Origin of the sequence: Ruegeria lacuscaerulensis (genome assembly GCF_013033355.1) — a bacterium.
Taxonomy (GTDB): domain Bacteria; phylum Pseudomonadota; class Alphaproteobacteria; order Rhodobacterales; family Rhodobacteraceae; genus Ruegeria; species Ruegeria lacuscaerulensis_A.
Genome location: NZ_WQDY01000007.1, coordinates 57,262 through 169,050, shown reverse-complemented (window position 1 = coordinate 169,050; position 111,789 = coordinate 57,262). Strand labels below are relative to the sequence as shown.

The 111,789-nt window shown below is 59.3% G+C and carries 117 protein-coding genes (2 of these 117 cut by a window edge); 69 read left to right on the top strand and 48 right to left on the bottom strand.

All coding sequences use genetic code 11. The features are described 5' to 3' along the window. Both rlmN and GOW48_RS13910 read left to right on the top strand, forming a co-directional pair. On the top strand, positions 1–184 hold the 3' portion of the coding sequence (rlmN, locus tag GOW48_RS13915; RefSeq protein ID WP_170754665.1) for a dual-specificity RNA methyltransferase RlmN. The gene continues 1,007 nt to the left of window position 1, outside the view; the window shows 184 of its 1,191 coding nt (coding positions 1,008–1,191); its start codon lies off the left edge, out of view; its stop codon occupies positions 182–184. A 228-nt stretch (positions 185–412) separates the two neighbouring features. After that, positions 413–1,039, top strand: a complete 627-nt coding sequence (locus tag GOW48_RS13910; RefSeq protein ID WP_170754663.1) for a cytochrome P460 family protein — start codon at positions 413–415, stop codon at positions 1,037–1,039. Between the two features lie 3 nt (positions 1,040–1,042). Here GOW48_RS13910 and GOW48_RS13905 read toward each other — a convergent pair whose 3' ends face one another. Then, the gene (locus GOW48_RS13905; RefSeq protein ID WP_170754661.1) at positions 1,043–1,387 is read right to left on the bottom strand and encodes a hypothetical protein; all 345 of its coding nucleotides are present in this window, start codon (positions 1,385–1,387) and stop codon (positions 1,043–1,045) included. Continuing rightward, positions 1,384–2,301 carry a DnaJ C-terminal domain-containing protein gene (locus tag GOW48_RS13900; RefSeq protein WP_170355446.1) on the bottom strand — a complete coding sequence of 306 codons (918 nt, stop codon included), beginning with the start codon at positions 2,299–2,301 and terminating at the stop codon, positions 1,384–1,386. Before GOW48_RS13900 ends, GOW48_RS13905 begins: the two co-directional genes overlap by 4 nt. A gap of 142 nt (positions 2,302–2,443) precedes the next feature. Between GOW48_RS13900 and GOW48_RS13895 the strand changes: the two genes are divergently transcribed. Beyond that, positions 2,444–2,827 carry a hypothetical protein gene (locus GOW48_RS13895; RefSeq protein ID WP_170355445.1) on the top strand — a complete coding sequence of 128 codons (384 nt, stop codon included), beginning with the start codon at positions 2,444–2,446 and terminating at the stop codon, positions 2,825–2,827. Here GOW48_RS13895 and GOW48_RS13890 read toward each other — a convergent pair whose 3' ends face one another. Both GOW48_RS13890 and GOW48_RS13885 read right to left on the bottom strand, forming a co-directional pair. Continuing rightward, the gene (locus GOW48_RS13890; protein WP_170754659.1) at positions 2,828–3,925 is read right to left on the bottom strand and encodes a cystathionine gamma-lyase; all 1,098 of its coding nucleotides are present in this window, start codon (positions 3,923–3,925) and stop codon (positions 2,828–2,830) included. 3 nt (positions 3,926–3,928) lie between these two features. After that, the gene (locus GOW48_RS13885; RefSeq protein ID WP_170754657.1) at positions 3,929–4,771 is read right to left on the bottom strand and encodes an LOG family protein; all 843 of its coding nucleotides are present in this window, start codon (positions 4,769–4,771) and stop codon (positions 3,929–3,931) included. Between the two features lie 79 nt (positions 4,772–4,850). On the opposite strand from GOW48_RS13885, the gene GOW48_RS13880 reads away from it, so the two are divergent. The 5 genes from GOW48_RS13880 (at position 4,851) to GOW48_RS13860 (ending at position 8,481) form a co-directional block, all read left to right on the top strand. Then, positions 4,851–5,768, top strand: a complete 918-nt coding sequence (locus GOW48_RS13880) for a threonine/serine dehydratase (RefSeq protein ID WP_170754655.1) — start codon at positions 4,851–4,853, stop codon at positions 5,766–5,768. A gap of 44 nt (positions 5,769–5,812) precedes the next feature. Then, positions 5,813–6,412: a GntR family transcriptional regulator gene (locus GOW48_RS13875; protein ID WP_170754653.1), complete on the top strand. Its 600-nt coding sequence runs from the start codon at positions 5,813–5,815 to the stop codon at positions 6,410–6,412. Positions 6,413–6,536: 124 nt separating this feature from the next. Beyond that, a complete protein-coding gene (gene dapD, locus GOW48_RS13870; RefSeq protein WP_170754651.1) occupies positions 6,537–7,364 on the top strand; it encodes a 2,3,4,5-tetrahydropyridine-2,6-dicarboxylate N-succinyltransferase in 828 nt (275 codons plus the stop codon). 99 nt (positions 7,365–7,463) lie between these two features. Beyond that, positions 7,464–8,090 carry a LysE family translocator gene (locus tag GOW48_RS13865; protein WP_170754649.1) on the top strand — a complete coding sequence of 209 codons (627 nt, stop codon included), beginning with the start codon at positions 7,464–7,466 and terminating at the stop codon, positions 8,088–8,090. A 46-nt stretch (positions 8,091–8,136) separates the two neighbouring features. After that, positions 8,137–8,481 (top strand): hypothetical protein, encoded by a 345-nt coding sequence (locus GOW48_RS13860; RefSeq protein ID WP_058272663.1) that lies wholly within the window; start codon positions 8,137–8,139, stop codon positions 8,479–8,481. On the opposite strand, the gene GOW48_RS13855 is transcribed toward GOW48_RS13860, so the two are convergent. Continuing rightward, on the bottom strand, positions 8,478–9,536 hold the full coding sequence (locus tag GOW48_RS13855; RefSeq protein ID WP_170754647.1) for a transporter substrate-binding domain-containing protein: 1,059 nt from the start codon (positions 9,534–9,536) through the stop codon (positions 8,478–8,480). The genes GOW48_RS13860 and GOW48_RS13855 overlap by 4 nt on opposite strands. Before the next feature lie 208 nt (positions 9,537–9,744). Between GOW48_RS13855 and dapE the strand changes: the two genes are divergently transcribed. Genes dapE through rnr form a run of 3 tightly spaced genes read left to right on the top strand, consistent with a single transcriptional unit; the run spans position 9,745 to position 13,768 of the window. After that, complete coding sequence (gene dapE / locus GOW48_RS13850; RefSeq protein WP_170754645.1) at positions 9,745–10,884, top strand: succinyl-diaminopimelate desuccinylase; 1,140 nt, start codon at positions 9,745–9,747, stop codon at positions 10,882–10,884. A 1-nt stretch (position 10,885) separates the two neighbouring features. Continuing rightward, entirely contained in the window at positions 10,886–11,461 is a 576-nt protein-coding gene (locus GOW48_RS13845) for a TIGR04282 family arsenosugar biosynthesis glycosyltransferase (protein WP_170754641.1), read from the top strand. Positions 11,462–11,509: 48 nt separating this feature from the next. After that, positions 11,510–13,768: a ribonuclease R gene (rnr, locus tag GOW48_RS13840; protein WP_170754639.1), complete on the top strand. Its 2,259-nt coding sequence runs from the start codon at positions 11,510–11,512 to the stop codon at positions 13,766–13,768. Here rnr and GOW48_RS13835 read toward each other — a convergent pair. Together GOW48_RS13835 and GOW48_RS13830 are read right to left on the bottom strand one after the other, a co-directional pair. Continuing rightward, positions 13,759–14,145 (bottom strand): DUF1801 domain-containing protein, encoded by a 387-nt coding sequence (locus GOW48_RS13835; protein WP_170754637.1) that lies wholly within the window; start codon positions 14,143–14,145, stop codon positions 13,759–13,761. The genes rnr and GOW48_RS13835 overlap by 10 nt on opposite strands. Then, a complete protein-coding gene (locus GOW48_RS13830) occupies positions 14,142–14,837 on the bottom strand; it encodes a glutathione S-transferase family protein (RefSeq protein WP_170754635.1) in 696 nt (231 codons plus the stop codon). Before GOW48_RS13830 ends, GOW48_RS13835 begins: the two co-directional genes overlap by 4 nt. Before the next feature lie 85 nt (positions 14,838–14,922). On the opposite strand from GOW48_RS13830, the gene GOW48_RS13825 reads away from it, so the two are divergent. Together GOW48_RS13825 and GOW48_RS13820 are read left to right on the top strand one after the other, a co-directional pair. Then, complete coding sequence (locus GOW48_RS13825) at positions 14,923–15,636, top strand: helix-turn-helix transcriptional regulator (RefSeq protein ID WP_170754633.1); 714 nt, start codon at positions 14,923–14,925, stop codon at positions 15,634–15,636. 62 nt (positions 15,637–15,698) lie between these two features. Next, positions 15,699–16,997, top strand: coding sequence for a lytic murein transglycosylase (locus GOW48_RS13820; RefSeq protein ID WP_170754631.1), 1,299 nt, complete (start codon positions 15,699–15,701; stop codon positions 16,995–16,997). Between the two features lie 75 nt (positions 16,998–17,072). Here the strand turns inward: GOW48_RS13820 and GOW48_RS13815 are convergent, their stop codons facing one another. Together GOW48_RS13815 and GOW48_RS13810 are read right to left on the bottom strand one after the other, a co-directional pair. Further along, on the bottom strand, positions 17,073–18,470 hold the full coding sequence (locus GOW48_RS13815) for an aspartate aminotransferase family protein (RefSeq protein WP_170754629.1): 1,398 nt from the start codon (positions 18,468–18,470) through the stop codon (positions 17,073–17,075). 75 nt (positions 18,471–18,545) lie between these two features. After that, complete coding sequence (locus GOW48_RS13810; protein ID WP_170754627.1) at positions 18,546–19,229, bottom strand: GntR family transcriptional regulator; 684 nt, start codon at positions 19,227–19,229, stop codon at positions 18,546–18,548. A gap of 140 nt (positions 19,230–19,369) precedes the next feature. Here GOW48_RS13810 and GOW48_RS13805 point away from each other — a divergent pair, with 140 nt between their 5' ends. The 5 genes from GOW48_RS13805 (at position 19,370) to GOW48_RS13785 (ending at position 24,656) form a co-directional block, all read left to right on the top strand. Then, positions 19,370–20,455 (top strand): polyamine ABC transporter substrate-binding protein, encoded by a 1,086-nt coding sequence (locus GOW48_RS13805; RefSeq protein WP_170754625.1) that lies wholly within the window; start codon positions 19,370–19,372, stop codon positions 20,453–20,455. A 70-nt stretch (positions 20,456–20,525) separates the two neighbouring features. After that, entirely contained in the window at positions 20,526–21,653 is a 1,128-nt protein-coding gene (locus GOW48_RS13800; RefSeq protein WP_170754623.1) for an ABC transporter ATP-binding protein, read from the top strand. Further along, positions 21,653–22,543, top strand: coding sequence for an ABC transporter permease subunit (locus GOW48_RS13795; protein WP_170355427.1), 891 nt, complete (start codon positions 21,653–21,655; stop codon positions 22,541–22,543). The genes GOW48_RS13800 and GOW48_RS13795 overlap by 1 nt, the downstream gene beginning before the upstream one ends. After that, complete coding sequence (locus GOW48_RS13790; RefSeq protein ID WP_170724572.1) at positions 22,540–23,358, top strand: ABC transporter permease; 819 nt, start codon at positions 22,540–22,542, stop codon at positions 23,356–23,358. The genes GOW48_RS13795 and GOW48_RS13790 overlap by 4 nt, the downstream gene beginning before the upstream one ends. Beyond that, entirely contained in the window at positions 23,355–24,656 is a 1,302-nt protein-coding gene (locus GOW48_RS13785; protein WP_170754622.1) for an NAD(P)/FAD-dependent oxidoreductase, read from the top strand. The genes GOW48_RS13790 and GOW48_RS13785 overlap by 4 nt, the downstream gene beginning before the upstream one ends. Before the next feature lie 5 nt (positions 24,657–24,661). On the opposite strand, the gene GOW48_RS13780 is transcribed toward GOW48_RS13785, so the two are convergent. From GOW48_RS13780 to GOW48_RS13770, 3 genes are read right to left on the bottom strand one after another with little or no spacing between them, the layout of a single operon-like run. Further along, a complete protein-coding gene (locus GOW48_RS13780) occupies positions 24,662–25,528 on the bottom strand; it encodes a phosphotransferase family protein (RefSeq protein WP_331251820.1) in 867 nt (288 codons plus the stop codon). 54 nt (positions 25,529–25,582) lie between these two features. Then, on the bottom strand, positions 25,583–26,248 hold the full coding sequence (locus GOW48_RS13775) for a flagellar hook capping FlgD N-terminal domain-containing protein (RefSeq protein ID WP_170754621.1): 666 nt from the start codon (positions 26,246–26,248) through the stop codon (positions 25,583–25,585). 2 nt (positions 26,249–26,250) lie between these two features. Further along, a complete protein-coding gene (locus tag GOW48_RS13770; protein WP_170754620.1) occupies positions 26,251–27,435 on the bottom strand; it encodes a flagellar hook-length control protein FliK in 1,185 nt (394 codons plus the stop codon). Between the two features lie 111 nt (positions 27,436–27,546). On the opposite strand from GOW48_RS13770, the gene GOW48_RS13765 reads away from it, so the two are divergent. From GOW48_RS13765 to GOW48_RS13740, 6 genes are all read left to right on the top strand, one after another. Then, on the top strand, positions 27,547–27,828 hold the full coding sequence (locus GOW48_RS13765; protein ID WP_170754619.1) for a rod-binding protein: 282 nt from the start codon (positions 27,547–27,549) through the stop codon (positions 27,826–27,828). Continuing rightward, positions 27,812–28,171, top strand: coding sequence for a flagellar export chaperone FlgN (locus tag GOW48_RS13760; protein ID WP_170355421.1), 360 nt, complete (start codon positions 27,812–27,814; stop codon positions 28,169–28,171). Before GOW48_RS13765 ends, GOW48_RS13760 begins: the two co-directional genes overlap by 17 nt. Before the next feature lie 209 nt (positions 28,172–28,380). Next, complete coding sequence (locus GOW48_RS13755; protein ID WP_170355420.1) at positions 28,381–29,592, top strand: flagellin; 1,212 nt, start codon at positions 28,381–28,383, stop codon at positions 29,590–29,592. 77 nt (positions 29,593–29,669) lie between these two features. Further along, the gene (gene flaF / locus GOW48_RS13750; protein WP_170754618.1) at positions 29,670–30,044 is read left to right on the top strand and encodes a flagellar biosynthesis regulator FlaF; all 375 of its coding nucleotides are present in this window, start codon (positions 29,670–29,672) and stop codon (positions 30,042–30,044) included. Then, positions 30,044–30,445 carry a flagellar biosynthesis repressor FlbT gene (flbT, locus tag GOW48_RS13745; RefSeq protein ID WP_170754617.1) on the top strand — a complete coding sequence of 134 codons (402 nt, stop codon included), beginning with the start codon at positions 30,044–30,046 and terminating at the stop codon, positions 30,443–30,445. The genes flaF and flbT overlap by 1 nt, the downstream gene beginning before the upstream one ends. Further along, on the top strand, positions 30,442–31,233 hold the full coding sequence (locus GOW48_RS13740; RefSeq protein ID WP_170754616.1) for a DUF1217 domain-containing protein: 792 nt from the start codon (positions 30,442–30,444) through the stop codon (positions 31,231–31,233). Before flbT ends, GOW48_RS13740 begins: the two co-directional genes overlap by 4 nt. 57 nt (positions 31,234–31,290) lie before the next feature. Here GOW48_RS13740 and GOW48_RS13735 read toward each other — a convergent pair whose 3' ends face one another. The 3 genes from GOW48_RS13735 to GOW48_RS13725 all read right to left on the bottom strand — a co-directional run bounded on the left by GOW48_RS13735 (position 31,291) and on the right by GOW48_RS13725 (position 33,918). After that, positions 31,291–32,862: a DUF427 domain-containing protein gene (locus tag GOW48_RS13735; RefSeq protein WP_170754615.1), complete on the bottom strand. Its 1,572-nt coding sequence runs from the start codon at positions 32,860–32,862 to the stop codon at positions 31,291–31,293. 95 nt (positions 32,863–32,957) lie between these two features. After that, positions 32,958–33,659: a winged helix-turn-helix domain-containing protein gene (locus GOW48_RS13730; protein WP_170754614.1), complete on the bottom strand. Its 702-nt coding sequence runs from the start codon at positions 33,657–33,659 to the stop codon at positions 32,958–32,960. Continuing rightward, a complete protein-coding gene (locus tag GOW48_RS13725) occupies positions 33,631–33,918 on the bottom strand; it encodes a hypothetical protein (RefSeq protein WP_170754613.1) in 288 nt (95 codons plus the stop codon). Before GOW48_RS13725 ends, GOW48_RS13730 begins: the two co-directional genes overlap by 29 nt. Before the next feature lie 174 nt (positions 33,919–34,092). Here GOW48_RS13725 and GOW48_RS13720 point away from each other — a divergent pair, with 174 nt between their 5' ends. The 4 genes from GOW48_RS13720 to GOW48_RS13705 all read left to right on the top strand — a co-directional run bounded on the left by GOW48_RS13720 (position 34,093) and on the right by GOW48_RS13705 (position 38,019). Further along, positions 34,093–34,560, top strand: coding sequence for a hypothetical protein (locus tag GOW48_RS13720; RefSeq protein WP_170754612.1), 468 nt, complete (start codon positions 34,093–34,095; stop codon positions 34,558–34,560). A 47-nt stretch (positions 34,561–34,607) separates the two neighbouring features. Next, complete coding sequence (locus GOW48_RS13715) at positions 34,608–35,288, top strand: ribonuclease HII (RefSeq protein WP_170754611.1); 681 nt, start codon at positions 34,608–34,610, stop codon at positions 35,286–35,288. A gap of 107 nt (positions 35,289–35,395) precedes the next feature. Next, complete coding sequence (locus GOW48_RS13710) at positions 35,396–36,499, top strand: site-specific DNA-methyltransferase (protein WP_170355411.1); 1,104 nt, start codon at positions 35,396–35,398, stop codon at positions 36,497–36,499. Between the two features lie 137 nt (positions 36,500–36,636). Next, on the top strand, positions 36,637–38,019 hold the full coding sequence (locus GOW48_RS13705) for an adenylate/guanylate cyclase domain-containing protein (RefSeq protein ID WP_170754610.1): 1,383 nt from the start codon (positions 36,637–36,639) through the stop codon (positions 38,017–38,019). A 78-nt stretch (positions 38,020–38,097) separates the two neighbouring features. Here GOW48_RS13705 and GOW48_RS13700 read toward each other — a convergent pair whose 3' ends face one another. After that, positions 38,098–39,234, bottom strand: coding sequence for an alkane 1-monooxygenase (locus GOW48_RS13700; protein ID WP_170754609.1), 1,137 nt, complete (start codon positions 39,232–39,234; stop codon positions 38,098–38,100). 61 nt (positions 39,235–39,295) lie between these two features. Next, positions 39,296–40,351: an A/G-specific adenine glycosylase gene (gene mutY / locus GOW48_RS13695; protein WP_170754608.1), complete on the bottom strand. Its 1,056-nt coding sequence runs from the start codon at positions 40,349–40,351 to the stop codon at positions 39,296–39,298. Positions 40,352–40,432: 81 nt separating this feature from the next. Here mutY and GOW48_RS13690 point away from each other — a divergent pair, with 81 nt between their 5' ends. Together GOW48_RS13690 and GOW48_RS13685 are read left to right on the top strand one after the other, a co-directional pair. After that, positions 40,433–40,939 (top strand): DUF721 domain-containing protein, encoded by a 507-nt coding sequence (locus GOW48_RS13690; protein WP_170754607.1) that lies wholly within the window; start codon positions 40,433–40,435, stop codon positions 40,937–40,939. A 14-nt stretch (positions 40,940–40,953) separates the two neighbouring features. Continuing rightward, positions 40,954–41,610 carry a DsbA family protein gene (locus GOW48_RS13685; protein ID WP_170754605.1) on the top strand — a complete coding sequence of 219 codons (657 nt, stop codon included), beginning with the start codon at positions 40,954–40,956 and terminating at the stop codon, positions 41,608–41,610. A 33-nt stretch (positions 41,611–41,643) separates the two neighbouring features. Here the strand turns inward: GOW48_RS13685 and lpxK are convergent, their stop codons facing one another. From lpxK to GOW48_RS13665, 4 genes are read right to left on the bottom strand one after another with little or no spacing between them, the layout of a single operon-like run. After that, a complete protein-coding gene (gene lpxK / locus GOW48_RS13680; RefSeq protein ID WP_170754603.1) occupies positions 41,644–42,642 on the bottom strand; it encodes a tetraacyldisaccharide 4'-kinase in 999 nt (332 codons plus the stop codon). Beyond that, a complete protein-coding gene (locus GOW48_RS13675; protein WP_170754601.1) occupies positions 42,629–43,864 on the bottom strand; it encodes a 3-deoxy-D-manno-octulosonic acid transferase in 1,236 nt (411 codons plus the stop codon). Before GOW48_RS13675 ends, lpxK begins: the two co-directional genes overlap by 14 nt. Beyond that, positions 43,861–44,661, bottom strand: coding sequence for an inositol monophosphatase family protein (locus tag GOW48_RS13670; RefSeq protein WP_170754599.1), 801 nt, complete (start codon positions 44,659–44,661; stop codon positions 43,861–43,863). The genes GOW48_RS13675 and GOW48_RS13670 overlap by 4 nt, the downstream gene beginning before the upstream one ends. Further along, positions 44,648–45,994 (bottom strand): TldD/PmbA family protein, encoded by a 1,347-nt coding sequence (locus GOW48_RS13665; protein WP_170754597.1) that lies wholly within the window; start codon positions 45,992–45,994, stop codon positions 44,648–44,650. The genes GOW48_RS13670 and GOW48_RS13665 overlap by 14 nt, the downstream gene beginning before the upstream one ends. A 214-nt stretch (positions 45,995–46,208) precedes the next feature. Here GOW48_RS13665 and GOW48_RS13660 point away from each other — a divergent pair, with 214 nt between their 5' ends. After that, complete coding sequence (locus GOW48_RS13660) at positions 46,209–46,889, top strand: FkbM family methyltransferase (protein ID WP_214648669.1); 681 nt, start codon at positions 46,209–46,211, stop codon at positions 46,887–46,889. 35 nt (positions 46,890–46,924) lie between these two features. Here GOW48_RS13660 and GOW48_RS13655 read toward each other — a convergent pair whose 3' ends face one another. Continuing rightward, positions 46,925–48,448 carry a DUF2125 domain-containing protein gene (locus tag GOW48_RS13655; RefSeq protein ID WP_170754593.1) on the bottom strand — a complete coding sequence of 508 codons (1,524 nt, stop codon included), beginning with the start codon at positions 48,446–48,448 and terminating at the stop codon, positions 46,925–46,927. Between the two features lie 139 nt (positions 48,449–48,587). Between GOW48_RS13655 and GOW48_RS13650 the strand changes: the two genes are divergently transcribed. The 3 genes from GOW48_RS13650 to GOW48_RS13640 are packed head-to-tail and all read left to right on the top strand — an operon-like array spanning position 48,588 to position 50,670. Then, positions 48,588–49,331 carry an SDR family oxidoreductase gene (locus tag GOW48_RS13650; RefSeq protein WP_234899502.1) on the top strand — a complete coding sequence of 248 codons (744 nt, stop codon included), beginning with the start codon at positions 48,588–48,590 and terminating at the stop codon, positions 49,329–49,331. Then, positions 49,328–49,936: an enoyl-CoA hydratase/isomerase family protein gene (locus GOW48_RS13645; RefSeq protein WP_170754589.1), complete on the top strand. Its 609-nt coding sequence runs from the start codon at positions 49,328–49,330 to the stop codon at positions 49,934–49,936. The genes GOW48_RS13650 and GOW48_RS13645 overlap by 4 nt, the downstream gene beginning before the upstream one ends. After that, complete coding sequence (locus GOW48_RS13640; RefSeq protein ID WP_170754587.1) at positions 49,933–50,670, top strand: VOC family protein; 738 nt, start codon at positions 49,933–49,935, stop codon at positions 50,668–50,670. The genes GOW48_RS13645 and GOW48_RS13640 overlap by 4 nt, the downstream gene beginning before the upstream one ends. Here the strand turns inward: GOW48_RS13640 and GOW48_RS13635 are convergent, their stop codons facing one another. After that, positions 50,671–50,967 (bottom strand): HNH endonuclease, encoded by a 297-nt coding sequence (locus GOW48_RS13635; protein WP_170754586.1) that lies wholly within the window; start codon positions 50,965–50,967, stop codon positions 50,671–50,673. A 45-nt stretch (positions 50,968–51,012) separates the two neighbouring features. Here GOW48_RS13635 and GOW48_RS13630 point away from each other — a divergent pair, with 45 nt between their 5' ends. Further along, complete coding sequence (locus tag GOW48_RS13630; protein ID WP_170754584.1) at positions 51,013–52,191, top strand: TIGR03862 family flavoprotein; 1,179 nt, start codon at positions 51,013–51,015, stop codon at positions 52,189–52,191. Here GOW48_RS13630 and holA read toward each other — a convergent pair. The 4 genes from holA to GOW48_RS13610 all read right to left on the bottom strand — a co-directional run bounded on the left by holA (position 52,188) and on the right by GOW48_RS13610 (position 56,786). Continuing rightward, on the bottom strand, positions 52,188–53,216 hold the full coding sequence (gene holA / locus GOW48_RS13625) for a DNA polymerase III subunit delta (protein WP_170754582.1): 1,029 nt from the start codon (positions 53,214–53,216) through the stop codon (positions 52,188–52,190). The genes GOW48_RS13630 and holA overlap by 4 nt on opposite strands. After that, a complete protein-coding gene (gene lptE, locus GOW48_RS13620) occupies positions 53,213–53,704 on the bottom strand; it encodes an LPS assembly lipoprotein LptE (protein WP_170754580.1) in 492 nt (163 codons plus the stop codon). The genes holA and lptE overlap by 4 nt, the downstream gene beginning before the upstream one ends. Then, on the bottom strand, positions 53,691–56,225 hold the full coding sequence (leuS, locus tag GOW48_RS13615) for a leucine--tRNA ligase (RefSeq protein ID WP_170754578.1): 2,535 nt from the start codon (positions 56,223–56,225) through the stop codon (positions 53,691–53,693). Before leuS ends, lptE begins: the two co-directional genes overlap by 14 nt. A gap of 72 nt (positions 56,226–56,297) precedes the next feature. Then, on the bottom strand, positions 56,298–56,786 hold the full coding sequence (locus GOW48_RS13610) for a DUF3576 domain-containing protein (protein WP_170355391.1): 489 nt from the start codon (positions 56,784–56,786) through the stop codon (positions 56,298–56,300). A 282-nt stretch (positions 56,787–57,068) separates the two neighbouring features. Here GOW48_RS13610 and GOW48_RS13605 point away from each other — a divergent pair, with 282 nt between their 5' ends. Both GOW48_RS13605 and GOW48_RS13600 read left to right on the top strand, forming a co-directional pair. Then, complete coding sequence (locus tag GOW48_RS13605) at positions 57,069–58,082, top strand: porin (RefSeq protein WP_170754576.1); 1,014 nt, start codon at positions 57,069–57,071, stop codon at positions 58,080–58,082. A 102-nt stretch (positions 58,083–58,184) separates the two neighbouring features. After that, a complete protein-coding gene (locus GOW48_RS13600; protein ID WP_170754574.1) occupies positions 58,185–58,844 on the top strand; it encodes a YggS family pyridoxal phosphate-dependent enzyme in 660 nt (219 codons plus the stop codon). Here the strand turns inward: GOW48_RS13600 and GOW48_RS13595 are convergent. Continuing rightward, positions 58,828–59,328, bottom strand: coding sequence for a L,D-transpeptidase family protein (locus GOW48_RS13595; protein WP_170355388.1), 501 nt, complete (start codon positions 59,326–59,328; stop codon positions 58,828–58,830). The two genes, GOW48_RS13600 and GOW48_RS13595, sit on opposite strands and share 17 nt — an antisense overlap. Beyond that, positions 59,325–60,419, bottom strand: coding sequence for a GTP cyclohydrolase II (ribA, locus tag GOW48_RS13590; RefSeq protein ID WP_170355387.1), 1,095 nt, complete (start codon positions 60,417–60,419; stop codon positions 59,325–59,327). The genes GOW48_RS13595 and ribA overlap by 4 nt, the downstream gene beginning before the upstream one ends. 161 nt (positions 60,420–60,580) lie before the next feature. Here ribA and GOW48_RS13585 point away from each other — a divergent pair, with 161 nt between their 5' ends. The 6 genes from GOW48_RS13585 (at position 60,581) to GOW48_RS13560 (ending at position 65,194) form a co-directional block, all read left to right on the top strand. Then, a complete protein-coding gene (locus tag GOW48_RS13585; protein ID WP_170355386.1) occupies positions 60,581–61,267 on the top strand; it encodes a response regulator transcription factor in 687 nt (228 codons plus the stop codon). Between the two features lie 223 nt (positions 61,268–61,490). Next, positions 61,491–62,483, top strand: a complete 993-nt coding sequence (locus GOW48_RS13580; protein ID WP_170754572.1) for an NAD(P)H-dependent flavin oxidoreductase — start codon at positions 61,491–61,493, stop codon at positions 62,481–62,483. 83 nt (positions 62,484–62,566) lie between these two features. After that, positions 62,567–63,355, top strand: a complete 789-nt coding sequence (locus tag GOW48_RS13575; RefSeq protein WP_170754570.1) for an exodeoxyribonuclease III — start codon at positions 62,567–62,569, stop codon at positions 63,353–63,355. Positions 63,356–63,431: 76 nt separating this feature from the next. Then, entirely contained in the window at positions 63,432–64,349 is a 918-nt protein-coding gene (trxA, locus tag GOW48_RS13570; protein WP_170754568.1) for a thioredoxin, read from the top strand. A gap of 27 nt (positions 64,350–64,376) precedes the next feature. Then, positions 64,377–65,018, top strand: coding sequence for an LON peptidase substrate-binding domain-containing protein (locus tag GOW48_RS13565; protein ID WP_170754566.1), 642 nt, complete (start codon positions 64,377–64,379; stop codon positions 65,016–65,018). Then, entirely contained in the window at positions 65,015–65,194 is a 180-nt protein-coding gene (locus GOW48_RS13560; protein WP_170754564.1) for a Trm112 family protein, read from the top strand. Before GOW48_RS13565 ends, GOW48_RS13560 begins: the two co-directional genes overlap by 4 nt. On the opposite strand, the gene GOW48_RS13555 is transcribed toward GOW48_RS13560, so the two are convergent. Beyond that, on the bottom strand, positions 65,191–66,453 hold the full coding sequence (locus tag GOW48_RS13555) for an FAD-dependent monooxygenase (protein ID WP_234899501.1): 1,263 nt from the start codon (positions 66,451–66,453) through the stop codon (positions 65,191–65,193). The genes GOW48_RS13560 and GOW48_RS13555 overlap by 4 nt on opposite strands. A 52-nt stretch (positions 66,454–66,505) precedes the next feature. Here GOW48_RS13555 and GOW48_RS13550 point away from each other — a divergent pair, with 52 nt between their 5' ends. From GOW48_RS13550 to GOW48_RS13535, 4 genes are all read left to right on the top strand, one after another. Next, complete coding sequence (locus tag GOW48_RS13550; protein WP_170754560.1) at positions 66,506–67,834, top strand: amidase; 1,329 nt, start codon at positions 66,506–66,508, stop codon at positions 67,832–67,834. A 107-nt stretch (positions 67,835–67,941) separates the two neighbouring features. Next, a complete protein-coding gene (locus GOW48_RS13545) occupies positions 67,942–69,123 on the top strand; it encodes an aminotransferase class I/II-fold pyridoxal phosphate-dependent enzyme (protein ID WP_170754770.1) in 1,182 nt (393 codons plus the stop codon). A gap of 14 nt (positions 69,124–69,137) precedes the next feature. Continuing rightward, positions 69,138–72,035, top strand: coding sequence for a DNA translocase FtsK (locus GOW48_RS13540; protein WP_170754558.1), 2,898 nt, complete (start codon positions 69,138–69,140; stop codon positions 72,033–72,035). Between the two features lie 39 nt (positions 72,036–72,074). Continuing rightward, positions 72,075–72,671 (top strand): LolA family protein, encoded by a 597-nt coding sequence (locus GOW48_RS13535; RefSeq protein ID WP_170754556.1) that lies wholly within the window; start codon positions 72,075–72,077, stop codon positions 72,669–72,671. Between the two features lie 12 nt (positions 72,672–72,683). On the opposite strand, the gene GOW48_RS13530 is transcribed toward GOW48_RS13535, so the two are convergent. Then, a complete protein-coding gene (locus GOW48_RS13530) occupies positions 72,684–73,265 on the bottom strand; it encodes a transglycosylase SLT domain-containing protein (protein ID WP_170355376.1) in 582 nt (193 codons plus the stop codon). 60 nt (positions 73,266–73,325) lie between these two features. Further along, positions 73,326–74,207 (bottom strand): AEC family transporter, encoded by an 882-nt coding sequence (locus GOW48_RS13525; RefSeq protein ID WP_170754554.1) that lies wholly within the window; start codon positions 74,205–74,207, stop codon positions 73,326–73,328. A gap of 80 nt (positions 74,208–74,287) precedes the next feature. Between GOW48_RS13525 and hspQ the strand changes: the two genes are divergently transcribed. Then, positions 74,288–74,614 (top strand): heat shock protein HspQ, encoded by a 327-nt coding sequence (gene hspQ / locus GOW48_RS13520; protein ID WP_170355374.1) that lies wholly within the window; start codon positions 74,288–74,290, stop codon positions 74,612–74,614. A 22-nt stretch (positions 74,615–74,636) separates the two neighbouring features. Here the strand turns inward: hspQ and GOW48_RS13515 are convergent, their stop codons facing one another. The 3 genes from GOW48_RS13515 to GOW48_RS13505 form a co-directional block, all read right to left on the bottom strand. Beyond that, a complete protein-coding gene (locus tag GOW48_RS13515) occupies positions 74,637–76,214 on the bottom strand; it encodes a gamma-glutamyltransferase family protein (protein WP_170754552.1) in 1,578 nt (525 codons plus the stop codon). 209 nt (positions 76,215–76,423) lie between these two features. Next, positions 76,424–76,846 (bottom strand): ATP-binding protein, encoded by a 423-nt coding sequence (locus GOW48_RS13510; RefSeq protein WP_234899500.1) that lies wholly within the window; start codon positions 76,844–76,846, stop codon positions 76,424–76,426. Positions 76,847–76,888: 42 nt separating this feature from the next. Beyond that, positions 76,889–77,227, bottom strand: a complete 339-nt coding sequence (locus tag GOW48_RS13505; RefSeq protein ID WP_170527408.1) for an STAS domain-containing protein — start codon at positions 77,225–77,227, stop codon at positions 76,889–76,891. 102 nt (positions 77,228–77,329) lie between these two features. Here GOW48_RS13505 and GOW48_RS13500 point away from each other — a divergent pair, with 102 nt between their 5' ends. Both GOW48_RS13500 and GOW48_RS13495 read left to right on the top strand, forming a co-directional pair. After that, complete coding sequence (locus GOW48_RS13500; RefSeq protein ID WP_170754548.1) at positions 77,330–78,502, top strand: thiolase family protein; 1,173 nt, start codon at positions 77,330–77,332, stop codon at positions 78,500–78,502. Between the two features lie 59 nt (positions 78,503–78,561). Further along, positions 78,562–79,014: a GAF domain-containing protein gene (locus GOW48_RS13495; protein ID WP_170754546.1), complete on the top strand. Its 453-nt coding sequence runs from the start codon at positions 78,562–78,564 to the stop codon at positions 79,012–79,014. A gap of 6 nt (positions 79,015–79,020) precedes the next feature. On the opposite strand, the gene GOW48_RS13490 is transcribed toward GOW48_RS13495, so the two are convergent. Next, complete coding sequence (locus GOW48_RS13490; protein ID WP_234899499.1) at positions 79,021–79,287, bottom strand: DUF1294 domain-containing protein; 267 nt, start codon at positions 79,285–79,287, stop codon at positions 79,021–79,023. 132 nt (positions 79,288–79,419) lie between these two features. Here GOW48_RS13490 and GOW48_RS13485 point away from each other — a divergent pair, with 132 nt between their 5' ends. The 9 genes from GOW48_RS13485 (at position 79,420) to rarD (ending at position 90,076) form a co-directional block, all read left to right on the top strand. Beyond that, positions 79,420–79,989: a helix-turn-helix domain-containing protein gene (locus GOW48_RS13485; RefSeq protein ID WP_170754544.1), complete on the top strand. Its 570-nt coding sequence runs from the start codon at positions 79,420–79,422 to the stop codon at positions 79,987–79,989. After that, positions 79,990–80,613 carry a LysE family translocator gene (locus GOW48_RS13480; RefSeq protein WP_170754542.1) on the top strand — a complete coding sequence of 208 codons (624 nt, stop codon included), beginning with the start codon at positions 79,990–79,992 and terminating at the stop codon, positions 80,611–80,613. It abuts the gene before it with no gap. Between the two features lie 4 nt (positions 80,614–80,617). Continuing rightward, positions 80,618–80,998, top strand: coding sequence for a GFA family protein (locus tag GOW48_RS13475; RefSeq protein WP_170754540.1), 381 nt, complete (start codon positions 80,618–80,620; stop codon positions 80,996–80,998). A 15-nt stretch (positions 80,999–81,013) separates the two neighbouring features. Next, a complete protein-coding gene (locus GOW48_RS13470; protein WP_170754538.1) occupies positions 81,014–83,461 on the top strand; it encodes a GcvT family protein in 2,448 nt (815 codons plus the stop codon). A gap of 2 nt (positions 83,462–83,463) precedes the next feature. Beyond that, on the top strand, positions 83,464–84,516 hold the full coding sequence (locus GOW48_RS13465; RefSeq protein ID WP_170754536.1) for an alcohol dehydrogenase family protein: 1,053 nt from the start codon (positions 83,464–83,466) through the stop codon (positions 84,514–84,516). Between the two features lie 14 nt (positions 84,517–84,530). Further along, a complete protein-coding gene (locus tag GOW48_RS13460) occupies positions 84,531–85,424 on the top strand; it encodes a homocysteine S-methyltransferase family protein (protein ID WP_170754534.1) in 894 nt (297 codons plus the stop codon). 4 nt (positions 85,425–85,428) lie between these two features. Beyond that, positions 85,429–86,373, top strand: a complete 945-nt coding sequence (locus tag GOW48_RS13455; RefSeq protein ID WP_170754532.1) for a GlxA family transcriptional regulator — start codon at positions 85,429–85,431, stop codon at positions 86,371–86,373. Positions 86,374–86,462: 89 nt separating this feature from the next. Beyond that, on the top strand, positions 86,463–88,916 hold the full coding sequence (locus GOW48_RS13450; RefSeq protein WP_170754530.1) for a GcvT family protein: 2,454 nt from the start codon (positions 86,463–86,465) through the stop codon (positions 88,914–88,916). A gap of 254 nt (positions 88,917–89,170) precedes the next feature. Next, entirely contained in the window at positions 89,171–90,076 is a 906-nt protein-coding gene (gene rarD / locus GOW48_RS13445) for an EamA family transporter RarD (protein ID WP_170754528.1), read from the top strand. Here the strand turns inward: rarD and GOW48_RS13440 are convergent. Further along, positions 90,067–90,771, bottom strand: coding sequence for an SGNH/GDSL hydrolase family protein (locus tag GOW48_RS13440; RefSeq protein WP_170754526.1), 705 nt, complete (start codon positions 90,769–90,771; stop codon positions 90,067–90,069). The two genes, rarD and GOW48_RS13440, sit on opposite strands and share 10 nt — an antisense overlap. A gap of 1 nt (position 90,772) precedes the next feature. Next, positions 90,773–91,183, bottom strand: coding sequence for a nuclear transport factor 2 family protein (locus GOW48_RS13435; protein WP_170754524.1), 411 nt, complete (start codon positions 91,181–91,183; stop codon positions 90,773–90,775). A 95-nt stretch (positions 91,184–91,278) separates the two neighbouring features. On the opposite strand from GOW48_RS13435, the gene GOW48_RS13430 reads away from it, so the two are divergent. The 5 genes from GOW48_RS13430 (at position 91,279) to GOW48_RS13410 (ending at position 95,195) form a co-directional block, all read left to right on the top strand. After that, positions 91,279–91,926 carry an RluA family pseudouridine synthase gene (locus GOW48_RS13430; RefSeq protein WP_170754522.1) on the top strand — a complete coding sequence of 216 codons (648 nt, stop codon included), beginning with the start codon at positions 91,279–91,281 and terminating at the stop codon, positions 91,924–91,926. 285 nt (positions 91,927–92,211) lie between these two features. Continuing rightward, positions 92,212–92,904: a helix-turn-helix transcriptional regulator gene (locus GOW48_RS13425; RefSeq protein WP_170754520.1), complete on the top strand. Its 693-nt coding sequence runs from the start codon at positions 92,212–92,214 to the stop codon at positions 92,902–92,904. A 117-nt stretch (positions 92,905–93,021) separates the two neighbouring features. Further along, a complete protein-coding gene (locus tag GOW48_RS13420) occupies positions 93,022–93,684 on the top strand; it encodes an OmpA family protein (protein ID WP_170355355.1) in 663 nt (220 codons plus the stop codon). Positions 93,685–93,806: 122 nt separating this feature from the next. After that, entirely contained in the window at positions 93,807–94,349 is a 543-nt protein-coding gene (locus GOW48_RS13415) for an NADPH-dependent FMN reductase (RefSeq protein ID WP_170754519.1), read from the top strand. Positions 94,350–94,397: 48 nt separating this feature from the next. Further along, complete coding sequence (locus GOW48_RS13410; protein WP_170754517.1) at positions 94,398–95,195, top strand: HTD2 family dehydratase; 798 nt, start codon at positions 94,398–94,400, stop codon at positions 95,193–95,195. Here GOW48_RS13410 and GOW48_RS13405 read toward each other — a convergent pair. Next, positions 95,187–96,221, bottom strand: a complete 1,035-nt coding sequence (locus GOW48_RS13405; RefSeq protein WP_170754515.1) for an NAD(P)/FAD-dependent oxidoreductase — start codon at positions 96,219–96,221, stop codon at positions 95,187–95,189. The two genes, GOW48_RS13410 and GOW48_RS13405, sit on opposite strands and share 9 nt — an antisense overlap. 55 nt (positions 96,222–96,276) lie before the next feature. On the opposite strand from GOW48_RS13405, the gene mnmC2 reads away from it, so the two are divergent. Then, positions 96,277–96,942 (top strand): tRNA (5-methylaminomethyl-2-thiouridine)(34)-methyltransferase MnmC2, encoded by a 666-nt coding sequence (gene mnmC2, locus GOW48_RS13400; protein ID WP_170754513.1) that lies wholly within the window; start codon positions 96,277–96,279, stop codon positions 96,940–96,942. After that, positions 96,939–97,808 carry a DMT family transporter gene (locus GOW48_RS13395; RefSeq protein WP_170754511.1) on the top strand — a complete coding sequence of 290 codons (870 nt, stop codon included), beginning with the start codon at positions 96,939–96,941 and terminating at the stop codon, positions 97,806–97,808. The genes mnmC2 and GOW48_RS13395 overlap by 4 nt, the downstream gene beginning before the upstream one ends. Here GOW48_RS13395 and GOW48_RS13390 read toward each other — a convergent pair. Beyond that, positions 97,782–99,746, bottom strand: coding sequence for a lytic transglycosylase domain-containing protein (locus GOW48_RS13390; RefSeq protein WP_170754768.1), 1,965 nt, complete (start codon positions 99,744–99,746; stop codon positions 97,782–97,784). The two genes, GOW48_RS13395 and GOW48_RS13390, sit on opposite strands and share 27 nt — an antisense overlap. A 134-nt stretch (positions 99,747–99,880) precedes the next feature. On the opposite strand from GOW48_RS13390, the gene dapA reads away from it, so the two are divergent. Beyond that, the gene (dapA, locus tag GOW48_RS13385) at positions 99,881–100,753 is read left to right on the top strand and encodes a 4-hydroxy-tetrahydrodipicolinate synthase (protein WP_170754509.1); all 873 of its coding nucleotides are present in this window, start codon (positions 99,881–99,883) and stop codon (positions 100,751–100,753) included. 96 nt (positions 100,754–100,849) lie between these two features. On the opposite strand, the gene GOW48_RS13380 is transcribed toward dapA, so the two are convergent. The 6 genes from GOW48_RS13380 to pdxR all read right to left on the bottom strand — a co-directional run bounded on the left by GOW48_RS13380 (position 100,850) and on the right by pdxR (position 109,855). Next, complete coding sequence (locus GOW48_RS13380) at positions 100,850–101,722, bottom strand: dimethyl sulfoxide reductase anchor subunit family protein (protein WP_170754507.1); 873 nt, start codon at positions 101,720–101,722, stop codon at positions 100,850–100,852. Next, positions 101,722–102,471: a 4Fe-4S dicluster domain-containing protein gene (locus GOW48_RS13375; protein WP_170754505.1), complete on the bottom strand. Its 750-nt coding sequence runs from the start codon at positions 102,469–102,471 to the stop codon at positions 101,722–101,724. The genes GOW48_RS13380 and GOW48_RS13375 overlap by 1 nt, the downstream gene beginning before the upstream one ends. A gap of 97 nt (positions 102,472–102,568) precedes the next feature. Continuing rightward, positions 102,569–105,415: a molybdopterin oxidoreductase family protein gene (locus tag GOW48_RS13370; protein WP_170754503.1), complete on the bottom strand. Its 2,847-nt coding sequence runs from the start codon at positions 105,413–105,415 to the stop codon at positions 102,569–102,571. Positions 105,416–105,471: 56 nt separating this feature from the next. Continuing rightward, positions 105,472–106,485 carry a phosphate acetyltransferase gene (pta, locus tag GOW48_RS13365; protein WP_170754501.1) on the bottom strand — a complete coding sequence of 338 codons (1,014 nt, stop codon included), beginning with the start codon at positions 106,483–106,485 and terminating at the stop codon, positions 105,472–105,474. 5 nt (positions 106,486–106,490) lie between these two features. After that, complete coding sequence (gene xsc / locus GOW48_RS13360; RefSeq protein WP_170754499.1) at positions 106,491–108,269, bottom strand: sulfoacetaldehyde acetyltransferase; 1,779 nt, start codon at positions 108,267–108,269, stop codon at positions 106,491–106,493. Between the two features lie 125 nt (positions 108,270–108,394). Continuing rightward, on the bottom strand, positions 108,395–109,855 hold the full coding sequence (gene pdxR / locus GOW48_RS13355; protein ID WP_170754497.1) for a MocR-like pyridoxine biosynthesis transcription factor PdxR: 1,461 nt from the start codon (positions 109,853–109,855) through the stop codon (positions 108,395–108,397). Positions 109,856–109,971: 116 nt separating this feature from the next. On the opposite strand from pdxR, the gene GOW48_RS13350 reads away from it, so the two are divergent. Continuing rightward, positions 109,972–110,280, top strand: a complete 309-nt coding sequence (locus GOW48_RS13350; RefSeq protein WP_170355342.1) for an ArsR/SmtB family transcription factor — start codon at positions 109,972–109,974, stop codon at positions 110,278–110,280. After that, a complete protein-coding gene (locus GOW48_RS13345; RefSeq protein WP_170754495.1) occupies positions 110,273–111,304 on the top strand; it encodes a permease in 1,032 nt (343 codons plus the stop codon). The genes GOW48_RS13350 and GOW48_RS13345 overlap by 8 nt, the downstream gene beginning before the upstream one ends. 38 nt (positions 111,305–111,342) lie before the next feature. Here GOW48_RS13345 and GOW48_RS13340 read toward each other — a convergent pair whose 3' ends face one another. After that, entirely contained in the window at positions 111,343–111,735 is a 393-nt protein-coding gene (locus GOW48_RS13340) for a hypothetical protein (protein WP_170754493.1), read from the bottom strand. A 53-nt stretch (positions 111,736–111,788) separates the two neighbouring features. Further along, a protein-coding gene (locus GOW48_RS13335) for a DUF1013 domain-containing protein (protein WP_170754491.1) crosses the window boundary here: on the bottom strand, position 111,789 shows a 1-nt sliver of it. Its footprint extends 761 nt past the window's final position; only 1 of the gene's 762 nt is visible here; the start codon falls outside the window, past its right edge; only part of the stop codon is in view: it crosses the right edge, with 1 base visible at position 111,789.

Sequence of the window (111,789 nt, the reverse complement as noted above, 5' to 3'; positions counted from 1 at the left end):
CAGCTCGAACAACCGAATCCGGGCTTTTGCGAATATCATCTATCAGGCGGGTTATGCTTCACCCATCCGCAAGACTCGGGGCGAGGACATTATGGCGGCCTGCGGCCAGCTGAAGTCAGCGACGGAACGCGCGCGCAAATCTCGCAAGCAAATCGCAGCCGAAGCGGGGTTGGACAGGCAGTAAGCGCAATATTTCAGCGATATTTGAACAGATTTAATGCGCCATCCGCTGTCTATTGTATGCGGAATTTGGTATGTTTGTATGGCCTGAGTGGTTGAAGCACTGACATACCAGCGCCTGACCAAGCGCAAGCTTTACCCATTTTGGCAAGATTAAGCGTGGCCGCTATCCACTTGCCACTCACATGACGTGCTGCGTTCCTGTGAAACGAATTACCGGTTGGGCCATAGAATGCTATTGGAATTGATACGACGAATCCCCGGCATATTTCCGGGGCTATGTGTCGGCTGTTTGGTTGCAGTTTCTGCTGCAGCCCAGTCCGAGAGTGAAAGCGCACATCTTGCCATCGAAAATCCTGCTGAACTGTCCAAGGAAGAAGCGTCCGGCATCTATAGCTCGCTGCAAAAGCGCATGGCGCGGGGATATGCCTCCGCGCAAATGGAAATCATCAGAAACTACCAAAGCTGGCCGCTGTTCAATGATGCGCCTTACATCTCTGAGACACATGGCCGGCGGTTCGTGAACAGCTATGCAAACCGGATGGCACACAACTATGGCACTCTGACTGAGGGCGAAAAACTGCCCATGGGGTCTGTGTTGGCGAAGGACAGCATGACCGTCACGGATACCGGCAATACGCATCCCGGCGCATTGTTCGTAATGGAAAAGCTGGCCGAAGGCGTTAGCCCCGATACGGCGGATTGGCGGTACATCATGGTGATGCCGGACGGGTCGGTGTTCGGTGACACGATGGGAGATCGCGCAAGCGCCGTAGCCTATTGCCACGATTGCCACGAGGCTGTGGCTGATCGGGATTATACTTTTTACGTACCCGAAGAATATTTGGTGCAGAACTGAACCTTACTTTGACCCGAACCGGGCGATTCCGATCACATCGATCAGGTTTTGCCTGACTGGTTCCGGCTGCGCTTCGACGGCGCTCAGCACCTCACGCAGTTCGGCGCGCAAACCGTGCATCTGGTCGATAAGTGAGATCATCATCGACAGCGCGTCGGTCTCCATGTCGTATTGTTCATGCAATTCACAGGCCAACTCCAGCCGGGCCACGTCGAGGCTGTGGTAGACCAGCCCTTGTTCAGTGTTCTCAGGGATCACGATTTCGGCGGCCAGATACTCGGTCAACCGGGCCGAGGTCAGGCGGGTCACGGATGCGATCACTTCGGATTCGGTCAAGGTGCGGTTCATGACGGCATTCCTTTGCGAGGATCATAGCTGTGCGTGTCGCGCCAATTTTCCATGAAAGCCCTTAGGTCATCGTCGATCTGGTCGGGCATGGCGACGGTCAATTCGATCAGTTGGTCGCCCCGGTCGGCCGAACCCCGTTTTTTGACCCCTTTGCCCCGCAACCGCAAGGTTTTGCCGCTGCTGGTGCCAGGCGGCACGCTGACGTTGACGCCGCCGTCAATAGTTGGCGCGGGGATTTTGCCGCCCAGAACAGCCTCGTCAATGGTGATGGGCAGGGTAATGTGGATGTCATCACCCTGACGTTCAAACACCGGATGAGGTGCGACTGTCACGGTGACCAGGGCATCACCTGCAGGCCCGTCGCCAAACCCGGGATCCCCCTTGCCGCGAAGTCGGATGGTTTGGCCGTCTGTAATGCCTGCCGGGATCTTAACCTCGATCCGGTCGCCGTCAGGCAATGTCAGTTTCTGGCTGGCGCCAAACACAGCATCTAGAAAGCTGATCTGCAGGCTGTAGCTGCGGTTATGCCCCGGCGCGTGGAAGCCTTGGCTGCGCTGGCCATAGCCGCCACGCCCGCGCATGAACTCGGCGAAGATGTCCGACATGTCATCCGGATCTGTCTGACGCCCGCGATAGGGGTTTCCGGCGGCCTCGGCATAGTCGCGATAGTATTGCTGCTGGGCGCGTTCCTGACCCGAAGCGTCAATCTCGCCCCGATCAAACTGCGCGCGCTTTTCGGGGTCTTTCAGCAGGTCATAAGCGGCGGCTGCGGCTTTGAACTTGGCCTCGGCCTCGGCATCGCCGGGCTTTAGGTCGGGGTGGCAGTCTTTGGCGATGCGCCGATAGGCTTTTTTGATCTCGGCATCGCTGGCGTCTTTGGTGACGCCAAGGGCGGAATAGGGATCGTCGCTCATCTCACCTCTCGCGGCTCGGAGGAACAGGGTGGTTTTATCATGCGTTTTCAACGACCCAAAAGGAAGAGGCTTTTGAAACCGCTCGCAAATCCCTATAGGTCTGCTAACATACGCATGTTTTTATAGATTGACCGGAGGCCCCATGACGCGCCGATTGAAATCCATTCTGGCCCTGCTGGCCGGGAACGCCATCGGGCTGCTGCTGGCGGCGATCCTACTGCCCGAGTTCGCGATCCGACCGATCTCGTTCATTGTGGTGGTGATCGTTTTCACGCTTATTCAATGGATCGCCGAGCCGCTGATCCTGAAACTGGGGGCAAAGCGCGCGCCTGCGATCAAGGGTGGCATCGCGCTGATCGTGACGTTTGTGGGCTTGTTGCTGACCGATCTGATCACAAACGGCCTTACTGTAGGCGGGATTTCCAACCTGCTGGCCTCAACCCTGCTGGTCTGGCTGGGGGCGTTGATCGCCAGCATCGTGCTGCCGATCTATGTGTTCACTGAGTTGCGCGAGCCCAAGAAGTAATCACAGCACGTTAAGGCTGGCGTTTACCGCCTGCCACAACTCCTCGACCGGTTCACATCCGACCGAAAGGCGGATGAAGGCTGGGTCCACATCGTCGCCCCAGCGCGCGCGGCGTTCAGCCGAACTGTGGACCCCGCCAAAGGATGTGGCAGGACGCAGCATCGGGCAGGCGTTGATGAAGGTTTCGGCTTTGTCTTCACTGTCCAGCGTGATCGACAGCAGAAACCCGAACCGCGCGGTCTGCGCTTTGGCCAGCGCGTGCGCGGGGTCAGAGGGCAGACCGGGATAGCGGATGGCCTTTACCGCGGGGTGATCCGCCAGCCGTTCTGCCAGTACCTGCGCCGAGGCACACATCCGGTCGAACCGCACATCCAGCGTTTCCAATCCGCGATGCAGCAGCCAAGCCTCATGCGGGCCGGGGATCGCGCCCGAGACTTTGCGCCATTCCTCGACCCGCTCCATGATCTGCGGATTGCGGCTGCTCACGTGGCCCATCAGCAGGTCGGAATGCCCGCCCATCGCCTTAGTGTCTGAGGCCACAACCACATCCACGCCCAGATCCAGCGGGCGCTGGCCCAGCGGGGTCATGGTGGTGTTGTCGGCAATCGTGATCCCTCCGCTTGCGCGTACTGCTTGTGCAATCGCGGGCAGGTCCATCATGTCCAAGCCGGGGTTCGAGGGGCTTTCGACAAAGACCACGTCGAACCCGTCAAACCCGCCCTCGGTAAACGCGGTCGTGGGGCGTTCGGTGACCGACACGCCCAGACCCGACAGAAATCGATCCGCCAGCACGCGGGTGACGTAGTAGCCGTCGGATGGGATCAGGATACGCGACCCGGCCTTGATGGCGGCAAACAAAGCGGCCGAGATCGCCCCCATGCCCGAGGGGAACACGAGGCAAGGCGCGCCCTCCAGATGGGCCAGAACATGTTCCAGATGCACCCATGTGGGGTTGTCGACGCGGCCATAGGTCGGCAGGCCATCCGGCGCGCCTGGCAGGTGGTACATGCTGCTTTGGGTCAAAGGCAGCGCTACAGGGTCGCCTGCATTCAGGGCATTGCCGCGCAGGTGCAGCATCTCTCCGGGTTTGGGGGCCATCTCTCAGCGCCCCGGAATGTCGTCGCGGGGCGGGGCGGGTTCCCAATTCTCGATGATGTCGACAGCCTCTTGCGCGGTGTCGACAAAGCGGAACAGGTCCAGATCTTCGTCCGAGATGGTGCCCGCATCTGCCAGCGCTTCCCAGTTGATGACTTTCTCCCAGAATTCACGGCCAAACAGCAGGAAGGGCACGCGGTCCATCCGGCCGGTCTGGATCAGGGTCAGCGACTCGAACAGCTCATCCATCGTGCCGAAGCCGCCGGGGAAGATGGTGATGGCGCGGGCGCGCATCAGGAAGTGCATCTTTCGGATGGCGAAATAGTGGAAGTTGAAGCTGAGCTCGGGCGTCACGTACTCATTCGGCGCCTGCTCGTGCGGCAACACGATGTTCAATCCGATGGAACAACCGCCTGCATCTTGCGCGCCGCGATTGCCAGCCTCCATCACGCCAGGGCCGCCACCGGTGACGATCACGTTCTCGCGGCAGCCAGTCTGGTTCGACTTTTCGGTCATCAGCCGGGCGAATTCGCGCGCCTCGTCATAATACTCCGACAAATCAGCCAGCGTTTTCGTGCGGGCGGTGTGTTTCTGCGACGGTTCCGGGATGCGTGCACCGCCGAACATGACGATGGTCGAGGTGATCTGACGTTCGCTCATGATCATCTCAGGCTTCAGCAGTTCCAGCTGCAGGCGCACCGGGCGCAGCTCATCGCGGCACAGGAACTCGTCATCGGCAAAGGCAAGGCGATAGGCGGGGGAGCGCGTCTGCGGCGTATCCGGCACCTCGCTCGCGGTCGAGCGGTCGGTCTGCGCGTCGCGAAACGGGCTGTGGCGGTCTTCTCTCATAGGTGATCGATCCCTGCTTGCGTGTTTCCAAAACAGCTATAGGGTTCGCGGGCAGAGTGCCAGTCACGGAAGTACAAGAATGAATTGGAAGAACGAAATTTCAGCGGCCGCAGACCGGATCGCCGGATATGCACAGGTTACACCCGTAATGGAAAGCCATGCGCTGGGGCTGGACTATCCGGTCGAGTTGAAGCTGGAGCAGATGCAGCACACCGGCAGTTTCAAGGCGCGCGGGGCGTTTAACACGTTGCTCAGCATGGATGTCCCCGAGGCCGGTGTGGTGGCCGCATCGGGTGGCAATCACGGGGCAGCGGCGGCCTATGCGGCGCAGACGCTGGGCTATCCGGCCAAGATTTTCGTACCCAAACTGGCGGGTCCGTCCAAAATCGCATTGATCGAACAAACGGGAGCGGACCTGAGTGTGGTCTCTGGCGAATACGCGAACGCGCTTACGGCGGCGCAAGATCATGAAGCGCAGACCGGCGCGATGCAGATCCACGCCTATGACGCGCCGGGCACCGTCGCCGGGCAAGGCACGTGTTTCGCCGAATGGGAGGCGCAAGGCCTGCAAGCCGACACAGTTCTGGTCGCTGTCGGTGGCGGAGGGCTGATCGCCGGTGCGCTGGCGTGGTTGCAGGGTGCGCGCAAGGTCGTGGCGGTCGAGCCCGAGACCTCATGCGCATTGAACGCCGCGTTGCAGGCGGGGGAGCCGGTCGATGTCTCGGTCTCGGGTATTGTGGCCAATGCGCTGGGCGCGCGGCGGATCGGGTCGATCTGTTTTGGTCTGGCGCAGGGCATGACCTCGGTCCTGGTCAGCGACGCGGCCATTGCCGATGCGCAAAAGCGGCTTTGGCAAGCGCATCGGATTCTGGTCGAACCGGCAGGTGCTGCGGCTTTGGCGGCGTTGACCTCTGGCGCGTATAAGCCCGCGCCGGGGGAAAAAGTGGCTGTGCTGGTGTGCGGGGGCAATATCTCACCCGACCCGCTGATGGGCTGAGAATGCGGCTTGTGATCTGTGGGGTCGGATTTTATCTATAATCCATGAGCGCGACCATTGCCGACACCATCTACGACAGCCTGAGCCAGCAAATCATAACCGGCGAACTGACCGCCGGGGAAAAGCTGCGTCAGGACCACATCGCGCGGGCTTTTGATACCAGCCATGTCCCGGTGCGCGAAGCTCTGCTGCGTTTGCAAGCCCATGGGCTGGCCAAAAGCGAACCCCGACGCGGGATGCGTGTGACGCCACTGGATCCGGTTGAAGTGCGCGAAGTGATCGAAATGCGTGTCGCCCTTGAACCGTTGGCCTTGCAATACGCGGTGCAGAACATGTCGATGAACGCGGTCACCCGGGCAGAACAGGCGCGGTTGGCCTGCGATGCGGCTGAAACGATGCCCGAGTGGGAAGCCAAAAACCGCGCTTTCCACCGCGCCATTCTTGCACCATGCGCGCTGCCCCGGCTGCTGCGGACGATTGATGATTTGCACATTGCCAGCGCGCGCCATCTGTTCGCGCATTGGCGGCCAAAATGGGTGCAGCGGGCGGATACGGATCATGCGGCGATCATGCAGGCGATCCAAAAGAAAGACACCGCAGGGGCGGTTGGGCTTCTGGTCCGGCACATCCGGCGCGCGCGTTGAACTACTGTAGCCTTTGATTGCGATCGGCCCGACGCAAACGCGCCCACCTGCGTCGCATTGCGCCAAGGTTGGCGCTTGCGTATAGGCAACACCAACATGAACAGATTCGTCAGGGAGCCCCGAAATGTCCAACGCGCAACTGGAAGCCGCCATCGAAGCCGCCTGGGAGGCACGCGATACAATGACCCCCGCCACCACCGGTGAACAGCGTGAAGCCATCGAAGATACGCTGAATGCACTGGACAGCGGTTCCCTGCGGGTTGCCGAAAAGCTGGACAGCGGCGATTGGCACGTAAACCAGTGGGCCAAAAAGGCGGTTCTGCTGGGTTTTCGCATCAAGGACATGGAAATCCAAACGGGTGGCCCGCAAGATGGCGGCTGGTGGGACAAGGTGGACAGCAAGTTCGCCGGTTGGGGCGAGAACCAGTGGAAGGCCGCCGGCTTCCGCGCCGTGCCAAACTGCGTGGTGCGCAAATCGGCCTATGTTGCGCCGGGCGTGGTGCTGATGCCGTCTTTTGTGAACCTGGGCGCTTATGTGGACGAAGGCACCATGGTTGATACCTGGGCCACCGTCGGATCCTGCGCGCAGATCGGCAAGAACGTTCACCTGTCGGGTGGCGTCGGCATTGGCGGCGTGCTGGAGCCGATGCAGGCCGGGCCGACCATCATCGAAGACAACTGCTTTATCGGCGCCCGGTCCGAGGTGGTCGAGGGCTGTATCGTCCGCGAAGGGTCGGTTCTGGGGATGGGCGTGTTCATCGGCCAATCGACCAAGATCGTAGACCGCGAAACCGGTGAAGTCATGTATGGCGAGGTGCCGCCCTATTCGGTGGTTGTGGCCGGTTCGATGCCGTCGAAAAACAATGTCAGCCTTTACTGCGCCGTCATTGTGAAGCGGGTAGACGAAAAGACCCGTTCCAAAACCGGGATCAACGAGCTGCTGCGCGACTGATCCCGAGCGTTCGCGGGAAAAGGCCATGTTTTTTGGATGTGGCCTTCTCCTGCAGTCTGAAGAATTGACCGGCTCTTTCCCGCACCTTTTGAGGTTTTCATGATTCCCGTTGACGTGGTCATTTTGTTCATGAGCGTTGCCATCGCTTTGGCCGCGGTGCCGGGGCCGGACAATATTTTTGTACTGACCCAATCGGCGCTTTATGGCCGGATGTCAGGGCTGATTGTGACGCTTGGCTTGGCATCTGGGCTGATTATACACACCACTGCGGCAGCGTTCGGGGTTGCGGTGCTGTTTCAGACCTCGCAGGCGGCCTTTGCCATGTTGAAATATGCCGGGGCGGGGTATCTGGTCTATCTGGCGTGGAAAGCCTTCACGGCCACCGAAACCCGGCTGGACAGTGCAAATGCACCCCGTATCGCGACGCGCAAGTTGTTTCTGCGCGGTTTGATCATGAATATTGCCAATCCCAAGGTGACAATCTTCATGCTGGCGTTTCTGCCGCAGTTCGTCGACCCGAATAATGGGCCGATCATTGGGCAGTTCTATCAGTTGGGCGCTCTGATGTTTCTGGCTACGGTCGTGGTATTCGGTGCTGTGGCGCTGGCCGCGGGTACTCTGGGCGGGCTGTTGCGCGGGTCGCCAGGCGTTCAACTGTGGCTGAACCGAATCTCGGGCGTGATCTTCGTGGCGCTGGCGCTCAAACTGGCGACGGCCGAGCGTTAGTGCCCCGCGCTTGACCAACACGCGGCGCGGCGATAAGGCCGGGCGCATGGAAAAGCAAAAGAAACCCTCTCGTCAGCAAGTTTACACCCTGCTTGTGCAGATCGGTCGCAAGGAAGGCGATGGTTTGCCTGAAGGTGCAACCGGTGCGGCGCTGATGTGCTTTGCCAGTGGCGTGGACGAAGCCGAGGCCGTTCGTGAAACCGTCGCCATCCTGAAACAGGCTGACACAGCGCCTTTGGATGTGACCGGCTATGGCACGCTGGCTGAACGCGAGGCGCAGGGGCATGACATCGACCCGGATGAGCGCGCCCTGATGCAGCGCGCGTTGGACGAAAACGCGGTTATTGTCGCCCAGATGACACCGTTTTTCGGGGATGAGGAACCAGCTTAGTTCCGCGCCCCGAACCATTTGCGGTAGATTTCGTCATAGGTTCCATCTTCGCGTAGCGCCAGCAGCGCCTGATTGACATCCTCGACCAGAGGCGACCCAGTGGGAAAGGCTATGCCGTAGTTTTCGCGCAGGAACACCCCGCCGGTCATGGACGCGAATCTGCGTCCTTCGTGCGATGCATAGTAGGACAGGATGGGCGCATCAAAGACGATCGCGTCCAGTTCTTCGGCCCGGAATGCGTCAAGCATGGGTTCAAGACTGTCGTATCCGGTAAATTCGATCTCGCGCCGGTTCAGGAAGCTGGCTGCAGTCGAGTTCGAGATCGTTCCGACCTGTTTTCCGTACAGATCATTCACCGAATTCACGTTACCGCTGATCGCATCCACCGTCATCACCGAGGTGATCCGCGCGGTAAAGACAGACACGATGAACAGGGATGATACGACCAAAACAACACCCAGCAAGCGCCCAAAGGGTGTGCGCGGCATCCGTTCCTCGAACCCGCCATTCACGACCAGATTGAGCGCCCACCAGAAGGACGGAAACCACGCTTCGTCCAGCTTGCGATCGAAATAGGGTTGCGAGCGGCGCTCGAACACCCACATCAGCATACCTCCGCCCAGCAGGATGGCAAAGGCCAGCCCGATGGCGATGAACAGCTCGACCGACAACAACGCCTGCAACAGTGACGGGCGGCGCATCGCGTCCGACGGCACCATGATCTGAAGCCCGGCCTCGAAAATCGGTTGACTGAAATCCATCTGGGTTTCGCGCGCAGCCGTGATCGAGATATTGGCGATGGCCAAATCTGCTGATCCGTCCTGCACTGCGACCAGCATATCTCCGAACCCCTCGACCCGGTTGATTTGGTAGTCCCAGTCCAACGATTGTGCCAATGCAGCCAGAAGATCCATCGAGAATCCGGTCTCTGCCCCGTCCTCGACATACGAGAACGGTTGGCGGGTCACAGTGGTGACCGTCAAAGTCTGAGCCTGGCTTTGCTGTGCAAGAACGGCGAAAGTCAGGCAGATCCAAGCGATAAAAGCGCGTGTCATCGAAATTTACCTGTTTCGCGGCCCTCTAACGCGATTTCGAATTGGGCGGCAAGGCAATCGCAACGGAAACGCCAATGTTTTGTTGACATGACATCGCGAGATAGACTGCAAAAAAGCGTGTGAAGCGTGCCGTGCGGGGGTTGGCAATCCCGCCAATTCGTTGAATCTGTGCGCGAAGATGCAGTTCAGTGCAGAGAAAGGGCAAGAAATGACAGATGCGGTAGAATTGACAGCGGACCTGATCCGTTGCCCATCGGTCACACCTGATGAAGGGGGCGCCCTTGTTCTGTTGGAAAAGCTGCTGGCGGAGGCGGGGTTTGCCTGCACCCGTGTCGATCGCGGCGGGATTTGCAATCTGTTTGCACGCTGGGGCGAGAAGGGGCATCCGCGCAGCTTTGGTTTTAATGGCCATACAGACGTCGTGCCGGTTGGGGATGAGGCTGCATGGACCATGCCACCTTTCGGGGCTGAGGTGAAAGATGGCGTGATGTTTGGTCGAGGCACGACGGACATGAAATCCGGAGTGGCGGCCTTTGCCGCAGCGGCCGTTGATTTTGTGCGCGACACGCCGCCCGACGGGGCCGTCATCCTGACCATCACCGGGGATGAGGAAGGCGATGCGCTGGACGGCACCACCGCCCTGCTGGACTATATGGACAGCGCCGGGGAAAAGATGTCGGTCTGTGTGGTGGGCGAGCCGACCTGCCCCAACACAATGGGCGAGATGATGAAGATCGGGCGGCGTGGCTCGATGAACATCTGGTTCACCGTGACCGGGGTACAGGGTCACGCGGCCTATCCGCACCGCGCCAAGAACCCGATGCCCGCAATGGCGCGGCTGATGGATCGTTTGGCCAGCCACGAGCTGGATCAGGGTACAGACCATTTCGACGCCTCAACACTGGCCGTGGTGACGATCGACACGGGCAACTCGGCAACCAACGTGATCCCCGCGCAATCTACAGGGGCGGTGAATATCCGGTTCAACGATCTGCATTCCGGGGCCAGCCTCAGCGATTGGTTGCGGGCCGAGGCCGCTGCAGTGGCCGATGAGTTCGGGGTTGAGATCGACCTGCGCATCAAGATCTCGGGCGAGAGCTTTCTGACCCCGCCGGGGCCTCTGTCCGCCCTGGTCGCCAAGGCGGTTGAGGCGGAAACCGGTGTGGTGCCCGAGATGTCGACCACGGGCGGTACCTCGGACGCGCGATTTGTGAAGAACCACTGCCCGGTGGTGGAATTCGGCCTTGTGGGCCGCACCATGCATCAGGTGGATGAATGCGTCGAGGTGGCACAGATCGAACAGCTCAAGGCCATCTACACGCGCATCCTGCGGGACTATTTCGCCTAACATGCAGCGCACTCTCGTGATCATGGTGAAAGAGCCGCGCCCCGGTCGGGTGAAAACCCGGCTGGGCCGCGATATCGGTATGGTTGGGGCGGCTTGGTGGTTTCGCCACCAGACACGCTCGTTGATCCGGCGGCTGCGTGATCCGCGTTGGCAGATTGCGCTGGCGGTCGCGCCTGACCGCGAAGGTCTGACCAGCCGAATCTGGCCTGCTGATCTGCCGCGGGCGGCGCAGGGGCGCGGAGATCTGGGTGACCGGATGGGTCGGATGCTGCGCGGGATGCCGCCGGGGCCGGTCTGCCTGATCGGCGCGGATATTCGGGGCATTACCCGCAGCCACATTGCCCGCGCGTTCAAGGCGTTGGGGTCCGCGCAGATGGCATTCGGCCCCGCCCCGGATGGCGGCTATTGGCTGGTGGGTGCGCAAAGATATGGCGCGCTTCCCAACAACCTGTTCCGCGATGTGCGCTGGTCCACCGAACATGCTCTGGCCGACACGCTGGCCTCGATCTCCGGCGCACGGGTGGCGCTGCTGGACCCGTTGCGCGATGTGGACACGGTGGCGGATCTGAAACCCTGATCCGTTTTTGGTCATGACGCCGTCGCACGCCCGTGTTACGCCAAATATATGAGTCGTATCCCCACCAAGCAGGAGGTCCTTGACTGGATCTCGGCGAACCCCACCCTGACCTCGAAACGCGATATCGCCAAAGCCTTTGGGATCAAGGGCGCGGCGCGGATCGACCTGAAACGCATCCTGCGCGAGCTTGAGGCCGACGGCCATCTGGAAAAGCGCAAGCGCAGCTATGGCGACCCGGATCGTCTGCCGCCGGTTAGTGTGCTGCAAGTGAAGGCTCCGAACGCGGACGGAGACTTGTTCGCCCGCCCGCTGGAATGGCATGGTGAAGGGGTTGAGCCCATCGTCTTGTTGATCACTCGCGCCAGTGACCCGGCTCTGGGCGAGGGCGACCGGATTCTGGCCCGCCTGACCGTGGTGCATGAGGAAGACCACAATTATGAGGCACGCCTGATCCGCCGGATCGGCACCAACCCGCGCAAGATCGTCGGCATTTTCCGCAAAGGGGCCGAGGGCGGGCGGATCGTGCCCATCGACAAAGCGGGCCAGAATGAATGGCTGGTCCCCGATGGTGCGGTGCATGGCGCCAAAGACGGTGAGCTGGTCGAGGCCGAACAGGCCGGGTCCAAGAACCGCATGGGTCTGCCCCGTGCCCGCATCGTGGAACGGTTGGGTGACCCCACCGCGCCCAAGGCGGTCTCTCTGATCGCGATCCACCAGCACGGCATCCCGGACGACTTCCCGGACAAGGTGATCGCCGAGGCCGATAAGGCCAAACCCGTCGGTCTGAAGGGCCGCGATGACCTGCGGGATATGCCGCTGCTAACCATCGACCCCTCGGATGCGCGGGATCACGACGATGCCTGTTACGCGCACGCTGATGACGACCCTAAGAACCCCGGCGGTCATGTAATCTGGGTCGCCATCGCAGATGTTGCCGCCTATGTGCAGCCCGGAACCGCGCTGGACCGTGAAGCGCGCAAGCGGGGCAATTCCAGCTATTTCCCAGACCGCGTTGTGCCGATGCTGCCCGACCGTCTGTCGAGCGATCTGTGCTCGCTGCACGAAGGCGTCCCGCGCGCTTGTATCGCCGTGCGGATGCAGATCGACGCCGAGGGTAACAAGATCGGCCACCGGTTTGTGCGGGGGCTGATGCGCTCGGCTGCATCTCTGCATTATGCCGAGGTGCAGGAGGCCATCGATGGCACCCCCAACGACCGCACCGGGCCCCTGTTGGAGACAGTGCTGAAACCTCTCTACGCTGCTTATGCCGCGTTGAAGTCCGCGCGTGCGGTGCGACAGCCATTGGAGCTGGACCTGCCCGAACGCAAGATCGTCCTCAGCGACACCGGTGAAGTGACTAGCGTGGCGTTTCGCGACCGGCTGGATGCTCATAAGCTGATCGAGGAGTTCATGATCCTCGCCAACGTGGCCGCCGCTGAAACGCTGATTGCCAAACGCCGCCCGCTGTTGTTCCGTGTCCACGAAGAACCCGCGCCCGAGAAGTTGGAAAGCCTGCGGGAAACTGCGCAGGCTGCCGGTTTGAACCTTGCGAAAGGGCAGGTGCTGCAAACACGCCACCTCAACGCGCTGCTGAACGCTGCTGCGGGCACTGAAGATGCCGAGTTGATCAACCTGACCACCCTGCGGTCGATGGCGCAGGCCTACTACAACCCAGAGAATTTCGGCCATTTCGGTCTGGCGCTGCGGAATTATGCACATTTCACCTCGCCCATTCGCCGCTATGCGGACCTGATCGTGCATCGCGCGCTGATCTCGGCCCATGGTTGGGGCAAGGATGGTCTGACTGAGAATGAAATCGCGCGGCTGGACGAAACCGCCACCCATATCTCGGACACCGAGCGGCGTTCGATGATGGCCGAGCGTGACACAACCGACCGCTATCTGGCCGCCTATCTGAGCGAGCGGGTGGGTAACGAGTTCACCGGCCGCATCAGTGGTATTGCGCGGTTCGGGGCCTTTGTGAAGATGGACGAAACCGGCGCTGATGGGTTGGTGCCCGTGCGATCCTTGGGGCGTGAGTTTTTTCATTTCGACCGCGAGGCCGGGACGCTGATGGGATCAGACACCGGGCTGATTATCGCCATCGGCCAACGCGTCACGGTGCGCCTGACTGAGGCGACGCCGGTTACGGGCGGGTTGGAGCTGGAGCTGCTGTCCATCGACGATCAGGCCCTGCCGCGTGGGCGAGGTCCGGTGAAACGTGGCGCGCGCCGAAAGGCGCTCAGCAACAAGCGCAAGAAAGACAAGATCAAACGCAAAGTCGAACGCAAACGCCGTCAGAGGTGATAGGTCAGCGCCCGCGCAATCAGCCATCCGTGGCGGTTCGCGTCAATCTGGCGGGGGTCTTCGAAAAGAACTGCCCGGTTGCCTTCCAGCCGATCCTCGTCTGGGAAGGCCGAAGTGAAATCACTGATCAGACGGCTTTGGCAATGGACGAACAGGGCGAAACTGGCGGTCTTGTGGCCCCCTAACCTGATTGTGGACCCTTTGGGTGCCAGGTAGGCGGGTTGCCCCCAGCGCAAGGCCTCTTGCAGCGGTTGGGCGCTGGGAAGAGTTAGGGCCGTTTCAAAGATCAATTCACGCAGGGCCAGCACACCCTTGTGGGTGTCTGGCTTGTACCCGTCGAAAACGGACTGAACAGCGGGGTCTTGAAAGGGCGTCATAGCGGGATCGCCTGCTCTAACCGGTCCAAATAACTGTTAAGCAAGGTATCGGTTTTGATGCGTCGCGTCAGCTGAGTTTCTTTTGGCGTCGCGCGCATCGCGGCCAGTACAGGCCCGACGCTCATGTCTGCGGCGGTTGGGCTTTCACCGAACAGGAAGGGCGACTGCCACAGAAAAGCTGATATCGCTTCGAGGTCACGTTCCAGGCGATCTGTGCGTTCAGTATCCGAGAACCGCGAGACACCGGCCCCGTCCATTCGCTTCATCACCGATTTGCGGATTGCGTGGGTCACGGGGCGACGGATCAGTGCAGGAACCTCGGTGAAGAACATATCGCGCAGGATCGGCCAGACCTCGTCATTGCCCCAGCGATCCAGAACGACGTGGTTATAGATATGTTCTTCGGCCATGCGGATCAGGGCGCGGGACTGGGCCTTTTGAATGTCGCTAAGGTCTGCATCGAAATTGGCCCCTTGTGTTTCCAGCCAGTCCCGGATCAGGTCGCTGTCGGCCACCAGCCTTTGAGACGTGCGCAAAACAGGCAATTTCTGGTGGGGCATCTTCGATGGGTTCAGCATATCGGACCGCTGCCAGCTTTGGCCGGACAGTTGCAACATATAAGCCGTTTTGACACAAAAAGGGCTGGCGCTGAATTGGCCAAAGGCGGCAGGGAAGGTCAGAAGGGTCAGCATCGTTGGCTCCGGAGTCGTTAAGATGCCGTTTGGATAAGATGCCATAATGACAGTTTCTGTCATTAGCCTTAGTCTAGATTGCGATATGTCTCGCACCGCTCGCCTGTTCCAATTGATGCAAGCCTTGCGCTCTGGCCCGTCGCCCAAGACTTCGGTCCAACTGGCGCAGGATCTGGGCGTCTCAGCCCGCACCGTTCATCGTGACATCGACGCTTTGCGCGGACTGGGAGCTGTCATCGACGGAGAGGCAGGGTTTGGGTTCACCCTGATCGAGGATGCGACTCTGCCGCCTTTGGGCTTCACCGATGACGAGCTAGAGGCACTGGTTCTGGGCTTGCGCGAGGTGCAATCCATTGGCGATCCAGGTCTGGCAGATGCGGCTGGGGCGGTTCTGCGCAAGCTGCAGGGACGCTTGCCACACCGCCAGTCGCATCGCCTGTCACACGCCGTCCTGACGGCCACCCGGTTTGATCGCCCGGCCCGGCCAACCATCGATGTGCGCGATCTGAGACAAGCCACATGGGATGAACGCACAGTCGAGTTTGCCTATACCGATGCCAAGGGGGATGCCACCCGTCGTCGGGTGAATCCGCTGAGTATCGTATATATGGACCGGGCAAGCGTTTTGATCAGTTGGTGCCATTTACGGCAGGACTTCAGAATATTCCGGCTGGACCGTATGCGCGACATGGCCCTGACCGAAGACTTTTTCCGGCCCAACAGGGTGCCTCTGCTTCGGCTAGCGCTGGATCGGTTGCGGGCCGAGCGGGCAGCAAAACTCCGCGAGGACGAAACCTGAGCTCTTTGTGATTTCGCCATTATGCGCTACCTTGGTGTTGAGCAGTAATCAGGAAAATCGGAATGCAAAAATGCGTAAGCGGCGTCATGACCGCTGCATTATGGGCATCCATAGTGCAGGCGGATCCTATCAACTCGGCCAATGGCCCACAGATTCACGAGCTCGCATCGGCCGATGTCACCGTGTCGATACGGCCGGTTGTTCGGCCAGAGTTTAAGGAGATCCGCGTGTCAACCGAAGGGAATGCGCGCTTTCAGGCGTGGCTGGGAGCGTTCCGCGAACGCGCGTTGCAGCAAGGTATATCTGCGACGACGTTGGACCGGTCATTGGCGGGGCTGACTTACGATTGGGACGTTATCAAGCGCGATCGCAATCAAGCCGAGTTCTCGAAGCCAATCTGGGAGTATCTGGACTCTGCCGTATCAGACCGGCGAATTGCGAATGGACGCGCCGGGTTGGAGCGCCATGACGCGGTCTTGACCCGGATCGAAGCGCAATATGGCGTCGAGAAAGAAGTTGTAACGGCCATCTGGGGGCTTGAGACCTCGTATGGTTCGTTTCGGGGCGGAGATCAGACGATCCGGTCGCTGGCAACGCTGGCGTTCGACGCACGTCGGGCGTCTTTCTTCGAGGCGCAACTGGTGGCGGCCTTGCAGATCATTCAGGCTGGCGATGTCGTGCCCGGTGCTATGACAGGCAGTTGGGCGGGCGCAATGGGTCATACGCAGTTTATGCCGACCTCGTATTTGGAACATGCGGTGGATTTTGATGGCGACGGACGGCGAGATATCTGGTCCGACGACCCGACAGACGCTTTGGCTTCGGCGGCGTCCTACCTGGCGCGACATGGGTGGAAAAAGGGTCAACCCTGGGGGATCGAAGTGCAGTTGCCATACGGTTTCGATTTTGCTTCGGCCAAGCGGGACCACAGGTTGATGCCATCCGAATGGGCCGCGCTTGGTGTTGTTGGACGCGACGGGCAGGCCATTCCGGATCATGGGAAGGCGGCCATTCTCTTGCCGGCAGGCGGGCAAGGCGTGGCCTTGATGATATTCGACAATTTCAACGTGATCGAGAAATACAACGGTGCCGACGCCTATGTGATCGGGATCGGTCATTTATCGGATCGGCTGGTCGGTGGCAGCCCGTTTCAGGCATCTTGGCCCCGCGATGACCGGATACTGAGCTTTACCGAAAAGAAAGAGCTGCAGAGCCTTTTGACCCAGGCTGGGTTCGATACCCAAGGAATCGATGGGCGCACAGGCCCGAATACTGTCAACGCGGTGCGGGCCTATCAGTTGGCGCAGGGTTTGGTACCGGATGGCTATCCAACCCTGCGGTTGCTAGAACGGTTGAGGTAGAGGAGGGGGCTCTGCCCCCATCGCGGCAAGCCGCGATTCCCCCGAGATATATTTGGCCAGATGAAACTGCGCGGATCAGCTGGCGGCTTTCATCAGCCCTTGTTCGATGATGTCGGCCTGGGCTTCGTCCAGCGATTTGTGGATGCGCACGAACATCTCGTCGATATCCGATGGGGTCAGGATCAGCGGAGGTGAGATGATCATCCGGTCCCCCACATGGCGCATGATCAGGTTGTTGCTAAAGCAACGGTCGCGGCAGACATAGCCGACGGTGCCGGGGGCTGAGGCGAACTTAGCGCGGCTTGCTTTGTCGGGCGTCAGCGCAATCGAGGCCATCATACCTACGATTTTCGCTTCACCCACCAGCGGGTGATCGACCAGCGCCTCCCATTTTTCTTTCAGGTAGGGGGCGGCGACGTCGCGGACGTGGTCCACGATCTTTTCCTCTTCGAGGATGCGTAGGTTTTCCAGTGCCACCGCGGCGGCGACCGGGTGGCCGGAATAGGTGTAGCCGTGGTTGAATTCGGTGCCGCCAATCACCTCGGCGATCTCATCATTGACGATAGAACCTCCGATGGGCGCGTAACCCGAGCTGAGGCCTTTGGCAATGGTCATGATATGGGGGCGGATGCCCACGGTTTGCGACCCGAACCAGTTGCCAGTGCGACCAAAGCCGCAGATGACCTCATCCGCGATCAGCAGGATATCGTATTTGTCGCAGATACGCTGGATTTCGGGCCAATAGGTGTCGGGGGCGACGATCACGCCACCTGCGCCCTGAACCGGCTCGGCGATGAAGGCCGCGACGCGATTTTCGCCCAGTTCAAGAATTGCCTCTTCCAGTTCCTGCGCGCGGGCCAAACCGAACTCTTCGGGCGTCATGTCGCCGCCTTCGGCCCACCAGTTCGGCTGGTTGATGTGGTGAATGTTCGGGATCGGAATACCACCCTGCGCGTGCATCCCCGCCATACCCCCCAGCGAGGCCGAGCCAACGGACGAACCGTGATAGGCATTGTGGCGACTGATGATGATATTCTTGTCGGGTTGGCCTTTTTCGGCCCAATAAGTGCGAACCAGACGGATATTGGTGTCATTTGCTTCAGACCCGCCAGCAGCGAAGAACACATGGTTCAGATCGCCCGGCGCCAGTTCGGCCAGCTTTTTAGCCAGCGCGATGGCGGGGACATGCGTGGTTTTGAAGAAGGTATTGTAGTAGGGTAGTTCGCGCATTTGTCGCGCAGCTGCCTCGGCCAGCTCGTCGCGGCCATACCCGACATTGACACACCAAAGACCGGCCATGGCATCCAGGATTTCCTCGCCTTCGCTATCGGTCAGATAGACGCCCTTGGCGCGGGTGATGACGCGGGCACCCTCTTTCCCGAGCGCGCCATTGGCCGAAAAGGGGTGCATGTGGTGGGCGGCATCCAGTGCCTGCAATTCGGCAGTCGGCATGTGATTTGTGATGGTCGACATCGGGGAATCTCCTGCAAGAGCGATTAGCGGTCACAATATGATCAAATTTTTTTCTGTCAATCGAATCGCATTTATCTAGGTAGATGACAAGGCACCTGCCATCAGCTCCATTCCCTGTTCGATGTCCTGCGCGGTGGCTTTCGCGACCCTGTCGGGGTCCTTACGGCGGAGCGCCGTTATGATATCTTTGTGGCGGTCGGGCAGGCTTTGGGTTCCGAAACGACCGCAAACGACACGCAGTGAAGGGCCGAACCGCAGCCATAACCGTTCCGCCAAATCGTTGAGAATCGGAGCGTCTGCGTAGGAATAGAGCGTTTCATGAAACAGGTGGTTGAGGCGCAGATATCCGCCGACGTCGCCGTCGGCGATGGTACGGTCCAACTGTTTATCGATCTGAGCCAGATGATCTATTTCGACAGCGCTCATGTTGGTTGTCGCGCGTCTGGAAAGCTCTGATTCTATTGAAATTCTAGCGAAAATCATCTGTTGAACATCGCTATGTTTCAGCAAAGGTACGCTGACCCGGCGATTGCCCTGAAACATCAGTGCTCCGTCAGAGATCAGCCTGCGAATCGCTTCGCGAACAGGGGTCATGCCAACGTCCAGCGAATCAGTCAGCCCTTGAATGGTGACAGGCTGTCCGGGGACCAGATCGCCATACATGATCTGGGCGCGCAGCGTCTGATAGACCTGCTCGTGGGCAGGTCGTTTCTGATCATCGGCCACTGGCCTCGGTGCCTTATTTTTGATCAAATCCAATTGGTTTGCCCTGTTTGCGATTGTGTTGACTTGCCAGGTGCCTGACCTCGTGAAACCATACGACGGATCGGGGAAAAACGCAAAACTTGATCAAATCCAAAAAAACGGGAAAATACCCGCACACTTGCAGGGAGAATAAAATGTCAATCAAAACGCTGACACTGACAGCGGTCATCGCATTGGGGACTTCGGCGGCCTTCGCTGAAGAAGTGCGTGTTTACAACTGGTCGGATTACATCGACGAAGACCTTTTGCAGAAATTCGAGGAAGAAACCGGCCTGACGCTGATTTACGACGTGTTCGACAGCAACGAGGTTCTGGAAACCAAGATGCTGGCCGGTGGGTCAGGCTATGATGTGGTGGTTCCGTCCGGCACGTTCCTTCAGCGCCAGATTCAAGCGGGGGCTTTCCAGCAACTGGATACTTCCAAGCTGGATAACTCGGGGAATCTTTGGGACGTCATTCAGGAACGGACCGCAGGATACGACCCCGACAACGCCTTCTCGATCAACTACATGTGGGGAACCACGGGGATCGGCGTCAATGTTGGTAAGGTCAAAGAGGCGCTGGGCGATGACGTCGCGCTGAATAGCATGGAGTTGGTGCTGAACCCGGAAAACATGGAGAAGCTCGCCGGGTGCGGTGTGCATTTCCTGGATGCGCCTGCCGAGATGATCCCCATGACGTTGCAATATCTGGGCGAAGATCCGGACAGCCACGATCCAGACGTCATCAAGAAGGTCGAAGAAGTTCTGACCAGCGTGCGTCCGCATATCCAGAAGTTCCATAGCTCGGAATACATCAACGCTCTGGCCAATGGTGATATCTGCGTGGCCGTGGGTTGGTCAGGTGACATTCTACAGGCCCGCGACCGTGCGGCCGAGGCCGATAACGGGGTCGAGATAGAATACCATCCGTTCGCTGAAGGCTCGCTGATGTGGTTTGACCAGATGGCCATCCCGGCAGATGCTCCGAATCCAGAAGGCGCGCACAAGTTCCTGAACTTCATCCTGGATGCCAACAACATGGCTGCGGCGTCGAACTATGTGTACTACGCCAATGGCAACAAGGCCTCGCAAGAGTTTCTTGAGGAAGACGTAATCGGCGATCCGGCGATCTATCCGGACGACGCAACGATGCAGAATCTCTACATCACCACGCCCTACCCGGCAAAAACGCAGCGGGTTGTGACCCGTCTGTGGACCAAGATCAAATCGGGTACCTGATCCGATTTCCTAAGGCAGGGCGGGTTTTCCGCCCTGCCGTTTTTCCCAAAATTGCCGAACGGGGGCTGTAGTGAACTCTGACGTCTTTGCGCCGTGGGAAGACCCACAGGCGAAACCCTTGATCCAATTCCAGAATGTCACCAAGCGGTTTGGAGACTTTACGGCAATCGACAACCTGTCTTTGGATATTTTCGAGAAAGAATTTTTCGCTCTGCTGGGGCCATCGGGCTGCGGCAAAACCACGATGATGCGGATGTTGGCGGGGTTCGAAACACCCACCGAGGGCCACATCATGTTGGGCGGTCAGGATATCGACCCGATCCCGCCAAATAAGCGGGCGGTAAACATGATGTTCCAGTCCTACGCGCTGTTCCCGCACTTAAGCATCTGGGAAAACATCGCCTTTGGTCTGCGCCGGGACAACATGCCCAAGCATGATCTTGAGGAGCGGGTCGAGGAAATGCTGCGTCTGACCCGGCTGACGCAATTCGCGCGTCGTAAACCGCACCAGATCTCGGGCGGGCAGCGACAGCGGGTTGCGCTGGCGCGGTCTTTGGCGAAAGCGCCCAAGCTGTTGCTGCTGGACGAGCCGTTGGGGGCGCTGGACAAGAAGCTGCGGCAGGACACGCAGTTTGAACTGATGGATATTCAGGAAAAGACCGGCACCACCTTTGTCATCGTGACCCACGATCAGGAGGAAGCTATGACCGTGGCCAGCCGCGTGGCCGTGATGGATCAGGGACAGCTGATGCAGGTCGCCACGCCGGACCGGATTTATGAGAACCCCAACTCGGTCTATGTCGCCGACTTTATAGGCGACGTAAATATCATCGAAGGCCGCGCCACCGCCAATGGCGAAGACACCTATCAGATCGATTGGGCCGAAGGGCAGGCCCCGTTGACAGCGACCTCGGCCAATGGGTTCGCGCAGGGGCAGGCCTGTCATCTGGCGATCCGCCCCGAGAAGGTAACTATCTCGGCCGACCGCCCGGCGGACGCGATCAATGCGGTGCAGGGCAAGGTCCATGACATCGCCTATCTGGGCAACCTGTCCACCTATTACGTGGAGCTGCCCAACGGCACGATCATCAAGGCGCAGACGGCCAATACCCGCCGTATCTCGCGCCGGTCCTTTACCTGGGAAGACCCGGTCTGGCTGTCCTGGACAGCAACGGCTGCGGTTCTGCTGGCCGACTGATGCGCCGCGCCTTTCTGATCGCCGTCCCATATGTGTGGCTGCTGGCGCTGTTTCTGGTGCCGTTTTTTATCGTCCTGAAAATCTCGCTGTCGGATATCGAACTGGCGATCCCGCCTTACACGCCGACGCTGGACTTCTCGCAGGGCTGGTCAGGAATCAAAGAGTTCTTCAGCCAATTGGATTTCGAAAACTTCGTCTGGCTGACCGAGGATGACCTGTATTGGAAAGCCTACCTCTCTAGCGTCAAAATCGCGGTGATTTCCACGTTTTTCACGCTGCTGGTTGGCTATCCCATCGCTTATGGCATGGCCCGCGCTCCGGTTGAATGGCGGCCGACGCTGATGATGCTCGTGATCCTGCCCTTCTGGACCTCGTTCCTGATCCGCGTCTATGCGTGGATGGGCATCCTGTCGAACGAAGGCTATCTGAACCAGTTGCTGCTGTGGACGGGGTTGATCTCGACCCCGCTGACCATTCTGAACACCAACACTGCCGTCTATATCGGCATCGTCTACACCTATCTGCCGTTCATGATCCTGCCGATCTATTCGGCGCTGGAACGGATGGACGAATCCCTGATCGAGGCCGCCGAAGACCTTGGTTGTTCGCGGGTTCAGGCCTTTTGGCTTGTGACAGTCCCGCTGTCGCGCCCCGGTATCATAGCAGGCTGTTTCCTTGTGATGATCCCGGTGATTGGCGAGTTCGTGATCCCCTCGCTTCTGGGCGGGTCAGGCACGCTGATGATTGGCAAGGTACTGTGGGAGGAGTTCTTCTCGAACCGCGACTGGCCGGTGGCGAGCGCCGTGGCGGTAGTGCTTCTGCTGATCCTTGTGATCCCAATCGTGCTGTTCCAGCGAAACCAGCAGAAACAGACGGAGGCCGAGCAATGAACAGGCTAAGCTGGTTCAACGCGGTCTCGCTGACGCTGGGATTTGCGTTCCTCTATATCCCGATGATCATCCTGATCATCTTTTCCTTTAACGAAAGCAAGCTGGTCACCGTTTGGGCTGGCTTCTCGACCAAATGGTATGGAGAGCTGGTCCAGAACGAGGCGTTTCTGGATGCGGCATGGGTGACAGTCCGGGTGGCTGTGTTCTCATCTACGCTGGCGACCATTCTGGGCACCGCCGCCGCCTATGTGCTGGTGCGCGGCGGGCGTTTCTTCGGTCGAACGCTGTTCTCCGGTATGATCTACGCCCCGCTGGTGATGCCCGAAGTGATCACCGGCCTGTCGTTGCTGCTATTGTTCATAGGCATCGGGCTGGATCGCGGTATCCTGACCATCGTTCTGGCGCATACGACCTTTTCGATGTGTTTCGTATCGGTCGTTGTCTCGTCGCGCTTGGTCACGTTCGATCAGTCGCTGGAAGAGGCCGCTCTTGACCTTGGTTGTTCGCCCGCGCAAGCGTTTCGCCTAGTGACACTGCCGATCATTGCGCCTGCCGTGATTTCCGGCTGGTTGCTGGCCTTTACTCTGTCGCTGGATGATCTGGTGATTGCGTCCTTTACCTCGGGGCCGTCGGCCACAACCCTGCCGATCAAGATCTTCTCGGCAGTCAGGTTGGGCGTCAGCCCCGAGATCAACGCGCTGTCAACGTTGATGATCGCCGTCGTGACAGTGGGCGTCATTACCGCGTCGCTGGTGACAAAACGCGCCATGATGCGACAAAAGCAGGATGAAATGGCCGCGGCGCGTACCGAATGAAACGGCTGTTCCCGGACTACACTTATGGCCCCGGACCCCGGGAAGGATGCTGGTGGGATGAAACCATTCCCAGCCTGAATTGGCCGGAAATGAAAGGAGACCTGACGGTTGATGTCGCGGTTGTGGGTGGTGGGTTCACGGGCCTTTCCGCGGCGCTACATTTGGCGCAAGCGGGTACGTCTGTTGCTGTGCTTGAGGCCGAGACGCCCGGCTGGGGCGCGTCCGGGCGAAACGGTGGGTTCTGCTGTCTGGGTGGTTCAAAACTCAGCCCGAAGGCAATGTCCCGCAGGTTCGGAGCTTCTGCTGCGCGTGAATACGGACAAGCCGAAGCGGACGCCGTTCATCTCGTGGCTGGTCTCCTAAGGGACCATCGGATTGAGGCGGATGTCCATTCGAAAGGAGAAACCCAGCTGGCGCACAATGCGCGGGCCATGTCAGCCCTTAGGAAAGGTGCGGATTCGACCGGAGTTTTGCACGAAGCCAAGGACTTGCCCGGTCTCGGTTTTGGTGGCGCGTTTCATGGCGGGTATACGAACCCTGTGGGATTTGGCCTGAATCCCCGGAAATACTTGTTCGGACTGGCCGAAGCGGCGCAGCGAAATGGTGCAAAACTGTTTCAGAAAAGCGCCGTTCAGACACTGCAAAAGATCGCTCAGGGTTTTGAGGTCACAACACCTGTAGGGAAAGTGCGTGCATCAAATGTCCTGATTTGCACCAATGGGTATTCCAGCGAGGATGTGCCGAACTGGATGTCCGGGCGCTACATGCCCGCCCAGTCCACGGTACTGGTGACTCGTCCCTTGACCAATTTCGAGTTGGCGGCGCAAGGCTGGACCACGGATCAGATGTCTTATGACACGCGGCACCTGCTGCATTATTTCCGGCTGATGCCCGACCGGCGGTTCCTGTTTGGAATGCGCGGCGGGCTGCGATCCTCACCCCGAGCTGAGGCCGCGATTCGCCATAAGGTTCAACGTGACTTCACACAGACGTTCCCGGAATGGAGCGCAGTGGATATCACCAATATCTGGTCGGGAATGGTGTGTTTGACACGGGGGTTAACGCCCTATGTGGGGCCAGTTTCGGGCCAGCCTGGCATGTTTGCAGGGTTTGCGTTCCACGGCAACGGCGTCGCAATGGGGACTTATTGCGGGCGCGCACTTGCCCAGTTGGCCATTGGTCAAGGCCCGCAGCTTCCCACTCCGATGACGCGCACTCCTCCCCGGTTTCCGCTGGGGCCCTGGCGGAGGGCACTGATGCCGCCCGCCTATTGGATGATGGGGCTTGCGGACATGTGACCCGGTCACAGTGACTCGAGTTCCAGTTCCAGACCCTTTGCATAGTCTTCGGCCCCGCGCTCGATACGCCACAGGCAATAGGCCGCCATGCGCCAGGCATACCAGGGACGCAACGCAAGATAGCGTGACGTTGTGGCCGGGTGATTATAGGCCGCCAAAAAGGCGTTTTCCTCATCGGGGGTCAGGGGCGCGCCGCGATAGACTTGCTGCATGGCAGGCGACAGGAACATGGCAAGGTCTTCGCAGGGGTCGCCCTGTGCGGGGCATTGCCAGTCGATCAAAGTCAATGCCGAACCGTCGACCAGAATATTGCCGGCCACCGGATCTCCATGGATCAAGCAGGTTTGGTGAGACGGCGGAACCGATGCCGTCGGGCGCATTCGGTTGAGGCGGGCCTTCATCGCGGACTCGCACCCGCTCAGAATGTTTAGCGTGTGAGCCTCCAAATCGGTGCTTCCGTTGCACCCGGCTGGGGCCTGAACCGGGATTTTAAGGTCGTGCAAATCGCGCAATAATGCACCGACAGCCTCTGGCCCGGTCGACCAGGGCGATCCCGGCGCATGGTCGTAGAATACCCAATGACCCTGCCCATGCGTCCCGGTGGTTCGCAAACGCGGCACAAAGCCGGTCTGTTCCAATGCGCGCAGACACCGCGCCTCAAGTTCGGGATCATTGCGAAACAGGGGATTGCACGGATTGGCACGGTAGAGCTTTAGGACCTTGTCACCATCTCCGCCGAGCACTTTCCACACCTGATTGGTGCGCCCGCCATACAAGGTGCGAAACTGCGCACCCGCTCCGATAAGCCCGGCGTCCCGCAGCCGGTTGACAAGGTCTTGTGGAGGAGGCGTCTGGTCAGGCAGCGGGATCACCGTTTGAAAAACGAGTCGAGGGTTGCAAACCTTTGGCCTGTCTCGCCTCTTAGATCAAGCGCCCGCTCTGACTGCAGTCACGTCTCCAACCGGCACAACCTGCCCGCTTTCCAAGGTCAGAAGGACAGCACCCTCTCCAATTTGTGCTTCCACCACCCGGTTGTAGACCGCGGCCAGCTGTTGTGACACAAGCTCTTCGCCGTCATAGCTTTCCAAAGTGGCCGAATAAGAGCCGGTTGGCAGGGGCGTGCCGGTACCGTCTGTGCCTGCCCATTCGAACTCTGCCTGATCGGTCGGAACGGGGATGCGGTCGATCACTGCCCCGTCCTTGTCGCGGATGACCATGACGGCGCTGTCCGCCGCCGCGCTGGCCTGCGCAAGCAAAGTAACGGGCTGGCCATCAAAGCGGAACGCGGCCGGTGACCGGACTTCCATCCCGACCCAGCTGGCAAGCTCGCCCATATCCACGTTGCCCATCGACAAGGCCAGACCAGTCAGAAGGTCGTTGGTCTGGACCTGTTGCTCGACCATCGAAAACTGCGCCAGTTGCGAGGCGTATTCCGTCGAGTCCAACGGCTCAAGAGGGTCCTGATTCTTTGCTTGAGCCGTCAGCATCAGCAAGAAGGTTTCAAAATCCGAGGCCAGCCCGGATGAAACCGAAGGTGCGGTGGTCTGTGCCGTGTTACCGGGTTGAGTTGCAGATTGAATAGGAGTGATCATTGTCAAAGCCTTATGTCGATGCGCCCTAGGGTGCCAATTATTGGTCGGGCCGAAGGGTCTGGTTGCGCTTGGGTCGCGTGTTCGGGTTCTGATGCCGCAGTGTGCGCATCGTTCTGTTCGTCCGATCCCGTGTCAGACGAAGTCCCGAGATCGAAAGACAAATCCCCCAGTCCAAGGGACTTGAACTCGGCCTCCAGCAACGAGATGTGCCGCCGCATCATGTCCAGTGTTTCGGGGCGTTCGGTGGCGATCGTCAGATGCAGCCCATCGTCACGGCCATTCATGACGATCGAAACACGCCCCAGTTCTTCGGGGTTAAGAGCGATCTCGATCATACCTGATTGCGGTCGCGCGTGGATTGCCGCAGCCATTTGACCCGCGACGGCGCGGGCCGTCTCGGCGCGAGCAGATGCGGTCAAAGCTTGCGCGGCCGCCAACGTATCGCGGGCTGAGGATGTGGGTGATACATCTTTGAAAGCCGAGATTTCGTCTAATTCGGGTGTGTTGGTAACGTCGGGGACAACAGGGTTTTTTTCTGTCGCCATGATCTGCATTTGAACAAGGCTGGTCGCTGTATTGATTGGCGTGCGTGGCTGCGCGGCCGGAGCGTCCTGAACTGGCTCGACCAGATTCGGATCGGCTGCATTTTCTGACAGAACCGGTGTAGGCGGCTTCGACGTTTGAGTTGCTTGGGCCAGTGATGTCGAATTCACCGCCCGATTAACGTCAGGCGCTACGGGCACGGGAGTCTTGGTCGGTGAAACATGCGGCAGATCAGACGCGACACGGCCGGAATGTTGGGTTGGTTTATCCGACTTGACGATGATGGCAGCCGCCGCCTCGCCCCTGACCGCCGGTTTTTCCGGCGCTAGTGCATTCCCAAAATCTAGAATGGCGCGATCTGGTTGGACCTCAGGATTGCCATTGGCCAACGAGGTTGGTTGGTCACTTGGCAAAGGCTCGGCATCTGTAGGTTCGTCGCTGATGGGCAGCTCATGTTGTACCGCCTCAGCCTCTGGCGTCGGAACATCCGGCGTTTCGGCATCACCGGTGGTCGTTTCTGTTTGCTCGTCCAGAACGGATTGAAACGAACCCGCCTCTTTCTGTTCAGGCTGTTCCTGCGCGTTCTGGTTGCCTTTTGCATGGGTGGTCGGCGCTGACATCGCCGCTGTAAGAGGGTTGGGCATTTTGCTCCGACTCCGGTTGTGTGACCCGAAATCTACCTGCAGGAAGTTACGTTTATTTTAACCGCTTTCGCCTTTGTTCAAGAAAGTTCGACGTAAATTTCGGAGAAAACAATGCAGATCTCTGCGACCTTACCTACGCATCAAACACCCACCACATCCGACAGGCTGCGCTCTGCCGCGGTCGAGATTGAGGCAGCGTTTCTTTCGGAAATGCTCAAGTCGGCAGGGTTGGGTGAAGCGCGCAAAGCCTTTGGTGGCGGTGCGGGCGAAGACCAGTTCTCATCTTTTCTTGTTCAGCACCAAGCACGCCAGTTGGCCGAATCCGGTGGCGTTGGCCTTTCAGAATTTCTTTTGCGGTCCATGATGGAGAAAACCAATGCCGACAAAATCTGAACCTGATCTGGTGCAGTCTCTTGAAGAGGTTTTGGATCTGGAGCGCTCTGCTCTGATCGAAGGTGATCTGGATCGCCTTAATCATATGGTCCCTGCAAAGGAAAAACTGATTGGGGCGATCAACGAACTGGATGTGTTCGACAGCGAGGATTTGATTCGCGTGCAAAAAAAGGTCGAGCGGAACCAGGCACTGCTGAACAGCGCGGCGGATGGGATTCGCGCTGTGGCCGCGCGCATGGCCGAACTGCGCCGGGTGCGTCAGGAATTCAGCACTTACGGGGCTGATGGGCAACGCAACGGCTTCGCGGTCCGTAGTCACCCGAAACTGGAAAAACGGGCATAGATGTCGGTTTGATTCAAATCCGAATTTTTCCGCGTTTGGGTTTTAGCACTCCGTTAGGGGATCGGCGGCAAAGGTGGTCGGGCATCTGAAACAGCAGGTGGCGCGAACAGCCCGACGGCGGATCGCAATGATCAGAAAGACGTTAAAGCCCGCATGTGGTGCGGGGTTAGCACGGGCGCAAAGGGCCCATACGAAAAAAGGAAGAAGCTATGTCCAGCATTCTGACCAACAATGGCGCAATGGTTGCGCTGCAGACTCTGAAATCGGTCAACAAGAACCTGGCGATGACCCAGAACGCGATCTCGACCGGTAAAGATGTTGCTACGGCCAAAGACAACTCGGCTGTGTGGGCAATCTCGAAAGTCATGGAATCCGACGTCAAAGGGTTCAACGCGATCAAAGACAGCCTCGCCTTGGGTGAGTCCACTGTCGCGGTGGCGCGGAACGCATCGGAAACCGTGACTGACCTGCTGAACCAGATGAAAGGCAAGATCGTCGCGGCGCAGGAAGACAACGTGGATCGCGGCAAGATCAACGACGACGTAACCGCGCTGCGCGATCAGATCACCGCTGTTGTCGGAGCGGCCCAGTTCAACGGGCTTAACCTGGTTAACGGGTCGGCGGGTTCAGCTTCTATTCTGGCTTCGCTGGATCGTGATGCGACGGGCGCTGTTACGGCTTCTTCCATTACCGTGACGGGGCAGGATCTGTCGGTTGGGGGTTATACGGCCAATGACATTTTCTCGGGCAGCTCAGCGGGTGCCTCGGCCAACGGTGACACTGTCGCGATCGCGCTGGATAATGGTGGCGGTAACGAACAGATTGAAATCGCCGAAAACGCCACCGCATTTGCAGCCGGAGACAGCGTTAGCCTTACTGTTGGCGACAAGACCGTGTCCTATACCGTGACCGCTGATGATGCTGCAGCGACAACAACGGCTGACATCGTTGCCATTGCTTTGAAAGGCAAAGTTGACGAGTTGGGTATCGCCGGTTTGACCGTGGATTATGACAGCGGCACACCAGGTACACTCGATTTCACCAATGCCGGTGGCAATGACCTGACTGTCAGTGGTCAGTTCGCCAATGCTGGTTCTGGTGGTCTGGGTGCTTTGTCTTCGATTGATGTGTCCACCGGTGCCGGTGCCACCGCCGCTCTGGGTACGATTGAGACATTGATCGACACGGCTATTGATGCCTCGGCGGCCTTCGGTTCGTCGCAGGGCCGGATCGAAACCCAGAAAGAGTTCATCTCGAACCTGGCGGACTCGTTCAAATCCGGTATCGGTTCGCTGGTTGACGCCGACATGGAAGAGACCTCGGCCCGTCTGCAGGCCCTGCAGGTGCAACAGCAGCTGGCCACCCAGTCGCTGTCGATCGCCAATCAGGCACCACAGTCGATCCTGTCGCTGTTCCGTTAAGTTCAGGAACCTGGACGGGGCGTGGTTTCGCGCCCCGTCCCTGATCGCCCGCAGACGGCCTATTGGAAGGATTTCAAGTGACTCCGCAAACTCTTGCACAGCGTGCGTATGCACAAACCGCCGCCCCGACCCGCACACCGCGAGACACCGAGTATGAGGCGATTTCAAAGATCACACATCGCCTTAAGGCAGCGGCTGCGCGCCAGAAATCGGATTTTGGGGCATTCGTTCACGCGTTGCACGAAAACCGCCGCCTGTGGACGGTACTGGCCAGTGGCGTCACAGATTCCGACAACGCGCTACCAAATGAGCTGCGCGCCCGGATTTTCTATCTGGCCGAGTTTACCGAACAACACAGCAGCCAGGTTCTGGGCAACAAGGCAAGTGTTGAGCCATTGCTCGAGATCAATATGGCTGTACTGCGTGGTCTCCGTCAGAGGGGGACTGCCTGATGGGAGGACTTGTTCTAAAACTCGCCCCGAAAGAGAGAGTGTTAATCAATGGGGTAGTCGTTGAAAATGGCGATCGTCGAAGCCGATTTTCGATCATGACCCCACAGGCGAATGTGTTGCGTTTGCGCGATGCAATTCACCCGAATGAGGTCAATACACCTGTCCGCCGTGTTTGCTATGCCGCACAGCTTGTCCTGTCGGGCGATATGGAGCCGGGAGACGCCCGCCAACAGCTGTTGCGCCGGGTTGAGGAACTGAGCCAGGTGTTTACCGACGCAGATAGTCGCAAGGTTCTGGCTGAAGCAACCGAAGCGCTACTGACCGAGCAGTATTACAAATGTCTCAAATCCTTGCGTGCGCTGTTGCCGCGTGAGGAACGGTTGATGGCCTATCAGCAATGACATTCCAGCCGGTCATTCCCACTGGCGGCATTGTTGGCTGGCGTTTTCTGCAGCGCACTTATGACGCGCAGATCGAGAGCTTTGCATCGTCTGCCGTCAATGAGCGTGAGTCGCAATACTTCTTGGACAACATTGGCAAAGTGCAAACCGCCGAGGATCTGGTTTCAGACCGACGGTTGCTTCAGGTTGCATTGGGTGCGTTTGGACTGGAGGGTGATATCAATAATCGCTACTTCATCCAGAAGATATTGTCGGACGGCACCAGCGCGGATGACGCCTTGTCCAATCGGCTGGCAGATGGCCGGTACCGAGAGTTTTCCGAAGCTTTTGGTTTGGGCCCAGGTGAAATTCGACGCACTGGCCTGGTCACGTTCATGGAAGACATCGCGCGCGACAATGTTGTCTCGCGGTTCGAAGTTGCCGTTGGAGAACGCGACGATACGATGCGTATTTCGCTCTATGCGCGCCATGCTTTGGCTGATCTCGCGGCGGAAGACACAAGCGCGGATACGAAATGGTTTGATCTGATGGGTTTGCCTCCGTTGCGCAGCGTGATGGAAACAGCGCTTGGTTTGCCATCCAGTTTCGCGCAACTCGACCTGGACCGGCAGTTAGAGGTGTTCAAAGACCGGCTGTCTCGTGCAACAGGATCAGAAGATCTGAGCCAGTTCACTGACGAATCTGCAATCGACCAATTGACGGACAGGTACTTGGCTCGAAGTCAGATTTCCCAGCTGCAAAGCACGATCTCGCCAGCGCAAACAGCCCTGATCCTGCTGGGTGGTTAGCCGTTGGCGTCACGCCAGCAGGATTAATCGAAACCCGTTCAAACAGGAACTGTGGTTTCAGCCGTTCAGGACGGCGTCAGCAGCCGTTCGCAGCGCATAGGACTCGACCGGTTTCGACACATTGTGAAGCTTAACATCACCCAGTGGGATAGCGTCGGCACATGCGGGAACAATATCGGCCGAAACCACGATCCGGTGATTGACTGTTTTGCCATACTCCCCAAGGCGTGCAGCAATATTGGCGGCTTGGCCGACCACTGTAAAATCCAGCCGTTCACGCGACCCGACATTGCCGTAAGTCACGCGCCCAAAGGCCACGCCGATCGAACAATCACAATGAATGTCTGATCCCGATTGACGCAACTCGCCCAGCTTTTCGACTATTTGCACAGCCGTTTTCTGCGCATTGTCACGTGCCGACTGGGCATCTTCCCCGGCGGGGAAGACAGCCAGAACCGCGTCTCCGATGAATTTCAGGACTTCACCTGCGTTCTCATGGACGATGTTAGAGACGGTTTCGAAGAAATCATTCAGAAGACTGATGTAGGTTTCCCGCCCCAACCGTTCTTCAAGGCTGGTCGAGTTGCGCAGATCACAGAACATGATTGCCGCATCAATCTCGTCCCCGTCACCCCGCCGGATTTCACCGCCCAGCACTCGCGCGCCCGAGCGTTTGCCCACGTAGGTTTCCAGAAGGACCTGCGCGTTTTCCCGCTGCATGAACACCTCGTAGAACCGCGCGATGACCGAGGAGCATTCGAATACCAGCCCCAGATTCTCGGTGGTGAAGCCATCCGGATGATCGCAGGTCAGCGTTATGACATTGGTGCGCCCGTCAGAAAACGGCAGCGGCATAGCGACGTAATCGGTCGCACCTTTGGCGCGCAGATCCTCGATAATGGGAAAGCTATTGTGCGGGTTCTCATCATTCAGGCGTTGTCGTACACCGCCCAACCCATTGGAAACATGGCGCAGGGGGCTGTTGATGTAAGCGGGATGATCATGGATTTCGTAGGTCGGCACATTGGTCGAAATCTCGTCTTTGTCCTTTTCCCAGATGTAGTGTTTTCCTGCGATCAAAGGGTGCAGCGACCAGACAAGAATACTCAGCCGCTGAATTGCGATCCCGTGTTCCAGCATCTTTTCTGCCAGCGCCTTGGTAAACTCCTCGGACGTCTTGATGTCCGAGGCCCCCCGCATCAACCAGTCGATCAGCGGGCCGCTGATATTGCCGTCATCCGGCGTCTTAAGCCGGTTGTCGCCCAAATCCATCCGATCATAGGCGGTTGATGCAAACCCTATATGGCCCTGAATGATCTTGCTTTCAGGCAGGGCATCTTCGTAAGCCCAGACTGAATTTGCCAAGGTTTCGCCCGGCAGTAACACGTCCTGATAGGTGGCGGTGCCTTTGAACGGGCAGAAGGTTTGCAGATCGGTTTCAGCGCTCAGGTCGATTAGAACATCCTGGCGCGGGATATAAATCATCGGCGGCAACCGTGTTTCGTACATCACCTTGGCGTCCGCGCTTTGCGCCAGCAGGATGTCACCTCGGTATACCGAGACCAAGCCATTCAATCGTTCGACAGTGATTCCATAGCCACTGGACTGTGGTGCTGCGTGGACGTTCATAGGTAACCTCCTTGGCACAGGTTCCTAAAGGATGGGGCTTTTGCGCAGTTATTCCAAGGGGCGCGGCGCATTTTTCGAGAGCGTGAACCGCGCAATCAAACCATCTGAATGACGTCTTTCTCGATGGACAGCATGTACCCTTTTTTGGCGATGTTCTTGACCAGCAACTCGCTGACCATCTGATTGCCCAACGCATCCCGCAACCGTTTGATCCGTGTCGCGCCCGCGGCCTCGTCGCAATCGGCAGCGTCCTTGCCTGAAATCACAGCCTCAATCTGGGCGCCTGACAGCATCTCGTCATCCAGCCGGGATTCAGCCAGAACAGACAAGGTCTCCATCGCGGCGGGGGTCAGTTTGAAATCCATGTTGTTGAGGTAAACAGTGTTTTCTTCGCGGCTGATCAAAAGGGACGTAACTTGTATACCCTTACGTTCGATCTGGGCCATGCGCCGGTTCAGCAAAACCAACATGACCAGAAACACAAGCGCGGTGACCAGCATCGCGCTGGCGAACACCAACAACACGAAAATCACCATCCGATAGCTTGAGAGCGTATCCGCAAACGCCGTACCCGATTGGGCCAGAATCTCGAGCAGCCGGATTTCGGTCTGCGCGGTCAGATCGCTTTCGACAAACAAGCGTTCGACGCGGGCGTTAAAGGCGTTTGCATCGGGCAGAGTCCAGAACAGGAAGATGGCGGCCGTCACCAGAATCAACACGATTGCTGCAATTCCTGCGCCGACCAGACGTACTCCGGATCGTCGGGCCTCAGTAACGGAGATAGAATTGTCCGGCATTTGCCTTCCTTTTACCCAGCCCTTCCGGCCCAAACACCGACATCACGTTCAGCAAGGTCCAGCCCGACCCGCGCAGCCGTTGCGACACTTCTTGAGTCGCCTTGCCCTTGTCGCAGGCCGACACTTGCATCACCCCATAGTGCAGGCGCAGGGGGTTGTCCTGTTTTGCCTTGTAATCGGCATAACAATCCGCGGCTGCCACAGAGCTTGCGACCGATATCAGGGCCAGAACAGCCAAGAAAGATAGGATCTGTTTCATAGGCCGCATCCTGCGCATGGCTTGGCCTGATATTCAATAACCCAAGGGGTTTTGGTGTCCTGATATTCGATAACATTTGCCCGTTATTGCTTGTCTGAGAGGGGCGTCCTCATTGTCGGTGCAAGGAATTCGCGATCGTTCACGGATCGCCCCAGCACTAAAAGGACAAGCACCATGCATCGGAAATTCATCGCCCTGATCGTAGCAACTGCCATCACCATAACAGGGGTTTCAGTGTCGCAGGCGCGGGCCGCAGATGCCAAGGACATTCTGGGTGGCCTGGCCGCCATCGCGATCATTGGCGCCGGCGTGCATTACTACAACAAAGAAAAAGACAAAGACCGTGACCGTCGCCACCGTTCGCACGTTCAGACACCCAAGCCGGTTCACCCCCATCACCCGGTTCGCCCGCTACCCCACCACGTGGCCAAGTATGATTTGCCGAAACACTGCCTGCGGACGTACGAGCGTTACTCGCCTCACCATGCGCTTTTGGGGCCGCGTTGTCTGAAAAAGCATTACAAATACACCAATAGCCTGCCGCAAGAGTGCAAAGTCGGTTTCTGGAATGGAAAAAAGGTCAAGCGCGCCTACGAGCCCGCCTGCCTGCGCCATCATGGGTACCGCGTGGTTTACCAGTAACCGTTTTCGAGCAGGAGCGGCGCCACAGAAGCGCCGTGCAGGAGAGGGTGGCGCAGGCTGCCCTCTCTTTTTTGTTGCGGACGGTGGCGAAACACGGTTTGCCAGAAAGGATGACGACTCCGAATTATGACATCGAACAATCAGTCAAAGCCCATGGGTATGTGCGGATCGCGGGCGTGGATGAGGTGGGTAGGGGCCCCTTGGCCGGACCCGTGGTTGCTGCTGCAGTGATTCTGAACCCTGGGGACATTCCGCAGGGGCTGAACGATTCCAAGAAGCTGACCGACAAGCGTCGCGCTGCGTTGGACACTTCAATACGTGAACGGGCCGAGTTTGCGGTGGCCCAGGCCACAGTTGCCGAGATTGATACACACAACATCTTGCGCGCCTCGCATATCGCGATGGAGCGCGCAGTGGCCGCCTTGGACCCGCCCCCGGATTATGTGCTGATCGACGGCAATATGATACCGCGCGGTTTGACGATCCCGGCGCAGGCGGTAGTCAAGGGGGATGGGCGGTCGGTCTCAATTGCAGCGGCATCGATCCTTGCGAAAAACTGGCGCGATCAGGCGATGGTGGATTTGGCGCAACAGCATCCCGGCTACGGGTGGGAGTCGAATGCAGGCTATCCGACAAAAATGCATCGCGAAGCGTTGCGAAATCTTGGTGTGACCCCACACCATAGACGTTCGTTCAAACCGGTCCACAATATCTTGTATCAAGAGTAAATCGTAAGCTGCTGATTCAAAAAAGAAATTGACGGCGATTCGTCTTTGACTCATCCTTGTCTCAACCAAATGAGCGCAAAAGCGCCGTGGATACTTGAGGCAGTATAATGACCATAACCACCAAAAAGGGCGCAAAAGCGCTCCCTTTAAACACGATTCTATCCGGGGACTGCATCGATGTGATGAACAGTCTGCCCGAGGCGTCGGTTGACCTGATCTTTGCAGACCCGCCGTACAATTTGCAGCTGAAAGGCCAGCTGCACCGCCCGGATAACTCTCAGGTGGATGCAGTTGATGATCACTGGGATCAGTTTTCCAGCTTCGGGGCCTATGACCAGTTCACGCGCGAATGGCTGAAAGCAGCGCATCGCCTGTTGAAACCCAATGGGGCGATCTGGGTGATTGGCTCTTATCACAACATCTTCCGCGTTGGCTCGGCCCTTCAGGATGCTGGGTACTGGATTCTGAACGACGTCGTCTGGCGCAAATCGAACCCGATGCCAAATTTCCGCGGCAAACGCTTTACCAACGCGCACGAGACGATGATCTGGGCGTCCAAGCGTGAAGGCGCGAAATACACGTTCAATTACGAGGCCCTGAAGGCGTTGAACGAGGGCGTACAGATGCGCAGCGACTGGGTGCTGCCGATCTGCACCGGTCATGAACGTCTGAAAGATGAAAACGGCGACAAAGCGCATCCGACGCAAAAGCCGGAATCGCTGCTGCACCGGGTGCTGGTCGGTTCGACCAATCCGGGCGATGTGGTGTTGGATCCGTTTTTTGGTACGGGTACGACCGGCGCTGTCGCCAAGATGCTGGGCCGCGAGTTCATCGGGATCGAGCGCGAGGAAAGCTATCGCAGGGTCGCCGAAAAGCGCATCGCCAAGGTTCGCAAATTCGACCGCGAGGCGCTGGAGGTCAGCGCCAGCAAACGCGCCGAGCCGCGCGTGCCGTTCGGCCAGTTGGTTGAACGCGGCATGCTGCGTCCGGGGGAAGAGCTGTATTCCATGAACCAGCGCCACAAAGCCAAGGTCCGCGCTGATGGCACACTGGTGGGCGACAACGTCAAAGGCTCGATCCATCAGGTGGGGGCGCATCTGGAAAACGCGCCGTCCTGCAATGGCTGGACCTATTGGTGTTTCAAACGCGACGGCAAGACCGTGCCGATCGACGTGCTGCGCCAGCAGATCCGGGCTGAAATGCACAACTGAATACCGCCGGTGCCTGTGGCCTGACACAAGGCACTAAGCCTTGCCCCGCCGTTCTCGGCGGGGTCTTTTGTTTTCATCACATTCCCATTTCGGTATGAATTCGATATAGCCCGCCGCGCACCGAGGGAGCCTCAGCCATGTCGGATACCACAGCCAGCGAATCCCGGTTTGGCCGGTTTTTTGTGACACAACCAGACAGCTACGATCTGGACAACAAATACACCGAGGCCGCGCTGGAAAAGCACAAACGCGAAGGGTTGGAACTGGCCGTACGCGCACGTTGGGTCGCGATGGGACTAACCGGTGTGCTTTTGGTCTTTCTGAATCCCCAGTGGGAGGTGATGTGGTATCATTTCATTCTACTGCTGATCTGCGCAAACGGTTGGTTCATCCGACGTGCGGGCCGTGTCGGGCAATCGCGGGTCGAACTGCTTTTGATCTTTGTGGATCTTCTGATCATGACGCTGGGCATGATCATCCCGAACCCGTTCAGCGACGACGTCCGGCCACTGGCCATGCAGTACAGGTTCGATAACTTTCAGTATTTCTTCATTATTCTGGCGGCGGGAACACTTGCTTATTCCTGGCGGACAGTTGTGGCAATCGGGTCGTGGACTGCGATGATGTGGACGATCGGCTGGATCGTTGCGTGGTGGGTTGCGACTCCGATCCCTGGTCTCAGCGAGCGGGTTGCTCAGGCGTTGGCTGGCTATCCTGACGTGGCCGAGTTCATGGACCCAAACAGCTTTATGCCGTCGCTGCGCATTCAGCAGGTCATTGTGTTCGTGATGGTTGCCGTGACGTTGGGTATCTCGATGCGACGGCTGAACCGGTTGTTGATGACAAATGCCGGGTTGGAGCGGGAGCGCGCCAACCTGTCGCGCTATTTTTCGCCCAATGTGGTGGAAGAGCTGAGCCAAAATGATGAGCCGCTCAAACAGGTGCGCAAGGAAAATGTCGCGGTTTTGTTCATAGATATCGTTGGGTTTACCAAATACGCGGCCGGGCGCGATCCATATGAAGTGATCGAAGTCCTACGCGGGTTTCATGCCCGGATGGAGACCGAGGTGTTTCGTCACCACGGCACGTTGGACAAGTATCTGGGGGACGGGTTGATGGCCACGTTCGGAACTCCGGTGCCCACGCCGCTGGACGCCAGTAATGCTGTGGCTTGCGCGCGGGACATGGTGGGGGTCATCAACCGTTGGAATGTTGAAAGACGGCGGCTGGGCGAGCCGGAAATACGGGTTGGGATCGGTGTTCATTACGGCTCGGTCGTATTGGGAGATATTGGGGCGAACCGGTTGGAATTTGCCGTCATAGGCGATGCGGTGAACGTGGCCGCAAAACTAGAGGCGCTGACCCGCGATTTTGACGTCAAAGTGGTGCTGAGTGACGAGGTTTGTACCCAGCTTTCCGAGGAAGGATCAAACGCTGCGACTTTGACCGAAGGATTTGTGCGACATACGGGTCAGAGCGTGCGGGGTGTAGAACATCCGATGGATATTTGGGTGATGTAGGTGCTCCCGCCAGTCTGCACGGCATCAAAGATGCCCTAAAGACAGTTGGGCCGCGCAGCGCGCGGGAGCGCGCTGCGGTCATGCGGAGGGCAACGGGTTTCGCGACTTATTGTAGGGCGTCCAGTCGGTTATCTCGGGGTAGTATTGCCGCCTCCATGCCTTGACACGGGGGTTCATCACGCGCCTCCACAGGGGCGGTATCATGGCGGCAACAGTCATAACGGGATAGCCGTAGGGCAATTGCGGCGCTGCGTCCTGTGAATGGTGTTGCAGCAGGGGAAAGCGGCGGTTGGGTTTGTAGTGGTGGTCCGAGTGGCGCTGTAAATTGATCAGCAGCCAGTTCGACGCCTTTTGCGAGGCATTCCACGAGTGGCGCGGCTGGACATGCTCGTATTTGCCCTCGCCCAGGTGTTTCCGGGTCAGGCCGTAGTGTTCGACATAATTCACCAGCTCCAGTTGCCAGATCGCAACGCCCGCCTGAATCAGGAACAAGGCAAGGCCGGAAAGACCTCCGATCAGCAGGGCCAGCAGCAGCATTCCTGCCTGCAACGCCCAATAGCGCCAGAACGGGTTTGCGGGGTCTGTCCAAGGGCGATCTTTGCGGGCCAGCTTGTCGCGCTCGGCGCGGAAGGCCGAGGTCAGGCATTGCCACAGGACACGAGGGTAAAAGCGATGGAAGCCTTCGTTATATCGGGCTGTGACAGGATCTCGGGGGGTGCCGACAAAGCGGTGATGGACCAGCAGGTGTTCCGATCGGAAATGTGAATACAGCACCATCGCCAGCAAGATATCACCCAGCCAGCGCTCAGCCCGACCTTTCTGGTGCATCAGCTCGTGGCTGTAATTGATCCCGATCGTGCCCGAGATCACGCCCATGCCAAAGAACAGCCCGATCTTGGACGCCGTGGACAGGTGGTCTGTATGTGTCGCGAACCAGATCAACCCGAACAGGGTCAGGAACTGAACCGGCACCCACGCTTTGGTCAACAGGATATACCAGTGCAGCGCAGTGTCGGGAGTGTCGGGGTCGGCGTTGCTGAGTTCCAGCCCGGTTAGCTTATCCAGTGCGGCAAAGGCCCACCATGTTGAAAGTGGCACCAAAACCACCCACCACCCGCCTAGAACAGCAGTGACCCAGATCAGTGGGATTAGCAGGAATGAAACCCAGAACGGCAGGGCTGATTGCCATCGGGACAGGATGTCTGGTGCGATCATGTATCAGGCTCCGCAGAGATTGAGGCGAGTCTAGCCACAGTTCGAATTGCTGTACAACGCGTTATCGACCGCGCCACAGGTCGTGCGCCTTGCGCATTACCGTTGGCAGATCACCTGGGCGAAACTGGTGTTTGTCTAAGATTATCAGACCGTCGGGCGACGTGTCGTCTGGCAGGTCGGTCGTCCAGACGCGCAAGATCAGATGAAAATGAGTGAAGGTGTGGCGCACCTCTGCAGGCAGAACTTGCCAATCGGCAGCAAAAGGGGGCGTTTCGACCGGCGCGTCGGACCAATCAGAGCCAGGCCAGCCTAGCATTCCGCCCAACAGTCCTTTGTCGGGGCGGCGTTCTAGCAAAACGGCCCCGTCTCGTCGCTGGGCGATGTAAACATGGCCGTATCGCGTTGGTTTTGGCTTCTTTGGCGTTTTGCGCGGCAGGTCCGCCTGTGTTCCAGCCTTGCGGGCCCGACAGGGTTCGCGCAAAGGGCAAATTCCACAGGCCGGAGATTTTGGCGCGCAGATCGTTGCGCCTAAATCCATCACGGCCTGAGCATAATCTCCGGGTCGGGCCTGCGGGGTGTGTGCAGCGGCCTTGTCTTTCAGCTGCGGTTTTGAGCCGGGCAGGGGGTCGTGTATGTCGTGCAGCCGTGCCATGACACGTTCGACATTGCCGTCCAGCACCGTCTCGGGGCGATCAAAGGCAATGGCCGAGATAGCGGCGGCAGTATAAGGGCCGATGCCGGGCAGCGTCAGCAAAGCTTCGTAGGTGTCGGGGAACTGACCGCCATGTTCGTCCGCCACCACGCGGGCGCATTTCAGCAGGTTGCGAGCGCGGGCGTAGTATCCCAAGCCAGCCCACTCGCCCATGACCTGATCATCTGGGGCTGCGGCCAGCGCCTGCACCGTGGGCCAACGCGTCGTGAACCGCATGAAATAGTCGCGCACGGCGGCCACGGTGGTCTGTTGCAGCATCACTTCGGACAGCCAGACACGATAGGGGTCGGGCAGCACTCCGGCGGCGCGGTCAGCGGGGCTGACGCGCCACGGCATCTCGCGGGCGTGGCGGTCGTACCAGGCCAGCAATTCGCTGCTGACATCAAATTCACTTGAGTCACGCAATTTTTAATCATCTCCGTGTCGGGTTTCGCTGGCGCCCGGTGTTCTGCCCTCTACAATAGTGGTGCAGGAGTTGGAAACCAGATGCAGCGCAGACGTTCTTCGACCCGCGGGTTCAAACGCACCGCGACATTGCTGAATACGCAGATCAGGCGTGCGGGCGAAAGCCGCGGGTTTGCCGTGTCGCGCATCCTGACTCACTGGGCCGAGATCGTGGGACAGGATATGGCCGCCATCGCGCGGCCTGTGAATGTGGGCTATGGTAAGGGCGGCATGGGGGCGACGCTGACTGTGCTGACCACTGGCCCGCAGGCACCGATGCTTGAGATGCAAAAGGAACAGCTGCGCGGCAAGGTGAACGCGGTCTACGGCTATAACGCCATCAGCCGGGTGCGTATCACCCAGACCGCTCCGACAGGATTTGCCGAGGGGCAAGCCAGTTTCGATCACAAACCGAAGGCGGCGAAACCCATACTGAAACCTGAAATCGCGGCCGAGGCGGACCGGGCAGCGCAAGGCGTCCATGATGGCGATCTGCGTGCAGCCCTTGAACGTCTGGGCCGTAACGTTCTATCCAAACAAAAACGCTGAGAAAGGGCTGATACATGAGCCGTATTGCAACCGGAATTTGCGCGGCCGTCGCCATTGCCGCAGGCAGCTTTTTGCTGTCGTCACCGAACGCGTCATTTTCGCTGATCGGCAGCGCCGAGGCGCAAGAGGCCGAGCTGGACACCTCGACCATCGTCGAGATGACCCTGGGGGCCGAAGACGCACCGGTCGAGATCATCGAATACGCATCCTACACCTGTCCGCATTGCGCGAATTTCCACAAAGGGCCGTATAAGCAGCTCAAGAAGGATTTCATCGACACCGGTAAGGTTAAGTTCACCTACCGCGAGGTTTACTTCGATCGCTACGGCCTGTGGGCCTCGATGGTCGCGCGCTGTGCCGGACCCGATAAATTCTTTGGCATCTCGGACCTGATCTATGAAGGCCAGTCCGAATGGACGCGCGCTGGCGGTCCTGCTGAAATCGTGGATGAACTGCGCAAGATCGGGCGTCTGGCAGGGATCGACAACGATCAGCTTGAAGCCTGTCTGCAGGACGGAGACCGGGCGCGTACTCTGGTCGCTTGGTATCAGGAAAATGCCGAAAAGGATGGTATCCAGTCGACACCTTCGTTCATCGTGAACGGTAGAAAGGTCGACAACCAGTCTTATGACGAGTTCAAGAAGCTGATCGAAGCTGAATTAGGCAGTTAATATGGGTTGGCCGGTCTTAGGACCGGCCGCTACCTACGGCGACGGTGCGATTTTAAGTAGCATCTGCCTGACGTTGTCGGCCTCATTGACACGCAAACGGACGGGCAACGTTATTACTTTGCTGCGAAAGGCGGCGGGCAAACGAACAGCATCTTTTTCCGTTGTGACCATTTGAGCGCCCAACAAACGTGCCTCGTTTTCCAGGCGGGTCATCAACGCCGAGGTCAACGGTTGATGATCGTCCAAGGCTTCGGCCCGCGAGAGTGTCGCGCCTTGATTGCGCAAGGTAGCAAAGAACTTTTCCGGGTGGCCGATACCGGCAAACGCCAATACGGAAGTGTCGCTCCAGTCCATACCCGTTTGCAGAGGCTCGACCGCACCGGTGACATGTGGAACAGTCAAATCCTCTACCCAACGGTCTGAGAATTGGGCCTGCGCATCTGTATCACCCAACGACAAAACCAGATCGGCCCGCTGCAGTCCTACGTCGACCGGTTCGCGCAACGGGCCTGCGGGCAGGCACAGGCCATTCCCGAACCCGCGTTCCGCATCCACAACGATGACCGAGAAATCCTTTGCGACCGAGGGATTTTGAAACCCGTCATCCAGCACAATAACCGTTGCTCCGGCTTGGGCTGCGGCTTTTGCTCCGGCGGCGCGATCTTTGGCGACCCAAACATCGGCGAATGCCGCCAGTAAAAGCGGCTCATCGCCAACATCTGCTGCGGTGTGTTTGCCGGGATCGACGCGAACCGGCCCGTCCAGCGATCCGCCATGGCCGCGGGTCACCACATGGGTCTGATGCCAGGCGTCGCGCAGTTGTTCGATCATCCAGATGACCGTAGGCGTTTTGCCAGTGCCGCCTGCGTTCAGGTTACCGACACATATTACCGGCACACCGGGGGCAAAGCCGGGATCGCTTGCAACGCGGCGAGCGGTTGCTGCCGCATAGAGGTGCCCAAGCGGCGACAGAAGCCGGGCCGCCAATGACGGTTTGTCCGGCGCAGTATTCCAGAAATCAGGTGCTCGCATGATCTTGGCCCCGCTGGTCCAGACTGTCCTGTACAATTTCGATCAGGTGATCCGTTTGCGGAGCGCCTTCTGACACGATTTCCCAACCCGCCAGAGCCATTCTCGCAGCCTCGTCAGGTGCCAGAAGTTCCACCACTGCATCGCCCAGTTCGGTCGCGGTGCGCACCAATCTAGCCGCACCTGCTCTGTTTAGCTGATCATATAGCTGCTGATGACGATGCACGAAAGGTCCGTGAATGACCGCGGATCCCAGAGCAGTTGCTGTCAGCGGATCGCGCCCACCTGAACCCCGTTCAAGCGAGCTGCTCATGAATGCTACGGGTGACAGACGATACCACAGACCCAGATTTTCAGGGTCCGATGTCAGTATAACCTGTGTTGTATCTTCGATTGTCCCTCCGTCGTCCCAATTGACGCATCTAAGGTCCATCGAGAGCAGCCTGCGATGCAGTGGTTCGGTCTCGGACATGTCGGCGACATGTAGGATAAGAGCCAAGCGCGGCAGCATCCGCATTGCCTGGCGGTGCGCGCTGAGGACCGAGATGAATTCCTTGTCCTGAACCCAGGTTGCCAACCACACTGGCCGGCTGGACAGCGCGTGCGTCATTTCGATCAATTCATCTTCGGGCCAGGGACTTGGATTGGGGCTGACGTGCAACGGCGGGGCCGTGTCGACTTTGGAGGCCGGGACGCCGAGCCTGCGAATGTGTCGAACTGTTTCGGGTGATGTGGCAAGAATTGTTTGAAAACAATCAAAGGTGTATCGTGTGATATCGGGCAACCATCGTGCGCCGCGTGCCACGTGGATATCAATCTCGGCTTCGATCAGAATCAGGGGTAGCCCACGTTCTTCAGCGCGGGTGATCACGTTGGGCATTAACCCGCCACCGACCCATAGACCAAGGTCGGGACGCCAATGATCCAGAAATTCTCGTGCGGCACCAGTCTGTTCGGACGGTAGATTGACCAAAGGATGGCTGCTTGCATCCCAACGGATCAGGTCAGCTTGAGGGGGCGCAGTCAACAAGACCGACAGGTTGGGACGAGATTGGCGCAGACGTTGGCAGAAGCCCTCGACCACGCGCTGGCGATCCTGAGAGGCTATATGTATCCAGATCAGCTCACCTTCGGGGCGCGGGATGTAGGGTTTGTCCGTCCCGTTTCGAACGCCCCAGGACAGAACGCGATAGGCCGCAAGGCTAAGAGAGCGCGGTTTGCTCATGCCTGTATTCCTGGGCCTTCCGGAGCTAGTCTTTCCGACAATCGGGTGTGAATCCGCTGACCCGCAGCGATGACCCCGTTCAGGCGCGGATTCGGGTTGTTGAACCGCAATAGGCCTCCAGTACGATCAGTGCAGGCTCCTCCGGCCTCGCGAATGATAAGGTCTCCGGCGGCGATGTCCCATTCCCAGCTCGGGCGTAGGGTCAGCATACCGTCGAACCGCCCCTGCGCCACCAGCGCCAGTCGATAGGCCAAAGACGGACGATAGGTCCGGATGAAGTCTGGCACATCTTGGTTGCGCCAGTGACGCGCGTCCAGATTTGGCTTTGCGGCCAGAATCTGTGAGGTTTCCAAGTCCATGGCGCCGGACACCCTGATCGGCGCGCCGTTAAGCGTGGCCCCCTGTCCTTTGGCTGCGGCGTAAAGCATGTCGCGCAAAGGCAAATAGATCACTGCGGCCGTGACTTCGCCCTGCTGGGCGACCGCAAGCGAATGCGCCCAGGTTTTTGACCCTTCCGCAAAACTGCGGGTTCCGTCGATCGGATCAATGATGAACACGCGATCTTTGGACAGACGCGCCTGCGAGTCTTCGGTTTCTTCGCTGAGCCAACCGTAGTCGGGACGCGCAAAGGGAAGGCGTTGTTCCAGCATTGCGTTCACGGCCAGATCGGCTTCGGTAACTGGGCCGGCTCCGTCGGGTTTGTCCCAGCGTTGCGCAGTTGTGCCAGAGTACCGCGTTGCGATCCTTCCGGCCTCAAGCGCAGCGTCGATCAGCAGTTGCAGGTCAGTTGCCGGCAAGTGTCATCCCTTCGATCAGAACCGACGGCACAACGCGCGACAGGTAAGGTCGTACGTCATTTGCCGGAATGATCCGCCTGAGCATGTCGCGCAGATTGCCCGCAATGGTACATTCGTTGACCGGGTAGGCGATCTGCCCATTTTCGATCCAGAACCCCGAGGCCCCGCGCGAGTAATCGCCAGTATTTGGGTTGATCGTGGACCCGATCATCGACGTGACCAGCAGCCCGGTGCCCATGTCACGCAGCAGGTCTTCGCGGCTTTGTGTACCCTGAGTCAGGCTCAGATTCCAATTGCTGGGCGAAGGTGGGCCAGACACGCCGCGTACCGCGTTCCCGGTCGAGACCATATCCAGTTTGCGCGCACTGGCCAGATCCAATGTCCAGCCAGTCAGGACACCGTTTTCGACAATAGCCCGGCGTTGGGTGGGCAGTCCTTCGGCGTCGAACGGGCGCGATCCGGCAATGCGCGGACGATGCGGGTCTTCGATCAGGGATAAGTGGGCAGGAAGCACCTGCTCTCCCAGACAGTCGGACAGCCACGAAGATCCACGCGCGATGGCGGCTCCGTTGCTTGCACCCAGCAGATGACCGATCAACGAGGACGATATGCGTTCGTCAAACAGGACCGGGAACGTACCGGTCACTGGTTGGCGCGCGCCGACCAGCTGCACAGCCCGTTCACCCGCGCTGCGACCGATGTCATCGGGGCTGCGCAAATCGGACTGGAATGTACGGCTGTCGCCGTCATAGTCGCGCTCCATCCCGGTTCCCTCGCCCGAGATTGCAACGCACGAGGTCGACCGGCTGCTGCGTTCATACCCGCCCGAAAAGCCGTTGGTCGCTGCCAGATGCACGCGGTGAACCCCATAGGCCGCCGCCGCGTCCGATACTTGTGACACGCCTTGCACAGCCAGCGCGGCTGCTTCGGCTGCCAGAGCATCCTTTAGCAAGTCTTCGGCACTCGGCTCGGGCGTTGGATCGAACAACTCAAGTGCCTCTACATCCCAATCAGCTGCCAGCTGATCCGTCCGTGCCAGTCCGGTAAACGGATCCTCGGGTGCTTCTTTCGCCATAGCAACGGCGCGTTCGGCCATGGCTGTCAGGGTCTCGGGGCGGCTGTCAGAACTTGAAACGATCGCTTGACGCTTACCCAGAAACAACCGCAAACCCAGATCAGCCCCTTCCGAGCGTTCCGCATGTTCCAACGCTCCGCCGCGGACTTCGACCGAAACGGATGACCCGTCAAGTACGATGGCGTCTGCAGCGTCTGCTCCGGCCTTGCGGGCGGCGTCCAGCAGATCTTGGCTGATATCTTCGGGCGTGCGGGTCATGAAACCTCCGGTATGGTTGTATTGGACCTAGCCTTGGACAGCTTGTCCCGCAAGGGCTGTGGGTGGATCAGGACCATAGCAGCTGCGTGAAGGGTGCAAAAACTTTTGGTTTTCAGCAAAAAACCGGCTGCTAAGGACTGGGGCATGGGCTAAACCTGATTGCGAAATGAAGGCTCTGCACGGGTTGGCGCAGGGCAAACGGGCAGGGCAGTTTATGCAAGATCTTCTCTCGTTGCGTGGGGTTCGGATACCGAATGAACCGGATGTCATCACGCCTCAGGTTGCACGATCCATCCGCGCAGAACGGTACGAGAAGGACGAGGTGACCGGCCTGCCGAAATTCATCGATCCCGAGGACCGCGTGGTCGAGCTTGGGGCCGGAATCGGGTTCATCTCGTCCTATCTGGCAACCCAGTTGAACGTTCGTCGCGTGATGTGCATCGAGGCCAACCCAACCCTGTGCGACTTTATCGGCCGCGTCCATGCCGCGAACGGAATTGAAGGGGTCGAAGTGCTGAATGCGGTCGCGCTGGCGGACTCGCACGAATTGGGGATGTCGACGTTTTACATTCGTGATCCGTTCTGGTCGTCTTCTTTGGATCCGAAACCCGAGTATGTACAAGAGGTCAGCGTGCCAGAACGGCACTTGTCAGAAATTCTTGGCGACTTCGACGCCAATGTTCTGATTGTCGATATCGAAGGCGGCGAGAAGTACCTGTTCGACGGAGCCAATCTGGCGAATGTGGACAAGGTCTATCTAGAGGTGCACACCCGCAAGATCGGGCTGCGCGGGATAAAAGCGTGTTTCGACCACCTGTCCGCCCTTGGGTTCGCCTATGATCAGCGCGTCAGCAGTGGCGGGTCTGTACTGTTTCGGCGCGTCGGCCGCAGGTAAAGGGGAAGGCCCCGACAGAAGCCTTCCCTCGATGGTTATTTGATACGCTGGCCGTTCGCCAGAATCTGGCCCTCTTCGGTGAATTCAATCTTGGAGTTCAGCGTGTCAGGTTCTTCGCCCGGAACCGCCATAAGACCCATCATCATGCGGGCACCCAATGCGTCGCTGTCCGACATCAGCCCCATGCCGATCAGCGTGTCGATCAACCCGTTCGCGCCAACAAGCTGCAGGTTCGCAGTACCTTTTGGCGTGGGCAGGCCGTCGAAAGCCTCGGTGTTTGCGTTGTCAAAGGCGAAATCGGCATCGCCGGTCAGCTTGGTTCCCACCAGCGAGATCAACAATTCGTTGATCTTCATCGAATGCAGCTCGCCCGGTGCGGTATCGGACAGGGCAAGTGTCTCAACTGCGTTGGGGTCAAAAAAGTTGGTCAGGATTTTCGCCGTACCGGTCGTGTCCAGCGCAATTGTTGCCGGGTCTCGAGGCAGAGCGCCTGCGGGGTCAAAGATGCTCCACAATACGTCAGACATAGTGAAGTCTGTCAGGTTCATCGCAAAGCCAAAGGGTTGAATTTCTTCGGACTCCTGGACCGGGAACTCGAATTTCAAACCCGCATTTTCCATCGCGACTTCGATCGGGAACGGCAGGTCTGCCGTAGTTACAGCCACTTTGGTGCTGTTTTGTTCGATGTCGTACGCCAAGCGCTGCGCGTCCAGGCTGGCGGCTAGGCGCCCGCCTTGGGACTCGCTTCCCAGTGAAAACGCTTGGCCTTCGCTGGTTCCCGCCAAAGCGGATTTGCCTGAGTCGTAGGTGAAGCGGCCGGAAAAGGCGAAGCCGGCATCATAGAAAGCCTGCGGATCAGCGACGTCGAAATCTGATGGAATGACCGTGGTGCCTTCAAACGCGAGTTGTTGAAGCGCACCGTCCACATTGGCCGTCTCGCCGCTTTCGGGATCGTTGAAAACCAGCCCGTATGTCAGGTCGGCGGCTGTAAAGTTCTGGTCAACATCGCGGTTCTCACCGATTTTCATCCGCGAGCTTCCGCTTACGTCGTTCAATGCGATGCTGACGGCCAGCGCGTCCGCGGGCATTTCTTCGCCATTTACGGTAAACCCATCCAACTTGGCCCCAATCGAGCCAGCGGAATAGTCATATGTCATATCCTCGGGCGAGCCCGAGACAACCATCTTGAGGCCGGTATGGGCGTATAGGATTTCGGTCGAGAAAGTCTCGCCACTGCCATCACCCTTCACGGTCATCGGAAAGCTTTCGGGGACGTCTACACTGACGGTGCCGTCTCCGTTTTCGGTCAGGGTCATCTGAGGGACGACCATGTCAAAGGATCCATCCTCTTCTGGCAGAGCCATCGTCATGGTCATATCGGTGACTGTCAGCACATTGCCGTCTGAGGTTTCCTGAGCTTCCACAGTATAGCCCATTTGGGTCAGGTAGGATTTCCAATCATCCCAGACATCCTGCGCGGTGACATCAGCCAGCGCCCCCTGAGAGATTAAGGCATAGGCCAATACAGCACCGCAGCTGCGGTGAAGGAAAACGGACATTATAGAACCCTTCTTGATGAATTTTACAGGCATCGTCGTGTCTGTGACGGCGGGCGTCAAGGGGCAAGGACTGGACCCTTTCCCCCTTCGCGCGGTAGACGTTCACACAATCTCAAAACAACGGAGGTACAGGGTCCACATGCAAGGAAAAACCGTACTGATCACAGGGGCCAGTCGCGGCATTGGGGCCGAGGCGGGGCGCGTTTTTGCCGCAGCCGGGGCGAATGTCGCGCTGGCGGCGCGCAGCCGGGACCAGATTTCTGCACTGGCTTCGGAACTTGGGGACAACGCGATCGCGCTACAATGCGATGTCAGCGTGTTTTCGCAGGTCGAGCAAGCCATTGCCGATTGCGTGGATCGCTTTGGTGGGCTGGACGTGCTGATCGGCAATGCAGGGGTGATTGATCCGATCTTTCACCTTGGAAATGCGGATGCAGATGCGTGGGGCAAGGCCATAGACATAAACCTTAAAGGCGTTTTCCATGGTATGCGTGCGGCTTTGCCGGTCATGCGAGCTGCTGGGGGCGGTACGGTGATCACTGTCTCATCGGGTGCAGCTTCGAACGCCATTGAAGCATGGAGTCACTACTGCGCCTCGAAAGCGGGGGCAAAGATGCTGACGGAGTGCTTGCATCTTGAGGAATCAATGCACGGCATCCGCGCTATAGGCCTGTCGCCGGGTACTGTGGCCACTGAAATGCAGCGGGTGATTAAGGCCAGCGGCATCAATGCGGTCAGCCAACTGGATTGGAGCGATCATATCCCGGCCGACTGGCCCGCACGGGCGTTGCTTTGGATGTGTTCAAAGGATGCCGATGAGTTTTTGGGCACCGAGATTTCCCTGCGGCGGGAAGACATTCGAAAAAGGGTAGGTCTGACGTGATCGAACTGACACAGGTGGATGGTCTTTGGACCGTTACACTTAACAATCCCGACAAAGCCAACGCGCTGACCGGGGCCATGCTAACCGAACTCTGCCAGATTGCCGAGGCGGCAACCGATGCCCGCGCTCTGATCCTGACCGGGAACGGCAAGGTTTTCAGTGCGGGCGCTGATCTGGACGAAGCGCGGGCCGGTCTTGCAACTTCGGATCTGTGGGAGAGGCTTTCGGGGGCCATAGCTGCTTTGCCCTGTCTGACCGTCGCTGCACTGAACGGAACACTGGCCGGTGGGGCCAATGGCATGGTGCTGGCCTGCGACATCCGAATTGCGGTGCCGAACGCCAAGTTTTTCTATCCGGTCATGAAGCTAGGTTTTCTGCCGCAACCGTCCGATCCCGGTCGCATGGCGGCTCTGATCGGACCATCGCGTACGAAGATGATCTTGATGGCCGGGCAAAAGATCACCGCCAAGGACGCCTATGATTTCGGTCTTGTCGACCGCGTGGTCGAGCCAGACGCATTGATGCCAACAGCTTTGGAACTGGTTGCGGACAGCGTGGCCGCCGACCCGGAAACTGCCGCGGGTATCGCGGCGCTGTGCCCATGAGGCTGTCTGCTGTAAGGTTGCGTGTTGCCGATCCTGACCGGTTGGCGGCGTTCTACGGTGATACGCTGGGCATGTCCGCGCGTTCTCAGGGCGTTAGTCAGCGTGTGGGGTATACTGGTTTGGATGCTGACCTGGTCCTGATGCCCGGCGGCGGCGGGTACAGTCACGACCGCGGGCAACGGTATTGGAAGATCGGTGTCACAGTACCGGATCTCGATCTGGCGGTTAACGCTTTGCGCGCAAAGGGGGTCGAGGTTTCGGACCCCAAGCAGTTTCTGGACATCGGTTACCTGTGCCACCTGCAAGACCCCGAAGGGTTTGTGATCGAAGTGTTGCAGCATGATTTCGAAGGCAACCGGCCAGACAATGCCGCAAGCCCCGACGCGCCCTTTGCTGATGCGCGGATTGGGCAGATCACGTTGCGTACTGGCGATATCGCGGCCGAAGATGCGTTTTGCCGCGCGCAGGGCATGCGCTTACTGTCGATGCAGGATGTGGCACAGTACGGGTTTGATCTGCATTTCTATGCGTTTTCAGAAGATACACCGCCAAACGCGGATTTATGGTCCGTGGAAAACCGCGAATGGCTTTGGAAACGCCCCTATACGACGTTGGAATTTCAGCACCTCGCTGGTGCCCAGTTTGCCCCTGTTCCTGATTACCGCGGGTTGGAGTTTGAAGGGATCGACACGCCCCTTGCGGATGCATTTGGTGATCGGGTCTGGCCGGCTTGATCAGCGCCCGCGTCGCTTGCCCGGCACTTTCGAGCGGAATCCGGGCGGGCGTTTGCGGACCCAGCTCAGGAATTTCTCAAGTCGGGGATGCGCGCGCAGAGTTTCGACCGTGTTATAGCTGCGGGCCAGTTCGGCCTCGGACAGGGTGGCGTGGACCTCTTTGTGGCAGATGATATGCAGCAAAATCGTAGGTCCGCCCTTGCCCCCTTTGAGTTTTGGGATCAGATGGTGCAGGCTGCCGCCCCCGTCTGGGATGGGGCGGTCACATAGCGGGCAGATGGGATCGCGATCTGACATAGGGCAGAATGTGCGCCCGCAGATGCGAAAAGCAAGAGGACGGCAATGGCGCAAGCGGTGGTAATCGGGGCCGGTCCTGCCGGTCTGATGGCGGCAGAGCAGCTGGCCGCAGCGGGCCATGATGTGCTGGTGGCCGAGGCCAAGCCATCGGTCGCGCGTAAGTTCCTGATGGCAGGAAAATCCGGTCTGAACCTAACCAAGGATGAACCGCTCCAGACGCTGATGCCCAACTATGGCAGTGCGGCGGATTGGCTGCATCCGATGGTGGCCGAATTTGACTCAGATGCCGTGCAAGACTGGGCGCGCGGGCTGGGGCAAGAGCTGTTCACCGGCTCGACCGGGCGAGTGTTTCCCAGCGCTATGAAAGCCTCGCCATTGTTGCGGTCATGGTTGCGACGGTTGGATGAAGCGGGTGTGCAGATAAGAACCCGCTGGCGCTGGCTGGGCTGGGATGGCAACGCGCTGTCGTTTGACACGCCAGAGGGAGTGCAGGCAATTGCAACTGACGTCACCGTTCTGGCGTTGGGTGGGGCAAGCTGGGCGCGGCTGGGGTCGGATGGGCACTGGGCGCAGGTACTGGCAGAGAAAGGTGTGGCGCCGGCCCCGTTTGAACCGGCGAACTCTGCCTTGTCGGTGGCGTGGAGCCCCCATATGCAACCTCATTTTGGCAAGGCGCTGAAAGCGGTGCGCTGGCTGGCCGGAGAGCTGGAAAGCCGCGGGGAAGCCACGATTTCCGCCACCGGGTTGGAGGGCGGGGGCCTTTATTCCCTGACCCCGGCCTTGCGTTCAGGCGCGGACTTACATGTTGATCTGTTGCCTGATCTGGACGCGGCGACCTTGCAGGCGCGGCTTGCCGCAAAAAGCGCGAAAACCACGTTCACGCAATGGATGAAAAAGGCGCTGAAACTGCCGCCGCAGAAAATCGCTCTGTTTCACGAGATGTCCAAGCAAGCTGCCGTGTCGCAAGGACATGAGGTGGCGGCGCTCAAACGCCTGCCCATCGTGGGCGCACGCCTGCGCCCGATGGACGAGGCGATCTCAACTGCAGGCGGGGTCCAGCGAGACGCGTTGGATGGCCACCTGATGCTAACGGCCAAACCCGGTGTGTTCTGCGCCGGAGAGATGCTGGATTGGGAGGCCCCGACCGGGGGCTATCTGTTGACCGGCTGTCTGGCCACTGGCCGCTGGGCTGGGCGCGGGGCCGTTCGGTGGCTGGATCGCTAGCGCGACCGGGCCAGCATCGCCAGACGGATCATGGCACGTTCAACCAAAGCCATCGCGGGCGCAGTTTGCCCGGCTGACCGCAAGGACAGATCCGTATCGGTCAGAACGGTCAGCGCGGTTTGAAGTTTTGGCGCGCCCCAGCCCTGCGCTTGCCGCAATATCCGGTCGCGCCGCTTGCCATAGACCGGCGGACGCAGCTTGCCGATGCCCTGCGCAGCCCCTCCGGGGTCCGAGGCGCAGGCATACAGAGTTCGAAAATGCCGTGTCGCGCCGATGCACAAGCTGACCGCGTTGGTACCCTGCGACTGCAGACGCCGGATCAGAGGGCCGATTTCGCCTGCCCGACCTTCGGCCACCACGTTCAGAACATCGTCCAGCGCTGCCTCGGTTGAGCGTGGCGCGCAGGCCTCGATATCCTCAATGCTTAGCTCGGCGCTGTCGCCACGTTTGTACAGCGACAGTTTCTCGATCGTCTGGGCAAAGTCGCCCGGGCTGATACCGGTGGCCAGCTCGGCCAGTGCCGACATTGCTTCGTGCGGGATATTCTGCAACCCGGACTGACCTAAGATCCTTTCGATTTCTCCGCGCGAGGGCGGGTCGTCGTAAATGCCCACCGCATAGGCCGAGGTATGACCCTCGAACGCCTTGCGGATTTTCGAACTGGGCTTCAACTGGCCTGCCGTGACGATGATCTGAGCATCGCCAGGGGCCCAATCCTGAAGCGCGGCAATGATCGCGGGGGCGGCAACATCGGTGGTGTCTTCGACAAAGACAGCGCGCGTGCCGGGGAAAAAGCCCACTGCCTTTACCGCATCCAGCAACAGTGCGGGATCGCCGCGCAGGTCGCCCCCCGGCATTCGGGTGAGGCGCATTTCCTCTTCGGCGTTCGCGCCGAGCAAGGCGGCCAGAACCTGTTGGCGCTTCAATGCCACTCGCATCGCGTCCGCGCCATAGATAAGCAGCCCGGCCTTGTCGGTGTCGGGCCGCGCAAAATACCCCTCAGCCTCGCGCGGGCTGAGCTTCATTGCGCAAGATCCGGTGTCGCGTAAAGCCGACTGATGATCTGATCTGACAGAATCACCATCAGACGTTCATTCGCGTCCCGTTCATCCGCCAGTTCGGATACCGTCGATCCTGCGGCCGAGAAACCTACGAAATCCGCGACCGAGCCAGAGGTGATCACCTGGCCCGTCGCATTGGATCTGAGTGCGAAATCCGCTCGCCCTTCGATCGTGTAACGATCCGTTTCATTCGTTTGCGTAATCGCCGCCCGTCGACGGACGGTCGACACATTGACGTTCAGCGCGTAGTCCGAGCCCGAACTTGCAGTGCGGCCCAGCCTTTGTTCCAGATTTTGAACCAGAAGATAGCTGTTGACCGAGTTAGGGGCAGAAACCTCGACCCTGCCATTCAGAGCCGAACCCGATCCGCCGGGGGCGTAAACAGGCTCGAACCCGCAAGCGGCCAGCGCCAGCGGTAATAACAAAAGGGTTCTGCGATCAAACAACGACATTCACGATCCGGCCCGGCACAACGATCACCTTTTTCGGCGCATTGCCATCCAGCGCCTTTTGCACAGCTTCGGTGCTGAGCGCGATTTTTTCAACCTCTGCCTTGTCCATATCCTTGGGAACGCTGATTTCCGCACGGCGCTTGCCGTTGATCTGAATGGGCAGGGTGACGGTGTCATCGACCAGCATCGCTTCATCAGCGATGGGCCACGGCGCGGTGGCGACCAGACCTTCGCCGCCCAGCAGCTGCCACAGTTCTTCGGACAGGTGCGGGGTCATCGGCGACATCAGTTGCGCCAGCGTCTTGGCGGCCTGACGTTTGGCATCGGTGCCGGCCTTGGACTTCGCCAACGTGTTGGTGAAGGCATAGAGCTTGGCGATGGATGCGTTGAACCCAAAGGATTCGACCCCGCCCGACACGTCATGGATCGCCTTATGCATCTCACGCAGAAGGGTTTCGTCTTCTCCGTTGGCTGGAACGTCCGACTCGGCGATTTCCGATGCGATGCGATGTACACGGCTGAGATGTTTGAACGCGGCCTCAGCCCCGGATGCGGTCCACTCCACATCGCGTTCGGGCGGCGAATCGGACAGTACGAACCAGCGCGCGGTATCTGCGCCGAAGGCCGAGATGATGCTGACCGGATCCACCACGTTCTTCTTGGATTTCGACATTTTGGCCGAGGGGATGATCTCGACCTCGGTGCCGTCGGCCAGTTTGCCGTCGGTCACGTCCTCTGGCAGGTGATAGACCGGGCGGCCATTGGCGTCGCGGGTCTGATAGATTTCGTGAGTCACCATGCCCTGCGTGAAAAGCGCGTCGAATGGCTCGATGGCTTTCTTCGGCAGGTGGCCGGTGATCTGCATCGCGCGGGCGAAGAATCGCGAATAGAGCAGGTGCAGAATCGCGTGCTCGATGCCGCCGATATACTGATCGACATTCATCCAGTATTCGGCCTCGGCCAGATCAGTGGGGGTTTCCGCGCACGGCGCGGTGAAGCGGGCGAAATACCAAGACGAATCGACGAACGTGTCCATCGTGTCGGTTTCACGCTTGGCCGGGGCCCCGCACTTTGGGCATCCGCAGTCGCGCCAGGTCGGGTGACGATCCAGCGGGTTGCCGGGTTTGTCGAATGTCACATCATCGGGCAGGCGAACTGGCAGGTTCTCTTTCTTCTCGGGCACCACGCCGCAGGCATCGCAATGCACGACGGGAATCGGGCAGCCCCAGTAGCGCTGGCGGCTCAAACCCCAGTCGCGCAGGCGATATTTGGTGACACCTTCGCCCCAGCCCGCCTTTTCGGCGAAATCGACGGTGGTGTTGATGGCCTCATCACCCGTCGCCTCGGTCAGGCCGGCGAAGTGTTTCACCCAGCGGACTTTCTCGGTTTTCGGCGGAACGAAAGCGATCTTGTCGACCGGGGTGTCATCGTCCAGTGCAAAGAACGTATCGACCACCGGCAGACCGTATTTGCGGCAGAAGTCCAAATCACGCTGGTCATGGGCTGGGCAGGCAAAGATTGCGCCGGTGCCGTAATCCATCAGGATGAAGTTCGCGATCCAGACTGGCAGTTCCCAATTCGGGTCCAGCGGGTGTTTGACGGTGATGCCGGTGTCATAGCCCAGCTTTTCTGCGGTCTCGATGGCCTCTTCCGTGGTGCCGCCCTTGCGGCATTCGGCTACGAATTCAGCGACTTCGGCGTTTTCAGCCTCCAGCTGCTTGGCAATCGGGTGATCGGGCGAGATGCCGACAAAAGACGCGCCCATCAGCGTATCGGGGCGAGTCGTGTAGACGGTGATCGGCTCGGCACCATCGGTGCGTTCAAAACTGAACTGCAGGCCGCGCGATTTGCCGATCCAGTTTTCCTGCATCAACCGCACCTTGGCGGGCCAGTTTTCCAGTGTGTCCAGCGCGCCGAGCAATTCTTCGGAATAGTCGCTGATCTTAAAGAACCACTGGGTCAGTTCACGCCGCTCGACCAGAGCGCCCGAGCGCCAGCCGCGCCCGTTTTCCACCTGTTCATTGGCCAGAACGGTCATGTCGACCGGATCCCAGTTCACCACGGCGTTTTTGCGATAGACCAGCCCGGCCTCAAGCATATCCAGAAACAACGCCTGTTGCTGGCCGTAATATTCCGGGTCACAAGTGGCGAATTCGCGCGACCAGTCGATCGACAGGCCAAGCGGTTTCATTTGCCCTCGCATGTCGGCGATGTTGCCGTAGGTCCAGTCTTTGGGATGGCCGCCGATAGCCATCGCAGCGTTCTCGGCAGGCATCCCGAATGCGTCCCAGCCCATTGGATGCAGCACGTTGTGCCCAGTCGCCAGTTTGTGCCGCGCGATCACGTCGCCCATCGTGTAGTTGCGTACGTGTCCCATATGGATTCGGCCAGACGGGTAGGGGAACATCTCAAGCACGTAGTATTTCGGCTTGTCCGCCTTGTGATTAGCGGCAAAGATTCCGGCCTTGTCCCAGGCCTCTTGCCATTTTGCTTCAATTTCGTTGGCCGAATAGCGCGACATCATGCGGTCCTTCGTGAATGAAAACGCCGGGTGTGAACCCGGCGTGGTATTAGTGTGATTTTCCGCAAGTTGCTAGAACTTGTTGTCCGCGATGCGCAGCTGGCGGGCTCGGGACAGGATGGCGTCTTCTACCGCGCGTGTGGTCGCCGCGCTGACCGGGTTGCCTCCGCTGGTTTGGAGTGCCACGGAGAGCGACCGCGCTGCGAGGGCTGGATCGCTGATGTGGACGGTCGCGCGATATTGGCGCCCGCCACCCGGTGGGGTGCCGTAACCCGTTACAATTACACCGGTAAACGGATCGACTTCCTGCACAGGCAGAAAGTTGAGAACATCCAGAGAAGCCGTCCACAGATAACGGTTCACATTCGCGACCTGCTCGGCATTGCCGGTATTGAAGACATCCCAGATGGTTGAACGATTTGGGTCGTTCAGTTCCCGCTCGTCCGAACGTCCACCATCCACGTTTCCAAGATTGGGGTTGGGGGCAGCGCTCCGATTCTGTCCGCAGGTCGACACGAGTGCGGTCGCTATGATCAAGCCGAAAATCGTCTGCAGGCGCATTGTAGAGGTGTCCTGTTTCACTGGGTCTCACTTGCTAGGTGATACTCCTAGACAAGGTCCAGTGCGGCAACAACCCTATTATTGTCACATACGGGTGGGTTTACTTACTGAAGAGGTCACAAAACTGACTGTGACATCCTTGCACCAATCTGTGGCCAATGCGGTCTTCACGTTTATGCCATACTTGCGTGAAGGGGGCAAAAAGAGCGAAACGGTTCCCGTGCTGAGACATGTGCAATGACACTTGTCGAGTTAGAAAACTTTGAAACCGAGGGAAACAAGATGAAAAAAGTTCTCTTCGCATCGACCGCTCTGATCGCAACCGCATCGGTTGCCGCGGCCGAAGTTAGATTCAGCGGTTATGGCCGCTTTGGTATTGGTTACCTGGAGGATCGTGGCTTCACGACCACCACCACCACTGCAAGCGGTGCAACCAACACTTTCTTCAACGAAGCCGACGAGACCATTCTGGTTTCTCGCTTCCGTCTGAACCTGGACGCAAACGTTGAAACCGACGGCGGCGTCGAGTTCTCGGGTCGTGTTCGTCTGCAGGCTGACGAAGATGCAAGCACCGGCGAAGCCAACTCGGCTGGCCTGAACGGTGCGCGTTTCTCGGTCATCTACGGTGGTCTGCGTGTTGACGCGGGCAACGTCGCAGGTGCATTCGACAACCTGGCAAACTACTACGGTAACGAGCCTGGCCTGGAAAACTTCATCGGCCAGTACTCGGGCGTTGACTATAACTTCCTGGGATACTCGTCGACCGGTTCGGGTTCGAACGCTGTGTTCTTCCAGTACGCAGTTGGTGACTTCGCATTTGGCGCTTCGTATGACCAAGCGACCATCTTCCAAGGTCAAGGTGTAAGCAACGACGCTGACCGTTGGGACATCAGCGCGACCTACACCTTCAACAACATCACTGCTGCTCTGGCATACGGTCAAACCGACTCGGACGGTATCCTGGCCGACGATCCAAGCCTGCTGGTTCTGACGCTGGGCGCAGAATTCGGTGACTTCTCGGGTACTGTGTTTGTCGCAGACGATAAAACCGAAGTCGACGAAACCGACGGCACCGCATGGGGTGTTTCGGCGGCCTACAATGTTGGTTCGGCTCTGACCCTGACCTTCGCTTACGGCGACGGTAACGCGGACGGTGACCTGCAGCAGTACGGTATCGGTGCTCTGTACGACCTGGGTGGCGGTGCATCGCTGCGCGGTGGTATCGGCAACAGCGACTGTGACATCTGCGACGACTCGCAGCTGCGCGCAGACTTTGGTGCTCAGTTCAACTTCTAAGTTGATCTGAACCGCAAGGTTTAAGGGCAGGTCTTCGGACCTGCCCTTTTCTTTTTGATCGACATGGTGTTTTTCTGCCCCCAAGCCAGAATGAGGAATCCCATGTCACTGCAGGAAATCTCTGCCCGTATTGCCAAAGCCGAAACCGCCGCCGGGCGGCCGGAAGGGTCAGTTCAACTGATCGCCGTCTCCAAGGTGCAGCCCAACGAACGTATCCGCGATTTACTGCAACAGGGTCATAAGTGCTTTGGTGAGAATCGCGTGCAGGAGGCTGCAGGGAAGTGGCCCGAATTCTCTGCAACCTACCCCGATATTGACCTTCATCTGATTGGCCCCTTGCAAACCAACAAGGCCCGGCAGGCGATGGAGCTATTCAGCACAATTCATTCGGTCGATCGCCCGAAGCTGGCGAAAACTCTTGCCCGTTTGGCGCAAGAGATTGGGTCATGTCCCGAACTGTTTATTCAGGTCAATACAGGTGAAGAAGATCAGAAAGCTGGGATTCTCCCAGCTGATGCTGATGCGTTTATTGCCGAGTGCCGAGACCTTGACCTGCCTGTGAAGGGGCTGATGTGCATTCCTCCGGTGGAAGAAGAACCTGCGCTGCATTTTGCCTTGCTGGCCAAGATCGCCGAACGAAACGGTTTGGTAGGCTTGTCGATGGGTATGAGCAGCGACTTTGAGCGCGCAATCGCGCTGGGTGCGACCCATGTGCGGGTTGGATCTGCGATATTTGGCGCACGCGTTAAACCTCAGGAATGATCAGCCGCGTGCCCGGTTGAACATGGGCAGCAATCCAATGGAGGTGATCGCGCCGGAAGGCGACACAGCCTTCAGTTGGATAACCTGGCCGCCGCCATTGATGCAGAAAAATGGCCGACCCTTGCCCTGGTATTGCATTCGGCCAGTTCCAATCCGTGAGCAACACCAGATCATATAACGGGTCGGAACGGCGCAGCTTTTCGTGGCTGCAGGCGTAGGGCGCGCTGACCAGTTGGTTATATCGCGCGTCGCACACATCATCAGACCACAGGTCGCGGGGCCCGATCGGAATCGCCCAAGCGGTTGGGGGTGAAATCCGGTCTGGCCGATAAAGCATTCCGACGATTTGGTGCTCGCCAGTTGGGGTGGCGCCGTCGCCTTCGCGTTTTGTCGGACTACGCCCGCCTTTTCCGATTGAACATGGAAACATGCGGCCAGCGAACCGAACCCCACGAGGCGTCAGCACCAGATCTTTTGGCGTCACAGCAGATGGCCCGACTTGGCTGCTTTTGTAGCCAGATACCCTCGGTTATGTGCAGTTTCACCAACCTTGAGAGGTACACGTTCGGTCACGGCAATGCCGGTTTTTTCCATCATGGCGATTTTGGCGGGGTTGTTCGTCAACAAGCGCACCGCGTTGAACCCTAGCGACTTCAGGATATCTGAACCCAGCCGGAAATCACGTTCATCATCCTCGAACCCAAGGCGGTGATTGGCTTCGACCGTGTCAAAACCCTGATCTTGCAGGAAATAAGCGCGCATCTTGTTGGCTAGGCCGATCCCGCGCCCCTCTTGGTTAAGATAAAGCAGGACACCAGCCCCTTCAGATCCCATCTGCGCCAGCGCGCCGCGCAACTGTGGTCCGCAATCGCATTTCAGGCTGCCCATCAGGTCGCCGGTAAAACAAGCCGAGTGCAAACGCGCAAGAACCGGTTTGCTGCGATCTGGTCGCCCGATTTCAATGGCGTAATGCTCTTCACCCCCATCTTCGGGGCGGAAGACGTGCAGGCGTCCGGCCTCGGAAACCTCCATGGGCAGGCGCGCGGCGACCACCTCGTTCAGCAGGCTACGATCTGCCAGATGCGGGGCAGCGCGGGTATGGTCGATGCAGGTCAACCCGTTCGAGGCCGCAAAACCGCGCCCATCTTCGATCTGCACAACAACAGCAGAAGGCAGAAGCCGCGCGGATTTGGTAAGGGCAATGGCGATACGGTGAAGGTTCGCATTGCCCGTACGTTCGCTCATCAACGGCCCCTTCATCGGAGCGTTCAGGTCGTCCGAGGGGTCGGCAACGGCCTGAACCCAGGAAATATCGACGTCGGCCGGAACCACGACCCGCGCCAAATCACCGTCATAGGCGCGTGCCTTTAACGTCTCGGCACGGCGAACGGTGATGGCAACCACCGGGTCACCATCCAGGCCACGCAAATCGGCAAGCCGTTGTGCGCTAAGTGTTTCTGCGGCAATGGCGACAACGCTGAACCCGGTGTCATCGGTCAGCACAACCGGAACGCCCATACGCAGGTCGGCCCGTGCCCGCGCCAGCAGTTCAGAGATATCCGGAATGAGACTCATGTATGTTACCCTATAACGGTCAAAACATCCTCTAGCGCGATCCGAAAGAAATGTGAAACAATTCCTACTCGCCGGACACGAGGGCGTGAGACGATTGCAGCAAACCTTGTTGAAAGCGTGTTCTACGCGCAAGTGTCCGAAAAGGCTTAGGAGGACCGGGAATGGCACAGCTTAAGAAAATCCTGTTGGTGGATGATGACGAGGATCTGCGCGAAGCGCTGAGTGAGCAACTCGTGATGACCGAAGACTTCGACGTGTTCGAAGCGTCAGATGGTGCCTCGGCAATGGAGCGCGCCCGCGAGGCGATTTACGATCTGGTGATTCTGGATGTTGGCTTGCCGGATACAGATGGCCGCGAGCTGTGCCGCCTGATGCGCAAGCAGGGCGTCAAAAGCCCGATCCTGATGCTGACCGGTCATGACAGCGACGCCGACACCATCCTGGGCCTGGATGCCGGTGCGAATGACTATGTTCCTAAGCCGTTCAAATTCCCGGTTCTTCTGGCCCGCATTCGCGCCCAGCTGCGTCAGCACGAACAATCCGAAGATGCCGTTTTTGTTCTGGGGCCGTACACTTTCAAGCCCGCGATGAAGATGCTGATCACCGAAGAAGATCGCAAAATCCGTCTGACCGAGAAAGAGACGAACATCCTCAAGTTCCTCTATCGTTCGGCTGATGGCGTCGTCGCGCGCGATGTGCTGTTGCATGAGGTCTGGGGATACAACGCAGGTGTCACCACCCATACATTGGAAACCCACATCTATCGCCTGCGTCAAAAAATCGAGCCCGATCCGTCGAACGCGCGCCTTTTGGTCACAGAATCGGGCGGATATCGGTTGGTATCTTAACTTTGATGGTATGACGCAGATCAAAGTGATACTCTGAAGATATATTTAGGTTACTCCCAACCCGTGCATGTCCGGGTAATGACATGTACCTCCCTGTTGGACTGCCGGGCCTTTGGCCCGGCTTTTTTTGGCTCGGGCGCTGCCCCATAGTCTTGATCCAACTGCTTGACTTATCAGTGGTTCGCGGTGCCAATTCTGCCCAACGAATTGGGAGGCGTGAGACTTGGCAAACGAAATCTGCACTCTGTTGAATATTGAAAAACCCGTTCTGTCGGCCCCTATGGGTGGGGCCGCTGGACCTGAACTTGTTGCGGCTGTTTGTAATGCAGGCGGGTACGGAGTGATTCCCCTATGGGGTAAGCCTGCGGATCAGGTCTCGGAAGGGATAGATGCCGTGCGTGCGCTGACGGATCGCAATTTCGCCGTCAATCTGAACCTCGCCTTCCCGTACGAAGACCAGCTGCGGGTTTGTATCGACAAGCAGGTTCACGCCGTTTCGTTGTTCTGGGGGATGGAACCTTCGGCCATCTCGGACGCCAAGAAAGGCGGGCTGTGCGTCATGGTCAGTGTCGGTAACGCTGCCGAGGCAAAGGCCGCGCAGGATGCCGGAGCGGACATCATCGTTGCCCAAGGGTGGGAAGCAGGTGGCCATGTCTGGGGGCAGGTCGCGACAATGGCGCTGATTCCGGCCGTCGTGGACGCGGTTTCGATTCCTGTTGTTGCTGCTGGCGGAATTGCCGACGGGCGCGGTATGGCGGCTGCGTTGATGTTGGGGGCTTCGGCGGTTTGGGTTGGTACTCGGTTTTTGGCCAGTGCCGAGGCAACGATACACGAAGACTATCGCCGCCGAGTGCTGAATGCGTCTGAGGCGCAGACCGAATGGTACACTGACCTGTATGATGTGAAATGGCCGCAAGCACCACATCGCGCGTTAGCCAATTCTACCGCGCAAACGTGGAAAGAAGCAGGCTCGGCCGCTCCGGGGCATCGCCCGAACGAAGGCGAAATCATCGGTCAGCGCCCGGGTGGAGAGGACGTTGTCCGATACCAGAGCTATACGCCGTTGTCAGGGACAGAAGGGGATATCGAAGCGATGTCACTTTGGTCTGGGCAAGGTGTTGCAATGGTCCGTGACATCATGCCTGCCGCCCAAATCGTCGAGGAGATTTTTACCGAAGCGCAAGCGCTTTTTAACTCCGCCCCTGCTCGATTATAGGCCGGGAAAGCGCTGCTTTTTCCGATGGCACCTTGTCTTCTACCGCGTTAACGTCGCGCGCAACCGCGATAAAGGAATCCCCCATGACTTTCACTCTTGCCACCTGGAATATCAATTCAGTGCGTCTGCGCGAGCCTATCGTGCTGAAATTGCTGCAGGAAGAGGCTCCCGATGTGCTGTGCCTGCAAGAGTGTAAATCCCCCGTCGAGAAAATCCCCACCCAAGGGTTCGCCGAACTGGGCTACACCCACATGGTCGCGCGAGGACAAAAGGGCTATAACGGCGTAGCTATCCTGTCGCGTATCCCGATGGAGGAGGTGGGCGACAAGGACTTCGCCGGTCTCGGCCATGCCCGCCACATTGCCGCGCGGCTGGAAAACGGTGTGACCATCCAGAATTTTTATGTTCCTGCGGGCGGTGATGTGCCCGACCGCGAGGTGAATGAGAAGTTCGGGCAAAAGCTGGATTACCTCGCGGACATGCGCGACTGGTTCCGCGCTGAGAAGCCCGAGAAATCCATTCTGGTTGGCGACCTGAACATCGCCCCGCGTGAAGATGACGTTTGGTCGCACAAACAACTGCTCAAGGTCGTCTCGCATACACCGATCGAAGTTGAGGCGCTGGCCGAGACACAGGATGCAGGTGGTTGGGTTGATGTCACCCGTCAGGATATCCCCGAAGGGCAGCTTTATAGCTGGTGGTCCTACCGCGCGCGCGATTGGGATGCGGCGGGTAAGGGGCGGCGTTTGGATCACGTCTGGGCGACACCCGATATCTCGAACGCGGGGCATTCCAGCCGGGTCCTGCGCGACGCCCGCGGGTGGGAGAAACCCAGTGATCACGCCCCGGTTTTTGCCACTTTCGACCTATAACAGCACAAATCTGCCCTTGGTTTCCGCGACGCGCGGCTGCATATAAGGCGCAAGTTTGAACCGGAGACGTATCGCCATGGACCTTCTGAACACTGCCACCGGCCCTGCCGCCACTGACCTGATCAAGGACGGGTCCGAGGCCACGTTTATGGCCGACGTCGTCGAAGCCTCGCAAGACGTGCCGGTCATTGTCGACTTCTGGGCTCCGTGGTGCGGCCCCTGCAAAACCTTGGGCCCGATGCTGGAAGAGGCCGTCACCGCCGCCAAGGGCGCGGTCAAGATGGTCAAGATCAATGTCGACGAGGCGCAGATGATCGCAGGCCAGTTGCGCATTCAGTCGATCCCGACCGTCTATGCGTTTCACAAGGGCCAGCCTGTTGATGGTTTTCAGGGCGCGCTGCCGGGATCCGAGATCAAAGCGTTCATCGACCGCGTGATCGAAGCGGCGGGTGGCGAAAGCCCCGGTGGACAGTTGGACGAAGCCGTCTCCGCAGCCGAGGAAATGCTGGTCGAGGGCGCGGCCACGGATGCCGCCCAGACCTTTGCCGCCATTCTGGGCGAAGACCCCAACCACGCCGGTGCCTATGGCGGGCTGGTGCGCGCCCATATTGCGGCGGATGATCTGGAGCAGGCCGAAGCGATCCTGAACGGCGCCCCGGCCGAGATATCCAACGCGCCCGAATTGGAAGCTGCCCATGCGCAGTTGGAACTGGCCAAACAAGCTGCCGATGCCGGCCCCGTGGCCGAGCTGAAGGCGGCGGTTGAGGCCGACCCCGACAACCATCAGGCCCGGTTCGATCTGGCGCAGGCGCTGCACGCGAACGGCGATGTGGAAGAGGCCGTCGCGCAATTGCTGGACCTGTTCCGTCGCGATCGCGAATGGAATGAAGGCGCGGCCAAGGCGCAGCTCTTCACGATCTTTGATGCGCTCAAGCCCAATGATCCGATTGTTCTGAACGGGCGGCGTAAGCTCAGCTCGATGATATTTGCCTAATTTCCGATCAGAGCTACACTCGGGTACATGATGCATCCCGCCGACCTGCCGGAAACGGTTTCCGTATTCCCTCTGCCCGGGGCGCTGCTGCTGCCCCGCGCGCGCCTGCCGCTGCATATCTTCGAGCCGCGCTATCTGCAGATGATGGATGATGCGTTGAAAACACCGGAACGATTGATCGGGATGGTGCAACCCAACCCGTCTGCCAGCGACGACGCGCGTCTTCACCAGATCGGCTGCGCAGGCCGAGTGACGCAGTTTTCCGAGACCGAGGATGGGCGCTATCTGATCACGCTGTCCGGAGTCTCGAGGTTCCGAATCCGGTCAGAGTTGGACGCTTTCACCCCCTATCGCCGCTGTGCCGTGTCGTGGGAGGGGTTCGACCGCGATCTGGGTAAAACCGAACAGGATGACGGGTTCAATCGTCCGCGTTTCCTGAACCTGTTGGAAAAGTTCTTTTCGTCGCAAAACCTATCGACGGATTGGGACACGTTGAAAGATGCGGATGATGAGCTGCTGGTGAATTCGCTGTCGATGTTGCTGGATTTCGACCCCGAAGAAAAACAGGCGCTACTTGAGGCACCCTGTTTGCGCACCCGCCGCGAGACCTTGGTAACATTGATCGAATTTGCGATGCGCGGCGGATCGAACGAGGACCACTTACAATGACTGTACACGCGTTTGACCGCCACATGCTTGAGGCGCTGATCTGTCCGCAGACCCACACGACCCTGCATTATGACGCGGACAAGCAAGAGTTGGTGTCGAAAGCCGCCGGGCTGGCGTTTCCGATCCGCAATGGCATTCCTGTTATGCTGGTCGATGAGGCGCGCGAGCTGGACTAGATCGCGCGGCCTTGCAGCAGTTTGGGCAGGTCTCCGGTCAACCCTGCGGCCTCGCGCACAAAGCCGCGCCGTAGGCCTGGCAGCGATCCGACGATCCCCATCCCGATATCGCGGCCCATCCGCAGCAGCGGATTATCGTTGGAAAACAGCTTGTTGAACACATCCGTCGCCATTGCCAGAGAGGCCGTGTCGAACCTCCGCCATTCCTGAAAGCGCTCCAGCACCAGCACCGATCCGATATCCTCGCCGCGTCGTCCGGCCAAGGTCAGAACCTCGGCCAATGCGCCCACATCGCGCAAACCGGCGTTCAGCCCTTGGCCTGCAATCGGGTGCATCCCGTGGGCGGCATCCCCGACCAGAGCCATGCGGTCACCGATAAAGGAATTGGCGATGGTCAGGTTCAGCGGATAGGTGAACCGGTCTCCGGCGATACGAATGTCGCCCAGAAAATCGCCGAACCGGGGGCGCAGGACTTGCAGATAATCGGCCTGGGGCAGCGCATTGATGCGCTCGGCAGCCTCGGTCCTTTCGCTCCAGACGATCGAGCTGCGATTGCCGGTCAGTGGCAGGATCGCCAGAGGGCCGGGCGGCATGAAGAACTGATGCGCGATACCGTGATGGGGCAGGTCATGTTCAATCGCACAGACCAGCGCGGTTTGGCCGTAATCCCACCCCGTCCGCTTGATCCCTGCGCGCGCGGCGGTGCCGCTGCGGCGGCCATCGCAGCCCACCAGCAGCCCACCCGAAACGGTCGCGCCATCATCCAGTGTCAGGGTCACACCGGTCGCGTCAGCCTCTTGCGCGACAACCGTGCGTCCGTTGATCTGCGTGATCCGGGTCTCCTCGGCCATGGCGTCCAGAAAGGCGCGGCGCAGGTGGCGGTCTTCGACCATAAAGCCCATCGGGCCCTCTTCGATCTCGGCATGGTCGAAATGCATGAAGAACGGAGAGGGGCCCGCGCCCGCATGTCCATCCGTGACCTTGATCTCCAGCATGGGCTGGGCGTGATCGGCGACCTTGCCCCACACACCCACTGCATCCAGCAGCCGTTGCGAGGCCAGCGCCAGTGCATAGGCACGTCCGTCAAACGCCGCGTTCTTGCGGACTTTTTGGGCCAAACTGTCGATGACGGTGACGGAATGCCCCGTCTGTGCCAGCGCCAAAGCCAAAGCCGGGCCATTCAGGCCGCCGCCTACGATCAGGATATCGGTCTTGTGTTCCATGCCCCGCAATATGCGCCCCCTTTCGGGATTGTCCATGTGCGGTCCTGTCGCTACCGTCCCGTCAGCAGAATTTTCCAAGGGGGCAGGGATGCAGGACTGGTTGACCATGACGGCGTGTGATCTGGGGCGGGGGATCGGCATGGGCCAGATTGACCCGGTCGAGCTGACCGAGACCTATCTGACCGCCATCGACGCCCATCCCTACCGCGACCGCATCTATGCGCGCGTCACCCACGACCGCGCCCGGGCCGAGGCCAAAGCCGCGCAGGATCGCGCTGCGCTGGGTCTGCGCCGGTCACTGCTGGACGGGGTTCCGATCAGCTGGAAAGACCTGTTCGATACCGCGGGCACCGGGACCGAGGCCGGATCGGCCCTGCTGAAAGGCCGGGTGCCGCAGGCGGACGCGGTTGTCGTGCGCAACGCCACGGCCATGGGCACGGTCTGTCTGGGCAAAACCCATATGAGCGAGCTGGCCTTCTCGGGCCTTGGTCTGAATCCCATCACCGACACGCCGCCCTGCATTGATGATGTGGATGCCGTGCCGGGCGGGTCATCCTCGGGCGCGGCGGCCTCGGTCGCTTGGGGCTTGGCGGCTTGTGGGATAGGGTCCGACACCGGAGGCTCGGTGCGTATTCCGTCCGCATGGAACAATCTGGTGGGTCTGAAAACAACTGCTGGGCGGGTCAGCCTTGAAGGCACGGTGCCGCTGTGCCTGCGCTTCGACACTGTGGGCCCGCTGGCCCGGTCGGTTGAGGACGCGGCGCATATGCTGGCCCTGTTGGAAGGCGGCACACCCGCCGATCTGCGTGGGGCCAGCCTGAAAGGCCGCCGCTTTGCCGATCTGCAAAATATCGCCAAGGATAACCTGCGCGACACTCCTCGCGTCGCTTATGACAGCGCGCTGGAGCGTCTGCGCGATGCCGGGGCCGAGATCGTACCGCTGGAAGTGCCCGAACTGGCGGATGCGATGGCGCTGTCCGGTGTGCTTTACACGACCGAGGCCTATGGCCTGTGGCGCGATGTGATCGAAGCCAACCCGGACGCGATGTATCCAGAAATCCTCGAACGGTTCCGCACGGGCAAGAATGTCTCGGGTGCGGATTACATCGCGGCGTGGTCCAAGCTGAAGGCCTCTCGCGCTGCCTGGGATGCGGCCACATCCGGGTTTGATGCTGTTCTGGCACCGACTGCTCCGATTCTACCGCCTAATCTGGATCGGTTGCTGACCGATCACGACTATTACGTCACTGAAAACCTGCTTGCTTTGCGCAACACGCGGATCGGCAACCTGATGGGTCTGGCCGCGCTGACCTTACCGACAGGAACACCGGGCTGCGGGGTGATGATGATGGGCTATCCTGGGTCCGAGGAGGCTCTGCTACGGATCGGATCGGCGGCCGAGGCGGCATTGGCCTGAATGCCACAATCCCCTGATTCGCCATCACTTTGGCTGGACGAAACGGGGTGCGGCCTGTAACCTGCCTGAAAACGGGGCGCTATGATCCCGAACTTGAGGCAGTAGATATGAATTTCCCCGAGCGGTTTTCGAACCTACCGGAATACGCTTTCCCGCGTCTGCGCACCCTGTTGGACCACCATCAACCGGGCGGCGATGTGATTCACATGACTATCGGCGCGCCGATGCACGATTTCCCGGCCTGGGTGACGGATGTCATCTCTGAGAATGCCGCAGGGTTTCAAGGTTATCCGCCCAACGAAGGCTCACCCGAGCTGCGTGGCGCGATCACCGACTGGATCGCGCGCCGCTATGGCGTGACGATGGACCCCGACACCAACGTGATGGCCCTGAATGGCACGCGCGAGGGGCTGTATAACGCCGCCATGGCGTTGTGCCCCGAGGAAAAGAATGGCCAGAAGCCGGTCATCCTGTGCCCGAACCCGTTCTATCAGGTCTATATGGTGGCCTCGATCTCGGTCGCGGCGGACCCTGTTTTTGTATCGGCCACTGCTGCCACTGGACACCTTCCCGATTATGCAGGCCTGCCCGAGGATGTGCTAAACCGCACCGTCGCGGCCTATATCTGTTCACCCGCCAACCCTCAGGGCGCTGTGGCCTCACGCGACTATTGGGCCGAACTGATCGGGTTGGCGGAAAAGTACGATTTCCGCATCTTCGCGGATGAATGCTATTCCGAGATCTACCGTGACGAGGCACCGGTCGGCGCACTGACCGTCGCGCAAGAGATGGGCGCAGACCCTGAACGTGTGGTGCTGTTCAACTCACTCTCGAAGCGGTCGAACCTGGCTGGGCTGCGCTCGGGTCTGATTGCGGGCGGGCCGGATACGATCAAACGGGTCAAACAGCTGCGCAACTATGCCGGATCGCCACTGCCTTTGCCGTTGCAGGCCGCCGCCGCACGTGTTTGGGCGGACGAGGAGCATGTCATCCAGAACCGCGCGCTTTATCAGGAAAAATACGCCATCGCGGATGACGTGTTTGCAGGTGTGCAAGGCTATATGTCACCCGAGGCTGGGTTTTTCCTGTGGCTACCGGTCGATAACGGCGAAGAGACCGCATTGAAGCTCTGGCGTGAAACCGGGCTTCGGGTTCTGCCAGGCGCATATCTTTCCCAAGGCGATCCGGGACAAAACCCGGGCGAGCATTTTATTCGGGCCGCGCTTGTGGCTCCAAAAACAGAGTTGCAGCAGGGGCTGATTACGCTCCGCGACTGCATCTATTCGTGAGGTACGAGGGCAAAATGGCATCATTGAACGCGCGCAACCGCGATCCATTGCTGGACAGTACAACGCAAGCCGCCATTGAGCGGCGCAGCAAGGAGTTGATTGGGATTGCCTTGATCCTGCTGGGGCTGGCAGCTGCTGCTATGATCTGGTCCTACACGCCGGATGATCCGAACTGGATGGTCTCGACCGATGCGCCGGTGCAGAACTGGATGGGGCGTATTGGTGCGTCTATCGCGGCGCCCTTGTTCATGATCGTGGGCTGGGGCAGCTGGAGCATTGCCTTGGTTCTGATCGGCTGGGGCGTGCGATTTGCGGGACATTTTGGCGAGGATCGCGCGATTGCCCGGTTGATCTTTGCGCCGATCTGGATTGCCGTCGTCTCGGTCTATGCAGCGACCTTGGTGCCCGATGAGGCTTGGCGTTCGACCCATAGTTTCGGCCTTGGAGGGCTGTTTGGCGACACTGTCATGGGCGCGTTGCTAACCCTGTTGCCGGTCGCATCGCATTTCGTGGTCAAGCTGATGTCGCTGGCCATGGCGCTCGGGATGCTGGCGCTGGGCATTTTCGTCTTGGGCTTTACGAAGGACGATGTGCGCAAAGGCTTCCGGGCTTTTTTGCTGGGCTTGGTGATGTCTTACGACACGCTGATGAACCTGCTGGGCCGCAGTGCGTCGGCAACCGCGCAGGCGGCTCGTGACCGCCGCGCGCAATGGGATGAGCGCAAAGCCGCGCGTGTCGAAGCCGCCGAAGCCGTGTTCGACGATGACTTGGCTTACGCCGATCCGCTGTTCGAAGAGCCTCCGCTGACTGCGCCCGAGCCCGTGAAATCGGGCTTGCTGTCGCGTATCCCCGATCTGATCCGCCGCCCGGATCCCATGCCCGAGCCTGAATTGATTGACCGCGAGCCTATCGCCGATTTTGAAGAGATGCCGGGCGAAGACCGCATCCGGTCCAAGATTTCCGCCGCTGTGCGCAACCGTAAGGTCGCCGCGGGTGAGATGACGCCCGAACATGACCCGAACCTGCCGCTGACTAAAGGGCGGGGGCGTGGGCCTGATCCGTTGATCCTGAACTCTGGTGCGGGCGAATTGCCGCCGGAACCGCCGATGACCTCGACTGGTTTGCCACCCGAGCCGATGCTGACGGCAGAACCAACCGAGTGGCAGGAACCTCTGCATCAGGATTTTGCGCCCGAGCCGGACTATGATGAGGCCGTGTTCGAGGATGAGCCGATGGTTGAACCCGAGCCCGCCCCTGAGTCGCGCCCGGCGATGAAAATCCCGGTGGCTGAACCGCGCAAACCGGTTGTCGCGCAACCTGTGCGTCGCGCGCCGCAGCCTTCGCGCCGCGCGCAGGCCGAAGCGCAACCTGCGCTGTCGTTCGAGGACAAGCATTCCGATTTCGAATTGCCGCCTTTGGGCCTGCTGGCCAACCCCGCCAGCATTCAGCGCCATCACCTCAGCGATGAGGCGTTGGAGGAAAACGCCCGGATGCTGGAAAACGTTCTGGATGACTATGGCGTCAAGGGGGAGATCGTCAGCGTTCGCCCGGGTCCGGTTGTTACTATGTACGAACTAGAGCCCGCACCCGGTCTGAAAGCCAGTCGTGTGATCGGTTTGGCCGACGATATCGCACGCTCGATGTCGGCGCTGTCGGCGCGGGTTTCGACTCTGCCGGGGCGCTCGGTCATCGGCATCGAACTGCCCAATGAGAACCGTGAGATGGTGGTGCTGCGTGAAATCCTTGCCAGCCGTGATTTCGGCGACGGCAACCATGCGCTGCCGTTGGCCTTGGGTAAGGATATCGGAGGGGAGTCGGTCGTGGCGAACCTTGCCAAGATGCCCCACCTGCTGATCGCAGGGACCACAGGGTCCGGTAAATCGGTGGCGATCAACACGATGATCCTGTCGCTGCTCTATAAGTTGACGCCTGATGAATGCCGCCTGATCATGATCGACCCCAAGATGCTGGAATTGTCTGTTTATGATGGAATCCCGCATCTGCTGTCGCCCGTTGTGACCGACCCAAAAAAGGCGGTTGTCGCCCTTAAATGGGTCGTGGGCGAGATGGAGGACCGCTATCGCAAGATGTCCAAAATGGGCGTGCGCAACATCGCGGGCTACAACGGTCGAGTGAAGGATGCGTTGGCCAAGGGCGAGATGTTCAGCCGCACGGTCCAGACCGGTTTTGACGACGAGACCGGAGAACCCACCTTCGAGACCGAAGAATTCGCGCCCGAGGCGATGCCCTATATCGTCGTTATCGTCGACGAGATGGCCGACCTGATGATGGTCGCGGGGAAAGAGATCGAGGCGTGTATTCAACGTCTGGCGCAGATGGCGCGGGCCTCGGGTATTCACCTGATCATGGCGACGCAGCGGCCTTCGGTTGATGTGATCACCGGCACGATCAAGGCAAACTTCCCCACCCGGATCTCGTTCCAGGTGACCTCGAAAGTCGACAGCCGGACCATTTTGGGCGAGATGGGCGCCGAGCAACTGCTGGGGCAGGGCGACATGCTCTATATGGCTGGCGGGGCCAAAATCACCCGTTGCCACGGCCCGTTCGTGTCGGACGAAGAGGTCGAAGAAATCGTCAACCACCTGAAACAGTTCGGCCCGCCCGATTACATGAGCGGTGTCGTCGATGGCCCGGCCGAGGAAAAGGCCGACAATATCGATGCAGTTCTTGGCCTGAATACCGGTGGCAACACCAATGGCGAGGATGCTTTGTACGATCAGGCGGTGGCGATTGTGATCAAGGATCGCAAATGCTCGACCTCGTATATCCAGCGGAAACTTGCCATCGGTTACAACAAAGCCGCCCGACTGGTTGAGCAGATGGAGGACGAAGGCGTTGTTTCCGCAGCCAATCATGTCGGAAAGCGCGAAATCCTCATCCCCGAGCAATAGGATATTTAATAACAAGGGCAAAGCGCCTATCTGTGCCTTATGAAACAGATTGCTTTTGCCCTTGCTTTGACATTGGCCGCACCCGCCGCGTGGGCCGCGGACAAGCTGCCATTGTCGCAGATATCAAACTATCTGAACGAGTTGAAAACCGTTCAGACCACCTTCACTCAGGTCAATGATGACGGGTCGCTCAGCACCGGTAAGCTGTGGATTGAACGGCCGGGCAAAATGCGGTTCGAATACGACCCGCCTAACAGCGCTGTTGTTCTGGCGCGGGCTGGGACGGTTCAGATTTTCGACCCAAAGTCCAATCAACCACCCGAGCAATACCCCTTGCGGCGCACACCGCTGTCATTGGTTCTGGCGAGGAACGTGAACTTGGCTCAGGCGAATATGGTGGTCGGGCACGACTTTGATGGCACGGCTACGGTCGTGACAGCGCAAGATCCCAAAAACCCGGATTCGGGCCGGATCGAACTGATGTTTACCGGCGATCCGGTAGAGCTGCGCAAATGGGTGATCCATGACAACGCAGGCAGCCAGACTACGGTCTTGCTAGGGCCGCTTGAGACGGGCAGGAACCTGGATAACAACCTCTTCTCGCGCCGGACCAGAAGCGGGTCAGGCAATCGCTGACCCGCTGACCTTTTAGTAACGGCAGCCTGACAGTTGTGCCTGATACAGTTTGGCGCGTGCATCTACATTGTTGGCGACGTTCAACAGCCAAGTTTTGCTGTAATGACTGCCGCGAGCATAGCCGGTATGGCCCTCATGATACGCCAGATACTGGTTACGCGTGTCGTGCAGTTGGATCCCATTGCGATCTAGACTTTTGGTCATGTACCAGCCGATAAAGTCGGACGCATCACGGATACGGTCCCGCTTGGCACGGCGTTTGCCGGTCTCGCGCTGGTATTCCTCCCACGTGCCGTCCAAAGCTTGGCTAAAGCCATAGGCGCTGCTTTGGCGGCCCATCGGGATGACACCCAGCACGTATTGGTGTGGAGTGCGCGCATCGTGCCGATAGCGGCTTTCCTGATAGATTGTCGCCATCTGTACGTGAACTGGGACACCCCATTTCCGTTCTGTGGTTTTGAATGCCTTGATAAAGTCGGGCCGCTCGCGCGCAATGCTGCACGCGTCATTCAGCTTGCTGGGCGGCTGTTTCGAGCCGCCACTACAGGATGCCAAAAGCAGCACCCCGAAGAGTACGATAAGAATTCTGCTCATGTGCCTCGTGCCTTTTTTCTTTATTCTAGCGCAAATTGAGCGTTTAGGAAATCACAATCGTTACAGCACAATAGCTAGAATTATAGGCATTGCGCCCACCGACATCACGGTCGAGACCATAACCATACCCGCTACTGCGTCCGCGTCGGCTTCGAAGCGTTCGGCCAGCAAGTAAGAGGTCACGGCCACGGGCGCACACATTTGCAGCACCAGAACACCGAATGCGACCGAATCCAAAGCGAACGCCAGTGCGATACCCCAGCCAAGCGCGAAACAGACCGCCAGTTTCAACGCTGAAAGCCAGATAGCTTGCCCCAAATTCCGGGTGGTCAGGCGCGCTATTGCGACGCCGACAGTGATCAGCATCATTGGAATAGCCATTTGTCCCAATAGATCCAGTGTATTGGTCAGGAACAGTGGCGTTTCCCACCCGCGCCACAGAAATAGCGCGCCTAGCAAAGTGGCCCATACCATCGGTTCGCGTGCTACTTTGCCAAACGCGCCTTTGCCAGCAACCAGATAAATCCCGTATGTAAAAGAGAAAAGTGCAGTGACGGCCAGAAAGATCACGGCAAATCCAAGCCCGGCCTGGCCAAAGGCAAAAATGCAAAGCGGTAGCCCCAAATTGCCCGTGTTTCCAAAGATGAGCGGTGCAAGGTAGGTTCTGCGATCCAGCCCGGAAAACCGCACAAATAAACCGAATGCGACAGCAAGTACCAGATGGCCAACAATGGCCGCCAGTGTGAATCGCGTCAGCTCGCCTGCGGGAATCTCAGTTTGCATAAGGGCAACAAAAATAAGGCTGGGTACTGCAAGCGTGACCGCCAAACGAGTCACGAATTCCAGTCGGTATTCGAATCCGAACCTGACCCACGCATAGCCGATTCCGGCCAAAAGAAAGACCGGAGCAACAATTTCAAACACTGTCAGTAAGAGGTTCACAGACTGTTTCCCTTAATTTCCGATCATTGATTGGCATTTCAGCGCATAAAAGAGTAGTAAGACCTTTGGGGGCTGAAGATATGCTGAAGACAAACGCCAAGTACCGTCTGGGTCAGGTGGTTCGCCACAAAAAACATCCCTTCCGAGGGGTCATTTTTGATGTGGATCCGGAATTCTCGAACACGGAAGAATGGTATCAAGCGATACCGGAAGACAGTCGTCCGCTCAGGGAACAACCGTTCTATCATTTGCTGGCCGAAAACGACCAATCCTTCTATGTTGCTTATGTTTCTGAACAAAATCTGGTTGCTGACCAGTCGGGCGAACCGGTGGAACATCCCGATATTCCCGACATGTTCGGTCCGTTCGAAAACGGTGCGTACCCTTTGCACTTTCACCTGAACTGACAACGGGGCAGTCGGCGCTTGGTCAGTAGCCAAGCGCGCAACCGTCTTTTCTGGGATCGCTTGCGCCTTCAAGCACACCGTCCTCTTTGATGAGGATTGCCTGGGCACCGCCGAGCGGGGTTTCCGGAATTTCAACTTTGTGACCCATGTCGCCTAATTGTTCAGCCACCTTGCGCGGAATTCCGCGCTCGAGTTTCAGTACACCCCCATCAGCGAATGCGCGTGGCGCGTCGATGCTGGTCTGAAGGTCCAAACCGTGATCGGTGAGGTTCGACAACAGGCGCGCATGGCCAGTTGGCTGGAACGCTCCGCCCATCACGCCGAAGGGCATGGTGATCCGGTTGTCCTGCATGACCATGCCTGGAATGATGGTATGCATCGGGCGTTTGCCGCCGCCCATTTCGTTGGGGTGGCCCTGTTGCAGCGTGAACCCAGCGCCGCGGTTTTGCAGCAAAATCCCATATTTCTCAGATGCGATGCCCGAGCCAAAACTGTGGAAGATCGAATAGATCAGTGAAACTGCCATTCGGTCGCGATCGACGACGGTGATATAGATCGTATCTTTGTGAATTGCCTCAGTGACCGGTGCAGCAGCTGGCATCGCGCGATTGGGCTCGATTAACGCGGCTAAGCTGTCGGCAATACCCTGATCAGTGAACTTCTGAGCCTGTGCCATATGATCGGGGTCAGCAATGAACCGGTTGCGGGCGTCATAGGCCAATTTTGAGGCTTCAGCCTCAATATGAATACGCTCGACCCCGAACGGGTCCATACCGGACAGATCAAAGTTCTTCAGAATATTAAGCAGAAGAATCGCCGTGGCCCCCTGACCGTTGGGCGGATGTTCGAACAGTTCGGTGTCATGGTACCAGCCGCTCACCGGTTTCGTCTTGGAAAAGGCGGTCGAGGCGAAGTCCGCTTCTGTATGTACGCCGCCGCGGCTTGTCAGGGCATCGATCATGTCCTGCGCGATGTCCCCGGTGTAAAACGCATCCCTGCCGTATTTGGCAATCTGCCGCAGCACCTGGGCCTGACCGGGCGCGCAAAAAACCTGCCCGATTTCGGGTGCGGCCCCGTTGAACAGATAGTGGTCTCGTGCGGCGCCTTGCAGGTTGGGTGCGCCCGATATCCAGTCAAATGCCACCCGCGGCGCGACCGGAACCCCGATTTCGGCATAATGAACGGCGGGTTGAAGAATGGTTTCAAGCCCGAGTTTTCCCTCGGTATCAGCCAAATGGCAAAATGCATCCACCGCACCGGGGATTGTCACAGCTTCGGGCGTGTTCAAGGGTACAGTCTCCAAACCCTTGGCGCGCAGGTCTTGCGCTTTGGCCGAAGCAGGCGCGCGACCTGATCCGTTAAGAGCCCGAACTTTGTTTTCGCCCGCACGATTGAAAAGTACAAAGCAATCGCCGCCGATACCGGTCATTTGCGGCTCGCAAATTCCCAACAAGACCGCTCCTGCGATCGCGGCGTCCATCGCATTGCCGCCCTGCTGCAGAATTTGCAACGCAACCTGAGCCGCCAAAGGATGTGACGTGGCACACATGCCTTCGGTTGCCAGAACCTGTGACCGGCCCGGTGTATGGAAATCGCGCATAGTGATGCTCCCGTGACTGAACGCGCCGAACGTATCGCGCGGGTTGGTATTGTCCAGTCAAATCAAGGGGAAGTTCCTCGGCGCCGTTCACTGGGTGGGGGCTGTGACACTAGGCGCCGAGGGAAGCTATCTGAGCTACGAGTTAACTTTTGCTCTTTGTTTGCGGCGCGACAATGGTCTGATCTGGGCGTTATTGTGACATTTTCGGTCTAGCCCAAGCGTGGAAAGTCAAAGCGCAGGGACAGACGATTGCAGCCGTTCGTGTGTTCATAACGGATTTCGCTGGTCAATTCATGGATCAGAAACCAGCCAAACCCACCTTCGGGCAGATCATCCAGCGAGGAGCCAAGCGGGGCAGGGACCCCGTCAGGTACGCGAAACCCCGGCAGTGGGTTGCCTGTGTCCGAGATCAGGATCTCAAGCCAGTTTTCGTGCAATCGGCATCTGACCTTGACCTTTGCCGGTGTAATTCCCGCATATGCGTGTTCAACGACATTATTGATCGCCTCGGCCAGCGCGATCTTGACGTCGGCAGCTTTGTGTTGCGGCAGGCCCTGAGCTTCTAGGCAGGTGCTAATTCTGGCGATGCCAGTGCTGGCTTCAGCCTCGGTCGCGGCAAAGTTCAAATCCATGCAATTCTCGTCACACATGGCCATTGCGCCCATTCAGATCCGTCAGTCCGCCGCAGCCGTCAGCGCATCGTCCAATGTCGGGTACAGCTTGAACACCGTATCCATGCGCGTTAGCCGAAACACCTTTTCGACAAATGGGTGCAGCCCGGCCAAATCCAGGCGTCTTTCGCTGCCGAGTTGCTTCATCGACGCCACGATGGCCCCAAGCCCGCTGGAATCAATGAATTCCACATCCGTCAAATCCAGAACGACCCGTGGCGCCCCGCCTTGTGCCGTGCTTCGCATGTCTTCTTTGAACTGGATGGCCATCGCGGCATCAATCCGGTCGGAATGGACCGTAATGACCTGCGTTGTGTCAGTCGTTTTGCTGGTCAGGCTCATACGCGACTATCCTTCAAACTGAAAATAAATGGTAGAAATACGCTAGACGGCAAATCTTACCATTCGGTATCCAAAGGTAGGGAAGTTGAGAGGAGCATCCGTATGAAACAGGTCGTGATCGCAGGGGCTGCACGCACTCCGATGGGTGGATTTCAGGGGATGTTCGACGGGGTCACCGCTGCCGAACTAGGTGGGGCCGCAATCCGTGCGGCGCTTGATGGTGCACAGGCCGACACAGTGGACGAGGTTTTGATGGGCTGCGTTTTGCCGGCCGGTCAGGGTCAGGCGCCGGCGCGGCAGGCGGGCTTTGCTGCCGGGCTTGGCGAGGACGTTCCCGCCACCACACTGAACAAGATGTGCGGGTCGGGCATGAAGGCTGCGATGATTGCGTACGACCAAATCGCCTTGGGTCATTCCGACACGATGATTGCCGGCGGGATGGAGAGTATGACGAACGCACCTTATCTGCTGCCCAAGATGCGTGGCGGTGCTCGGATTGGTCATGGGCAGGTCGTAGACCACATGTTTCTGGATGGGCTCGAGGATGCCTATGACAAAGGCCGTTTGATGGGAACCTTCGCCGAGGATTGTGCCGAGGCGTATCAGTTCACGCGTGAAGAGCAGGATGAATACGCCGTGCGTTCGTTGTCCAACGCGCTGTCCGCGCAGGAAACCGGGGCTTTTGACGCCGAGATCACACCTGTCGTGACCCGCTCTCGTAAGGGAGAGATCACTCATTCGGCTGATGAACAACCGCAATCGGCGCGTCCCGAAAAAATTCCGACGCTAAAACCAGCATTTCGCAAAGACGGGACGGTAACGGCAGCCAACTCCTCCTCTATCTCGGACGGTGCTGCCGCTCTGGTTCTGGCGTCGACCGATGCTGCCGAGGCCCGCGGGCTTACCATACGCGCGCGCATTCTTGGCCATGCCAGCTTTGCTCAGGCACCGGGTTTGTTCACCACTGCTCCGGTTCCTGCGGCGCAGTCCTTGTTGGCTAAAATCGGGTGGTCCAAGGACGATGTGGATCTGTGGGAAGTCAACGAAGCCTTTGCGGTCGTGCCCATGGCCTTCATGCGCGAGATGGGCCTGCCCCGTGACATCGTCAATGTCAACGGAGGGGCCTGTGCGCTAGGGCACCCAATCGGCGCTTCGGGCGCACGGATCATGGTCACGCTTTTGAATGCGTTGGAAAAGCGGAACCTCAAACGGGGTGTGGCGGCCATCTGCATTGGTGGCGGTGAAGGGACGGCGATCGCAATCGAACGGGTTTGACGCTTTGGCGTTTTCGGCATAGGTCGCTGCACAAAGCAAATTGATCCGGACCAGTGACCATGACCGTCGACTATGCGCAGCTTGCTAAAGCCATTGCCGCTCTGACCGAGGGTGAAACGGATGAGGTCGCCCTGATGGCGACCGTCACCTGCGAGGTGCATCACAGCGATGATCGCTTTAACTGGACCGGGTTTTATCGGGTGACCGAGCCCGACCTGCTTAAGATTGGTCCCTACCAAGGTGGCCACGGTTGTCTTGTCATCCCCTTTAGCCGTGGCGTTTGTGGCGCAGCGGCCCGGACCCAAGAGGTGCAGCTTGTGGCTGACGTGGACGCATTTCCCGGCCATATCGCCTGTGCGTCCTCAACCCGGTCGGAACTGGTGCTGCCTGTCTTTGACGCGCAGGGTGAGGTGATCGCAGTGTTTGATATCGACAGCGATCTGCCCGATGCGTTTACTCAGGCAGATGCCGATGGGCTTGCCTCTATCCTCCGCGATGTGTTCGCACGCTGAGGTCGGTTAGCCCAGCAGCGGGGGCAGAAAGGTGAAGGCAGCATAGCAAGCAGCGGCCTGACCGATCAGGATTGCAAATAACCACCTCGAAAATCCCCGTTTGCGGGTCTTGTGGCGGAATATCCACCGCCCGACTATGGCTCCGGGGCTGCCACCCAGCGCAGCCAGCCATAGCAGACGACGTTCCGGCACACGGCGCTTGCGCCGCCGAGCGCGAAGTTTGTCCCAGCCAAAGGCCAGCAGGGTCAGGGTATTGATCGCCCAAAGATACATCACTGCAATCCACATGCGTGACCGATACCGAACGTGGCCGCGTTACCCAAGTGAAAAAACGCTTGGTTTTTTCATCGATTCGCGCCATCGTGAAAAACAGGGATGAAATTTCACGACAACACGGAGCGGTAATTGAACTCGCAGGCCCCCCAAAGCGCGACCCTTGGTGCTGATATCCGCGCCCTGCGCAAAGCGCGCGGGCTGACGCTGAGTGAGATTGCGGCAAAGCTGAACCGCTCGGTCGGGTGGCTTAGCCAGGTCGAGCGGGATATGTCCGATCCGTCCATCTCGGACCTGCGACAGATGGCTGATTGTCTGGGCGTGCCCATGTCGATGCTGTTTGCCCATTCTGCCGCCCCGGCGGATGAACAGGGATATGTGGTCCGCGCCGGATCACGCCGCCCGATGGGATCGGGCGAAGAAGGACTGATCGAGGAATTGCTATCGCCCGATCTGACCGATGATTTTGAGATGGTGCATTCCACCTTCGAGCCCCGCTCGCAGATGCAGACCCCCGCCGACCGCCCGACGCAAGAGGTGGGCTATATGATCTCGGGGCGGCTGGACCTGACGATTGGCGGGCGGCAGTTTTCGGTCGGGCCGGGGGACAGTTTCCGCATCAAACACGAATCCTATCACTGGGCGAACCCCTATGATGAGCCCGCCGTGGCCATCTGGGTTATCGCCCCGCCGGTGTATTGAATGAGCTTCGAGGCCTGGACCCTATTCGCCCTGTTCTGGGTGGTGTTCGTCACCACACCGGGACCGAATGCGGTCAATTGTATCTCAAACGGGATGAGCCTGCCCTTTGCCAAGGCGATGTTGGGCGTGCTGGCGATCCTGACACAGGCCAGCGCCTTTCTGGTCCTGTCGGCGCTGGGCGTCACGGCGCTGATCGCGGCCTCACCCACCGGGTTTTTCATCGCCAAACTGATCGGCGCGGGGTTCTTGATCTGGATGGGCATCCGCGGCTGGATCAATGCCAGCAAACCCGCGCCCGCGACCGAGCGACCCGCGCGCCACGTCTATCTGCACGCACTGGCGGTGGCGACGATCAACCCCAAAAGCGTGGCCGGGTATCTGGCGGCCTTCTCGCAATTCGTGCAGCCCGACGTGCCGGTCTGGCAGCAGATGGGGGTGATCATGCCCACCGCGCTGGTCATCACAACGCTCAGCTACACGGGGTTCACCCTGCTGGGTGCGCTGATGGGCAAGGCTGCGCTGGGGGCTGTGTTCAACATCTGGGTCCGCCGCGTGATGGCGACCTGTTTCATCATCTACGGCGTGTTGCTGGGCACCAGCGCAACGCCTACAGCAAGGGGGTAAAGACATGCACACCGGTTCCTGCCTCTGCGGCAAGGTCGCCTTCAACATTGACGGAGACCTCGCCGCACCCAACGTCTGCCATTGCGGCCAATGCCGCAGGCAATCGGGTCATCTGTGGGCCTCCTGCGAGACGCATGAAGACAACCTCAGCTTTACCTCCAGTGAGACGCTGGGTTGGTATCGCGCCTCGGACATCGCCAAGCGCGGCTTTTGCAGCGCCTGCGGCTCGTTCCTGTTTTGGCAGCACAATGATGAGGACACGATTGCGGTTTCAATAGGGTCTCTGGACGAGCCCACCGGGCTGAAACTCGCCCAACATATCTTCGTCGCCGACAAGGGCGACTACTACGACATTCAGGACGATCTGCCCCAGCGGGCATACTAACAGGGAAGCAAAACCATGAGTGATTTTCCAACCAAGGCCCGTGTGGTCATCATCGGCGGCGGCGTCGTCGGCTGTTCATCGCTTTATCATCTGGCCAAGAAGGGCTGGACCGACTGCGTTCTGCTGGAAAAGAACGAGTTGACGGCCGGGTCCACCTGGCACGCGGCGGGCAATGTGCCGACATTCTCGACCTCGTGGGCGATCATGAACATGCAACGCTATTCGACCGAGCTGTATTCGCGGCTGGCAGATGAGGTTGATTACCCGATGAACTACCACGTTTCGGGCTCGATCCGTCTGGCGCACAGCAAGGAACGGATGCAGGAGTTCGAACGCGCCCTGTCCATGGGCCGCTACCAAGGCATCCCGATGGAGATGTGGACCGCCGAAGAGGCCAAGGAACGCTATCCGTTCCTTGAAACCCATGACCTTGAGGGCGTGCTTTACGATCCGACCGACGGCGACATCGACCCGGCGCAACTGACGCAGGCTCTGGCCAAAGGCGCGCGGGACATGGGGCAAAAAATCATCCGTTTCTGCCCGGCGATTGGCGTGACACAGCATGACGACGATACATGGACTGTGCATACCGAAAAGGGCGATATCGCCTGCGATTACGTGGTCAACGCCGCTGGGTACTATGCGCAGCGTGTGGGCGAATGGTTCAAACCCTTTGGCGGGCGCACGGTACCAGCGATGGTCATGAGCCACCAATACCTGCTGACCGATGAAATCCCCGAGGTGGAAGCGTGGTCAAAGGAAAACGGCGGCAAGCTGCCGCTGCTGCGCGACGTGGATATCTCGTACTACCTGCGGCAGGAGAAGAACGGCTTCAACCTTGGGCCGTATGAGCCCAACTGCAAGGGCCATTGGATGACCGAAGACGATCCGATGCCCGAGGATTTCAGCTTCCAGCTTTGGAACGACGATCTGGACCGGATCGAAGACATCGTCACCGACGCGATGGAGCGGGTGCCGCTGATGGCAACTTCGGGCGTTGGACGTGTCATCAATGGCCCGATCCCTTACGCGCCGGATGGGTTGCCTCTGATCGGGCCGATGCCCGGCGTAAGCAACGCGTTTGAGGCGCACACCTTTACCTTCGGCATCGCGCAGGGCGGTGGCGCTGGCAAGGTGCTTGCCGAATGGATCGTCGATGGCGCGACCGAATGGGATATGTGGGCCGTCGATCCACGCCGCTACACCGACTACACCGATCAAGACTATTGCAACCAGAAGGGCATGGAGGTCTATGGCAACGAATACGCCATGCACTTCCCCCATCACGAATGGCCTGCGGCGCGCGACAAGAAGCTGTCTCCGGTTCATGACAAGATCAAGGAACTGGGCGGCGTTATGGGAGCCTATAACGGCTGGGAACGCGCCAATTGGTTCGCCAAGCCGGGCGACGATACCTCGCTGGATGCGACGCATACATGGGGTCGCTCTGGCCCGTGGGAGCAGCGGATCAAAGAAGAATGCGAGGCCGTGCGCGACCATTGCGGCGTGCTGGACTTGCCGGGTTTCTCGCGCTTCATGGTTAAGGGCGAAGGTGCTGCCGAGGCACTGCGCGGGCTGGTGACGGGCGGTCTGCCCAAGGTGGGCCGGATCAATCTGGTCTATATCGCCGACGACCGGGGCCGCATCCTGACCGAGATGTCCTGCTTGCGTCTGGGCGAAGATGAGTTCGTCATGATCACCGCCGCCACCGCGCAATGGCACGACCGGGACATTCTGGTGAATGCGATGCCCTCGGGCGTCAATGTCGAGGATGTGACCACCACCCGCGACACGCTGATCGTCACCGGGCCGAAGTCGCGGGACATCCTGTCGGGTCTGACCGATGCCGACCTGTCGCTGGGATGGCTGACCCATCAGGCCGCCACTGTGGCAGGGAAACCCGCCTATCTGATCCGCGTATCCTTTGCTGGCGAACTGGGTTGGGAAGTTCACGCTCTGAACGACGACATGCCTGCGATCTATGACGCGATCCTTGAGGCTGGTGCCACGCCGTTTGGCATGTATGCGCTGAACTCGCTGCGGATCGAAAAAGGCTACCGCGCGTGGAAGGGCGACCTGTCGACCGATTACTCTCTGCTGGAAGGCGGGCTGGGGCGCTTCGTCAAACTAGACAAGCCGCAGGATTTCCCCGGCAAGGCCGCGATCCTGAACGAAAAGCAGCAGGGGGTGAAGAAGTCCTTCGTGACGCTGACGGTCGAGGCCGGTGACTGCGACGCGCCTTACATGTCCTGCATCTGGCAAGGCGACCAGATCGTGGGCGAGACCACATCGGGCGCATGGGGCTATCGCGTGGGCAAATCCATCGCGCTGGGCATGATCAAGTCGGAACTGGCAAATCCGGGCACCGCGTTGGAGGTCGAGATCTACGGCCAGAAATACCCCGCTGTGGTGCAAGAGGATCAACCCCTCTGGGATCCGGCCAACGACCGGCTGCGGGCCTGACCATGGCTGTTCCGCGCGTCATGCAGGGCGTTCACCTGACCCGCCACGGCGGGCCAGAGGCGCTGGAGTGGCGCGCGGATATCCCGGTGCCACAACCCGGGCCCGGTCAGGTGCTGGTTCGGGTCGCGGCAGCTGGGGTCAACAACACCGATATCAACACACGTGTCGGCTGGTATTCCTCAGACATTACCGGCGCGACGGATGCGGTGGATCAGGAGGTCGACGCGGGCGGCTGGGGTGGCGCGTTACACTTCCCGCGCATTCAGGGCGGCGATCTGTGCGGCATCGTTGAACTTGCCGGACCCGAGACTGGGTTCCAACCCGGCCAGCGTGTAACCTGCCCGATCAACCTGCCGCGCCCACGCCCCGGCAACCCGACCGGGTTTATCGCGCTGGGGTCCGAGATTGACGGGGCCTTCGCGCAATATTGTTTGGTTGAGGCGTCGGACCTGTATGACGTCTCGGCCTCACCGCTGTCGGATGCCGAGATCGCTGCCATCCCCTGTGCTTTTGGCACGGCGGAAAACCTGCTGACCCGCGCAGGCGTGACTGCAGGCCACAAGGTTTTAATCACCGGAGCTTCGGGCGGGGTCGGTCTGGCTGCTGTGCAACTTGCCCGGCTACGCGGAGCGACCGTGTGGGGTGTCACCAGCCCAGCCAAAGCCGATGTGGTCAAAGATCAAGGGGCAACGGATACGTTTGACCGAAACGCGCCCTTGCCGAAAGACATGTTCGATGTGGTGATCGACGTCGTCGGCGGTCCCGCGTGGCCCAACCTGATCCTGTCGCTGAAACCCGGCGGGCAGTATGCGGTATCTGGTGCCATCGCCGGCCCCATCGTTCAGGCCGATCTGCGCGATATCTATTTGCGCGACATCACCATCCACGGCTGCACCCATCAGGCCTTCGAGGTTTTCGGACGATTGGTCGAACTTATGAACGCAGGCCGGATCAAACCTTTGATCTCAAAAACCTATCCGCTAAGAGATATCGCCAAAGCGCAAGAGGACTTTCAGTCCAAAGCATTTGCGGGAAAACTGGTTCTCATTCCCTGAGGAAAGGTAAGGCTATGGCGGATATCACCCTGTTGGACGGCTCGATCGGGCAGGAACTGGTCAAGCGCGGTGGCGAAAAGCCCACGCCTTTGTGGTCAACGCGCGTGATGATAGATCAGCCCGAACTGGTGGGGCAAGTCCATGCCGATTACTTCCGCCGTGGCGCGACGGTGGCGACCACGAACACCTATGCCGTGCACCGCTCGCGCTTGGTGCGCGAAGGGATCGAGGATCAACTGCCCGCCCTGATCGACTCGGCGCTGACACAGGCAGAACGCGCGCGGCCGCCCTCGAGCGGGCGGATCGCAGGGGCACTGGGGCCGCTTCTGGCCTCATACCGGCCCGACCTGAAGCCCGATGTGGAAGACGCGGCCTTGAAGTATGCCGAGCTGGTCGGTCTGATGAACGACCGGGTGGACCTATTCCTGCTGGAAACCGTCTCGTCCCTGCAAGAGGCCGAAGGCGCGTTGCGCGGGACGGAAAGCGCAACCAAACCCGTCTGGCTGGCGCTGTCAGTGATGGATAATGACGGCACCCGCCTGCGTTCGGGCGAGCATCTGGCGCAGGTCGCGCCTCTGGTCGATCGCTTCGCGCCCGATGCGGTTCTGATCAACTGTACCCGCCCGGAATCGGTGATGCCCGCACTGATGATCCTTGAAACGATGGGCCGCCCTTACGGGGCCTATGCCAATGGCTTCACCGGCATCACACAAGGGTTTTTGGAAGACGCCCCCACCGTCGATGCGCTGCAAGAACGTCATGATCTGACCCCCGAAGCCTATGCCGATTTCGCCATGTCCTGGGTCGAACACGGGGCCACCATCGTCGGTGGCTGCTGCGAAGTCGGCCCCGATCATATCGAAGCGCTGGCCCACGCGCTGCACGCCGCCCGACACCGGATCGTCTAGGGCGATGGCGGGTCAGCAGCATTTCGATATCCTCGTCGCCCCCGGCTATGTGCTGCTGGAACTGGCGTCGCTGGTCGAGGTGCTGCGGCTGGCCAATCGCGTTTGTCCGCGTCCGCCCTTTACCTATGCGTATAAATCTTTGAAGGGCGGGCCTATTCATTCCAGCAGCGACGCGATGATTCAGACCGAGCCTGTCAGCGCCCAACCCAAAGCGGACTACCTGTTTGTCATCGGCAATACCGACCCCGATCACCCCGATCTGTCCTTGGGTCGCGTGGTGTCGGATTACACCTATCGCGGCGCACAGGTGTTTTTGCTGGCTGAAGCCGCCAGCCGCTATATCGACGAACACGGCACCGAGGATATGGCAACCCATTGGGAAAACGCCTCGTTCTTGCGCGAACGCGGCGCCCGGTTCGAGGCCAAGCTGTCCATCGCGACGCGACAAGGCGCTGTCGTGACCTGCGCGGGGATGGAGGCGACGACGGATGTGGCGTTGTCGGTGATTGGCCGTCATATCTCGGGACCCGCCAAGATGACTGTTGCCGATATCATGCTGCACGAAAATATCCGCGATTTCTCCTCGATGCAGCCGTTTTCCGGCACACGTCTGACCGCCACCGGGGATGCCAAGCTGGACCAGTGCATCAAGTTGATGCAGGCCAATATCGAAGACCCTTTGCCGATCCATCAGATCGTCGAGGAACTGCATCTGTCCAACCGCTCGCTCGAGCGCAAGTTCAAGACCTTCTTCGGCACCACCCCCAACGGGTTCTACCGCGAGATGCGGCTGGCCAAGGCCAACAACCTGCTTCTCAACACCACCATGAGCGTGCGCGAGATCGGCCTGGCCTGCGGGTTCCCGAACGGGTTTTCGTCTGTTTACAAAAGCTTTTTCGGCGTCACGCCCTTTGTTCTTCGTCGCGAAAAGCGCGCGACACATCGGTGAAAATTACCGATTTTGTGACGCTTTTGGCGCATTTGTTGTCGATCTTCCGTGGCATTTTGGCCCAAACCTGACAGCGCGGAGATTTCAGGATGGTTGATCTTCCCCAAAAGGCCCGAGTGGTCATTATCGGCGGCGGCGTTATCGGATGCTCGGTCGCATATCACCTGACTAAGAAGGGCTGGAGTGATGTCGTTCTGCTGGAGCGCAAGCAGCTGACCAGCGGCACCACATGGCACGCGGCGGGTCTGATCGCGCAGCTGCGGGCGACGGCGAACATGACCAAACTGGCGAAGTATTCGCAGGAACTGTACGGCTCGCTCGAAGAAGAGACCGGCGTGGCCACCGGGTTCAAACGCTGCGGTTCGATCACCGTGGCGCTGACCGAGGAGCGTAAGGAAGAGATCTACCGTCAGGCCGCCATGGCCCGCGCCTTTGGGGTCGAGGTCGAAGAAATCTCGAACGAGCGCGTCAAAGAGATGTACCCGCATCTGAATGTCGAAGACGTCAAGGGCGCGGTCTATCTGCCGCTGGACGGGCAGGGCGACCCGGCCAATATTGCACTGGCGCTGGCCAAGGGCGCGCGGCAACGCGGCGGGATCGTCAAGGAACGGGTGAAAGTCACCGATATCGTCAAACAGGGGCGCACGGTCACGGGCGTCGACTGGGTTGCCGATGACGGCAGCGGCTCGGGTCATACCGAATGCGATATGGTGGTGAACTGCGCCGGTATGTGGGGGCATGAGGTCGGTCGAATGGCGGGCGTGAACGTCCCGCTGCACGCGTGTGAGCATTTCTATATCGTTACCGAAGGCATTGACGGCCTGACCCAGCTGCCGGTTCTGCGCGTGCCGGATGAGTGCGCCTATTACAAGGAAGACGCGGGCAAAATCTTGCTGGGCGCGTTTGAACCCAACGCGAAGCCATGGGCCATGGAGGGCATCCCCGACAGTTTCGAGTTCGACCAACTACCCGAGGATTTCGACCACTTCGAGCCGATCCTTGAGGCGGCAGTAAACCGGATGCCGATGCTGGCCGAGGCGGGGATTCATACCTTCTTCAACGGGCCGGAATCCTTCACGCCCGACGATGCTTATCATCTGGGCCTCGCGCCTGAAATGGACAATGTCTGGGTCGCGGCCGGGTTCAACTCGATCGGTATCCAATCTGCCGGAGGCGCGGGTATGGCGCTGGCCGAGTGGATGGACAGCGGCGAGAAACCGTTTGATCTGGGCGATGTGGATATCAGCCGGATGCAGCCGTTTCAGGGCAACAAGAAGTATCTGTTCGAACGGTCCAAGGAAACGTTGGGCCTGCTTTACGCCGACCACTACCCCTATCGCCAGAAGGCCACAGCGCGTGGCGTGCGGCGCACTCCGTTCCACCATCACCTGCTGGAACAGGGGGCCGTCATGGGTGAATTGGCCGGGTGGGAGCGCGCCAACTGGTTCGCCAACGCAGGTCAGGAACGCGAGTACCACTATAGCTGGAAGCGCCAGAACTGGTTCGAAAACTCCGCCGCTGAACACCGTGCGGTGCGCGAGAATGTGGGCATGTATGACATGTCCTCCTTCGGCAAAATCCGCGTCGAAGGGCCGGATGCCGAGGCGTTCATGAACTACATTGGAGGTGGCGATTACTCAGTGCCCAATGGCAAGATCGTCTACACCCAGTTCCTGAACCGCACCGGAGGGATCGAGGCGGACGTGACCGTAACCCGCCTGACCGAGACCGCCTATCTGGTGGTCACCCCCGCCGCCACCCGTCTGGCCGATCAAACCTGGATGCATCGCCACGCGGGTGGGTTCAACGTGGTCATCACCGATGTCACCGCAGGTGAGGGCGTTCTGGCCGTCATGGGCCCCAACGCGCGCGCGCTGCTGCAAAAGGTCTCGCCCGCCGATTTCTCGAACGCGGCCAACCCGTTTGGCACCGCGCAAGAGATCGAGATGGGCATGGGCCTCGCCCGGGCGCACCGCGTCACCTATGTGGGCGAGCTGGGGTGGGAGATCTACGTCTCCTCCGACATGGCGGGCCACGTGTTCGAAACCCTGTACGAGGCCGGGCAAGATATGGGTCTGAAACTCTGCGGGATGCATATGATGGACTCTTGCCGGATCGAGAAGGGATTCCGCCATTTCGGCCACGACATCACCTGTGAGGATCATGTAGTTGATGCGGGGTTGGGTTTTGCCGTGAAAACCGACAAGGGCTGCGATTTCATCGGACGTGAGGCGGTTATTGCCCGTAAGGAAAGCGGGCCGCAAAGCCGGTTGTTCCAGTTCAGACTGACTGACCCCGAGCCACTGCTGTTCCACAATGAACCCATTCTGCGGGATGGCGAATATGTGGGTTATCTGAGTTCGGGCAATTATGGCCACATGCTGGGTGGCGCCATCGGTCTGGGCTATGTGCCCTGTGCGGGCGAGAAGGCTGCGGATGTGCTTGCCTCAAGCTATGAGATCGACGTCTGCGGCGTGAAGGTCAAAGCAGAAGCCTCGCTGAAACCGATGTACGATCCCAAATCGGAACGCGTAAAAGTCTGAAACGCGGGAAAAGGGGGCGCTGCCCCCGCCGCGGCAAGGCGCGACTCCCCCGAGGTATTTGAGGCCAGATGAAGTGCAGGATCCGTGCTTCATCTGGCCAAAAATATCTCGGAGCGCGAGGCAGAGCCTCGCATGTTGGTTTGGTTCCAAACATGTGACGTATCAGAATTCCTGATGGCCGGCTTCACAGTTTTCGTGGTTTTCATAGGGCAGAGGTTTGCCGTAGAGAGTCCGATATCAATCGGAGACCCGCCGTGGCAAACACACCCATCCCACAGAATGCCGCAGACACGCCCAAGGGGTTGGTATTGGCTGTCACAGCCTATGTTTTGTGGGGATTCTTGCCGCTCTATATGAAAGCCATGGCGCATGTCGGGCCGATCGAGATTGTCTCGCACCGTATTATCTGGTCAGTGCCGGTGGCGGGGTTGCTGCTGGTCGCTTTGGGGCGGACGCAGGATTTGAAGGCGGCGCTGGTGAACCCGAAGATGCTGGTTATGGCGTGTTTGACTGCGGCGCTGATCTCGGTGAATTGGGCCATTTATGTGTGGGCTATTGCCAATGACCGGGCATTGGATGCGGCGCTGGGGTACTACATCAACCCGCTGTTCAGCATCGCCTTGGGCGCGGCGTTGTTGCGAGAGCCTTTGACCAAGACACAATTGGCGGCGGTGGCGATTGCGGCGCTGGGGGTGCTGGTGCTGGTCGTCGAAGCAGGCAGCTTGCCGTGGCCTGCGTTGGGTCTGATGGTCAGCTGGGGGTTTTATGCGTTTTTCAAACGGTCTTTGCCCATCGGGCCCAATCAGGGTTTTTTGCTTGAGGTGCTGATCCTGCTGATTCCAGCCCTGATGTATGTCACCTTGCTTGGCGTGAAGGGCACAGGGCATTTTGGCATGGGGCTTACGGACACCCTGCTGCTGGCCTGTGCTGGGATCGTGACGGCTGTGCCATTGTTGGTCTATGCAAACGGGGCCAAACTGGTGCGGTTGTCGACGATGGGCATCCTGCAATACATCGCGCCCACCATGATCTTCATCACCGCCATAGCTGTGTTCGGCGAGCAGATTGACCGGGGCCGCATGATCGCTTTCCCGCTGATCTGGACGGCTTTGGTCGTGTATTCGATCCCGATGATCCGGCAGATACGGGCTCAGGCCTGACGCAATAGGCGCGCGGCCTCTGCCGCCCATATGGCATAGGTTTTCGGGCTTGGATGATACCCGTCAGGTGCCGCAAGTGCCGGGTCGTCCGGCAGATCGAGAGTGAGATGTCGTGCCTGAGCGCAACTTTCCACGACATCTCGCAACCCAAGATCCAACCGGGCGGCTTGTTGGCCCAGGACCCAGGCCAGTGGTTGGGGCAACGCGGGGAAGCGGTTCATGTGTGGTACGGCGGTTACAACAACGCGCCGCGCGCCCAGCTTACCCGTCAGCAACGCAAGCAGCCGCGACTGCCGTTCCATGAAAACCCTTTGGGAAACAGCCCGCGTGACGTCGTTGACGCCCAGAGCGGTCACCGCCATGTCGAATTGCCCGTTCAAAGCCTGCAGGCGTTCGATCGTGTCCAACGTCGTGTGCCCGGTTGTCGCCTCTAACCGCCACTCTACAGCGTAGTGGCGAGACAGTTCTCGGACCAAACACCCCGATAACGCTTGTGATTGAGTGCCTGCGCCGACACCAGCGGCTGAGCTGTCCCCGGCAATCAGAAGACGCAACCGGGGACCGCGCCCTTCTCGGCCTTCACGTGGACCTGAGGGTTCGGGCAGGAACCGCGCGTTCCGGCGTACGGAAAACCCCTGTGCCGCCAGCACGGGCAACAGGGGAACGCGTAAAAGTTGATCAGCGGCGAGAGGCATATCAGCTTAAAGCGTCTTTGAACTTGAGGAACCGCGCGTCGGTCATAACGCGGGACATCATCGCTTCGCGCAGGGCGCCAACGCTTTTGTAGGGGCGCATGACGACCTCGAAATCCTGGATCAGCCCGTCATCGTTCAGCGTGATCAGGTCAACGCCAACCGCATCCAGATCACCGATCTTGCACTGAAACTCCAGCGCCCAATCCTTGCCGTCCCCCATGATCCGGCGATAATGGAAATCAGAAAACACCTGTCCCACATGTCCCAGCACGGCCGCCACGGGTTCTCGCCCGGTCCATGTGCTGAAATAGGTGGGGGGCAAAAAACGCACGTCTTCGGCCAGCAACTCAAGGATCAGGGTTTCATCGCCCTTGGCGACGACCTCTTGCATACGCTCGATAGTTGGGTGCATCTATTCTCCTCCGCTTTGGAACAGATTTGCCGAACCGTTCAGGGCAGGCAAGGCCGACGTTGCGGGAGGGGGCGCGGTAAGATAGGCAGGCGCGCATGAGCGACGCCTATAATCCCCCTCTGACCCCACTGGATGTGCTGCACGAAGATGCGCAATTGATTGTGGTCAATAAACCCTCGGGTCTGTTGTCAGTGCCAGGACGCGGAGAGCATCTGGCCGACTGCTTGCTGACCCGTGTACAAGCGGTGTTCCCTCAGGCGCTGCTGGTGCATCGGCTGGATCGGGATACGTCGGGCGTGATGGTGTTTGCGCAGACGTCGCATGCGCAGCGTCATCTGAGTATGCAGTTCGAAAAGCGCCAGACCCGCAAGACTTATATCGCCCGCGTTTGGGGGAAGGTTGAGGACAAGATCGGCACTGTCGATCTGCCATTGATTGTCGACTGGCCCAACCGCCCCCGTCAGATGGTGTGCCACGAGACCGGAAAACCCGCCGTAACCGACTGGCGCGTGGTGAAACATGAGGGTGAGACGACACGTATCCGTCTGTTTCCGAAAACCGGTCGCTCGCATCAGTTGCGCGTGCACATGCAATCGCTGGGTCATGCCATTCTGGGCGATCCCTTTTACGCGGAAGGGCCAGCGCGGGACTATCCGCGACTGATGCTGCATTCCGAAGAGCTAAGGTTGAAAAGCCCCGATGGCGGCGCGTCGATGAAGTTCCGCGCCGTGGCGGATTTCTAAGCCGTCCCGGTCCAGAGCAGTTTCAAGTTTCCAAGCGAAAACCGCCTAATTCGTCGCCGCGGGGCGCAGGGTTGTCGAGTGGACATGAGTTCGCGTTCGATTTCAAACGCCCGCAGGTTGTGGTCCTGCGACCAACGCCCAAGTTGCAGTGTCATCATGACGTGATTGTCGCGGCTTGGCATGGCGGATCTCCTGTGTTGGTGATCCAATCTGGCGCATCACTACTGACACCACCTTGTCAGGGGGGTGTGCTAAGGTGTCAGCAGAAAAACTCCGGAGACCGCCATGCGTCGCTCGACCCGTTTGTTTGAAATCATCCAGATCCTGCGCGCCACCGACGCGCCGGTCACAGCCGAGGTGCTGGCCGAAAAGCTCGAAGTTTCGGTGCGTACGGTGTATCGCGACATCGCGGCACTTCAGGCGCAACGCACTCCGATTGAGGGCGAAGCAGGGGTCGGCTACATGATGCGGCGCGGGTATGACCTGCCGCCCCTGAATTTCGACGCCGAAGAAGTTGAGGCGCTGTGGGTTGGCCTGTCAATGTTGGCCCGCACCGGGGACAGTACGTTGCAACAGGCTGCCGACCGGGTGTGCCGCAAGATCGAGGCACTGCGCGCGCCTGCGGACTGGTTGCAAGTGGCGCCGTGGGGCGCACCGATCGACGATCCCGACAAGGGCTGTATCCCCGTTGTGAACTACCGAGAGGCCATCCGCGTCGAGCGCAAGATTCGCATCACCTACATCAATGCCCAAGAGGAAAAAACCGAACGTGTCGTGCGGCCTGTCGCTCTGATTTATCACATAGAATGCACCATGCTGGTCGCCTGGTGCGAGCTTCGTAGCGGGTTTCGCCACTTCCGCACGGATCGAATCTGGGCCTGCGAACTGATAGATGACCATTTTTGCGGTCAGGGAGAGCCGTTGCGCGCCATCTGGCAGGAACAAAACCAATGGGAGACTGGACCAAAAGCCCATTAGACGGCGAGTAACTGCCCATATCACCGCATTGTTGCTTGAGCCTGCCTGCACTAGGCACGATATACTGCCTCAAACAACATGGACCTAAAAAACAGGTCCAGAGCAGAAGGTGAATTCATGACGATTTCCAAGTTTTTTGTAACCGCCGGGCTGTGCTCGGCCATGTTTCTGGGTGCTTGTACGGACCCCGGTACCCTGAACCTTCCGGCCGATCCGAACCAGAACGCCAAGCAAGGTGCAATTCTGGGCAGTATTGTTGGCGCGGGCGTTGGGGCGATTGCCAACGACTCGGACCCGCTTCTGGGTGCCGTGGCCGGTGCCGCAATCGGCGCAGCAGGCGGTGGAATCATTGGCAATCAGCTGGACCAGCAAGCGGCAGAGCTGCGGCAGCAACTGGCCAATGACGGCATTACTATTGTGAACGCAGGCAACCGCCTGATCGTGACCGTGCCCAACGACATTACTTTCAACACCGACAGCGCGACCGTGCGTCCGGCGTTACGGGCCGATCTGGTGAAGGTGGGTCAGAACTTGACGCGCTATCCCAATTCGAACGTGCAGGTTATCGGCCACACCGACAGCGATGGCGAGGCCTCGTATAATCAGGGCCTGTCCGAACGTCGCGCGCGCTCGGTCGCGGATATTCTGCAAGCGAATGGCGTGAATGGCGCGCGGATCTCGACCATTGGTCTGGGCGAAAGTCGTCCTGCTGCATCGAACCTGACCGCTGCGGGCAAGGCGCAGAACCGTCGGGTCGATATCGAGATCATCCCCAACTGATCACATTGACCGAACAGGGCGCCTTTTGGCGCCCTTTTGCGCACATTGACTGCGCGTCAGGTGGGCTTTGGTCCACGACAAAGCCGCGCTACGTATTGGGGAACACGCAACGGAGCTTCCCAATGTCCGAACCGATCCTTCTGAGCCTTTCCGGCTCACTTCGCGAAAGCGCGACCAACCGTAAACTGCTGCGCGAGGCCGCCCGGCTGTTCGAACCCGCCACCCATATCGAGGCAGACCTGAATCTGCCGCTTTACGACGGCGATCTGGAAGAAGGCGAGGGTATTCCCGCCGCCGTTCAGGTGCTGGCGGATCAGATCGCGCAGGCCGATGCGGTGATCATCTCGACCCCGGAATACAACAAGGGGCCGTCTGGCGTACTGAAAAACGCTCTGGATTGGGTCAGCCGAACCAAGGGTCGTCCCTGGGTTGACAAGCCTGTCGCTGTTATGTCTGCGGCTGCCGGACGGGCCGGTGGGGAGCGCGCGCAAATGGTTTTGCGCGGCTATATGGTTCCGTTCCAGCCGCGCATCCTGCAGGGCCCGGAAATCCATTTGGCTGACAGTTCGAACGAATTCGACGAACACGGCAAGCTGGTCAGCGAGCGCTATGAAAGTGCCCTGCGGACCCTGATGCAGAAATTGCGGGCGGAAGCGGGTCTTTGAAAGCCCTGATGGCTTGTTCTGCACAGGCGCGCTGCTTAGGGTTTTCTTATGACCGAGGATATCCTGACTGACACCCTGGACCCGGCGCGTGCTACCGCATTGCAGGCAACGCTGGGTCAAAAGCCAAGTGTAGCAGCCGGGTCCGAGTTGCCACCATTTTTTCATCACCTGTATTTCTGGTCTCCACAGACCCCAGATCAGCTGGGGCGCGACGGGCACCCAAAAGTCGGCGGGCTGATCCCCGACATGGGCCTGCCGCGCCGCATGTGGGCCGGGGGACGGTTGGAGTTTCATACGCCGCTAACAGCAGGAGCGCAGGCCGAGAAGCGGACGGTTTGCGAAAGCTCCGAGGTTAAGGCTGGACGCAGCGGCCCGCTTGGGTTTGTCACTCTGCGTCACGAATTCCACCAGAACGGAGCGCTTTGCCTGACGGAATGGCAGGATTTGGTTTACCGCGAAGACCCCTCGGCGAATGTTGTCCGGCCTGTCGCACCTCAAGCACGCTTGGATGAAACGCATCGGCGGGAGGTCGATTTCGATTCGACAGTGCTGTTTCGCTATTCGGCGCTGACGTTCAACGGGCACCGAATACACTATGATCTGGATTATGCCCGCGAAGTCGAAGGCTATGACGGGCTGGTTGTTCACGGCCCCCTGCTAGCGCAACTGTTGATGATGTTCGCGCAGGATCAGATTGGCCCGCTGGCGCAGTTTTCTTTCCGGGCCTCTTCGCCTTTGATACATTTTGAGCAGGCGATTTTGTGTCGGAACGGCGCGGATATGTGGGTGCGTGGCCCGGACGGACGCCAATGTATGAGCGCGCAGGCCGTGCCCCGTTCAGAGTGAGGCTTCGGACCTGAAATCATCGGGGATGGTATCGCGTTCTTCCAACACCAGATCAGCCATCACCTCAGCCACTTTCGGTGCCATGCCAAAGCCGATCTTGAACCCTCCATTGGCAATGAACTGCCCCTGATGCAAAGGATGTGCCCCCAGCATCGGTGCACGACTTTTGCTGCGAGGGCGGACGCCGGCCCATCGTTCGATCACTTCGGCCCCATGCAGCACCGGCACCGCCCGCATGGCGCGTTCCAACACATCTTCCAGCGCAGCGTCCGTACTGGTTGGATCGTCATACTCTCGTTCCGAAGTTGAACCGATCGCCAGCGTTCCGTCCGCATGAGGAACGAAATGAATGGCGTCTGCAAAAAGTTGTGGAACGTTACCCGCATCAAATCGCAGCAGGGCGGCCTGTCCTTTGACGCCGTTGCCGACTGTCTTTCCGAAAGCGCCGCTCAGTGCTTGCAGCCCGGCCAACCCGGTGGCGTGGATAACCTGACCTTTGTCAGGCGCTTCCGCCTGAACGTGCACGTCCATCACCTCTAACGCGGCGACCAGCGCGGCACAGGCCCGTCTGGGGTGCATCCGCGCGCTGAGCGTGTCGTGAATGACGAAATCGGTGGGGCTGGGCGGGCACCAAGCACCGATCTCCGAGGTTTTGACCACGCGCCATTCGGCATGGCCTTGCCACAAGTCTTGTGCCGTCCCGGCTCTCGCGTAGGCAAGGTCCAAGCTGCGTTGATCGGCAATGGGTTGCAGGCGACCTGACCGGGCATAGCCGGGCGAAACGCCTCCTGTCGCCTCGACCTGTTTCCAGAACGGTTCGGCCATGATCAGGCCGTCGAATTGAAAGGCTTTCTTAGCGTTCCAGTTCTCGGGCACATGCGGGGCCAGCGCACCCACTAGCCCGCCGCTAGAGCCCGCGCCGGGGCCGAACGGGTCGACCACCTGCACCTTGGCGCCGCGCCGGGCGCAGGTCCAAGCGATGGACAGGCCAAAGATACCTGCACCCCGCACCGTCACATCGACCATTGCCAAACCTCATTTCCTTGTTCAGTGTCGCGCCGCTTAGCTACAGGATTCCCCGATGGCAGACCAGCGTGCCGAACTGACATGGCGGGATGGGCAGATCCCCGTCTCGGACCGTTTCGATGACCCCTATTTCTCGCTCCAGAATGGGCTGGAGGAAACGCGGCATGTTTTTCTGGCGGGCAATGATCTGCCTGCACGGTTTGCGCCGGGATTTCGCATTGCCGAGCTAGGTTTCGGAACCGGACTGAACTTGTTGACCGTCTGGTCTGCGTGGGAAAAATCGGGCCAGTCGACTCCGCTGACCTTCACCAGTTTCGAGGCCTACCCAATGGTCCGCGATGACATGTCCCGTGCCTTGGCCGCCTTTCCTGAATTGGCCCAATGGGCCGAACGGTTTCTGGCTACATGGCGGGGAGGCATTTGCGATTTGGGCACTCTGCACCTTGAGGTCATCGAAGGCGATGCCCGGCAAGCCCTGCCTGCGTGGCAGGGCCTTGCGGATGCATGGTTTCTGGACGGGTTTTCCCCCGCCAAGAACCCCGAACTTTGGGGTGCTGACCTGATGCAACAGGTATTTGACCATACCGCCCAAGACGGAACGGCAGCGACTTATACTGCCGCAGGGTTTGTGCGTCGCGGGCTTGAGGATGCGGGCTTTGCTGTCACCCGCGCGCCGGGTTTCGGCCGCAAACGCCATATGACCCGCGCTGTCAGATCATGAGCCAGCAAAACAACACCCGCGCGGGCATCGCGCTGATGATTTCGGCCACAGTTGTGTTTGCCTTGCAGGACGGAATCTCGCGCCATTTGGCAGGGACATATAACACCTACATGGTCGTCATGATCCGCTATTGGTTCTTCGCGGCGTTTGTCATCGCACTGGCCCTGCGCACACCCGGAGGGATCGCGGCCACTGCAAGAACCAGTCAGTTGGGGCTGCAAATCCTGCGCGGTGTTCTGTTGGCCGGAGAGGTCTGCGTCGCGGTTTATGCCTTTACCATCCTTGGGTTGATCGAAAGCCAGGCGGTTTTCATCTGTTATCCCCTGCTGATTGCGGCACTCAGCGGGCCGGTACTGGGCGAACAGGTTGGATGGCGGCGCTGGTCGGCAATTGGAGTGGGGTGCGTCGGGGTTCTGATTATCCTGCAGCCGGGCATGGGCGTGTTCAATCCGTGGGCGGTGATCCCACTGATCTCGGCCCTGATGTTTGCCGTCTATGGTTTGCTGACCCGATACGCAGCACGACGTGACAGCACCGCGACCAGCTTCTTCTGGACCGGTATTGCCGGGGCCGTTGCCATGACTGTCATAGGCCTGTGGTTTTGGGAGCCGATGGTCGGCGGCGACTGGCTTTGGATGGGTCTTTTGTGTCTCAGCGGCGTTCTGGGTCACTGGCTGCTGATCAAGTGCTATGAGATGGCCGAGGCCAGTTCCGTGCAGCCCTTTGCCTATTTCCACCTGATGTGGAGCGCAATCCTTGGCATCTCAGTCTTCGGAGAATCGCTGCGGCCCGCAGTTGTCGTAGGGGCCGCGCTGGTGATTGCGGCGGGGCTGTTCACCCTATGGCGCGAACGCCGCCAGAGTTGACCCCGTGAGTTCTTGCGAAAACGGGACAGGCAAGGCGGGCCGCCCAAGCCGTGCGCGGTAAACCGGCAGGCTTTCGGCGACGCGCATCACATAGTTCCGGGTCTCGCTGAATGGGATAGTCTCAATCCAGTCGACCATGTCGATCTCACCTGCACGCGGGTCGCCATACCGATCCATCCACGAGATCGGCCTGCGTGGTCCAGCGTTATAGCCTGCGGCCATCATCACCACGTTGCCGTTGAAATCCTCGGCCAGACTAGACAGGTAGTTCGCACCCAGCTTGGCATTGTACTGCCAGTCCGATGTAAGGCTCGAGGTCTTGTGCCCGCTGAGAATCCCCATGTTCTTGGCGACCAACTGAGCGGTTGCGGGCATCACCTGCATCAATCCACGTGCGCCTGCACCGCTGATGACGACCGGATCAAACTCGCTTTCTCGGCGGGCGATGGCCAGCGTCATTTCCTTCGCCATTGGCAGGCCAAGATCGGCAACCGGATGCACCGGATAGTACGCAGCGGGCAGCACGACACCGGTTTTTGCCGCTCGTTTGGCAATCATCACTGCTAGATGTGGCTGTTTCAGTTCGATCGCCAGATCACCCAATTGGTTGGCCTGCGTGTCGTCCAGATCTTCGACCAAGTGGGTCAGGAAACGTTCTGATAGGTTGTCCTCGCCCGCACGCAGCAGCAGTAGACCCGCTTCCAGCACGCTGGAATCGGCAAATCCTGCCTGTTTCCAATGCGGGGCTCGGCGTGGGCTGGCCAATTCACTGTCAAAGGGTCGACCGATCCGTTCCGCCGCCAGCAAGCCATAGAATGAGGTCTGGTAGTCAGCCCCCATCGCATAAGCTTCATAAGCCTTGTCCGCATCCCCCTGGGCCGCGTAGGCCCGCCCCAGCCAATAGCCGCCGCGCCCCTTCGAAATAGGGGACGCAACTGCATCCGAGAAGTTCTGGAAATGGCGCACCGCCGTGCCAGGGTCGTTCAGTTTCCGCAGCGCCAGAAATCCGGCCAGCCATTCCAGATCGGCATAACCATAGCCCATCTCAGGCGTCATATGGTGGTTCGCTGCAATCTTGTAGGCTTTTGAGGCGCTACCATTGCGCATCTCAAGCCGCGCCAGACGGCGACGGCCTTCGGCCCATTTGTCGGGTTCCCCCAACGCATCCGGCCCGGTGGAACGCGCCAGCATCAGGTCAATTGCACTGTCGTCCAGCTCTTTCTTGTCGCGCCAGACAAAGCGGTCAAAGGCCAGCCCCGGCGCGTCCGCCAGTGATTTCGGAACCGCAGCGACCTTGCCATCGACACCCGGTTGCCGCTTTTGCAATGCAATTCGCGCCTCGGCTAGTTTACGCTGATCGGTACTGACCAAAGGCAACATCTGGCCAGCGCTAACCAGATGACCGTCCCACAGCATCCGGTCCAGCCGCGCCGCGTGATGAGGTTTCAGTAACGATCCAAAGTTCTCAAGATAGTTCTTTTGCAGTCCGGACCCCATCGGCATGGTCCGCCAGGCGGCCACGATATCAGCCTCGGCATCCCCCGACCGCCCCTTGGCCTTCAGCGCCACAGCATAATTCAATGCACCCTCGGCGGTCTGAGGTGGAACGTCTGTATAGAATTTCACGACGCGATCCGGATCAGCTCCGGTAAAGGCTGGCTCGCTTTTGCGTCGCAGCCATGCGAGGCCGGGCCAATCGGGGCGTCGGTCCAGAAAAACCAACACATCGCCTGAAGTCCCGAAGCCTTCGCGCAACCAGTGCCATACGATAATGTCGCGCGATACCGACCCTCGGGCACCAGATTCGCGCAGGGCGGCGTTCCAATCGCCTTTGCGCATCTCGTAAAGACCCGCGCGCAGGTCGCCCACCGCGTCGGCCCTTGCCTGCCCGAATGAAACCAGAATCACAGCCGTCAAAAGCGCCAGAACGCGTGTCATGCCTTGCATTTCCCAACCAACCAAGGATAGAGCCATTCAGGATAAAGCTTGCATCGTCGGGATCAACACACATCGCAAAGATTGTGATGACCCGCGAGGCAAAAAAACACTAACCGCACACCAAGGAGCGTGTCATGTTCAAAGGCTCAATGCCAGCCCTCGTCACTCCGTTCACTAACGGCGCGTTGGACTTGGATACGCTCAAACGTTTGGTCGAGTGGCACATTCAGGAAGGCTCGACCGGATTGGTCCCTGTGGGCACGACGGGTGAAAGCCCCACACTCAGCCACGAAGAACACGAAACCGTCGTGGCCGAGGTGGTCAAGGCAACCGCCGGTCGCGTGCCAGTGATTGCGGGGGCTGGATCGAACAATACCGTCGAAGCGATCCGCTTTGTGCAGTTCGCACAGACAGTTGGCGCGGATGCGGCACTTGTTGTGACACCCTACTACAACAAGCCGACGCAAAAAGGGCTGATCAAACACTTCCGCGCCCTGCATGAATGCGCGGATATCCCGATCATCATCTACAACATTCCCGGCCGCTCGGTCATCGACATGTCACCCGAAACCATGGGTGAGTTGGCTAAACTACCGCGCATCGTGGGCGTCAAAGATGCCACAGGCGATATCGCTCGGGTCAGCCAGCAACGCGCGTCCTGCGGCTCGGAATTCTGCCAGCTATCGGGCGAGGACGCCACTGCGCTGGGTTTCAACGCCCATGGCGGCGTCGGCTGTATCTCGGTCACTGCAAACGTGGCACCCAAACTCTGCGCCGAATTTCAGCAGGCCACGCTGGATGGCGATTATACCAAGGCGCTTGCGTATCAGGACCGCCTGATGCCCCTGCACGATGCCATCTTCATCGAGCCCGGCCTTGTGGGCGCCAAATACGCGCTTAGCAAACTGGGCCTGTGCAGCCCCGAAGTGCGCTCGCCTCTGACCGAACTGGAAGACAGCACCAAAGCCGCGATCGAAGCAGCCATGAAACACGCAGGCCTGTTGTAAAACCACGCTTCCACCCGGATCCGTTCTTCATCTGGCTACAAATACCTCGGGGGAGGAATTGGCCTTAAAGGCCAAGGAGGGGGCTGGCCCCCTCCATCAGCGTTTGCCGTAATACAGCCCCACGACATGTTCCGCCTGCGCGAAGAACAGCCAACGTGACGTGGCAACACCTGCGATATGGGACAAGACCGCGACGGCGGCAAAGGCATGGCTGAACGGCAGCAGCAGGAACAACACCGGTGCCATGAATGCCAGCACAAAAGAAATGATACGAAGTTTCTCAGCATGTTTGCGGCCAACCACATGCACGAACTCGCGCAGCAGATAATTCGTACCGGTGTGCGGCGGTTCAAACGCTCTGACGTCACCACGTGATCCTAAACCCGTGGCTGTTCCGATATCGGTGCCGGAGCGGGCCAAGGCAGTATCCCCACGCCACCAATACAGCGCTTGAATTGTAGCGGCGACCACAAGAAGTATGATGGAAACTGTGGTTTGTCCGGCCAGCAACGCGCCACCCGCCAAGCTGAAGCTCAGAAACATCGCTGGTGTCAGCGCCATGTTCCAGCGCGGGATTGTCTTAAGTTGGGTGTAAATCATCGAGGTCGTGAAAACCGTGGCCAATGAGAAAGCCGCGCCCAATAGACCTAAAGCACTCCAGCGTTGACCTGCGAAAACGACCCCAAGCGCATAAAGCCCCATCACGATCAAAGCGATCACGGCACACCAGCCTTCACGGCTGAGCCAGCTTGACCGCCACTGTGTAAACGCCTTCCACGCGCGTTCGGGGTGGCCAAGGTGAAAAGTCGAGGCCATCAAACCGCCAACCGACAACGCATAGGCGATCAAAAAGAAAACAAATGCCACCCAGCCCGAGACGTCAGGTACTCCCAGACCCAAAAAGAACAGAAGACCGAAGCCCAAGCCTGAGAGGGTGGTAAAGATGATGACAGAAGGGGCCGGATGCATCAGAGCTTCTCCAGTGCTTTATCGAGCCAGCCAAGGAACCCTTTCGGCTCTTCGGCTACAGGGGCCAGAAGGGGGGCGAGAATGTCGATCTGCTCCTCAATCTGATCCTTGGGGCGCGGAGGCAGGTATTTGTTAACAGGTTTGGTGCCCATCTCATGCATCAGATCCATGCCTTCACGTTCGGCTACCAGTTTGCTGACATCGCTATTGGGGTCGCCAAGGTCTCCGAAATGGCGGGCACCGGCGGGGCAGGTCCGAACGCAGGACGGCACGCGATCCACCTCGGGGAGGTTCTCATTATAGATGCGGTCGACGCAGAGTGTGCATTTCTTCATCACGCCTTCGGCCGCATCCAGTTCCCGCGCGCCATAGGGGCAGGACCATGCGCACAACCCGCAACCGATGCAGTCGCTTTCATTGACCAGAACGATCCCGTCCTCGACCCGTTTATAGCTGGCCCCGGTGGGGCAGACGGTGACGCAGGGGGCGTCCTCGCAATGCAGGCAGGACTTAGGGAAGTGGATGAGTTGGGCATGACCGCCGGCGGGTTGCACCTCGTAGGAATGTACCCGGTTGAGGAATGTGCCTGAGGGGTCGGCCCCATAGGCGTCCTGATCCGACAATGGTGCGCCGTAGTTTTCAGTGTTCCAGCCTTTGCATGAGATCACGCAGGCATGGCAACCGACGCAGGTGTCGAGGTCGATAACCAGGCCCATTTTGCGGTCCGTGGATTGGGGAAGCTGGGTCATGATTGCCTTGCCTCTGCGTTGGTGGGGAAGACAGGAGCGAGGGGCCAGCCCCTCGCGCTCCCCGAGGTATTTTGGGCCAGATGAAGAGCGGATAGGGTCATTTGCCCACCTTCCATGCCAGGTCCTTGGGGCCAGTGCCGACGGGGGACTGGATAGGATCGAATTCCGGCTGACTTTGGGCGTCCGAGGGCGGGGCGGCTTTTTCGAGTTTGACCTTGAGGTCGAACCATGCAGCTTGCCCCGTGATCGGGTCTGAATTGGCCCAGCGCATGCCATCACCTTTGGGGGGGAGGAGTTCGTGAATGAGGTGGTTCAGCAAGAAGCCCTTGGTCGCCTCGGGCGCGTCTTCCTGCAAGGCCCAGGCACCTTTCCGTTTGCCGATTGCATTCCACGTCCAGACGGTGTTGTCGTTGAGCGCGGCCATCTCCATCACCGGCACAGTGATCTCACCGTGGGGCGAGGTGACTTTGGCCCAATCGCCGTCTTCCAGCCTGTGTTCACGCATCAATTTCGTGGGCACGTAGAGCGGGTTGCGACCGTGCAGCTGACGTAGCCATGCGTTTTGGGTGCCCCAGCTGTGATACATCGCCATGGGGCGTTGCGTCAGGGCGTTGACGGTGAATCCTTCGTTACCCTGCTGGTCGGTTTCGTACCAGATGGGCAGCGGGTCCATCGTGTCCTTGAGGCGTTTGCGCAGGTGCTCGGGGGGCTGGCGGTCCCCATGCCCTTCAGCGGCCAGCTGGAATTTGCGCATCGGTTCAGAATAGAGCTGGAAAAGATAGGGTTGCGGGCTGTCATAGAGGCCCATGCTGACGGCCCAGTCCTGATAGGCTGTGTTCCACGGTTTGTAGTAATCTGCGCCTTCGGGGATGTGGGCCACATAGAAGCCGCCATTGTCTATATAACGGGTCAGCTGGTCTGGATTGACCGCTCCGCGCCCTTCTTTATCGCCATCCTCGCCCCGGAACCCGGCCAGCGGTCCGATGCCGGGCTTGCGTTCGTGGTTGACGATGTAGTCGGCGTAGTCTTTCCATTTGGGCGTGCCGTCTTCGTTTGTGAAGCCCGGGAGGCTCATGCGGTTTGCCAGTTCGATCAGAACCGACTGGAACCCGCGCACATCGCGGTCGGGTTCCACCACGGGCCAGCGGATGGCGTCGGCTGCGGCGTCGGCCTCGCAGATCGGGCGGTCCAGCAGCGAGATACAGTCGTGCCGTTCCAGATAGGTGGTGTCGGGCAAGATCAGGTCGGCATAGGCGACCATTTCCGAGGAATAGGCATCCGAGTAGATGATCTTGGGGATGACATATTTGCCGTCTTCGGTTTTGGCCGACAGCATCTCCATCACGCCCTTGGTGTTCATGGAGGAGTTCCACGACATGTTCGCCATATACATGAACAGCGTGTCGATTTTGTAGGGATCACCGGCAGCGGCGTTTGAGATCACCATATGCATCAGCCCATGGGCCGACATCGGGTTTTCCCACGTGAACGCTTTGTCGATGCGCTGGGCCGTTCCGTTTTCGTCCAGCAGCAGGTCTTCGGGGCCGCGCGGGAAGCCCAGATGCGGGCCTTCCAGCGGGCGGCCCGGTCGGCGGTCGCCGTGCGGGGTGGGGTGCGCCTCGACCGGTTTGGGGTAGGGCGGCTTGAAGCGGAAGCCTCCGGGGACTTCGACCGTACCCAGAAGAATTTGCAGCACGTGCAGGGCGCGGCAGGTTTGGAATCCGTTGGCATGGGCCGAAATCCCGCGCATCGCGTGGAAGCTGACTGGGCGGCCGGTCATTTTGGAGTGTTTTTCGCCCCGGAAGTCGGTCCATTCGTGATCCAGTTCGATGGCCTCGTCAAAGGCGACGCGGGCAATCTCGGCCGCGATGGCGCGGATGCGTTGGGCGGGGATGCCGCAGCGGTCGGCCACGTTTTCAGGTGCGTGCTCGTCGGACAGGTATTTCTCGGCCATCAGGTGAAAGACCGGGCGGTGGGTAACACCGTCTTTGTCATAGGTCGCTGACAGGTCCGGACGGACGCCGGGTTTGTCAAAGGCGGCGGGTTTTCCCGTCACGCGGTCGATCACTAAGGGCTTGCCGTCCGCGTCGCGCAGGAACAGGCCCTTTTCCGGGCCGTCTGTGGCGTTCACCAGAACCGGCGCGTTGGTGTAGCGGCCAAGGTAGGTGAGGTCGATCTTGCCCGCTTTCATCAGCACATGAATCAGCGACAGGATGAACAGACCGTCGGTGCCGGGCGTGATCCCGACCCAATCGTCGGCCACCGCGTTATAGCCCGAGCGGATCGGGTTCACCCCGATCACTCGCGCGCCGCGCGCCTTGATCTTGCCGATGCCCATCTTGATCGGGTTGCTGTCGTGGTCTTCGGCCACACCAAACAGCATGAACAACTTGGTGTGGTCCCAATCGGGCTGGCCGAACTCCCAGAACGCGCCGCCCATTGTGTAGATTCCGCCCGCCGCCATGTTGACCGAGCAGAACCCGCCATGGGCTGCATAGTTGGGAGTGCCGAAATTCTGCGCCCAGAAGCTGGTGAAGCTTTGGCTCTGGTCGCGGCCGGTAAAGAAGGCCAGTTTCTGCGGGGCAGTCTCGTGCAGCTCGTTCAGCCAGCCGACTGCGGTGCTGATCGCCTCGTCCCACTCGATCTCGCGGAATTCGCCCGATCCGCGTGGGCCAACTCGGCGCAGCGGTTTGCGCAGGCGCGAGGGCGCGTTGACCTGCATGATCCCGGCGCTGCCTTTTGCGCACAGAACGCCCTTGTTCACAGGGTGGTCGCGGTTGCCTTCAATATAGGCAACCTTGCCGTCCTTCATGTGGACATTGATGCCGCAGCGGCAGGCGCACATGTAGCAGGTGGTCTTGCGGACCTCGTCGGAAACCTTGGGCGAGGTGTCGATCACTGGCTGGCTCAAATGCGCCCCCTTTTCAGCTTGCGACCCGATCATTCCCACGTTTTGAGAAAAATCGGAATAATTTTTTCGTTGTCACGTCTTAGGACGACTTATGTCCCGGCATCATTGTGTTGCGCCTGAACGGCGGTGACGGCGATCATGTGCAGGATGTCTTCGGACGAACAACCGCGCGACAGGTCGTTCGCGGGTTTCGCCAGCCCTTGCAGTACTGGGCCGATGGCCTCGACCCCGCCGATGCGCTGGGCGATCTTATAGCCGAGGTTCCCAGCATTCAGGCTGGGGAAGACAAAGACATTTGCCTCACCTTTGAGCGGCGACTCTGTGGCTTTGGTGGCGGCGACTTCGGGAACGAAGGCGGCGTCGAATTGCAGCTCTCCGTCGATCAACAGGGTTGGGTCCTTGGCGCGTGCGATCTGTGTGGCCTCGACGACTTTGGACACTTTGGGATGTTCTGCGCTGCCCGAGGTGGAGAAGGACAGCATCGCTACGCGCGCCGTATCGCCGGTCAGGGTGGTGTAGGACTCAGCCGAGGCACGGGCGATTTCCGCCATCTCTTGCGCGTCGGGGTCCACGACCAGACCGCAATCGGCGAAGATGCGGGCGCCTTTGACGTCGTGGTGGTCCTGACAGAACAGCATCAGGAAGAAGCTGGACACCATCGCCGCCTCGGGTGCGGTCCCAATGATCTGCAACGCGGCGCGCACAGTGTCCGACGTGGTCTCGACCGCGCCGCCGACCGTGCCGTCGGCGATGTCCTGTTGCACCAGCATGGCAGCATAGGTCAGGCGGTTAGTAATCTGCTGGCGCGCCTCATCCAGCGTCAAGCCCTTGTGCTTGCGCCGCTCATACAGGGCCTGCGCAAGGCCGGGCGTCAGGTCAGAGGTGGCCGGGTCATGAATGTCGATCCAATCCGGGTCATATCCCTCATGTGCGTTGAGAAGGGCCGAAACCTCGGCCCTGTCTCCGATCAGTATGATCCGCGCAACACTCTCTTTCACGGCCTTGACGGCCCCTTCGACAACGCGGGGATCGTCGCCCTCGGACAGGGCGATGATCTTGTCCGACGCGCTTGCTGTCCCGAGAATGGCGCGCAGAGGCTTCACGCGGATTACGCCCCGGCCTGCGGGGTCATGTCATCGGCGGTGACGCCTGCAACGGCCACCGGTTTCTTCATCGCGTCGCGGCGGAAGGGCTCGCCCAGTTCCTGATTGATCATGGCTTCGATCAGGGTAGTGATGCCGTTCTTCTGGTCCTCGATGGCCTGATTCAGGGCTGCTGTCAGCTCGTCCATGGTGCGTGCCACCACGCCTTTCAGGCCGCAGGCCTGCGCGATACCGGCGTAAGAGACCTTGGTGTCCAGCTCGGTGCCCACAAAGTTGTCGTCGAACCACAGGGTCGAGTTCCGTTTCTCCGCCCCCCACTGATAGTTGCGGAAGACGATCTGCGTAATCGCGGGCCATTCTTCGCGCCCAATGGCGGTCAGTTCGTTCACGGCGATGCCAAATGCACCGTCACCAGCAAAGCCCACAACCGGCACATCCGGGCAGCCGATCTTGGCACCCATGATCGACGGCAGGCCATAGCCGCAGGGGCCGAACAGGCCCGGGGCCAGATATTTGCGGCCATCCTCGAAGGAAGGATAAGCGTTGCCGATGGCGCAGTTGTTGCCGATATCGGACGAGATGATCGCCTCTTTCGGCAGGGCGGACTGGATCGCGCGCCACGCCATGCGGGGGCTCATCCAGTCGGGCTTGGCCGCGCGGGCGCGCTGGTTCCATGTGGTGCCCGGATCGTCATCCTCGTGGTCCATGCTGGACAGTTGCTGCGCCCAAGCGGATTTCTTCTGAGCGATTTTCGCCTTTCGCTCATCGCGACCGGCGTCGCCAGCTGTATCGCCGAGATTTGCTAGAATGCCATTGGCCACCTTGGCCGCGTCGCCGATGATGCCAACCGAGACCTTTTTGGTCAGGCCGATCCGATCCGGGTTGATGTCGACCTGAATGATCTTGGCATCCGCAGGCCAGTATTCCATGCCGTAGCCCGGCAGGGTCGAGAACGGGTTCAGACGGGTGCCGAGGCACAGAACCACATCGGCCTCGCTGATCAGCTCCATCCCCGCCTTTGAGCCGTTATAGCCCAGCGGGCCAGCAAACAGAGGGTGCGAGCCGGGGAAGGCGTCATTGTGCTGGTAGCCGACGCAGACCGGCGCATCCAGACGCTCGGCCAGTGCCTTGGACGCCTCGATTCCACCTTCGGAAAGAACCACGCCCGCACCGTTCAGGATCACTGGATTCTTGGCGTTCGACAGCAGCTCGGCCGCCTGCGCTACGGCGCTTTCGCCGCCCGAGGGACGTTCGAATTCTACAATCGCGGGCAGGTCCACGTCGATAACCTGAGTCCACATATCGCGCGGGATGTTCAGCTGCGCAGGAGCGCTGGCGCGTTTGGCCTGCATGATCACGCGGTTCAGAACCTCGCACACGCGGGTCGGATCGCGGACCTCTTCCTGATAGGCGACCATGTCTTCGAACAGTTTCATCTGCTCGACTTCCTGGAAACCACCCTGACCGATGGTCTTGTTCGCGGCCTGCGGCGTGACCAGCAGCAGCGGGGTGTGGTTCCAATAGGCGGTTTTGACGGCGGTGACAAAGTTGGTGATACCGGGGCCGTTCTGCGCGATCATCATCGACATCTTGCCGGTAGCGCGGGTGTAGCCGTCGGCCATCATACCGGCGCTGCCTTCGTGTGCGCAGTCCCAGAACATGATCCCCGCTTTGGGGAACAGGTCCGAGATCGGCATCATGGCCGAGCCAATGATCCCGAACGCATGTTCGATCCCGTGCATTTGCAGAACCTTAACAAAGGCCTCTTCCGTGGTCATTTTCATCTGAGTGATCTCCGCGCATATGTGGAATGGCCGGGTCTCTTGCCCTGCCTTTAGATACGGTTTTGACGGATGGCGCGGGGCGGCGTTAGGGCCAGAATGCGCGGCGGAATAGGTCCAGTGTTGCGCTAACAGGCGTGGATTGCCTCGGCGATGCGTTTTATGCCCGGATTGATGCGATCCGGCGCGATCGAGGAATATCCCAGACGGTAGAAATTCTGCGGCCGGTCAGGGCTGGAAAAAAAGGGCGCGCCGGGCTCGATATGAACGCTCTGGCCCTGTAATTCCTGAGCTAGCCGGGCCGTGTCCATATGATCCGGTGCCGACATCCAGATGGATGAGCCGCCCAGCACGCCGCGCCCGGCCACGGTCAGGCCGTGCTGTTCAACGGCCTGATCCAGCGCCGCGCGCCGCTGCGCCAGTGCTTTGGACATCCGCCGGATCTGCGCGTCATAATGGCCAAGGGACAGGAAATAGGCCGCCGTGCGCTGGATATGCCCCGGCGGGTGGCGCAGAACCAGCGACCGCAGGGCGCGGGCCTCGCGGATGAACGGCTCGGACCCGACCATGTAGCCAAGGCGCAGGCCAGGGAACAGCGATTTGGAAAAGCTGCCCACATAGATCACCCGCCCATCCCGGTCCATCGATTTGAGCGCGGGCGAGGGCGCACCCAGAAAGGCCATTTCGAATTCATAGTCATCCTCGACCACCATGGCGTCCAATTCGCGGGCGCGGGCCAGCAGGGTGGTGCGCCGGTCCACGGGCATGGTGGCTGTGGTCGGGCTTTGGTGGCTGGGGGTGGTAAAGATCACATCGGTCTGATCGGGCAGCGCCTCGGGTGGCAAACCATCGCGATCCACTGCGACCGGAGCCACTTTGCAATCGGAATGGTTCAGAAGATCGCGCAGGGCGTAATAACATGGGTCTTCGATCACAGCAGTTCGGTTGTGGTTCAACAGAATGCGAGAGGCCAGCCAAAGCGCGTTCTGTGCGCCCATGGTGATCAAAATCTCTTCGGGGCGGGCGGCGATGCCGCGGCGGGGCAGGGTGTGGCGGGCGATGAATTCGACCAGCAGCGGGTCATCCTGATCCACGTAATCGCCGGTCAGAGAATCGAAATCCTTGTGCCCCAGCGCCCTAACTGCGCAAAGGCGCCAGTTGGCATGATCGAACAGCGACCGGTCGGCCTGACCGTAGATGAACGGATAGCGGTAGTCGCGCCAGTCAGCAGGCTTGGTCAGGGTGTCCCCGTCCGAGAATCGGCGGGCCAGTGCCGTGGTCCAGTCAACCGTCTCGTCGCCGCGCGGGGTGGGCGTGTATTTCGGGGGCACTGGCGCGTTTTCCGACACGTAATACCCCGACCGGCCCTTGGCGGTCAGATAGTCATTGGCCAGCAGTTCCGTATAGGCCAGTGTCACCGTGATCCGGCTGACGCCCAGATGGGCCGCCAGTTTGCGGGACGAGGGCAGCTTCTCGCCCACATGAAAACGACCCGACAGGATGCCTTCGGCAATCATTTGCTGGATCTGCGCCTGCAACGTGCCCTGACCGTTGAGTTCCAGAAAGAAGGTGTCGACTGAGATGCCCATTCAAGTCTTATAGGGTGGACTTATGCGGTGAGCAATCTGGACTTACGCATTTTGTCATTGACGGGTACGCGACATTAACCTAAATAACTAGAAATCTAGTTTAATGGAGTTGCGATATGTGGGAAACTGCAGCAGCAGGATTTTCCGCCATGGGGTCCGAGGCCCGGTTGAAGGTTCTCAAAACGCTGGTCCGCGCCGGTCAGGCCGGGCTGACGGTTGGTGAGATTCAGGAACGCACCGGAATTGCGCCGTCTACTCTTGCCCATCATCTGCGCTTTCTGGCCGCAGGAGGGGTCGTGCAGCAGGAAAAGATCGGTCGCACCACCATCAACCGCGCCAGCTATGACGAGCTGCGCGCTTTGGCGCAGTTCATTCTGTCCGAGTGCTGCGCCGACGAAGTCGGAAAGGCTGCAAACGATGGCTGAGTTAACGCAAAACCCGAAGGTCCAAGCCAAAGCTGCGCTGGAGTTGATCAAAACGCCCTGGGCAGTGATCGTGGCTATTCTGATCGCGGTTGCCGTTCTGGACCCCGGAAACTGGGGTGAGGTGGTAGTCTTCGCGGGCAAAGCGCTGGCGCATACCGGGCAGTATATTCTGTTCGCAGTTCTGCTCCTATCCTACCTCAGGGCCACCGGTGCCGAAGTCATGGTCGCCCGTGCATTTGAGGGGCGCGAGACGCGGATGATTTTCCTCGCCGCCCTGTTCGGTGGCCTTGCCCCGTTCTGTTCATGCGAGGTGATCCCCTTCATCGCCGGTCTGCTGGCGCTGGGCGCGCCTTTGTCGGCGGTGATGGCGTTTTGGTTGAGCTCACCGCTGATCGACCCGCCGACCCTGCTGATCACGGCGGGCGCGCTGGGTTGGCCGTTTGCCATCGGTAAGGCCGTCGCCGCCGTCGCTTTGGGCCTGTTCGGAGGCTTCGTGGTGCGTGCCTTGATGCGCGGTGGGGCGTTCGCCGAGCCTCTGCGTGTTTACAAACCCGCCGGGTGCTGCGGCTGTGGTCCGAAACAGGACGACAAGCCGGTCTGGAAATTCTGGCAGGAACCGGAACGCCGCACGCGGTTCCGGGCTGAGTTTGTCCAGAACGGGATGTTCCTGCTGAAATGGCTAGCTTTGGCCTATGTGCTCGAGGCGCTTCTGGTCAGCTATGTGCCCGCCGACCTGATCGCGCGTGTGGTTGGGGGCGAAGGCGTCGTGCCGATTGTCATCGCGGCGCTGGTCGGAATGCCTGCCTATCTGAACTCTTACGTCGCACCGCCGTTGCTAGCGGGTCTGACCGAGCAGGGCATGAGCGCAGGCGCTGCCATGTCGTTCATGATCGCAGGCGCGGTCAGCTCGATCCCGGCGATGGCTGCCGTATGGTCGCTGGTCAAGCCACGGGTCTTTGCGACCTATCTTGGATTGGGGATTACTGGCGCGATCATCTCAGGGATCGTCTTCCAGATGATCTAAAGGAAAAACCGCCCGGAGATGCCTCCGGGCGGTTTTGCTTATTGGTTGGCCTCGCAGAGGCTCGGCATTTTGAAGCGGTACCTTGCTTCCCCGCTATTGACGTAAACGCGTTTTTCGACGCAGGCCGTATCGCCGACGGTGCGCGCGACGTGTTCCTTGGATTCGTCGATCGAAATGGTGGACCCGTCGGGCAGCTTAACCGACGCGATAACGCCGTGTTTCAAGTCCCCGTTCATTGGGGTCGCCGTCAGAACCGCAACCGTCAGGTACGAGTCGTGTTCATGCGCGCCATCATCGTTGAGTACCAGCAGTGCTGCCGCGACCGAGACTGTGCCGACGATCGCCACCATCAGCAGGCCCCATGTTTTCAGAAACGCATAGATCGACACCGCACGGTGCGGGCCGAAGACAGAGGACAAGACATTCAGCATAGGTATCTCGGGCAAAAAAGCCCCGGCCGTTTCGGACCGGGGCTGATTGGGTAT

Coding starts and splice junctions, on each gene's coding strand:
- GOW48_RS13585 (WP_170355386.1), top strand. CDS start 60,581: ATGGCACAGCTTAAGAAAATCCTGTTGGTGGATGATGACGAGGATCTG.
- GOW48_RS13710 (WP_170355411.1), top strand. CDS start 35,396: ATGACCATAACCACCAAAAAGGGCGCAAAAGCGCTCCCTTTAAACACG.
- GOW48_RS13880 (WP_170754655.1), top strand. CDS start 4,851: ATGAATTGGAAGAACGAAATTTCAGCGGCCGCAGACCGGATCGCCGGA.
- GOW48_RS13535 (WP_170754556.1), top strand. CDS start 72,075: ATGAAACAGATTGCTTTTGCCCTTGCTTTGACATTGGCCGCACCCGCC.
- lpxK (WP_170754603.1), bottom strand. CDS start 42,642: ATGCGAGCACCTGATTTCTGGAATACTGCGCCGGACAAACCGTCATTG.
- GOW48_RS13490 (WP_234899499.1), bottom strand. CDS start 79,287: ATGTATCTTTGGGCGATCAATACCCTGACCCTGCTGGCCTTTGGCTGG.
- GOW48_RS13885 (WP_170754657.1), bottom strand. CDS start 4,771: ATGAGAGAAGACCGCCACAGCCCGTTTCGCGACGCGCAGACCGACCGC.
- GOW48_RS13665 (WP_170754597.1), bottom strand. CDS start 45,994: ATGACCCGCACGCCCGAAGATATCAGCCAAGATCTGCTGGACGCCGCC.
- GOW48_RS13350 (WP_170355342.1), top strand. CDS start 109,972: ATGTGGGAAACTGCAGCAGCAGGATTTTCCGCCATGGGGTCCGAGGCC.
- GOW48_RS13420 (WP_170355355.1), top strand. CDS start 93,022: ATGACGATTTCCAAGTTTTTTGTAACCGCCGGGCTGTGCTCGGCCATG.
- GOW48_RS13700 (WP_170754609.1), bottom strand. CDS start 39,234: ATGATCGCACCAGACATCCTGTCCCGATGGCAATCAGCCCTGCCGTTC.
- GOW48_RS13510 (WP_234899500.1), bottom strand. CDS start 76,846: ATGGATTTGAACTTTGCCGCGACCGAGGCTGAAGCCAGCACTGGCATC.
- GOW48_RS13890 (WP_170754659.1), bottom strand. CDS start 3,925: ATGGCCCCCAAACCCGGAGAGATGCTGCACCTGCGCGGCAATGCCCTG.
- GOW48_RS13900 (WP_170355446.1), bottom strand. CDS start 2,301: ATGAGCGACGATCCCTATTCCGCCCTTGGCGTCACCAAAGACGCCAGC.
- GOW48_RS13470 (WP_170754538.1), top strand. CDS start 81,014: ATGAGTGATTTTCCAACCAAGGCCCGTGTGGTCATCATCGGCGGCGGC.
- leuS (WP_170754578.1), bottom strand. CDS start 56,225: ATGTCGCGCTATTCGGCCAACGAAATTGAAGCAAAATGGCAAGAGGCC.
- GOW48_RS13605 (WP_170754576.1), top strand. CDS start 57,069: ATGAAAAAAGTTCTCTTCGCATCGACCGCTCTGATCGCAACCGCATCG.
- GOW48_RS13755 (WP_170355420.1), top strand. CDS start 28,381: ATGTCCAGCATTCTGACCAACAATGGCGCAATGGTTGCGCTGCAGACT.
- GOW48_RS13555 (WP_234899501.1), bottom strand. CDS start 66,453: ATGGACAATCCCGAAAGGGGGCGCATATTGCGGGGCATGGAACACAAG.
- dapA (WP_170754509.1), top strand. CDS start 99,881: ATGTTCAAAGGCTCAATGCCAGCCCTCGTCACTCCGTTCACTAACGGC.
- GOW48_RS13675 (WP_170754601.1), bottom strand. CDS start 43,864: ATGAGCAAACCGCGCTCTCTTAGCCTTGCGGCCTATCGCGTTCTGTCC.
- GOW48_RS13795 (WP_170355427.1), top strand. CDS start 21,653: ATGCGCCGCGCCTTTCTGATCGCCGTCCCATATGTGTGGCTGCTGGCG.
- GOW48_RS13685 (WP_170754605.1), top strand. CDS start 40,954: ATGAGCCGTATTGCAACCGGAATTTGCGCGGCCGTCGCCATTGCCGCA.
- GOW48_RS13345 (WP_170754495.1), top strand. CDS start 110,273: ATGGCTGAGTTAACGCAAAACCCGAAGGTCCAAGCCAAAGCTGCGCTG.
- GOW48_RS13910 (WP_170754663.1), top strand. CDS start 413: ATGCTATTGGAATTGATACGACGAATCCCCGGCATATTTCCGGGGCTA.
- GOW48_RS13735 (WP_170754615.1), bottom strand. CDS start 32,862: ATGAACGTCCACGCAGCACCACAGTCCAGTGGCTATGGAATCACTGTC.
- GOW48_RS13765 (WP_170754619.1), top strand. CDS start 27,547: ATGCAGATCTCTGCGACCTTACCTACGCATCAAACACCCACCACATCC.
- pdxR (WP_170754497.1), bottom strand. CDS start 109,855: ATGGGCATCTCAGTCGACACCTTCTTTCTGGAACTCAACGGTCAGGGC.
- GOW48_RS13600 (WP_170754574.1), top strand. CDS start 58,185: ATGTCACTGCAGGAAATCTCTGCCCGTATTGCCAAAGCCGAAACCGCC.
- GOW48_RS13450 (WP_170754530.1), top strand. CDS start 86,463: ATGGTTGATCTTCCCCAAAAGGCCCGAGTGGTCATTATCGGCGGCGGC.
- ribA (WP_170355387.1), bottom strand. CDS start 60,419: ATGAGTCTCATTCCGGATATCTCTGAACTGCTGGCGCGGGCACGGGCC.
- GOW48_RS13835 (WP_170754637.1), bottom strand. CDS start 14,145: ATGACGCCCTTTCAAGACCCCGCTGTTCAGTCCGTTTTCGACGGGTAC.
- GOW48_RS13565 (WP_170754566.1), top strand. CDS start 64,377: ATGATGCATCCCGCCGACCTGCCGGAAACGGTTTCCGTATTCCCTCTG.
- GOW48_RS13775 (WP_170754621.1), bottom strand. CDS start 26,248: ATGATCACTCCTATTCAATCTGCAACTCAACCCGGTAACACGGCACAG.
- GOW48_RS13425 (WP_170754520.1), top strand. CDS start 92,212: ATGCGTCGCTCGACCCGTTTGTTTGAAATCATCCAGATCCTGCGCGCC.
- GOW48_RS13790 (WP_170724572.1), top strand. CDS start 22,540: ATGAACAGGCTAAGCTGGTTCAACGCGGTCTCGCTGACGCTGGGATTT.
- GOW48_RS13465 (WP_170754536.1), top strand. CDS start 83,464: ATGGCTGTTCCGCGCGTCATGCAGGGCGTTCACCTGACCCGCCACGGC.
- GOW48_RS13760 (WP_170355421.1), top strand. CDS start 27,812: ATGCCGACAAAATCTGAACCTGATCTGGTGCAGTCTCTTGAAGAGGTT.
- rnr (WP_170754639.1), top strand. CDS start 11,510: ATGAGTCGTATCCCCACCAAGCAGGAGGTCCTTGACTGGATCTCGGCG.
- mnmC2 (WP_170754513.1), top strand. CDS start 96,277: ATGGCAGACCAGCGTGCCGAACTGACATGGCGGGATGGGCAGATCCCC.
- dapE (WP_170754645.1), top strand. CDS start 9,745: ATGACAGATGCGGTAGAATTGACAGCGGACCTGATCCGTTGCCCATCG.
- GOW48_RS13805 (WP_170754625.1), top strand. CDS start 19,370: ATGTCAATCAAAACGCTGACACTGACAGCGGTCATCGCATTGGGGACT.
- GOW48_RS13825 (WP_170754633.1), top strand. CDS start 14,923: ATGTCTCGCACCGCTCGCCTGTTCCAATTGATGCAAGCCTTGCGCTCT.
- GOW48_RS13875 (WP_170754653.1), top strand. CDS start 5,813: ATGAGCGCGACCATTGCCGACACCATCTACGACAGCCTGAGCCAGCAA.
- GOW48_RS13640 (WP_170754587.1), top strand. CDS start 49,933: ATGAGGCTGTCTGCTGTAAGGTTGCGTGTTGCCGATCCTGACCGGTTG.
- GOW48_RS13690 (WP_170754607.1), top strand. CDS start 40,433: ATGCAGCGCAGACGTTCTTCGACCCGCGGGTTCAAACGCACCGCGACA.
- GOW48_RS13650 (WP_234899502.1), top strand. CDS start 48,588: ATGCAAGGAAAAACCGTACTGATCACAGGGGCCAGTCGCGGCATTGGG.
- GOW48_RS13430 (WP_170754522.1), top strand. CDS start 91,279: ATGAGCGACGCCTATAATCCCCCTCTGACCCCACTGGATGTGCTGCAC.
- GOW48_RS13770 (WP_170754620.1), bottom strand. CDS start 27,435: ATGCCCAACCCTCTTACAGCGGCGATGTCAGCGCCGACCACCCATGCA.
- GOW48_RS13635 (WP_170754586.1), bottom strand. CDS start 50,967: ATGTCAGATCGCGATCCCATCTGCCCGCTATGTGACCGCCCCATCCCA.
- dapD (WP_170754651.1), top strand. CDS start 6,537: ATGTCCAACGCGCAACTGGAAGCCGCCATCGAAGCCGCCTGGGAGGCA.
- GOW48_RS13830 (WP_170754635.1), bottom strand. CDS start 14,837: ATGCTGACCCTTCTGACCTTCCCTGCCGCCTTTGGCCAATTCAGCGCC.
- GOW48_RS13720 (WP_170754612.1), top strand. CDS start 34,093: ATGCATCGGAAATTCATCGCCCTGATCGTAGCAACTGCCATCACCATA.
- GOW48_RS13865 (WP_170754649.1), top strand. CDS start 7,464: ATGATTCCCGTTGACGTGGTCATTTTGTTCATGAGCGTTGCCATCGCT.
- xsc (WP_170754499.1), bottom strand. CDS start 108,269: ATGAAAATGACCACGGAAGAGGCCTTTGTTAAGGTTCTGCAAATGCAC.
- flbT (WP_170754617.1), top strand. CDS start 30,044: ATGGGAGGACTTGTTCTAAAACTCGCCCCGAAAGAGAGAGTGTTAATC.
- trxA (WP_170754568.1), top strand. CDS start 63,432: ATGGACCTTCTGAACACTGCCACCGGCCCTGCCGCCACTGACCTGATC.
- lptE (WP_170754580.1), bottom strand. CDS start 53,704: ATGTCGTTGTTTGATCGCAGAACCCTTTTGTTATTACCGCTGGCGCTG.
- GOW48_RS13475 (WP_170754540.1), top strand. CDS start 80,618: ATGCACACCGGTTCCTGCCTCTGCGGCAAGGTCGCCTTCAACATTGAC.
- GOW48_RS13405 (WP_170754515.1), bottom strand. CDS start 96,221: ATGGTCGATGTGACGGTGCGGGGTGCAGGTATCTTTGGCCTGTCCATC.
- GOW48_RS13785 (WP_170754622.1), top strand. CDS start 23,355: ATGAAACGGCTGTTCCCGGACTACACTTATGGCCCCGGACCCCGGGAA.
- GOW48_RS13740 (WP_170754616.1), top strand. CDS start 30,442: ATGACATTCCAGCCGGTCATTCCCACTGGCGGCATTGTTGGCTGGCGT.
- GOW48_RS13550 (WP_170754560.1), top strand. CDS start 66,506: ATGCAGGACTGGTTGACCATGACGGCGTGTGATCTGGGGCGGGGGATC.
- hspQ (WP_170355374.1), top strand. CDS start 74,288: ATGCTGAAGACAAACGCCAAGTACCGTCTGGGTCAGGTGGTTCGCCAC.
- GOW48_RS13660 (WP_214648669.1), top strand. CDS start 46,209: ATGCAAGATCTTCTCTCGTTGCGTGGGGTTCGGATACCGAATGAACCG.
- GOW48_RS13410 (WP_170754517.1), top strand. CDS start 94,398: ATGACCGAGGATATCCTGACTGACACCCTGGACCCGGCGCGTGCTACC.
- GOW48_RS13860 (WP_058272663.1), top strand. CDS start 8,137: ATGGAAAAGCAAAAGAAACCCTCTCGTCAGCAAGTTTACACCCTGCTT.
- GOW48_RS13440 (WP_170754526.1), bottom strand. CDS start 90,771: ATGCCTCTCGCCGCTGATCAACTTTTACGCGTTCCCCTGTTGCCCGTG.
- GOW48_RS13415 (WP_170754519.1), top strand. CDS start 93,807: ATGTCCGAACCGATCCTTCTGAGCCTTTCCGGCTCACTTCGCGAAAGC.
- GOW48_RS13655 (WP_170754593.1), bottom strand. CDS start 48,448: ATGTCCGTTTTCCTTCACCGCAGCTGCGGTGCTGTATTGGCCTATGCC.
- GOW48_RS13610 (WP_170355391.1), bottom strand. CDS start 56,786: ATGCGCCTGCAGACGATTTTCGGCTTGATCATAGCGACCGCACTCGTG.
- GOW48_RS13370 (WP_170754503.1), bottom strand. CDS start 105,415: ATGATCGGGTCGCAAGCTGAAAAGGGGGCGCATTTGAGCCAGCCAGTG.
- GOW48_RS13500 (WP_170754548.1), top strand. CDS start 77,330: ATGAAACAGGTCGTGATCGCAGGGGCTGCACGCACTCCGATGGGTGGA.
- GOW48_RS13495 (WP_170754546.1), top strand. CDS start 78,562: ATGACCGTCGACTATGCGCAGCTTGCTAAAGCCATTGCCGCTCTGACC.
- GOW48_RS13530 (WP_170355376.1), bottom strand. CDS start 73,265: ATGAGCAGAATTCTTATCGTACTCTTCGGGGTGCTGCTTTTGGCATCC.
- GOW48_RS13725 (WP_170754613.1), bottom strand. CDS start 33,918: ATGAAACAGATCCTATCTTTCTTGGCTGTTCTGGCCCTGATATCGGTC.
- GOW48_RS13630 (WP_170754584.1), top strand. CDS start 51,013: ATGGCGCAAGCGGTGGTAATCGGGGCCGGTCCTGCCGGTCTGATGGCG.
- GOW48_RS13390 (WP_170754768.1), bottom strand. CDS start 99,746: ATGACACGCGTTCTGGCGCTTTTGACGGCTGTGATTCTGGTTTCATTC.
- GOW48_RS13815 (WP_170754629.1), bottom strand. CDS start 18,470: ATGTCGACCATCACAAATCACATGCCGACTGCCGAATTGCAGGCACTG.
- GOW48_RS13460 (WP_170754534.1), top strand. CDS start 84,531: ATGGCGGATATCACCCTGTTGGACGGCTCGATCGGGCAGGAACTGGTC.
- GOW48_RS13540 (WP_170754558.1), top strand. CDS start 69,138: ATGGCATCATTGAACGCGCGCAACCGCGATCCATTGCTGGACAGTACA.
- GOW48_RS13340 (WP_170754493.1), bottom strand. CDS start 111,735: ATGCTGAATGTCTTGTCCTCTGTCTTCGGCCCGCACCGTGCGGTGTCG.
- GOW48_RS13560 (WP_170754564.1), top strand. CDS start 65,015: ATGACTGTACACGCGTTTGACCGCCACATGCTTGAGGCGCTGATCTGT.
- holA (WP_170754582.1), bottom strand. CDS start 53,216: ATGAAGCTCAGCCCGCGCGAGGCTGAGGGGTATTTTGCGCGGCCCGAC.
- GOW48_RS13435 (WP_170754524.1), bottom strand. CDS start 91,183: ATGCACCCAACTATCGAGCGTATGCAAGAGGTCGTCGCCAAGGGCGAT.
- GOW48_RS13575 (WP_170754570.1), top strand. CDS start 62,567: ATGACTTTCACTCTTGCCACCTGGAATATCAATTCAGTGCGTCTGCGC.
- GOW48_RS13515 (WP_170754552.1), bottom strand. CDS start 76,214: ATGCGCGATTTCCATACACCGGGCCGGTCACAGGTTCTGGCAACCGAA.
- GOW48_RS13705 (WP_170754610.1), top strand. CDS start 36,637: ATGTCGGATACCACAGCCAGCGAATCCCGGTTTGGCCGGTTTTTTGTG.
- GOW48_RS13895 (WP_170355445.1), top strand. CDS start 2,444: ATGACGCGCCGATTGAAATCCATTCTGGCCCTGCTGGCCGGGAACGCC.
- GOW48_RS13380 (WP_170754507.1), bottom strand. CDS start 101,722: ATGCATCCGGCCCCTTCTGTCATCATCTTTACCACCCTCTCAGGCTTG.
- GOW48_RS13545 (WP_170754770.1), top strand. CDS start 67,942: ATGAATTTCCCCGAGCGGTTTTCGAACCTACCGGAATACGCTTTCCCG.
- GOW48_RS13395 (WP_170754511.1), top strand. CDS start 96,939: ATGAGCCAGCAAAACAACACCCGCGCGGGCATCGCGCTGATGATTTCG.
- GOW48_RS13455 (WP_170754532.1), top strand. CDS start 85,429: ATGGCGGGTCAGCAGCATTTCGATATCCTCGTCGCCCCCGGCTATGTG.
- GOW48_RS13855 (WP_170754647.1), bottom strand. CDS start 9,536: ATGACACGCGCTTTTATCGCTTGGATCTGCCTGACTTTCGCCGTTCTT.
- GOW48_RS13375 (WP_170754505.1), bottom strand. CDS start 102,471: ATGACCCAGCTTCCCCAATCCACGGACCGCAAAATGGGCCTGGTTATC.
- GOW48_RS13505 (WP_170527408.1), bottom strand. CDS start 77,227: ATGAGCCTGACCAGCAAAACGACTGACACAACGCAGGTCATTACGGTC.
- GOW48_RS13730 (WP_170754614.1), bottom strand. CDS start 33,659: ATGCCGGACAATTCTATCTCCGTTACTGAGGCCCGACGATCCGGAGTA.
- GOW48_RS13905 (WP_170754661.1), bottom strand. CDS start 1,387: ATGAACCGCACCTTGACCGAATCCGAAGTGATCGCATCCGTGACCCGC.
- GOW48_RS13845 (WP_170754641.1), top strand. CDS start 10,886: ATGCAGCGCACTCTCGTGATCATGGTGAAAGAGCCGCGCCCCGGTCGG.
- GOW48_RS13820 (WP_170754631.1), top strand. CDS start 15,699: ATGCAAAAATGCGTAAGCGGCGTCATGACCGCTGCATTATGGGCATCC.
- GOW48_RS13480 (WP_170754542.1), top strand. CDS start 79,990: ATGAGCTTCGAGGCCTGGACCCTATTCGCCCTGTTCTGGGTGGTGTTC.